The 112672-nt window shown below is 72.6% G+C and carries 99 protein-coding genes, 1 other RNA gene and 2 pseudogenes (1 of these 102 cut by a window edge); 51 read left to right on the forward strand and 51 right to left on the reverse strand.

The genetic code is table 11. The annotated features are described in order from the left end of the window. Positions 1–158: 158 nt before the first annotated feature. From ACIQRW_RS11125 to ACIQRW_RS11140, 4 genes are all read left to right on the forward strand, one after another. The gene (locus ACIQRW_RS11125; RefSeq protein ID WP_003969420.1) at positions 159–377 is read left to right on the forward strand and encodes a hypothetical protein; all 219 of its coding nucleotides are present in this window, start codon (positions 159–161) and stop codon (positions 375–377) included. 30 nt (positions 378–407) lie between these two features. Continuing rightward, positions 408–752, forward strand: a complete 345-nt coding sequence (locus ACIQRW_RS11130) for a hypothetical protein (RefSeq protein ID WP_403757482.1) — start codon at positions 408–410, stop codon at positions 750–752. A gap of 133 nt (positions 753–885) precedes the next feature. Continuing rightward, positions 886–1350, forward strand: coding sequence for a hypothetical protein (locus ACIQRW_RS11135; RefSeq protein WP_403757485.1), 465 nt, complete (start codon positions 886–888; stop codon positions 1348–1350). Positions 1351–1431: 81 nt separating this feature from the next. Further along, a complete protein-coding gene (locus ACIQRW_RS11140; protein WP_007459290.1) occupies positions 1432–1653 on the forward strand; it encodes a DUF2277 domain-containing protein in 222 nt (73 codons plus the stop codon). A gap of 45 nt (positions 1654–1698) precedes the next feature. On the opposite strand, the gene ACIQRW_RS11145 is transcribed toward ACIQRW_RS11140, so the two are convergent. Beyond that, on the reverse strand, positions 1699–2610 hold the full coding sequence (locus ACIQRW_RS11145; protein ID WP_403757488.1) for a DedA family protein: 912 nt from the start codon (positions 2608–2610) through the stop codon (positions 1699–1701). Between the two features lie 197 nt (positions 2611–2807). On the opposite strand from ACIQRW_RS11145, the gene ACIQRW_RS11150 reads away from it, so the two are divergent. Then, positions 2808–3578, forward strand: coding sequence for a superoxide dismutase family protein (locus tag ACIQRW_RS11150; RefSeq protein ID WP_403757491.1), 771 nt, complete (start codon positions 2808–2810; stop codon positions 3576–3578). A 245-nt stretch (positions 3579–3823) separates the two neighbouring features. Here ACIQRW_RS11150 and ACIQRW_RS11155 read toward each other — a convergent pair whose 3' ends face one another. The 3 genes from ACIQRW_RS11155 to ACIQRW_RS11165 form a co-directional block, all read right to left on the reverse strand. Next, entirely contained in the window at positions 3824–4273 is a 450-nt protein-coding gene (locus tag ACIQRW_RS11155) for a DoxX family protein (protein WP_403757493.1), read from the reverse strand. A 116-nt stretch (positions 4274–4389) separates the two neighbouring features. After that, positions 4390–6117 (reverse strand): alkaline phosphatase D family protein, encoded by a 1728-nt coding sequence (locus ACIQRW_RS11160; protein ID WP_403757496.1) that lies wholly within the window; start codon positions 6115–6117, stop codon positions 4390–4392. A gap of 127 nt (positions 6118–6244) precedes the next feature. After that, a complete protein-coding gene (locus ACIQRW_RS11165) occupies positions 6245–6889 on the reverse strand; it encodes an HNH endonuclease family protein (RefSeq protein ID WP_403757499.1) in 645 nt (214 codons plus the stop codon). A gap of 280 nt (positions 6890–7169) precedes the next feature. Here ACIQRW_RS11165 and ACIQRW_RS11170 point away from each other — a divergent pair, with 280 nt between their 5' ends. Next, entirely contained in the window at positions 7170–7904 is a 735-nt protein-coding gene (locus ACIQRW_RS11170) for an ABC transporter permease (RefSeq protein ID WP_403757501.1), read from the forward strand. A 39-nt stretch (positions 7905–7943) separates the two neighbouring features. Here ACIQRW_RS11170 and ACIQRW_RS11175 read toward each other — a convergent pair whose 3' ends face one another. Together ACIQRW_RS11175 and ACIQRW_RS11180 are read right to left on the reverse strand one after the other, a co-directional pair. Then, complete coding sequence (locus ACIQRW_RS11175; RefSeq protein WP_403757504.1) at positions 7944–8606, reverse strand: HAD-IA family hydrolase; 663 nt, start codon at positions 8604–8606, stop codon at positions 7944–7946. A 280-nt stretch (positions 8607–8886) separates the two neighbouring features. Continuing rightward, on the reverse strand, positions 8887–10053 hold the full coding sequence (locus tag ACIQRW_RS11180) for a peptidoglycan-binding protein (RefSeq protein WP_403758404.1): 1167 nt from the start codon (positions 10051–10053) through the stop codon (positions 8887–8889). 294 nt (positions 10054–10347) lie between these two features. Between ACIQRW_RS11180 and ACIQRW_RS11185 the strand changes: the two genes are divergently transcribed. Then, on the forward strand, positions 10348–12561 hold the full coding sequence (locus tag ACIQRW_RS11185) for a DHA2 family efflux MFS transporter permease subunit (protein ID WP_403757506.1): 2214 nt from the start codon (positions 10348–10350) through the stop codon (positions 12559–12561). A 60-nt stretch (positions 12562–12621) separates the two neighbouring features. Here ACIQRW_RS11185 and ACIQRW_RS11190 read toward each other — a convergent pair whose 3' ends face one another. Beyond that, the gene (locus tag ACIQRW_RS11190; RefSeq protein ID WP_403757509.1) at positions 12622–13110 is read right to left on the reverse strand and encodes a GNAT family N-acetyltransferase; all 489 of its coding nucleotides are present in this window, start codon (positions 13108–13110) and stop codon (positions 12622–12624) included. A gap of 61 nt (positions 13111–13171) precedes the next feature. Between ACIQRW_RS11190 and ACIQRW_RS11195 the strand changes: the two genes are divergently transcribed. Together ACIQRW_RS11195 and ACIQRW_RS11200 are read left to right on the forward strand one after the other, a co-directional pair. Next, positions 13172–14341, forward strand: a complete 1170-nt coding sequence (locus ACIQRW_RS11195) for a serpin family protein (RefSeq protein WP_403757512.1) — start codon at positions 13172–13174, stop codon at positions 14339–14341. Between the two features lie 149 nt (positions 14342–14490). Further along, complete coding sequence (locus tag ACIQRW_RS11200; RefSeq protein WP_403757515.1) at positions 14491–16635, forward strand: bifunctional glycosyltransferase 87/phosphatase PAP2 family protein; 2145 nt, start codon at positions 14491–14493, stop codon at positions 16633–16635. Positions 16636–16778: 143 nt separating this feature from the next. Here the strand turns inward: ACIQRW_RS11200 and ACIQRW_RS11205 are convergent, their stop codons facing one another. Then, a complete protein-coding gene (locus ACIQRW_RS11205; RefSeq protein ID WP_403757518.1) occupies positions 16779–18032 on the reverse strand; it encodes a cytochrome P450 in 1254 nt (417 codons plus the stop codon). 305 nt (positions 18033–18337) lie between these two features. Here ACIQRW_RS11205 and ACIQRW_RS11210 point away from each other — a divergent pair, with 305 nt between their 5' ends. Beyond that, positions 18338–19516 (forward strand): steroid 3-ketoacyl-CoA thiolase, encoded by a 1179-nt coding sequence (locus ACIQRW_RS11210; RefSeq protein WP_007459261.1) that lies wholly within the window; start codon positions 18338–18340, stop codon positions 19514–19516. A 15-nt stretch (positions 19517–19531) separates the two neighbouring features. On the opposite strand, the gene ACIQRW_RS11215 is transcribed toward ACIQRW_RS11210, so the two are convergent. The 6 genes from ACIQRW_RS11215 to ACIQRW_RS11240 form a co-directional block, all read right to left on the reverse strand. Beyond that, a complete protein-coding gene (locus ACIQRW_RS11215; RefSeq protein ID WP_403758407.1) occupies positions 19532–20422 on the reverse strand; it encodes an ECF transporter S component in 891 nt (296 codons plus the stop codon). A gap of 5 nt (positions 20423–20427) precedes the next feature. Further along, positions 20428–22140, reverse strand: coding sequence for an ABC transporter ATP-binding protein (locus tag ACIQRW_RS11220; RefSeq protein ID WP_403757522.1), 1713 nt, complete (start codon positions 22138–22140; stop codon positions 20428–20430). Next, positions 22137–23456 carry an energy-coupling factor transporter transmembrane component T gene (locus ACIQRW_RS11225; RefSeq protein WP_403757524.1) on the reverse strand — a complete coding sequence of 440 codons (1320 nt, stop codon included), beginning with the start codon at positions 23454–23456 and terminating at the stop codon, positions 22137–22139. The genes ACIQRW_RS11220 and ACIQRW_RS11225 overlap by 4 nt, the downstream gene beginning before the upstream one ends. Continuing rightward, positions 23453–24217 (reverse strand): SCO2322 family protein, encoded by a 765-nt coding sequence (locus ACIQRW_RS11230; protein WP_403757527.1) that lies wholly within the window; start codon positions 24215–24217, stop codon positions 23453–23455. The genes ACIQRW_RS11225 and ACIQRW_RS11230 overlap by 4 nt, the downstream gene beginning before the upstream one ends. Further along, complete coding sequence (locus ACIQRW_RS11235; protein WP_403757529.1) at positions 24214–25464, reverse strand: prenyltransferase/squalene oxidase repeat-containing protein; 1251 nt, start codon at positions 25462–25464, stop codon at positions 24214–24216. Before ACIQRW_RS11235 ends, ACIQRW_RS11230 begins: the two co-directional genes overlap by 4 nt. A 288-nt stretch (positions 25465–25752) precedes the next feature. After that, on the reverse strand, positions 25753–26799 hold the full coding sequence (locus ACIQRW_RS11240; RefSeq protein WP_403757531.1) for an MBL fold metallo-hydrolase: 1047 nt from the start codon (positions 26797–26799) through the stop codon (positions 25753–25755). A gap of 188 nt (positions 26800–26987) precedes the next feature. Between ACIQRW_RS11240 and ACIQRW_RS11245 the strand changes: the two genes are divergently transcribed. After that, the gene (locus ACIQRW_RS11245) at positions 26988–28448 is read left to right on the forward strand and encodes an aldehyde dehydrogenase (RefSeq protein ID WP_403757534.1); all 1461 of its coding nucleotides are present in this window, start codon (positions 26988–26990) and stop codon (positions 28446–28448) included. Continuing rightward, positions 28448–28681 carry a ferredoxin gene (locus ACIQRW_RS11250; RefSeq protein WP_103531809.1) on the forward strand — a complete coding sequence of 78 codons (234 nt, stop codon included), beginning with the start codon at positions 28448–28450 and terminating at the stop codon, positions 28679–28681. Before ACIQRW_RS11245 ends, ACIQRW_RS11250 begins: the two co-directional genes overlap by 1 nt. Positions 28682–29856: 1175 nt before the next feature. Here the strand turns inward: ACIQRW_RS11250 and ACIQRW_RS11255 are convergent. The 4 genes from ACIQRW_RS11255 to ACIQRW_RS11270 are packed head-to-tail and all read right to left on the reverse strand — an operon-like array spanning position 29857 to position 35303. Then, complete coding sequence (locus tag ACIQRW_RS11255; RefSeq protein WP_403757537.1) at positions 29857–31140, reverse strand: MFS transporter; 1284 nt, start codon at positions 31138–31140, stop codon at positions 29857–29859. Beyond that, positions 31130–32914: a condensation domain-containing protein gene (locus tag ACIQRW_RS11260; protein WP_403757540.1), complete on the reverse strand. Its 1785-nt coding sequence runs from the start codon at positions 32912–32914 to the stop codon at positions 31130–31132. Before ACIQRW_RS11260 ends, ACIQRW_RS11255 begins: the two co-directional genes overlap by 11 nt. Beyond that, entirely contained in the window at positions 32911–34233 is a 1323-nt protein-coding gene (locus ACIQRW_RS11265) for a DUF6271 family protein (RefSeq protein ID WP_403757543.1), read from the reverse strand. The genes ACIQRW_RS11260 and ACIQRW_RS11265 overlap by 4 nt, the downstream gene beginning before the upstream one ends. After that, positions 34215–35303 carry a phytanoyl-CoA dioxygenase family protein gene (locus tag ACIQRW_RS11270; RefSeq protein WP_403757546.1) on the reverse strand — a complete coding sequence of 363 codons (1089 nt, stop codon included), beginning with the start codon at positions 35301–35303 and terminating at the stop codon, positions 34215–34217. The genes ACIQRW_RS11265 and ACIQRW_RS11270 overlap by 19 nt, the downstream gene beginning before the upstream one ends. Before the next feature lie 427 nt (positions 35304–35730). Here ACIQRW_RS11270 and ACIQRW_RS11275 point away from each other — a divergent pair, with 427 nt between their 5' ends. The 3 genes from ACIQRW_RS11275 (at position 35731) to ACIQRW_RS11285 (ending at position 37652) form a co-directional block, all read left to right on the forward strand. Continuing rightward, on the forward strand, positions 35731–36588 hold the full coding sequence (locus ACIQRW_RS11275) for a hypothetical protein (protein WP_403757549.1): 858 nt from the start codon (positions 35731–35733) through the stop codon (positions 36586–36588). 64 nt (positions 36589–36652) lie between these two features. Beyond that, entirely contained in the window at positions 36653–36904 is a 252-nt protein-coding gene (locus tag ACIQRW_RS11280; RefSeq protein WP_403757552.1) for an acyl carrier protein, read from the forward strand. Positions 36905–36965: 61 nt separating this feature from the next. Then, entirely contained in the window at positions 36966–37652 is a 687-nt protein-coding gene (locus ACIQRW_RS11285) for a 4'-phosphopantetheinyl transferase family protein (RefSeq protein ID WP_403758410.1), read from the forward strand. Here ACIQRW_RS11285 and ACIQRW_RS11290 read toward each other — a convergent pair. Further along, positions 37618–38229, reverse strand: coding sequence for a TetR family transcriptional regulator (locus ACIQRW_RS11290; protein WP_403758412.1), 612 nt, complete (start codon positions 38227–38229; stop codon positions 37618–37620). The genes ACIQRW_RS11285 and ACIQRW_RS11290 overlap by 35 nt on opposite strands. Before the next feature lie 266 nt (positions 38230–38495). Between ACIQRW_RS11290 and ACIQRW_RS11295 the strand changes: the two genes are divergently transcribed. The 3 genes from ACIQRW_RS11295 (at position 38496) to ACIQRW_RS11305 (ending at position 41681) form a co-directional block, all read left to right on the forward strand. Further along, the gene (locus ACIQRW_RS11295; protein ID WP_403757554.1) at positions 38496–39809 is read left to right on the forward strand and encodes a glycosyltransferase family 4 protein; all 1314 of its coding nucleotides are present in this window, start codon (positions 38496–38498) and stop codon (positions 39807–39809) included. A 70-nt stretch (positions 39810–39879) separates the two neighbouring features. After that, positions 39880–40611 carry a class I SAM-dependent methyltransferase gene (locus tag ACIQRW_RS11300; RefSeq protein WP_097868370.1) on the forward strand — a complete coding sequence of 244 codons (732 nt, stop codon included), beginning with the start codon at positions 39880–39882 and terminating at the stop codon, positions 40609–40611. After that, positions 40608–41681 (forward strand): prenyltransferase, encoded by a 1074-nt coding sequence (locus ACIQRW_RS11305; RefSeq protein WP_403757558.1) that lies wholly within the window; start codon positions 40608–40610, stop codon positions 41679–41681. Before ACIQRW_RS11300 ends, ACIQRW_RS11305 begins: the two co-directional genes overlap by 4 nt. A gap of 23 nt (positions 41682–41704) precedes the next feature. Here ACIQRW_RS11305 and ACIQRW_RS11310 read toward each other — a convergent pair whose 3' ends face one another. Continuing rightward, the gene (locus ACIQRW_RS11310) at positions 41705–41998 is read right to left on the reverse strand and encodes a hypothetical protein (RefSeq protein WP_403757561.1); all 294 of its coding nucleotides are present in this window, start codon (positions 41996–41998) and stop codon (positions 41705–41707) included. Between the two features lie 184 nt (positions 41999–42182). Between ACIQRW_RS11310 and ACIQRW_RS11315 the strand changes: the two are divergent. Beyond that, positions 42183–42540, forward strand: a pseudogene (locus tag ACIQRW_RS11315) (hypothetical protein). A gap of 63 nt (positions 42541–42603) precedes the next feature. On the opposite strand, the gene ACIQRW_RS11320 reads toward ACIQRW_RS11315, so the two are convergent. Continuing rightward, positions 42604–43059 carry a hypothetical protein gene (locus tag ACIQRW_RS11320; protein WP_403757562.1) on the reverse strand — a complete coding sequence of 152 codons (456 nt, stop codon included), beginning with the start codon at positions 43057–43059 and terminating at the stop codon, positions 42604–42606. 160 nt (positions 43060–43219) lie between these two features. On the opposite strand from ACIQRW_RS11320, the gene ACIQRW_RS11325 reads away from it, so the two are divergent. Then, entirely contained in the window at positions 43220–43999 is a 780-nt protein-coding gene (locus tag ACIQRW_RS11325) for a maleylpyruvate isomerase family mycothiol-dependent enzyme (RefSeq protein ID WP_403757565.1), read from the forward strand. 37 nt (positions 44000–44036) lie between these two features. On the opposite strand, the gene ACIQRW_RS11330 is transcribed toward ACIQRW_RS11325, so the two are convergent. The 7 genes from ACIQRW_RS11330 to ACIQRW_RS11360 all read right to left on the reverse strand — a co-directional run bounded on the left by ACIQRW_RS11330 (position 44037) and on the right by ACIQRW_RS11360 (position 51652). Beyond that, complete coding sequence (locus ACIQRW_RS11330; RefSeq protein ID WP_403757568.1) at positions 44037–45047, reverse strand: LLM class F420-dependent oxidoreductase; 1011 nt, start codon at positions 45045–45047, stop codon at positions 44037–44039. Between the two features lie 119 nt (positions 45048–45166). Continuing rightward, on the reverse strand, positions 45167–46042 hold the full coding sequence (locus tag ACIQRW_RS11335; protein ID WP_403757570.1) for a hypothetical protein: 876 nt from the start codon (positions 46040–46042) through the stop codon (positions 45167–45169). Between the two features lie 167 nt (positions 46043–46209). After that, positions 46210–47130, reverse strand: coding sequence for an N-acetylmuramoyl-L-alanine amidase (locus tag ACIQRW_RS11340; protein ID WP_403757573.1), 921 nt, complete (start codon positions 47128–47130; stop codon positions 46210–46212). Between the two features lie 77 nt (positions 47131–47207). Further along, positions 47208–47864 carry a class I SAM-dependent methyltransferase gene (locus tag ACIQRW_RS11345; RefSeq protein ID WP_403757576.1) on the reverse strand — a complete coding sequence of 219 codons (657 nt, stop codon included), beginning with the start codon at positions 47862–47864 and terminating at the stop codon, positions 47208–47210. Positions 47865–48000: 136 nt separating this feature from the next. Next, a complete protein-coding gene (locus ACIQRW_RS11350) occupies positions 48001–49308 on the reverse strand; it encodes a M20/M25/M40 family metallo-hydrolase (protein ID WP_403757579.1) in 1308 nt (435 codons plus the stop codon). After that, entirely contained in the window at positions 49305–50699 is a 1395-nt protein-coding gene (locus tag ACIQRW_RS11355; protein ID WP_403757581.1) for a cytosine permease, read from the reverse strand. The genes ACIQRW_RS11350 and ACIQRW_RS11355 overlap by 4 nt, the downstream gene beginning before the upstream one ends. Then, a complete protein-coding gene (locus tag ACIQRW_RS11360) occupies positions 50699–51652 on the reverse strand; it encodes a DUF1177 domain-containing protein (protein ID WP_403757584.1) in 954 nt (317 codons plus the stop codon). The genes ACIQRW_RS11355 and ACIQRW_RS11360 overlap by 1 nt, the downstream gene beginning before the upstream one ends. A 147-nt stretch (positions 51653–51799) precedes the next feature. Here ACIQRW_RS11360 and ACIQRW_RS11365 point away from each other — a divergent pair, with 147 nt between their 5' ends. After that, positions 51800–52627: an IclR family transcriptional regulator gene (locus tag ACIQRW_RS11365; protein WP_403757587.1), complete on the forward strand. Its 828-nt coding sequence runs from the start codon at positions 51800–51802 to the stop codon at positions 52625–52627. Positions 52628–52739: 112 nt separating this feature from the next. Next, positions 52740–53468 (forward strand): dipeptidase PepE, encoded by a 729-nt coding sequence (gene pepE, locus ACIQRW_RS11370; protein ID WP_403757590.1) that lies wholly within the window; start codon positions 52740–52742, stop codon positions 53466–53468. Here pepE and ACIQRW_RS11375 read toward each other — a convergent pair. Next, positions 53393–54961 (reverse strand): MFS transporter, encoded by a 1569-nt coding sequence (locus tag ACIQRW_RS11375; protein ID WP_403757593.1) that lies wholly within the window; start codon positions 54959–54961, stop codon positions 53393–53395. The two genes, pepE and ACIQRW_RS11375, sit on opposite strands and share 76 nt — an antisense overlap. A gap of 191 nt (positions 54962–55152) precedes the next feature. Here ACIQRW_RS11375 and ACIQRW_RS11380 point away from each other — a divergent pair, with 191 nt between their 5' ends. Both ACIQRW_RS11380 and ACIQRW_RS11385 read left to right on the forward strand, forming a co-directional pair. Continuing rightward, complete coding sequence (locus tag ACIQRW_RS11380; protein WP_403757595.1) at positions 55153–57468, forward strand: acyl-CoA dehydrogenase; 2316 nt, start codon at positions 55153–55155, stop codon at positions 57466–57468. 26 nt (positions 57469–57494) lie between these two features. Beyond that, the gene (locus ACIQRW_RS11385; protein ID WP_403757597.1) at positions 57495–58688 is read left to right on the forward strand and encodes a lipid-transfer protein; all 1194 of its coding nucleotides are present in this window, start codon (positions 57495–57497) and stop codon (positions 58686–58688) included. A 27-nt stretch (positions 58689–58715) separates the two neighbouring features. Here ACIQRW_RS11385 and ACIQRW_RS11390 read toward each other — a convergent pair whose 3' ends face one another. After that, a complete protein-coding gene (locus ACIQRW_RS11390) occupies positions 58716–60446 on the reverse strand; it encodes a BCCT family transporter (RefSeq protein ID WP_403757600.1) in 1731 nt (576 codons plus the stop codon). Positions 60447–60560: 114 nt separating this feature from the next. Here ACIQRW_RS11390 and ACIQRW_RS11395 point away from each other — a divergent pair, with 114 nt between their 5' ends. The 4 genes from ACIQRW_RS11395 to ACIQRW_RS11410 all read left to right on the forward strand — a co-directional run bounded on the left by ACIQRW_RS11395 (position 60561) and on the right by ACIQRW_RS11410 (position 65212). Then, positions 60561–62036 (forward strand): MFS transporter, encoded by a 1476-nt coding sequence (locus ACIQRW_RS11395; RefSeq protein ID WP_403757603.1) that lies wholly within the window; start codon positions 60561–60563, stop codon positions 62034–62036. 214 nt (positions 62037–62250) lie between these two features. Next, positions 62251–63105 (forward strand): MaoC/PaaZ C-terminal domain-containing protein, encoded by an 855-nt coding sequence (locus ACIQRW_RS11400; protein WP_403757606.1) that lies wholly within the window; start codon positions 62251–62253, stop codon positions 63103–63105. Positions 63106–63153: 48 nt separating this feature from the next. Next, positions 63154–64230: a Zn-dependent alcohol dehydrogenase gene (locus tag ACIQRW_RS11405; protein ID WP_403757608.1), complete on the forward strand. Its 1077-nt coding sequence runs from the start codon at positions 63154–63156 to the stop codon at positions 64228–64230. Positions 64231–64264: 34 nt separating this feature from the next. Further along, the gene (locus ACIQRW_RS11410; protein ID WP_403757611.1) at positions 64265–65212 is read left to right on the forward strand and encodes a 3-oxoacyl-ACP reductase; all 948 of its coding nucleotides are present in this window, start codon (positions 64265–64267) and stop codon (positions 65210–65212) included. A 388-nt stretch (positions 65213–65600) separates the two neighbouring features. Here ACIQRW_RS11410 and ACIQRW_RS11415 read toward each other — a convergent pair whose 3' ends face one another. Continuing rightward, positions 65601–66992, reverse strand: coding sequence for a hypothetical protein (locus ACIQRW_RS11415; RefSeq protein ID WP_403757614.1), 1392 nt, complete (start codon positions 66990–66992; stop codon positions 65601–65603). A 210-nt stretch (positions 66993–67202) separates the two neighbouring features. Between ACIQRW_RS11415 and ACIQRW_RS11420 the strand changes: the two genes are divergently transcribed. The 5 genes from ACIQRW_RS11420 (at position 67203) to ACIQRW_RS11440 (ending at position 72142) form a co-directional block, all read left to right on the forward strand. Then, positions 67203–68240 carry an ABC transporter substrate-binding protein gene (locus tag ACIQRW_RS11420; RefSeq protein WP_403757617.1) on the forward strand — a complete coding sequence of 346 codons (1038 nt, stop codon included), beginning with the start codon at positions 67203–67205 and terminating at the stop codon, positions 68238–68240. A gap of 135 nt (positions 68241–68375) precedes the next feature. Next, a complete protein-coding gene (locus ACIQRW_RS11425) occupies positions 68376–69212 on the forward strand; it encodes a Nif3-like dinuclear metal center hexameric protein (protein ID WP_403757620.1) in 837 nt (278 codons plus the stop codon). Next, on the forward strand, positions 69209–69952 hold the full coding sequence (locus ACIQRW_RS11430; RefSeq protein ID WP_403758415.1) for a zinc ribbon domain-containing protein: 744 nt from the start codon (positions 69209–69211) through the stop codon (positions 69950–69952). Before ACIQRW_RS11425 ends, ACIQRW_RS11430 begins: the two co-directional genes overlap by 4 nt. Beyond that, on the forward strand, positions 69952–71340 hold the full coding sequence (locus tag ACIQRW_RS11435) for a bifunctional RNase H/acid phosphatase (RefSeq protein ID WP_403757623.1): 1389 nt from the start codon (positions 69952–69954) through the stop codon (positions 71338–71340). Before ACIQRW_RS11430 ends, ACIQRW_RS11435 begins: the two co-directional genes overlap by 1 nt. Positions 71341–71356: 16 nt before the next feature. Next, complete coding sequence (locus ACIQRW_RS11440) at positions 71357–72142, forward strand: TSUP family transporter (protein WP_403757626.1); 786 nt, start codon at positions 71357–71359, stop codon at positions 72140–72142. Positions 72143–72194: 52 nt separating this feature from the next. Here ACIQRW_RS11440 and eda read toward each other — a convergent pair whose 3' ends face one another. After that, the gene (eda, locus tag ACIQRW_RS11445; RefSeq protein ID WP_381905917.1) at positions 72195–72845 is read right to left on the reverse strand and encodes a bifunctional 4-hydroxy-2-oxoglutarate aldolase/2-dehydro-3-deoxy-phosphogluconate aldolase; all 651 of its coding nucleotides are present in this window, start codon (positions 72843–72845) and stop codon (positions 72195–72197) included. A gap of 75 nt (positions 72846–72920) precedes the next feature. Then, entirely contained in the window at positions 72921–73721 is an 801-nt protein-coding gene (gene yaaA / locus ACIQRW_RS11450) for a peroxide stress protein YaaA (RefSeq protein ID WP_403757628.1), read from the reverse strand. 205 nt (positions 73722–73926) lie between these two features. Between yaaA and ACIQRW_RS11455 the strand changes: the two genes are divergently transcribed. Beyond that, positions 73927–75348 (forward strand): RNB domain-containing ribonuclease, encoded by a 1422-nt coding sequence (locus ACIQRW_RS11455; RefSeq protein WP_403758417.1) that lies wholly within the window; start codon positions 73927–73929, stop codon positions 75346–75348. Here the strand turns inward: ACIQRW_RS11455 and ACIQRW_RS11460 are convergent. Together ACIQRW_RS11460 and ACIQRW_RS11465 are read right to left on the reverse strand one after the other, a co-directional pair. Next, positions 75299–76222, reverse strand: a complete 924-nt coding sequence (locus tag ACIQRW_RS11460; RefSeq protein WP_403758420.1) for a hypothetical protein — start codon at positions 76220–76222, stop codon at positions 75299–75301. The genes ACIQRW_RS11455 and ACIQRW_RS11460 overlap by 50 nt on opposite strands. 41 nt (positions 76223–76263) lie before the next feature. Further along, entirely contained in the window at positions 76264–77010 is a 747-nt protein-coding gene (locus ACIQRW_RS11465) for a MerR family transcriptional regulator (RefSeq protein WP_403757631.1), read from the reverse strand. Positions 77011–77121: 111 nt separating this feature from the next. On the opposite strand from ACIQRW_RS11465, the gene rnpB reads away from it, so the two are divergent. From rnpB to ACIQRW_RS11480, 3 genes are all read left to right on the forward strand, one after another. Beyond that, positions 77122–77531, forward strand: an RNA gene (gene rnpB / locus ACIQRW_RS11470) — RNase P RNA component class A. 175 nt (positions 77532–77706) lie between these two features. Further along, positions 77707–78630, forward strand: coding sequence for an APH(6)-I family aminoglycoside O-phosphotransferase (locus ACIQRW_RS11475; RefSeq protein WP_403757634.1), 924 nt, complete (start codon positions 77707–77709; stop codon positions 78628–78630). Positions 78631–78923: 293 nt separating this feature from the next. Further along, positions 78924–79427: a GNAT family N-acetyltransferase gene (locus tag ACIQRW_RS11480; protein ID WP_403757637.1), complete on the forward strand. Its 504-nt coding sequence runs from the start codon at positions 78924–78926 to the stop codon at positions 79425–79427. A gap of 33 nt (positions 79428–79460) precedes the next feature. Here the strand turns inward: ACIQRW_RS11480 and ACIQRW_RS11485 are convergent, their stop codons facing one another. The 3 genes from ACIQRW_RS11485 to ACIQRW_RS11495 all read right to left on the reverse strand — a co-directional run bounded on the left by ACIQRW_RS11485 (position 79461) and on the right by ACIQRW_RS11495 (position 82498). Then, on the reverse strand, positions 79461–80363 hold the full coding sequence (locus tag ACIQRW_RS11485) for a glycosyltransferase family 2 protein (protein ID WP_397916551.1): 903 nt from the start codon (positions 80361–80363) through the stop codon (positions 79461–79463). Between the two features lie 75 nt (positions 80364–80438). Then, a complete protein-coding gene (locus ACIQRW_RS11490) occupies positions 80439–81020 on the reverse strand; it encodes a GNAT family N-acetyltransferase (RefSeq protein WP_403757641.1) in 582 nt (193 codons plus the stop codon). Positions 81021–81106: 86 nt separating this feature from the next. Continuing rightward, entirely contained in the window at positions 81107–82498 is a 1392-nt protein-coding gene (locus tag ACIQRW_RS11495) for an MFS transporter (protein ID WP_403758423.1), read from the reverse strand. A gap of 290 nt (positions 82499–82788) precedes the next feature. Between ACIQRW_RS11495 and ACIQRW_RS11500 the strand changes: the two genes are divergently transcribed. Both ACIQRW_RS11500 and ACIQRW_RS11505 read left to right on the forward strand, forming a co-directional pair. Further along, the gene (locus ACIQRW_RS11500) at positions 82789–83370 is read left to right on the forward strand and encodes a TetR/AcrR family transcriptional regulator (protein ID WP_403757644.1); all 582 of its coding nucleotides are present in this window, start codon (positions 82789–82791) and stop codon (positions 83368–83370) included. A gap of 68 nt (positions 83371–83438) precedes the next feature. Beyond that, complete coding sequence (locus ACIQRW_RS11505; protein ID WP_403757646.1) at positions 83439–84461, forward strand: hypothetical protein; 1023 nt, start codon at positions 83439–83441, stop codon at positions 84459–84461. Positions 84462–84588: 127 nt separating this feature from the next. On the opposite strand, the gene ACIQRW_RS11510 is transcribed toward ACIQRW_RS11505, so the two are convergent. Both ACIQRW_RS11510 and ACIQRW_RS11515 read right to left on the reverse strand, forming a co-directional pair. Next, a complete protein-coding gene (locus ACIQRW_RS11510) occupies positions 84589–85068 on the reverse strand; it encodes a lamin tail domain-containing protein (protein ID WP_403757649.1) in 480 nt (159 codons plus the stop codon). 144 nt (positions 85069–85212) lie between these two features. Then, on the reverse strand, positions 85213–85977 hold the full coding sequence (locus tag ACIQRW_RS11515) for an SDR family oxidoreductase (protein WP_403757652.1): 765 nt from the start codon (positions 85975–85977) through the stop codon (positions 85213–85215). Between the two features lie 144 nt (positions 85978–86121). Between ACIQRW_RS11515 and ACIQRW_RS11520 the strand changes: the two genes are divergently transcribed. Then, a complete protein-coding gene (locus ACIQRW_RS11520; RefSeq protein WP_403757655.1) occupies positions 86122–87789 on the forward strand; it encodes an alkaline phosphatase D family protein in 1668 nt (555 codons plus the stop codon). A 24-nt stretch (positions 87790–87813) separates the two neighbouring features. Here the strand turns inward: ACIQRW_RS11520 and ACIQRW_RS11525 are convergent, their stop codons facing one another. Further along, positions 87814–88809 carry a Gfo/Idh/MocA family protein gene (locus ACIQRW_RS11525; protein WP_403757658.1) on the reverse strand — a complete coding sequence of 332 codons (996 nt, stop codon included), beginning with the start codon at positions 88807–88809 and terminating at the stop codon, positions 87814–87816. Between the two features lie 89 nt (positions 88810–88898). On the opposite strand from ACIQRW_RS11525, the gene ACIQRW_RS11530 reads away from it, so the two are divergent. Continuing rightward, the gene (locus ACIQRW_RS11530) at positions 88899–90284 is read left to right on the forward strand and encodes a multidrug effflux MFS transporter (RefSeq protein WP_403757661.1); all 1386 of its coding nucleotides are present in this window, start codon (positions 88899–88901) and stop codon (positions 90282–90284) included. A 40-nt stretch (positions 90285–90324) separates the two neighbouring features. Here the strand turns inward: ACIQRW_RS11530 and ACIQRW_RS11535 are convergent, their stop codons facing one another. Continuing rightward, positions 90325–91647, reverse strand: a complete 1323-nt coding sequence (locus ACIQRW_RS11535) for a hypothetical protein (protein ID WP_403757664.1) — start codon at positions 91645–91647, stop codon at positions 90325–90327. 239 nt (positions 91648–91886) lie between these two features. Here ACIQRW_RS11535 and ACIQRW_RS11540 point away from each other — a divergent pair, with 239 nt between their 5' ends. Beyond that, the gene (locus ACIQRW_RS11540) at positions 91887–92885 is read left to right on the forward strand and encodes a small ribosomal subunit Rsm22 family protein (RefSeq protein WP_403757667.1); all 999 of its coding nucleotides are present in this window, start codon (positions 91887–91889) and stop codon (positions 92883–92885) included. On the opposite strand, the pseudogene ddaH reads toward ACIQRW_RS11540, so the two are convergent. Further along, positions 92882–93718 (reverse strand): annotated as a pseudogene (ddaH, locus tag ACIQRW_RS11545) (dimethylargininase); the annotation flags it as partial. The gene ACIQRW_RS11540 and the pseudogene ddaH sit on opposite strands and share 4 nt — an antisense overlap. 239 nt (positions 93719–93957) lie before the next feature. Between ddaH and ACIQRW_RS11550 the strand changes: the two are divergent. Further along, positions 93958–94587, forward strand: a complete 630-nt coding sequence (locus ACIQRW_RS11550) for a TetR/AcrR family transcriptional regulator (protein ID WP_403757670.1) — start codon at positions 93958–93960, stop codon at positions 94585–94587. 197 nt (positions 94588–94784) lie between these two features. Then, complete coding sequence (locus tag ACIQRW_RS11555) at positions 94785–95531, forward strand: bifunctional DNA primase/polymerase (protein ID WP_403757673.1); 747 nt, start codon at positions 94785–94787, stop codon at positions 95529–95531. A gap of 105 nt (positions 95532–95636) precedes the next feature. Here ACIQRW_RS11555 and ACIQRW_RS11560 read toward each other — a convergent pair whose 3' ends face one another. The 4 genes from ACIQRW_RS11560 to ACIQRW_RS11575 all read right to left on the reverse strand — a co-directional run bounded on the left by ACIQRW_RS11560 (position 95637) and on the right by ACIQRW_RS11575 (position 99841). Beyond that, entirely contained in the window at positions 95637–96659 is a 1023-nt protein-coding gene (locus tag ACIQRW_RS11560; protein WP_403757676.1) for a hypothetical protein, read from the reverse strand. Between the two features lie 133 nt (positions 96660–96792). Then, positions 96793–97632, reverse strand: coding sequence for a heme ABC transporter ATP-binding protein (locus ACIQRW_RS11565; protein ID WP_403757679.1), 840 nt, complete (start codon positions 97630–97632; stop codon positions 96793–96795). After that, entirely contained in the window at positions 97629–98738 is a 1110-nt protein-coding gene (locus ACIQRW_RS11570) for a FecCD family ABC transporter permease (RefSeq protein WP_403757682.1), read from the reverse strand. Before ACIQRW_RS11570 ends, ACIQRW_RS11565 begins: the two co-directional genes overlap by 4 nt. After that, positions 98735–99841 carry a hemin ABC transporter substrate-binding protein gene (locus ACIQRW_RS11575; RefSeq protein WP_403757685.1) on the reverse strand — a complete coding sequence of 369 codons (1107 nt, stop codon included), beginning with the start codon at positions 99839–99841 and terminating at the stop codon, positions 98735–98737. Before ACIQRW_RS11575 ends, ACIQRW_RS11570 begins: the two co-directional genes overlap by 4 nt. A gap of 134 nt (positions 99842–99975) precedes the next feature. Between ACIQRW_RS11575 and ACIQRW_RS11580 the strand changes: the two genes are divergently transcribed. From ACIQRW_RS11580 to ACIQRW_RS11590, 3 genes are all read left to right on the forward strand, one after another. Then, entirely contained in the window at positions 99976–101445 is a 1470-nt protein-coding gene (locus tag ACIQRW_RS11580) for an HtaA domain-containing protein (RefSeq protein ID WP_403757688.1), read from the forward strand. A 91-nt stretch (positions 101446–101536) separates the two neighbouring features. Then, complete coding sequence (locus ACIQRW_RS11585) at positions 101537–103153, forward strand: HtaA domain-containing protein (RefSeq protein WP_403757691.1); 1617 nt, start codon at positions 101537–101539, stop codon at positions 103151–103153. A gap of 123 nt (positions 103154–103276) precedes the next feature. Then, positions 103277–103948 carry a PhzF family phenazine biosynthesis protein gene (locus tag ACIQRW_RS11590; RefSeq protein ID WP_403757693.1) on the forward strand — a complete coding sequence of 224 codons (672 nt, stop codon included), beginning with the start codon at positions 103277–103279 and terminating at the stop codon, positions 103946–103948. Positions 103949–104056: 108 nt separating this feature from the next. On the opposite strand, the gene ACIQRW_RS11595 is transcribed toward ACIQRW_RS11590, so the two are convergent. Then, positions 104057–104722 (reverse strand): heme oxygenase (biliverdin-producing), encoded by a 666-nt coding sequence (locus ACIQRW_RS11595; RefSeq protein WP_403757696.1) that lies wholly within the window; start codon positions 104720–104722, stop codon positions 104057–104059. A gap of 200 nt (positions 104723–104922) precedes the next feature. Next, a complete protein-coding gene (gene map, locus ACIQRW_RS11600) occupies positions 104923–105780 on the reverse strand; it encodes a type I methionyl aminopeptidase (RefSeq protein ID WP_026290553.1) in 858 nt (285 codons plus the stop codon). A gap of 58 nt (positions 105781–105838) precedes the next feature. Here map and ACIQRW_RS11605 point away from each other — a divergent pair, with 58 nt between their 5' ends. Then, positions 105839–106096, forward strand: a complete 258-nt coding sequence (locus ACIQRW_RS11605; RefSeq protein WP_403757699.1) for a hypothetical protein — start codon at positions 105839–105841, stop codon at positions 106094–106096. Between the two features lie 125 nt (positions 106097–106221). Here ACIQRW_RS11605 and ACIQRW_RS11610 read toward each other — a convergent pair whose 3' ends face one another. Beyond that, positions 106222–107541, reverse strand: a complete 1320-nt coding sequence (locus ACIQRW_RS11610) for an MFS transporter (RefSeq protein ID WP_403757702.1) — start codon at positions 107539–107541, stop codon at positions 106222–106224. 202 nt (positions 107542–107743) lie between these two features. Between ACIQRW_RS11610 and npdG the strand changes: the two genes are divergently transcribed. After that, positions 107744–108454, forward strand: a complete 711-nt coding sequence (gene npdG / locus ACIQRW_RS11615) for an NADPH-dependent F420 reductase (RefSeq protein WP_215111823.1) — start codon at positions 107744–107746, stop codon at positions 108452–108454. Between the two features lie 90 nt (positions 108455–108544). Then, positions 108545–108727, forward strand: a complete 183-nt coding sequence (locus ACIQRW_RS11620) for a hypothetical protein (RefSeq protein ID WP_402011958.1) — start codon at positions 108545–108547, stop codon at positions 108725–108727. Positions 108728–108827: 100 nt separating this feature from the next. On the opposite strand, the gene ACIQRW_RS11625 is transcribed toward ACIQRW_RS11620, so the two are convergent. After that, positions 108828–109634, reverse strand: a complete 807-nt coding sequence (locus ACIQRW_RS11625) for a site-2 protease family protein (protein WP_403757705.1) — start codon at positions 109632–109634, stop codon at positions 108828–108830. Positions 109635–109815: 181 nt separating this feature from the next. On the opposite strand from ACIQRW_RS11625, the gene ACIQRW_RS11630 reads away from it, so the two are divergent. Next, on the forward strand, positions 109816–112672 hold the 5' portion of the coding sequence (locus ACIQRW_RS11630) for an AfsR/SARP family transcriptional regulator (protein ID WP_403757709.1). The gene runs 539 nt beyond the window's last position; 2857 of the gene's 3396 nt are visible here — the first part of the coding sequence; the start codon lies at positions 109816–109818; its stop codon lies beyond the right edge, outside the window.

Below are 112672 nucleotides of genomic sequence, written 5' to 3' on the forward strand. Positions count from 1 at the left end.
TACTAGGACACTCCGGCGCCTTGCGAGAGCACGCACCAGACGCCGCGGGCCCCGCCCAGAGGGCGGACGACGATACTTTGCGGACACTCCCTAGGTCAGCGGGGACCGGGAGCGCCTCCCGGGATGCGCGGGGGCAGTGCTCGGGGCACCGTGGAGGCATGGCCGAGCACCCGCCCGTGATCGTCTATCCGCCCTCCGCGACCGGAGGGCGGCGGGTCACCGTGCACGGGCAGATCGTGGGCCTGGCGCACGGGCGGGGCGAGGTGGCCGCGCTGCTGCGGTCCGCGGGGTTTGCCCCGGGGCCCGACAAGGTCGTCGAGCTGGACCGGCCGGGGCTGATCGAGTGGCGCGGCGGCGACCTCGACACCTGGGAGTGATCCCGTGCCACGACACCTGGGAGTGATCCCGTGGAGCGTCGTCGAACGGTACGGGACAGCGCCTCGATCGAACCCCCGCCCGGCTATTACGTCGCCGGGGGCGAGCCCCCCGACCCGGCGCAGCGCGCACTGATCCTGGACTGGATCGTGAGCCGGCGCATCGCGGGCGGCTGGCGCGTCGAGGCCCGTTCGGAGAGCCAGGTGGTGCTGGTGCGCGGGCAGCCGGTGAACCATGTGCTGCACGCCTTCCTCACCGTCTTCTCATGCCTGGCGTGGGGGATCGTGTGGGTCGGCGTGGCCCTGGTCAACCGCGTCGAGCGGGTGGCGCTCACCGTCGACGCCCAGGGGCGCGTCGTCTCGGTCGGCGCGCCGTGACGTGTCACTCGAACGGGCGCGCCCGGGTGGCCCTGCGCAGGGGCCGGGAGGAGCGTCGGAGCTGATCTGCACGCACTACCAGGGCAGGTCAGGACAGCAGGTGCCCGGCACCTGTTCCGGCTTAGGAGTCCTCATGTCGCAGCCCAGCACTCCCGCACCCGGCGCCTCGCGCCCCGCCGATCCCCGTCCGGGCGGCGACTCCGGCAGCCCGTGGGCGGCCGGGGGCACGGTGTTCGCCGGTGTCCTGCTCTTCGTGGACGGCATCCTCGGCGTGCTGAAGGGCATCGCGGGGATCGCCTCGAACGACGTCTACACGCGCATCAACGACTACGTCTTCAAGTTCAGCGTGACTTCGTGGGGCTGGATCCACCTCGTCCTCGGCGTGATCCTCGTCCTGGTGGGCTGGGGCATTCTCAAAGGCGCGACCTGGGCCCGCGGCGCGGGCGTCGTTCTCGCCTCTCTGAACCTCATCGCCAACTTCATGTGGCTGCCGTACACCCCGGTCTGGGCCATCGTCACCATCGCGATCGACGTCTTCGTCATCTGGGCCCTGTGCACCGACCGGTCGAACCCGAGCGACCTGGTGCGGAGCAGCTGAGCGACGAGCGGTCGGGCAGGCGAACCGGCCTGGCGGCGGCCGCGGGTGTCCGTTGTCAGTGGGGCGGTACACACTGGAGTCATGTGCCGCAGCATCAAGACGCTTCGCCCGCCCGCCCTCCCCGAAGAGGCCACCGAGGAGGACATGCGGGCCGCCGCCCTTCAGTACGTACGCAAGGTCTCCGGGTTCCGCGCGCCCGCCGCGCACAACCGGGAGGTGTTCGACCGGGCCGTCGACGAGATCACCGCAGCCACGATGAAGCTGCTCGACGGCCTGGAGATACGGGGCGCGGCCCGGGGCTGAGGCGCGCCGCCCGCAAGCCGACCGCTCCCCGGTGAGCCCCTCCGGTCAGGGGGCGGCCGGTGCGGGCGCCGAGACCGGTCCCGGCCCGCCGAGGGCGGCCGGCCCGCCCGGGGGAGCGGCGCCGGGGGCGGGGGTGGGCGACGGCAGGGACACGAGCGGGGACGTCCTCGGCATCATGGATCCCGCTTTAGACGCGGATGCGGGTGCGGACCCGGGGGTGGATCCGGCTCCGGATGCCGGTGCCTCCGTGGTCGTCGGCATCGTCTCCGGCTCCGCGGCCGCAGCCGTCGTCGGCGCTGCCTCGGCCTTGGCTTCGGCCGCCGTCAGCGTCACTGTCCGCGTCCCCGGGCGCTTCACCAGGAACGTGGCCAGCGCGCCCGCCACGAACAGGGCCAGTACGGAGACGGCCGTGCCGAACCACGTCGAGCCCAGCCACCGGCCGCCGAAGTAGCCGAGGCCCACGCTGTAGCCCGCCCATGCCAGGCCCGCCAGCGCGGACCAGGGAAGGAAGTCCCGCTTCCTGCGGTGGGCGGCGCCCGCGCAGAGGGAGACCACGGAGCGGCCCGCGGGTGCGAACCGGGCGATGATCACCAGCGCGCCGCCGCCCCGGCTCAGCGCCGCGCCGAGACGTTCCTGCGCGGAGGTGAGCCGCCGGGAGCGCGCGATGGCCCGGTCCAGCCGGTCGCCCCCGCGCCAGGCGAGCCGGTACGCGACGAGGTCGCCGAGCACCGAGGCGGTGGCCGCGCACAAGATCAGTACGACGAGCGAGGGAACCTGCCCGTCGGTGCCTTCACCGGCGCCGCTGACGGTGGTGGTGCCCGCTGCCGCCGCCGTGGCGGCCGTGATGACGAGAACGCCACTGGGCAGCAGGGGCAGAAAGACGTCCAGGAGAACGGAGAGGGCGACCACCGCGTAGATCCATGGGCTGCTGGTCAGCGCGGCCACACTCTCTAGCACCGTCTACTACTCCCCGTTCGTGTCAACGCCGCGACGTCGCAGGGGAGCGGCATGGGCGGCAGGTTCAGCTGTACAGCGTACGCGTGAGGGCCATCCGGGCGCCGCCCAAGGAGGGTGATGTTGTGCAGGTCACGTACACCTGGAGGCCTTGTGCCCGTTAGGCGAGGAGAACGACCGGCACGAGCGAGGAGCAGCGCATGACGGCATGGATGGTACGGACGGGACGCGGTCCGGCGCACCCGATTTCGGGGCGGCGGGGGACGGCGGGACGTGAGGGCGGGGCGATGTCGCGGCGCCGGGGGGTCTCACGGGTCCCGGGCGTGCTGGCGGGCACGGCAGCCTTGCTGGCGCTGGCCTGCGGCGTCGGCGTCGCCCACGGAACGGGCGGCGGCGCGGCGGACGCTTCCGGCGGCCACGGCGCGCACGGAGCTCCCGCGGCGGAGGTCTCGGCGCGGGAGCCGGGCGGCGGTGGAGACCCGAGCCGCACGGATGACGTCGTCGCCGTGGGCGGCAGTTCGTGGATGCGGGCCGCGGGGGTGTTCTCCCCGCCCGGTTCCTTCGTCCCGTCCGACGCACTGACGTACGACACCCGGCTGGTGCCGGCGGGCGCGCGGATCGAGGTCACCCGGTTCGCGGATCCGTCCGGCACCCGGGTCGGGGCCCGGCTGCGGGGGCTCGTGCCCGGCCGTGCGTACGGAATGCACGTGCACACCTCGCCCTGCGGTGCCGATCCCGCCGCTGCCGGGCCCCACTACCAGCACCGCCCGGCGGCGACTGCGGATCCGGTCAACGAGGTGTGGCTGGACTTCCGGACGGACGAGGAGGGCGACGGGCGCGCGGAGGCCCTGCACGGCTGGGGCTTCCGCGAGGACGGGGCACGGTCGGTGATCATCCATGACCGGCAGGGCGGTGCGGGGGAGCGGGCGGCCTGCTTCACGGTGCCGTTCGGACCCCACGGGCGGGAGTGACGGGGCTCCGCCCCCTGGGGCGTACGGCGGCGTACGGCGGTGTCCCGCTCCTCCGCGTCACCGGAGGGTCGGGGCACCGCCGTACGTCCCCGCCGCTCCGTGCGAGGAGGCTGCGGGGCACATGCCGCGACGGCCGGGGCGGACCGAGACGGCCGTGTCGGACCGCGACGGCCGGGGTCGGACGGACCGCGACGGCCGGGGTCGGACGGACCGCGACGGCCGGGGTCGGACCGCGAGATGCCAGGTCAGACCGAGACGGCCGGGGTCTTGTCGCGCCGGGGCGTGTCCTCGGCGCCGGCCGCCGTGTTCCGCGAACCGAAGAAGCGGTCCAGAGCGACGGCTCCCGGGCCGGTGAAGACCAGCAGCAGGAACGCCCAGCAGAACATCGCCGCGCCCTCGCCGTTGTTCTGGAGCGGCAGGAACGCCTCGGGCTGGTGCACCTTGAAGTACGCGTAGGCCATCGACCCCGAGGCGAGGAAGGCGGCAGCGCGGGTGCCCAGGCCCAGGGCGACCAGGGACCCGCAGACCAGTTGGATCAGAGCGGCGTACCAGCCGGGCCAGGCGCCGGTCTCCGCCTGGTTGCCGCCGAGCACTCCGAAGAGCGTGGCGGCGCCGTGGAAGGCGAAGAGCAGGCCGACGACGAAGCGGAAGAGGCTGAGGACGTAGGGCTGGGCCTGGTTCAAGCGGATGAGCATGGGGGGTGGGCTCCTTCGGTCGTGGTGGGGACGTGAACCGATCGGCGCCACAGGTTAGGGAGACCTCATCAATACTTGCAACTTCAACATTCTGTCGAGTGGCCGAAAATCGCCTTCTACTCCGGGGTGAGTGAACGCTCAAGAACCGCTTCGAGCTGGGCTCCCTGCTTGCTCGCCTTGGCCTGGACCAATGTCAGCGCAGACTTCCGGCCATGCAACGTGAGCGTCATGAGTTGGTTACCGAACCAGGGGCCGCCCGCCTTGTTCCAGATCACCGGCGACGCACCCGTACGGCCGTGGCGGGACAGCAGTCGGCCGATCCGCCGGCCCGCCCGGCTCCAGCCGAAACGGAAACCCGTTCGGATCGACCGGGGGATCGAGTTGTGCACGGGTGAGCAGGTCAGCTGAAGGACACGGGCAATCGGGGCGCCCCCGGGGCCGGGACCGGAATCCGTCCCGGGGTGGGAACCGGGTCCGGGATCGGGCTTCGGCCACCGTGGCTCGGCGATGTAGGCATGGTGCACATCGCCCGAGAGGACACATACCGTCGCCGGGGCGTCCGGGCCGCTCCCCGCTTCCCGCAGCAGCTCCGTGAACCGGTCGAAGGATTCCGGGAAGGCGGCCCAATGTTCCAGGTCGGACGCGCGGCGCAGCTTCTCGCCGAAGCGCGCCCAGCGTTGCCCGCGTACGCCCGCGCACAGGGCTGCGTTCCAGCGCTCCGCGTCATGGACGAGCGGGGGCAGCAGCCACGGCAGGGAGCTGCCGATGAGGAGGTGATCGTATGAAGAGGGGTCGTCCAGGACCGCGTTCCGCAGCCAGTCGGCCTCCTCGGCGTCGAGCATCGCCCGCTGCTCCTCGGCCAGGACGCGGGCCGCGCGGGTGTCGACCATCACCAGCCGTACTCGGCCGAAAACACGCCGGTAGCTCCACCGGGTACGGGCGGGATCCGCGTCGGTCTCGGCGGCGAAGCGGCGCAGCGTCTCGGTGCCGTCGGGCGATGCTCTGACCGCCGCGTACACGGGGTCGGCGGCCAGTTCGGCGGGGGAGAGATTGCCCAGGTGCTGGTGGACCCAGTACGACATCAGCCCGCTGACGATCCGTTCGTGCCACCAGGGGGTGGCGCGCATGTCCCGCTGCCAGGCGGCGCTGGTGTTCCAGTCGTCGATGACGTCGTGATCGTCGAAGATCATGCAACTGGGGACCGTGGAGAGCAGCCAGCGGACTTCCGGATCGCGCCACGATTCGTCGTAGAGGTAGGTGTACTCCTCGTAGTCCGCGATCTCCGCGCCCGGCGGCTCGCCCAGGTCCCGGCGGGCGGCGAGTCTGCGCCGGGTCGCCCCGGAGGTCTCGTCCGCGTACACCTGGTCGCCGAGGAGCAGCAGGACGTCGGGCCGCTCGGCCGCCGGATCCGCGGCGAGGCGAGCGGCCAGGGTCACCAGGGCGTCCGGCCCCACGGGGTCGTGCCCACCGCCGGGAGCGGCCGCCCACCGGCACGACCCGAACGAGATCCGTACCCCGTCCGGCTCCGCCCCGGCGACGTCCGGAGCCGCCCCGGACGGCGTGGTGATGGTGCTCGGCGGGAGACGGGTGTCGTCGGGCGGCCAGACGCGCCGGGATCCGATCAGCACCTCGTAGGCCGTGGTGGAACCGGGGGTCAGCCCCTCGACGACGACCAGGGCGTAGTGGTGCCCGGCCACCGAGAAGGTGGGCGACGACCCCGAGGCGCCGTCCGCGCACCGGACCTCCACGGTGCACGGACGGCTCGCCTCGACCCAGACGGTCGCGGTGCTCCCCGACTCCCAGTCGACGTACCGCAGCAGTGGTCCCAGGCGCAGCCCGGCCATGTGATATCTCCTCGCGACGCCGTCACGGATGGGGTCCGTAACGTACAGAACGCGGGAGGAGGACGCACGGGTTCCGGTGATCGGGGGCTGTGCGGCGGGTCGGGGAGTCAGCGGCCGTGCCCGGTGGTCAGCAGCCGTTCAGGGCGGACTGCAGGGCGCTCTTCTCGGCGGAGTCCACGGTCAGGTTGTAGTGCTTCTTGACGTGGACCCAGGCGCGGACGTAGGTGCACTTGTACGAGGAGGTCGGCGGCATCCATTCGGCCGGGTCCTGGTCGCCCTTGGACTGGTTCACGTTGTCGGTGACCGCGATGAGCTGGGGGCGCGTCAGGTCGTTGGCGAACGACTGGCGCTGGGCGGTGGTCCAGCTGCTCGCGCCGGAGCGCCAGGCCTCGGCGAGCGGGACCATGTGGTCGATGTCCACGTCGGACGCGGCGCTCCAGGTGGCGCCGTCGTAGGTCGAGTACCAACTGCCGCTGACCGCGGCGCAGGAGGAGTCCTGCTGGACGTTCGTGCCGTCGCGCTTGAGGACGACCTCGCGGGTGTTGCAGGCTCCCGACTGGGTGATCCAGTGCGGGAACTTGTCGCGGCTGTAGCCGCTGGACGAGCCCTCCGCGCCGACGGTGAGCTGGCCGAGGTAGGTGCGTGCGGTCGCCGCGCTGACCGGGGTGGGCATGGCGGCCTGCGCGCTCGGGGCGGTGAACAGGGCGGACGTGGCGGCGAGCGCGGCGGTTGCGGCGACGACGGAAAGGCGACGCGCGTAGACACCGGACATGCGAACTCCCTTGATGTGGGGGGTGCTTGGACGGGCGTGAGTGGGCCCGGCCATCGTGGCGACGCCAGGTTTCTGTGGGGTGGGCGTCAGGTAACAGAGTGGCGACATGTGCACGTCACATCAAGGGGTGTGCAAGGGGAGTGACGGATCGCGGGAGCGCGCGGAACCGTCACGGACGGTTTTTCCGGGTGGTGTTGGGCATCCGCCGGGGGCTCGGGGGCGCTCGCGTTCCCGGGCGCGCCCCCGGGAGCGGCCCTGGGTGCGGACCTATCGTTGCCGGGTGCTGCTTCCGGTCTCTCTCACTCTCGGTATCGTGCTCGCCGCCCTGCTGGTCCTCGCTGCCGCCGTCGCCGCGTGGGCCTCGCTGGGCCGGTCGCGCGAGATCCTCGTCGCCGGGGTGCGGGCCGCCGTCCAACTCGCCGCCGTATCCCTGCTCATCGGCTGGGTCGTCCGCTCCCTGGCACCGCTTCTCGGGTTCGTGGCGCTGATGTTCGCCGTGGCCGTGTGGACCGCGGGGCGCCGGATCACCGGCAACCGCACCTGGCGCTGGGCGGCCGTGCCGATCGGGGCGGGCGTGCTGCCCGTGGTGGGGGCGCTGCTGCTGACGGGGCTCGTGCCGGTCCGGGGCCTGGCGCTCATCCCGGTGGCGGGCATCCTCATCGGCGGGGCGCTCACCGCGACGGTGCTCGGCGGGCGGCGCGCGCTGGACGAACTCGCCGGTCGGCGCGGGGAGGTGGAGGCGGGCATGGCCCTCGGGCTGCTCGACCGGGACGCCAGGCTGGAGATCGTGCGGCCCGCGGCGTCGGACGCGTTGCTGCCCGGGCTCGACCAGACCCGGACGGTCGGGCTCGTCACCCTGCCGGGGGCGTTCGTGGGCATGCTGCTGGGCGGCGCCTCACCCGTGGAGGCGGGCGCCGTGCAGCTGTTCGTCCTGGTGGCGCTGATGGCGGTCCAGGTGGTCGCCGTCGCGGCGGTCCTGGAACTGGTCGCGCGCGGGCTGTTGCATCGGGAGTGACCCCCGCTTCGGAGCGAGGGGGCGGGCCAGGGGCGTGGCTCAGGCCTCGTCGATGTGCAGGCGGATCGAGCCGTCCTCGGCCGCCTCCACGCGCACCCGCGTCAGATCCTCGACATGGGCGTCCGGCGCGAGGGCCGCGGCGCGCGGGCCGACCCCCACGACGCGCATGCCCGCCGCCCGGCCGGCCGCGATGCCCGCCTCGGAGTCCTCGAACACGATGCAGTCCGCCGCGTCGAAGCCCAGCTCCGCAGCGCCCTTGAGGAAGCCCTCGGGGTCCGGCTTGCTGGCGCCCACCTGCTCGGCGGTGACACGGACGGCGGGCATCGGCAGCGCGGCGGCACCCATCCGGGCCGTCGCGAGCGCGGTGTCGGCGGAGGTCACCAGCGCGTGCGGCAGCTCGGCGATCGCGGCCATGAACGCGGGCGCCCCGCCGATCGGCACGACGCCCTCGACGTCGGCGGTCTCCTCGGCCAGCATCAGCCGGTTGTCCGCGTAGTTCTCCTCCACCGGGCGGTCCGGGAGCAGGACGGCCATCGTGGCGTACCCCTGACGGCCGTGGACCACCTTGAGCGCGGCCTCGGGGTCCAGCCCGTGCTCGATCGCCCAGCGCCGCCAGCAGCGCTCCACCACCGCGTCGGAGTTCACGAGGGTGCCGTCCATGTCCAGCAGGAGGGCTTGTGCGGTGAGGACGGTGGGAGGCATCGGCTGCTCCAGAACGCGGGGAGGTGTGCGAACAGCCCGGGTGCGCGTGCCGCGGGGCATGACGTACACGGGCTGCGGAGGGTGTGCGGTACAAGGTGTGCGGTACCGCGTGCGGCAAACAGAGCAACCCCCGCCCGCCGGTCAGGGAGTGCGGGCGGGAGCTACTTTGTTCCATCACGATACAAAAACCGGGGGCGGAATGCCAATCCCCCTGCGCGGCGGGCGGTCCCGACGCGCTCGGTGCGCTCAGTGCGCAGTGCGCTCGGTGCGCTCGGTGCGCTCAGTGCGCTCGGTGGCGCCCGCGCCCGTCCGTCTCCTCCTCCAGCGCGCGCCGGGTGTTCGGCCCGTACACGCCCGTCGGATCGCCCTGGATCGCCTTGTACGACTGGTAGATCGCCACGGAGTACGCCACCTGGTCGCTGTAGGAGCTCCCGTCGACCGGCCCCGAGTAGAGCCATTCCCCGACGGTCCGGAGCCGGACCTGTAGCTCGGCGACCTCCGGGCCCCGGTCACCCGGGCGCAGCGAGGAGCCGGCCGGCCCCGGGGGCGGATCGGCGGGCGGTGCGGCCGGCGGAGCGCCGCCGTCCGGGGTGGACGACGCGCTCGCCGTCGGCGACGCGGACGCGGACGCGGTGGCGGTCGGCTCGGGCTCCCGGCTCCTCGTCGGCGAGGCGGACGCGGACGGTGATGCGGACGGGGTGGCCGAGGGGGACCGCGTACGGGGCGACGTGGCCGACGCGGAAGGGGACGGGGCCACCGAAGCGGCCGGTTCGCCCTCGGTGTCCGGGACGCTCGTGGTGGCCTCCGGTAGCGCCTCGTCCCCGCTGTCGTCGCCGCCGAACAGCCCGCCGGCGAAGGCCGCCGTGCCGACCACCGCGGCCACGGCCGCCCCCACGGCGATAGCCCCGAGGGGGCGCCTGCGGCGCGGTCGCACCGGGTCGGGGGCGAAGACGGGGGTCGCACCAGCGGTGCGCCTCCGGCTTCCGTCCGGCTCGGCGCCACTGCCGTCCGGCGTCGAGCCCGTGCCCACGCCCATTCCGCCGTTCGGGCCGTCGCCGCCCAGGAACAGCGGCATGGTGCTCGCCGCCGCCCCCGGATCGATCGCCGCCCCCGCGGTCCCCGTCGCGGTCCTCGCGGCGTCGGGTGCCGGCGGGCCGGTCCCGGTGGCCGCGCCCTCCCACGTACGGGAAGCCGCGTCGTCCCGCATCCCGGAGGGCCGCGTGCCCTCCCGCGTACCGGTGGCCGCGCCCTCCCACGTACCGGACCCGGAACGAGGCCCCCCGGCCTCGCCTCCGCCCGCCCCGGCGTGGTCCGTCAGCGTCACGTACGGCCGGATGCGCAGCGGGTCGAAGTCCTCGGCCGCGGCGATCTCCGCCGTACGGGCGGCGCGCTGTTCGTCCTCCGTGAGCTGCTGCGACGGCGCGCCGGCGCCGCACCGGCACGGCACCCGGTGCTCCGTGCCGGGCTCCCCGGCCGTCTGTCTCCCGCACTCCGGGCATGCGTGTCCGGTCATGGTGGGTCCCCTCCCTTTGAGCTGCCTGCGATTATGCAGCCCGCTCCGGGGAAGCCCAACGGCCTGCTGGGGCTCGGCCCGCCCCCGGCAGGCCATAACGAGGCGAAACGTCCAGGATGGGGGTGTAGTGGATCAGCGGATCAGTTGATCAGTGGATTCGACGGATCAGGAATTCAGCGGATCAATGATTCAGCGGATCAGTGGATTCAGCGGATCGAGGAGACGCCCATGGCCCAGCAGCTGAGCCCGTCACCCCCGGCGCCCGGTGAGGGACAGTCCCACCGGAGCGTCCTGGTGGCGATCGGAGCGCTGCTCCTCGGCATGCTGCTCGCGGCACTCGATCAGACCATCGTCTCCACGGCGCTCCCGACGATCGTCAGTGAGCTCGGCGGCCTCGACCACCTGTCCTGGGTGGTGACCGCCTACCTGCTGGCGGCCACCGCGGCGACCCCGCTGTGGGGCAAGCTCGGCGACCAGTACGGCCGCAAGAAGCTCTTCCAGACCGCGATCGTGATCTTCCTGATCGGCTCCGCGCTCTGCGGGGTCGCCCAGAACATGCCCCAGCTGATCGGCTTCCGGGCCCTCCAGGGACTCGGCGGCGGCGGGCTCATGGTGCTGTCGATGGCGATCGTCGGCGACCTCGTCACACCGCGCGAACGCGGCAAGTACCAGGGGCTCTTCGGCGCGGTCTTCGGCGTGACGAGTGTCCTCGGGCCACTCCTCGGCGGCTTCTTCACCGAACACCTCAGCTGGCGCTGGGTCTTCTACATCAACCTGCCGATCGGCGTCGTCGCGCTGGTCGTCATCGCGGCCGTCCTGCACATCCCGGTCCGCCGCGAGAAGCACACCATCGACTACCTCGGCACCTTCCTCATCGCGGCCGTCGCCACGGCCCTGGTCCTCGTCGCGTCCCTCGGCGGTACGACCTGGGCCTGGAGCTCCCCGCAGATCATCGGACTCGCGGTGCTCGCCGTCGTGCTGCTCGTGGCCTTCATCGCCGTCGAGCGGCGCGCGGCCGAACCCGTACTGCCGCTGAAGCTCTTCCGGATCAGGACCTTCGCCCTCGTCGCCGTGATCAGCTTCGTCATCGGCTTCGCCATGTTCGGCGCGATGACCTACCTGCCGACCTTCCTCCAGGTGGTCCACGACATCACCCCGACGATGTCCGGTGTGCACATGCTGCCGATGGTGTTCGGCCTGCTGATCACCTCGACCGGCTCCGGCCAGATCGTCAGCCGCACCGGCCGCTGGAAGGTCTTCCCGGTCCTGGGCACCGCCCTCACCGCCGTCGGGCTGCTGCTGCTCCACCAGCTCGACGAGAACAGCTCCACCTGGCTGATGAGCGCCTTCTTCTTCGCCTTCGGCGCCGGTCTCGGCCTGGTGATGCAGGTCCTCGTCCTGGTCGCCCAGAACTCCGTCTCCTACCAGGACCTCGGTGTCGCCACCTCCGGCGTGACGTTCTTCCGGTCCATCGGCTCCGCGTTCGGCGTGGCCATCTTCGGGACGATCTTCGCCAACCGGCTGACCGGGCAGCTCACGGACGCGCTCGCCGGACAGTCGTTGCCGCCGGGTGTCGACGCGGGGCGGCTGGCCGCCGACCCCCGGGCCATCGGGCAGCTCCCGGCCGACCTGCGGCCCTCCGTCCTCGGCGCGTACTCCACCTCCATCACGGACGTCTTCCTGTACGCCGTCCCGGTGGTCCTCCTGGCCTTCGTCCTCGCCTGGTTCCTCCGTGAGGACAAGCTCCGGGGCTCGGTGACCGCCCCCGACACCAGTCAGACACTCGCCTCCAACCCCGTCGAGCGCTCCTCGTACGACGAGTGCGCCCGCGCCCTGTCGGTGCTCGCGACCCGGGAGGGCCGCCGTGAGATCTACGAGGAGATCACCGCGCGGGCGGGGTACGACCTGCTGCCCGCCGCCAGCTGGCTGCTTCTGCGGATCAAACGGCACGGCACCGTCGAACCCGCCCGGCTCGCCGAGACGGCACCCGTACCCCTGCACGTGATCACCGATGCGGCCCGGCAGGTCGAGGAACGCGGACTGGCCCGCCGGGAGGGCCTGCAGATGATCCTCACCGATACCGGGGCCGAGGCCGTCGTCCGGCTCTCGCAGGCCCGCGAGGACTCGCTCGCCGAACTCCTCGGCGACTGGTGGGGCCCCGAGCGCCCCACCGACCTGGTCAAACTCGTCAGCGAACTGACCGCCGAGGTCAGCGGCTCGACCAGGGAGCGCCCCCACAACCCGCAGCCGCCCCGCGACCACGAGGCCCACCTGCGCCATGACGAGCGCGAGGCCCACGAACGGCGCTTCGACGAGCGCGAGGGTCACGACCGGCGACCCGACGGCCGTGCGGGCCACGACCGGCGACCCGACGACCATGCGGGCCACGACCGGGAACCCGACAGCCGTGACGATCACGGCCACCGTCCCCCGCCCGCCTGAGCACGTGGCGCGTCCGCGCCCGCGCTCGCGTCCGCGTCCGGGCCCAACGCGGACGCCGCGTCACAGCTCCTTGGCGAACCAGTGCTCCGCGTACTGATTGCGTCGGTGGAACGCCGGCACTTCCCGGTATCCGTGCTTCGTGTACAGCCCGCGCGCCTCGACCAGGTCGTTGCGGGTGTCCAGCCGCAGCAGCCGTACGCCGTACGCCCTCGCCGCCTCCTCCACCGCGGCCAGCAGCAACCCGCCGCCGCCCGTGCCCCGGAACGCCGGGCGCACGTACACCCGCGTCAGCTCCGCCGTGCCCGGACCGGTGGACTCCGTCAGCACCAGCCCGGCGCAGCTCGCCGCCTTGCTCCCGTACCGGCCGACGACGAACTGCCCGGTCGGCGGTACGAGCAGGTCGGCTCCGTCGCCGTCGAGCCCGTCGTCGATCTCCTCGGCGGTGGCGGGCCGCTGCCAGTAACGGCTCGCGACCTCGTCGTAGTAGTCCCGGCGCAGAGCGCTCGCGTCGGGGGAGTCGAATCGTTCGGCGGCCACGGTCCAGGTCATGTGGGGCATTCTTGCTGCCGCACGGTCGAACGACGAAGCGATTTACCTGTAGGGGGCAGTAGTGACTGATGCGTCCGCGTCCGCGTCCGCGACCGCGACCGACGCCGCGACCGACGCCGCGACCACGACCGGAGCCGTCCAGCGCCTCGCCGAGCGCTGGATACGGGACGGCATGGCAGCGGGAGAGGGCCCGGGCGGTACGGGGACGGGCACCGACTTCGTGTGCTCGCCCGCCGGGCTCTGGCTCGCCCTGGCCGCCGTGGCCGCCGGTGCGCGCGGTGCGACGGCGGCCGAGCTGCGGGCACTCCTCGGCACCGCGGACCGGGAGGCCGCGCCGGCCGTCACGGCGCTGGCCCGCGCGCTGGCCCGGACCGGGGCGCTGGGCGTGGCCACCCGGGTCTGGAGCCGGCTGCCCGTCCTCCCCGCGTTCCAGGAAGCGCTGCCGGACGTCCGCTTCGACCCGATGGACGCGGCGGCTGTCGACGCCTGGGTCCGCGAGGCCACCGGAGGGCTGATCGAGCGGCTGCCGATGGAGATCACCGACGAGACCCTGCTCGCGCTGGTCAACGTCTTGGCGCTGAAGGCCCGCTGGGAGAAGCCGTTCGAGGCCTGGCGGACCCAGGACCTGCCGTTCACCGACGCGGCGGGGAGGGTCGGCCCGGTGCCGACCATGGTCAAGGACGTGCCGTTGGCCGACGCCTGGACGGCCGGCGGGGCGTACGTGGTCGAGCTGCGCTGCGCGACGGAACCGGGCGGCGGCCCCGGGGCCCGGGTCCGCCTCCTCCTGGGGGAGCCGGGGGCCGGGGCCGGCCGGGTACTGCCCGTGGGCTGGGCGCCCCGGGGCGCGGGTGTCCCGCTGGACACCGACCGGGTGACCATCGGGCTGCCCCGGCTCACCCTGCGGACGCGGGTGCCCGTCACCGGGCAGCTGGCCTCGCTCGGCGTCCGGCTGGCCCTGACGGACGCCGCGGACTTCTCCGGTCTCTCACTCAGACCCCTCGCCATCTCCGACGTGGTCCAGGAGGCCGTGCTGAAGATCGCCGAGGAGGGCGTGGAGGCCGCGGCCGTGACGGTGGTCGCGATGCGGGCGGCGGGCGCCGCCCCCCGGCCGCAGCGGGTGCACCACATCGCCTTCGACCGCCCCTTCGGCGTCGTCGTGCTGGCCGGGGCCGAGGACACCCCGCTGTTCACCGCCTGGCAGGCCCGGACCCCTGCCGACCCGAACGCCTGAGGCCTGTCAGCGGCCCCCGTCATCCCCACGGACGACTTCTTCGGGACCGAAGCAGGATGACAGTCAGGCAAAGAGGGGGTTGATTGTGTCTACCTCGTAGGGCAATGCGAGGCTTCATCCGGCATGGCCCCCAATCGAAGGGGCGATGCATGGAACGGTGGGAGGGGCGGCGCAGCGTGGTGAATGCGGATCACAGTGTGCGCGGTGACGCGGCGACGGACACGGGAGGGGGGGCCGGGCTGATCCGGGCCCTGCTCTGGCTGGTCGTGGCCGTGCTGGCGGTACGGCAGGTGGCGGTGGTGCTCCGGCAGCCACCGGGGGAACGGCTCCTCGATCTGGAGACCTGGATCGGGGAGAACGGTGTCCTGCACGTGACGGGCTCGCTGTACGACAGCGGCCGGTTCACCGGCACGCCCTTCGCCGGGCTGGTCCTGAAACCTCTCACCGCTTCGGCCCAGGAGGCCCTGGGCGTGGCGTGGACGTTCGGGTCCCTGCTGCTCGTCGTCGCCCTCGGCATCGTGGCGGCCCGGGCCCTGCCCTCGCCGGTGGGCCGCCGGACGGCCCTGCTCGCGGCCCCCGTCGCGATCAGCCTGCTCATGCTGTCGCTGCCGGTCCGCAACGCCCTGCACCTGGGCCAGACCAGCATCCTGCCCGTCCTCCTGGTGCTCCTGGCCTGCTTCGTCGTCCGGGAGCACCGGGCGGCGGGCGTCCTCGTCGGTCTCGCCGCCGCCTTCCAGCCGGTGCTGCTGCTCTTCGCCGCCCTGCTCTGGCTGACCGGCAGACGGCAGGCGTCGCTGAGCGCGGGCGTGACCTTCGCCCTCGCCACGGCCGCCGCCTGGGCTGCGGCGCCGAAGGACTCGTGGACGTACTGGGTGCACCATCTCGCGGGCGCCGGACTGGGGGAGCGGCCGGACAGCCTCGCCAACCAGTCCCTGCACGGGGCGCTGCTCAGGCTCGGCCTCGAAGGCCCCGTGGAGATCGCCCTGTTCCTCGTGCTCTCCGCCGCCGTCGTGGTCGTCGGACTGCGGCGCGCGGTGCGGTACGCGCAGGACGGGCAGCTGCTCCTCGCGGTGGCCGTGACCGGCTGTGCCGTGGTCGCCGTCTCGCCGACCGCCTGGCAGCACCAGTTGCTCTGGGTGCTCCTCGCGGTCGTCGGCAAGGTCGGCAAGCGGGCCTCCGACCGGCTGGTCTGGCCGTCCGTGGTGCTGCTGGTCGTCACCCTGCCGGGCACGATGCTGCTGCCGAACATCGAGGCGCTCTTCCCGGTCCGCGACAACGTGCTGCTCCTCGTGGCGCTCGGCGCGGCCTGCCTCGCCCCGTTCGTGCCCCGCACCTCGCCGTACTGGCAGCACCCGGTCCCCACCGACTACGCGAAACCGGTCGCGGCGCGCTGGAGACGCGTGCCGCTCCTGCCGTTCTGGCGCCGGGTCCTCACCCGCCCCAACCTGCTGCTGGAACTCCTGCTCATCCGGGTCGTCTACGACGCCTATGCCCAGGTCCGTCTCGCCGCCAGGGCGGGCCGCCCGCTCGCCGAGGAGCACGGCCGGCAGATCCACGCCATCGAGCAGTGGCTGCACATCGACATCGAGCACTGGGTCAACCACACGGTCGTGCAGATCGCCTGGCTGCGTGAGTTCTTCGACTACTACTACTCCACGTTCCACTTCATCGTCCCGCTGACGATCCTCGGTGTGCTGTACGCGCGCCGCCCCGCCGACTACCGCTGGGTCCGCTCGTCCATCGGCTTCGCCACGCTGCTCGCGCTCGTCGGCTTCTGGCTCTACCCCCTGGCCCCGCCCCGGCTCATGCCCGGCCTCGGCTTCATCGACACCGTCCACGGGGTGCAGGACTTCGCGAAGCCCGACTACGGGACGCTGACCACCGTCACCAACCAGTACGCGGCGATGCCGTCGCTGCACTTCGGCTGGTCGCTGTGGTGCGGTGTGGTCATCGTGATGCTGGCCCCGAAGCTCTGGATGAAGGCGCTCGGCCTGCTGCACCCGCTGTTCACGATCGCCGCGATCGTGGCCACCGCCAACCACTGGGTGCTCGACGCGGCCGGCGGCGCACTCGTCGTGGCGATGGGCTTCGGGCTGACCTATCTGCTGTCGGGGCCGCGGAAGCTCGTGACCGGGCAGGAGCAGGTGACCGGGACGCCGTCGAAACCGGCGGAGCCACCAGCGGCCGAAGCCTCCGAAGCCGCCGAAGCCACGGAATCGGCCGAAGCCACGGAATCGGCCGAACCCGCCCTCGTACCGGAGCATGAACCCGCCGAAAGGGTCGGCGGCAAGTAGCAGCAGGCCGAAGGGGTGCCGGGACGGCTGAAAACCGTCCCGGCACCCCTTCGGCATGGATCGCCGCGTCCTCCCGTGGTCCGCCCGCCCGGTGCCGCCCACCACCCGGGCGGCGCCGTGCGGCCGGTGTCAGGTGGCCGGTGTCAGGTGGCCGCGACCGTCGTCACCTGGAGCTGCTTGATCCCGTTGAGCCAGGCCGAACGCAGCCGCCGCGGGTCCTCCAGGAGCCGCAGGTCCGGCAGCACGTCGGCGATGGCGTTGAAGATCAGGTCGATCTCCATCACGGCCAGCGACTTGCCCAGACAGAAGTGCGGGCCGCCGCCCCCGAACCCGAGGTGCGGGTTGGGGTCGCGAGTGATGTCGAAGGCCTCCGGTCCGTCGAACACCTCGGGGTCGTTGTTGGCCGAGGAGTAGAACAGCCCCACCCGCTCGCCCTTCCTGATCCGCTGACCGCCCAGCTCCAGGTCCTCGGTGGCGGTCCGCTGGAAGGAGACGACCGGGGTCGCCCAGCGCACGATCTCCTCGGCCGTGGTCTTCGGGCGCTCCCGCTTGTAGAGCTCCCACTGTTCGGGGTGGGTGAGGAAGGCGTGCATGCCGTGACTGATCGCGTTGCGGGTCGTCTCGTTCCCGGCCACCGCGAGCAGGATCACGAAGAACCCGAACTCGTCGGATGACAGGTTTCCCTCCCCCTCCGCCGCGACGAGTTGGCTCACGATGTCCTGGGCCGGGCACTCCTTGCGGGCCGCCGCCAGGTTCATCGAGTACGCCACGATCTCCATCGCCGCCTCGGCGCCGACCTCCTCGGTGATCGCGTACTCCGGATCGTCGTACGCGGCCATCTTGTTGGACCAGTCGAAGATCTTCGAACGGTCCTCCTGCGGTACGCCGATGAGCTCGGCGATGGCCTGGAGCGGGAGCTCCACCGCGATGTTGGTCACGAAGTCGAAGGAGCCGCCGGCGTCGGCGGACGCCAGGGCCGTCTCGACGATGGAGCGGGCCCTGGAGCGCAGGGCCGCCTCCAGGGAGCGCACCGCGCGCGGGGTGAAGCCGCGCTGGACGATCTGGCGGACCCGGGTGTGCTCCGGCGGGTCCATGTTCAGCATGATCAGCTTCTGGACGTCGATCTGGTCGCGGCTGATCGTCTCGTTGAAGCGGATGACGGCGGTGTTGGTGTTCGAGGAGAACAACTCGGGATGCGTGGAGACGTACTTGACGTCCGCGTGACGGGTGACGGCCCAGTAGCCCTCGTCGCCGAACCCGGAGATGTTGCGGGGCTGGGTGCACCACCAGACCGGCGCGGTCTCCCGCATCAGGGCGAACTCCGGGTGTGGCACGCGGGCTTGGAGGAGGTCGGGATCGGTGAAGTCGAACCCGTCGGGCAGATGGGGGCAGCGCATGGGCACCTCTCCACTCCGGAACAGTCGGCGAACCGTCCGGCGGCCGCGACTGTCTGACGCTCCATCAGAAGTTGCCCGCAAGGTAGTAACGAGTTCTACAAGTGGCAAGAGCCGTGGCCGGATCTGTTGCCCCGGGCGTCAGTGCGCGCCCGCCGTGCCGCTGGAGGGGCGCACGCGCGGTGCGTGCACGCCCCTTGCGCAGCCGGGCCGCCGTCACGAGACTGCCAGTAGAACTAGAACGCGTACTAGTTTCTTCCGCGGGCGCCGGGACGCCCCCTGCGGAAGCGCGAGGAGAGGACGAGCTCATGGCCGCGGAACCCGTCATCGTCGAAGCCGTACGCACTCCCATCGGCAGGCGCGGAGGCGCACTCGCCAATCTGCACCCCGCCTATCTGCTGGGCGAGACCTACCGTGAACTTCTCGGCCGCACCGGCATCCAGGCCGACTGCGTCGAACAGATCGTCGGCGGCACCGTCACCCACGCCGGTGAGCAGTCCATGAACCCGGCCCGCAACGCCTGGCTGACCGTGGGCCTGCCGTACGAGACCGCCGCCACCACCGTCGACTGCCAGTGCGGCTCCTCGCAGCAGGCCTCCCACATGGTCGCCAACATGGTGGCCGCCGGGGTCATCGACGTGGGCATCAGCTGTGGCGTCGAGGCGATGTCCCGGGTGCCGCTGGGCAGCGGCTCCAAGCACGGCCCGGGAAAGCCCTGGCCCGACGAGTGGAACGTCGACCTGCCCAACCAGTTCGAGGCGGCCGAGCGCATCGCCCGCAAGCGCGGCCTGACCCGGGAGCGGGTCGACGCGCTCGGGCTGCTCTCCCAGCAGCGGGCGGCCGCCGCCTGGGCGGAGGAGCGGTTCAAGCGTGAGACGTACGCCGTCCAGGTCCCGACCACCGAGGAGGAGCAGGCGGCCGGCCAGGGCATGTGGCGGCTCGTCGACCGGGACGAGGGGCTGCGCGACACCTCGATGGAGGCGCTCGCGGGGCTCAAGGCCGTCATGCCGAGCGCGATCCACACCGCCGGGAACTCCTCGCAGATATCGGACGGGGCCTGCGCGATCATGTGGTCCTCCAAGCGCATGGCCCGGGCCCTGAAGCTCAAGCCCCGGGCCCGGATCGTGGCCCAGGCCCTCGTCGGCTCCGACCCGCACTTCCATCTGGACGGCCCGATCGACGCGACCCGGGCGGTGCTCGGCAAGGCGGGCATGACGCTGCGGGACATCGACCTCGTCGAGATCAACGAGGCGTTCGCGTCGGTGGTGCTGAGCTGGGCGCAGGAGTTCGAGGCGGACCTCGACGGCCTGGAGAAGGTCAACGTCAACGGCGGCGCGATCGCGCTGGGCCACCCGGTCGGCGCGACGGGCGCCCGGCTGATCACCACGGCCCTGCACGAGCTGGAGCGCCGCGACAAGGAGTTCGCACTCATCACGATGTGCGCGGGAGGGGCCCTGGCGACGGGCACGATCATTCAGCGGCTGTGACCACGTAACGGCACTTCACGGTGGACCCGGGGCCGTCCCCCCGGGCTCCCTCCCGGGGTGCTTCCCGGGCTCCTTCCCGAGCTCCTCCGGCTCCCCGAACACGGCGCGCGCGTCGAAGGCGGCGCGACGGGTGGCCCGGCGCAGCGCCTTCAGCAGCGTCGGGCCGAGCGTCAGGGTCAGGACCACCGTCAGCACCGCCCGCCCCAGGTCCCAGCCCAGCGAGGTCGCCGCGCAGTAGGCGAGGAAGCGCACCAGGTTCTCGTGCAGCGGGTCGCCCGCGACGAACGAGATCCCCGATCCAAGACCGCCGATGATGGTCCAGCCCTGCAGATTCATCACCGTGCCGTACGCGAACGCCGCCACGCACCCGTACACCGCGAGCATCGCCAACTCGGCCCGCCCGCGCAGCCGGTCCGCTCCCGGCAGCAGCCCCGCGCCCATGGTGAACCAGCCCATCGACAGCATCTGGAACGGCATCCAGGGCCCGACCCCGCCGGTCAGCAGCGCCGAGGCGAACATGGTCACCGAGCCGAGGACGAAACCGAACCCCGGGCCCAGCACCCGGCCGCTCAGCACCATCAGGAAGAACATCGGCTCCAGGCCCGCCGTCCCGGCGCCGAGCGGGCGCAGCGCCGCCCCGACCGCCGCCAGCACCCCGAGCATCGCGACGGCCTTCGCGTCCATCCCGGACTCGGAGATCGTCGCCACCACGACCGCGACGAGCAGCGGCAGCAGCGCCGCGAACAGCCAGGGCGCGTCCTTCGCGTGCGCGAGCCCGGACCCGGCGTCCGCCAGCAGCGGCCACCCGAAGGCGACCACACCGACGGCCCCGGTCAGCAGCAGCACGGCGACCGACTTCGGCCCGAGCCGCACGGGCCGGGGAGCCCGTTCCCGTACGTCCGTCATCGCCTTCACGCTCCCGCCTCCAGCGCGCCACGCACCTGGGACACGGTCAGCCACTCCTGCGGGGCCAGGATCTTCGCCGTCTGCGGAGCGAACGCGGGCGAGGAGACCACCACCTGTCCGGTCGGGCCGTCCGCGACGACCTCCCCGTCGGCGAGGATCACCACCCGGTGCGCCAGCTCGGCCGCCAGCTCCACGTCATGCGTCGCCAGGACGATCGCGTGCCCCTCGGCCGCCAGGCCGCGCAACACCCCGACGAGCCGGGCCTTCGCCGCGTAGTCCAGACCACGCGTCGGCTCGTCCAGCAGCAACAGCGGCGGGCGGCCCGTCAGCACCAGCGCCAGGGCCAGGGCGAGCCGCTGGCCCTCGGAGAGGTCCCGGGGGTGGGTGTCGTCCGCGACGCCCGGCAGCAGCTCCGACACCAGCGCGCGGCAGGAACCCTCCGCCGCGCCCGCGTCCCGGTCGGCGGCGGCGCACTCGGCGGCCACCGTGTCCGCGTACAGCAGATCACGCGGCTCCTGCGGTACGAGGCCGACCCGGCGCACCATCGCCCGCGGGTCCGTCCGGGCCGGGGCCAGGCCGCCGACGCGCACGGTGCCCGAGGTGGGCTCGATCATGCCGACGAGCGCGCCGAGCAGCGTGGACTTGCCGGCCCCGTTGCGGCCCATCAGGGCCACCGTCTCGCCCGGGGCCACGGTGAGCGTCACCCGTCGCAGCGCCTCGACCCGGCCGCGCCGCACCCCGAGCCCGTCGACCCGGGTGACCGGATCGGCGACCGGGGCGGCCGGGGCGTCGGCCCCACGCCCCAGGAGCCGGGCGAACCGGCCGGGCCGGGGGGCGTGCGCCACGGGCGGGGGCGCGACGGACCGACCGGACGGCGCCTCCGGGGGCACGGGCGGCGACGCCACCGCGAGCCGCTCCCGCAACCCGCCCGCCCCGCGCCGGGCGTCCCGTACCGACAGGGGCAGCGGGTCCCAGCCCGCGAGCAGTCCCAGCTCGGCCACCGGCGGCCGTACCGGCGACACCTTCATGATCTCGGCGGGCGGCCCCATCACGGGGGCGGCGCCCGGGGCGGGCAGCAGGACGACCTGGTCCGCGTACTGCACCACGCGCTCCAGCCGGTGCTCGGCCATCAGCACGGTCGTGCCCAGATCGTGCACCAGCCGCTGGAGCACCGCGAGGACCTCCTCGGCCGCCGCCGGGTCCAGCGCGGAGGTCGGCTCGTCCAGCACCAGCACCCTCGGGTGCGGGGTGAGCACCGAACCGATCGCCACCCGCTGCTGCTGGCCCCCCGACAGGGTCGCGATCGGCCGGTCGCGCAGCTCGGCCAGGCCCAGCAGATCGAGCGTCTCCTCGACCCGGCGGCGCATCACGTCGGGGGCGAGACCCAGCGACTCCATGCCGTACGCCAGCTCGTCCTCGACGGTGTCCGTGACGAAGTGCGCGAGCGGGTCCTGACCCACCGTGCCGACCAGATCGGCCAGTTCGCGGGGCTTGTGCGTACGGGTGTCGCGGCCGCCCACCGTGACCCGGCCCGACAGCAGCCCGCCCGTGAAGTGCGGGACGAGCCCGGAGACCGTACCCAGCAGAGTCGACTTGCCGACACCGGAGGGGCCGACGAGCAGGACGAGTTCACCCTCGGGGACCGTGAGATCGACGTCGGACAGCGTGGGGTGCTCCGTGCCCTCGTAGCGCACGGAGACCCGCTCGAACCTGATCACGCCTGCTCCTTGCCGATACGAGCCTGTTTCCCGGCCCCGTGCGCGGACGGCTTCCCGGCCCCGTGCGCGGACGGCTTCCCGGTCCCGTACGCGGATGGCTTCCCGGCTCCGTACGAGGATGGCTTCCCGGTCCCGTGCGCGGACGGCTTCCCGGTCCTGTACGCGGATGGCTTCCCGGCTCCGTACGAGGACGGCGGCACGGGGGCCACCAGCGCGGGCAGCAGCCCGACCAGCACCGCCGCGGCGGGCCACAGCGGCAGCACCGGAGCGGTCAGCGGTACGACACCGGGGCGCATCGCGTCCGGATCGACCGCGCCCGCCCAGATCATCGCCGCCGCGACCGCCGCACCCGAGCACGCCACCAGCCACGCCCGAACGCCCCACCGGTCCGGCCGGTACCGGGTGCGCACCGAGCGCCGCCCGCCGAGCCGCAGCCCGGCCATCGCCGTGACCAGACTGGCCAGCAGCAACGGCAGCCCGTACACCGCCCCCTGCGCGGCCAGCAGCCCGTACGTGCCGGCGCACACCCCGAGCAGCCCGCCCAGGGTGAGGACGTTCGTGGTGTGCCGGACGGCGGCCGGAACCTGCGCCGTACGCCCGTACCCGCGCGCGTCCATCGACGCGGCCACCGCCACCGACCGCTCCAGCGCCCCCTCCAGCACCGGCAGCCCGATCTGCGCCACGGCCCGCACACCTCCGGTCGGCCGCCCCCGCAGCCGGCGTGCGGTGCGCAGCCGGACCACGTCGGCCACCATGTTCGGCGCGAACGTCATCGCGACCACGACGGCGACCCCCGCCTCGTACAGCGCACCCGGCAGCGACTTCAGCAACCGCGCCGGGTTGGCCAGCGCGTTCGCCGCGCCGACGCAGATCAGCAGCGCGGCCAGCTTCATCCCCTCGTACAGCGAGAAGACCAGCTGTTCGGCGGTGACCCGGCCACCGATCCGCACGCCCTGCGCCCAGTCGGGCAGCGGCAGTTCGGGGAGGACGAACACCGTGTGAGAGCCGGGGATCGACGAACCGAGAAAGACGGAGAACAGCAGCCGCAGCGCCACGACGAACAGCCCGAGCCTGACGAACGCGCCGTACGAACGGGCCCACGGCGCATCCGTCCGCCGCGCCGCGACCACGTACCCCGCCACCCCGACCAGCAGCCCGAGCAGCAGCGGGTTCGTCGTCCGGGACGCGGCGGTGGCAAGACCCAGCGCCCACAGCCACCACGCCCCGGCGGGCAGCGCGTTGCCGCGATCCGCCTCGGGGGCGTGCAGGGCACGGCGCAGCAGCCGGGCCGGAGCCGGGGCGGGGGAGGCGGTCACCGGCGGCGGCGGGCCTGGACCACGGCGGCGACGCCCAGCAGCAGGACGGCGCCGAGACCGACGAGGAGCCCGACGGACGGACCGCCGGCTCCCTCGGAGGACCCGTCGCCCGAGTCGTCGGCAGGCTTCGACGCGTCGCCCGTCTTCGCGGGGGCGGACGGCTTCGCGCTGCCGTCCTCGCCGGACACCTGCTCGCCGCAGCCCGACTTCGGGTAGTCCGAGATCGCGCAGAGCATGGCGCTGCTGTCGTACCGCAGCGGCTTCGCCACCGCCGCGAGCGCCTCAGCGCTGCTGGCGTCCGGTGCGACCTGCGCGCACGCCGTGCGCGGGGCGGGCGGCTTCTCCCCGTCAGGGGCGTCCGCTGCCGTACCGGGGTCGATCACCAGCGCCACCCGCTTCTGCCCGTCCTTCGCCGGGGTGTCCGCGCAGATCGCCCCGAAGTCGGGGGCGCGGCGCGGCTGTGCGGCATCACCCGAGTCCTCGCTCACGGCGAACCGGAAGCCCTGGACCGCACCGTCGTCCGGGCGCAGCAGCGACGGCCCCTGGGTGGCGTACTCCCAGCTCTTGCCGTTGCCCTCCCAGAAGGACCAGTAGCGGTAACCGGCGGCCTCGGCACTGCCCGCGCCGAGGAGGACGGCCGAGGCGGCGACCAGGGCGGCCAGCAGGGCGACGAGGGGATTTCGCAGCCGCGCGACGGCGGGATTCCGAAGCCGTGCGGCGGCGGGGTTCCGCGGTCGCGCCGGGACCGGCGTACGCCTCACGGCTGCTGCTTCTTCCGGCGCATGCTCAACAGGAAGCCGATGCCCGCCCCGGCGACGAGCCCGATGCCGATCAGCCACCCCAGGCTCAGCCCGCTGTCGTCGCTGTCGGTGCCGCTGGAGGGCTGCGGGCCGGTCGGCGTGGGCGAGGGGAGGGCGGTGGCGGCCGGGGCGGGGCCCATCGTGCTGAGCTGCTTGACGAGGTTGACACCGCCGAAGCTGCGAGCGTCCGCGCCGGTGGCGTGCGCCGCGAGGATCAGCTGTGCGGTGGCGGCCGGGCCGCCCTGCTTCGCCCACTCCGTGGCGTTCTTCTGGAGCCAGGCGACGGAGGCCTCGGCCTTGTCCGTGTGTCCGGAGGCGGCGAGCGCGACGACCGCGTCCGCGGTGTTGCCGTAGTCGGGCTGCGGCTCGGTGTTCTCGGCGCCCGGCATCGGGGCCTGCTCCAGGTACGGCGACTTCTTCAAGGTGTCCGCGAGGAAGAAGGAGCCGTTCTGGGCGGTCTGCTCCGGGCTGAGGTCGTCGCCCTTCGTGCAGGAGGGGTCCTTGACCGCGTTGGACGTGCCGGAGGCGATGCCCTTGCCCATCAGGCCGAGCACCGACGCCGCGGTGGCGTCCAGGTTGGCGGTCAGCTCGCCCTTCTTGCCCGGCTGGTAGGCGAACGCGCCGCCGTCCTCGTCCCCGCACGGGATGGCCAGCGACTGGAGCGCGGTGTACGGGGTGCTGCCGTCGGCGGTGGTGAGCTCGTTGACCGGGACACCGGTCCGGGCGAGCGCGCCGATCACGATGGACGTGGAGTTCGCGTCGCTCGGGCTGCCGGGGTTGTAGCCCCAGCCGCCGTCCTCGTTCTGTACGGACTTCAGCCAGTCGGCCCCGTTGTTGGCGTCATCGCGGCGCTGGTTGATCTCGACGAGGGCCTGCACGGCGACGGCGGTGGCATTGGTGTCCATCACCGTGGAGGCGTCACAGGGCTTGGAGGCGTCGCGGTACGAGGTGAACGCGCCGCTGTCGCACTGCTGGCCCACCAGCCAGTCGACGGCGGCGGTGGACGGCGTGACGTACTCGATCTTCTGCGCGAGGAAGGCCAGCGACTGCCGCCACACCCCGTCGTAGGTGGGGTCCGTGGTGCCGTAGAGCCCGGCCGGCAGCTCCGCCGACGGGGAAGGACTCGGCGCGGCGACCGCTACAGGTGCGGCCGCGCCCAGGAGCACGGCGGTGGTCGCGAGCGCGGCTGCGCTGCGGCGTACGGTCATGGCTGGCTGGGCCTCTCCTGCGAGGGCCGGAACTCCCCGGGCACACGAGGTCCCCGGGCTCCGGCCCCGTATGCCTCGACGGTGCCGGCCACCGGGGTTCCGGTGGCCCGAGCCGGTCACGCTCCGCGGCGGGCGGTCCGGCTGCCGTCGGGCGGACGGGTCACGGCTGGGGCACTGCGCCGGATTCGCACCGGCTTCCCCCTGTACGGGCATGATGACGACCTGCCCACTCTACCGGTCCGTAGCCGGGGGCCGGGGGCGTGGCCGGGGCGTGCGCCCAGGCGGTGATCAGACGGCGATGTACGTCACCGGGGGCCCGCCCGGCACGGCCTCCGCGCGGCCGAGCTTCACGAGCCGCCGCAGATGGGACTCGGCCTCGGAGACGGCGATGGACCGCGAGCCGTGCGGGATCTGCTCCCAGGGCCGGTTCCACTCCATCCGCTCCGCGAGCTGCCACGGGGTGAGGGGCGTGGCGAGCAGCGCGAGGAGCCCGGTCAGCCGCTCCTCGTGGTGGTCCAGCAGATCCCGCACCCGCCCGCCCGCATCGGTGAACGCGTACTGGTGGGCGGGCAGCACCTCGGCGACCCCGAGCCGGCCGATCCGCTCCAGCGAGGCGAGGTAGTCGCCGAGGGGATCGGTGACCGTCGTGTCGTCGGGGTCCTCGTACAGCCCGATGTGCGGACTGATTCCCGGCAGCAGATGGTCCCCGGAGAACAGCCGCCCGTGCCCCGCCAGGTCCGCCGGATGCCGTTCCTCCAGATGGAGGCAGACGTGCCCCGGGGTGTGTCCGGGGGTCCAGACGGCCCGCAGCCGCCGCCCGGCGAGATCGAGCAGCTCGCCGGGCACGATCTCCCGGTCGGGCAGGGCGGCGCGCAGACCGGGCAGGGGCCGCGGCCGCCCTCCGCTGCGGGCGGCGCGCAACGGGGCGAGGTGTTCCTCCGGCGCGCCGACGGCGGCGAGCTTGCGGGTGAGGTAGTCGAGCCAGGTGCCGGGCTCGGATTCCCGGGTGCGCCGGACGATCGCGGTGTCGGCCTCGTGCATCGCGATCCAGGCCCCGGACGCCTCGCGGACCTGGCCGGAGAGACCGTGGTGGTCGGGATGGTGGTGGGTGATGACGACGCCGTGGATGTCGGCGACGGCGGTACCGAGGGTGGTCAGCCCGGCGACCAGGGTCTCCCAGGAGGCCGGGTCGTCCCAGCCGGTGTCGATGAGGACCGGCCCCCGGTCGGTGTCGACGAGGTGGACCAGGGTGTGGCCCAGCGGGTTGTCGGGGATGGGGACCTTGATGCTGTGGACGCCCCCGCCGTGGTCGGTCACCTGCGTCACCTGAGTCATGGGCTCCCCATCTCCGTATCGGCCTCCACTGTAACGAGAACTCGTTCCAGTGGTAGCCCGGGTCTACCAAATCCTTCGCGTGCGGGGCGGTCCGCACCGTGGACTCCTGAAACAGGAACTGATATCAGTTCTGACGAGTAGTCAGTTGGTGGTCAGTCAGTGGGGCCGGGCGGCGGGAGGCAACAGCCATGACCGAGCTTGTGGAACACGGACAACTGTTCATCGGCGGGGAGTTCATCGATCCGCTCGGCACCGAGGTCATCGAGGTGATCTCCCCGCACACCGAGCAGGTCATCGGCCGCGTGCCGCACGCCTCCGAGGGCGATGTGGACCGGGCGGTCGCCGCCGCCCGCCGCGCCTTCGACGAGGGCCCCTGGCCGAGGATGGGCCTGGACGAGCGGATCGCGGTGATCACCCGGATCAAGGACGCCTTCGCCGTACGCCACGAGGAGTTCGCGCGCCTGATCAGCGCCCAGAACGGCACACCGTACAGCGCGAGCGTCATGGTGCAGGCGCTGGCCGCGATGATGGTCTGGGACTCGGCGATCACGGTGGCGCGCGACTTCCCGTACGAGGAACGACGCGACGGCGTCCTCGGCCCCCTCCTGGTCCGCCGCGAACCGGTCGGCGTGGTCGCCGCGGTCGTCCCGTGGAACGTCCCACAGTTCACGGCCGCCGCCAAGCTGGCCCCGGCACTGCTGGCGGGCTGCACGGCGGTCCTGAAGGTCTCACCGGAAACCCCCCTGGACGCCTACCTCCTGGCGGAGATAGCGGCGGAGGCGGGGCTGCCGCCCGGGGTCCTCTCCATCCTCCCGGCCGACCGGGAGGTCAGCGAATACCTGGTGGGCCACCGGGACGTGGACAAGGTCTCCTTCACCGGCTCGGTCGCCGCCGGACGCCGCGTCATGGAGGTCGCCTCCCGCAACCTGACCCGCGTCACGTTGGAGTTGGGCGGAAAGTCGGCAGCGGTCATCCTCCCCGACGCCGACCTGGAGGCGGCGGTGGCGGGCATCGTCCCGTTCGCCTGGATGATCAACGGCCAGGCGTGCGTGGCCCAGACGCGCATCCTGGCCCCGAACTCCCGCTACGACGAGATGGCGGAAGCCTTCGCGGCGGCGGCCGGAGCCCTGCGCGTGGGCGACCCCCTGGACCCGACAACCGAACTGGGGCCGCTGGTAGCGCGCCGCCAGCAACAACGCTCCCTGGACTACATCCGGTTGGGCCAGGAGGAGGGCGCCAAGATCCTCACCGGCGGCAACCGCCCCCCGTCCCAGGAGCGCGGCTGGTACGTCGAACCCACCCTCTTCGGCTCGGTGGACAACTCCATGCGCATCGCCCGCGAGGAGATCTTCGGCCCGGTGATCTGCCTGATCCCGTACGAGGACGAGGCCGAGGCCGTCCGCATCGCCGACGACTCCCCGTACGGCCTCAGCGGCAGCGTCTGGACGGCCGACACGGAACGCGGCATCGACGTGGCCCGCCGGGTCCGCACGGGCACGTACAGCGTGAACACCTTCAGCCTCGACATGCTCGGCCCCTTCGGCGGCTACAAGAACTCCGGCCTGGGCCGCGAGTTCGGCCCCGAGGGCTACGGCGAGTTCTTCGAGCACAAGATGATCCACCTGCCCGCCGGCTACCGGGAGGCGTGATGGGCGACCGCTGGCACGTGGAGGTCGACCGGTCGGTCTGCATCGGCTCGGGCATGTGCGTCAACCACGCGGGCGACGCCTTCCACCTGGACTCGGCCCGCCAGTCCCACCCGACCGAGGAGGACCGGGACGCGGGCGAGCAGGTTCTCGCGGCGGCGGAGGGCTGCCCGGTGGAGGCGATCACGCTGACGCTGGCGGGGTCGGGGGAGGTGGTTTTCCCGCCGGAGGAGTGAGAAGGCCGTCCGGGGCCTATTGGATACACGTCGGCTGGAGCCCGGGCAGGTGGTGGGGCCGACGCAGGCAAGGGGGCTGGGCCCCTGAAGGTTTCCGCCCGGCCAAATAGAGCGAACGCGCATTCTTTGAGCCTTTTCCGTGGGTTTGCGCGGTCAGGAACGAAAGGGCCCACTCGCAAATGGGTAAAAAGCCATTTCGTCGGCGCAGTGGAGGGAATTACGTCCAATGAGGAGAGGGGGCACGGAGGGGATCGCGCCAAAGTATGGCCGGATCGAGAAAGTCATTGTGGACAAGTGCGACGAGATCACCCGACAAGATGCCCCATAACGAACACCCTCCTTGGCTCTGCCCGAGACGACATGTGAAGGAAGCGTGGAGGCTGTGGCATTTTCTCTTTTCCCATGTAAATTGATCTTCACCTTGAGGTTCTTCGTTTTCTGAAGCACCCATCCAGGGAATCGAGCAATCTTCAGTGAAAGGAACCCGCCCCCTACGTGCGTCGAATCTGGAATGAAGCAAGTCGGGGTGTCAGGTTTTCTCTCGCTACCGTGCTCGTGTGTGTGTCCTCTTCTGCCGTGGTGGTCGCCGTCTGGGGCCCTTTGGGTGACGACGATTCTTCTGCCTACGGGGAGGACTATATAAGTCTCTATCTCCGCGAGAATCCTGGAATTCCTCCAGTTCTGCCCATGCGGTTGCCGGAGGATGTCCGATTTCTCGGGTACGACACGACGCGCATGGAGCGGGGCAAGGCCGTCCTCAGGTCTGCGCAATTCTCGGGAAACCCGTACTCGGCGCATCCGGTTCAGACTGTATGCATCGAATGGAGCCAGCGAGAGTCGGAATGCCATTCGCTGGTCGGGCGTGGTGAATCGGTCACTCGAAAGCTGGCCAGTATTCGAGTGACAGTTGTCTCCCATGCTTCCCCGGAGAAGTCGGCCGAAGTTATGGAATTCTGGCAGGACGTTCGACTCACGAGTGACCTCAATGATGCCGCGTGGCTCCGTCCGTGACCGATCGAGTGTGTAACAAGCCGTTTATTCGCCTTGTATCGACGTGGCGAAACTGACTGGGAGAAAAATACGTATGCGTAAGATGGCGACATTTTTTGTGGCGGGGGCCGTGCTGGCGCTGACGCCTCGGTGGATCCGAACGCGCCGTACCCCGGTGGAACGGGTCAGACCGCCGGTTCGGCCTCCGGCTTGCTCAGCAGGCCCTCCGGAGCCCTGCGCAGCGCGCGGATCGCCGGGACGCTGAGCATGGCGGCCAGCAGGACGAACGACATGACCGACGAGAAGATCAGCACCTCGTTCGCGCCGAACGCGTCGGCCGCCGGGCCCGCCAGCGCGCGGCCGAGCGGGATGACCATGATGGAGCCGGCGACGTCGTACGCGGAGACGCGGCTCAGGACCGTCAGCGGGATGTGCGACTGGACGCTGGTCGCCCACATCACCCCCCAGAACGCGAAGCCGTAACCCGCGATCACATGGGCGATCGCCGTGGCCGCGAAGGACCATTCGAGCGCCGGAGCCAGGGGGTTGAGGGCGAAGCAGAGCATGGCCAGGGCACCGGCCACCAGCGGGCGCCTCGGGCGGACCCGCATGCCGATCAGGCCGCCGATGATCGTCCCGGCGCCGTCCGCCGAGGCGATCCAGCCGTATCCGCTCGCCCCGTGCTGCTCGATCATCAGCGCCGCGCCGAGCGGCAGCGCGGGGCCGAACACGAACAGGCCGTAGACGGACCAGACCGCGATGACGCCCCACAGCCACTGGCGGGACCGGAACTCCTGCCAGCCCGTCGCGAGCCTGCGCCACATCGGCGCGTCGCCCTCGTCGCGGACCGTGTGCAGTTTCCGCAGGGGCAGCAGGACCAGCGCGCTGAGCGCGTACGCCGCCGCGATGACCAGGTACGAGCCCGACACCTGCCAGTACGCGACGAGGATGCCCGCCAGACCGGGGCCGAGCAGCGTGCTCAGGGCCTCGGATATGCGCAGCAGCGCGTTGGCCTTCTGGATGTCCTCCGCGACCCGGGGGACCATGCTCGCCATACCGGGCTGGAACATCGCGGTCGCGGCGCCGCTGAGCGCCATCAGCGCCATGATCTGCCACAGCGGGACGCGGTCGGAGGAGAAGAGCAGCGCCGCCAGCGTGATCATGGCCAGCATTCGCACCAGGTCGGCGCAGATCATCATCAGCTGCGGGGTGAACCGGTCGGCCAGCACCCCGCCGAACAGCACCAGCAGGACGATCGGGGTCATCCACGCGGCCAGCGCGTAGCCGACGCCGGTCGCCCCGTGGCCCGCTCCCAGTACGGCCGTGGTGAGGGAGACCATCAGCATGCCGTCGGCCAGCAGCGACGCGCTGCGGGCCGTGAAGAACAGCCGGAACCGGCCCGACCGCCAGGGGCTGGGCAGCGGCTCCTCGTGCTGCTTCTGCGGGAGGGTCGTGTCGTCAACGCTCATGTCGTACCTGCCGGCTTCTGCCGGTCCCTTCCTCGATGATCTGCAGCCGACGCCAGGCGTCGCTCCGGTCCGCTTCGGCGGGTGGGTGCTCGACAAGCACGTAGCGGCCCGGTGCGAGAACTCCCGTACCGCCGTGGGCGGGGACTTCGGCCATCAGCGCTTCGTGGGCGCCGGCCGGGGTCAGGTCCGTGTTGCCGATGGCGATGTACGCCGTGAGGTCCGGACCCGTGCCATCCGCGTCGTGGTCCGTCGCGACGTGCACGGGCAGCCCGTCCACGGCTCCGCTCAACGCGTCCGCCACGGCAGCCGGTGAGACCCAACAGCCTTCCGCCCGCCTCCAGTCCGGGCCGCGCCGGGCCGGCCTCACCCCCGTCACATCGGTGAGCGAGTCCAGGGTCACGTCCCCGGCGGCGGCCGCTTCCAGCAGCTGCACCAGACCGGTCAGGAAGCCCTCCGCCTCGTCCGGGGTGAACAGGGCGGGGTCGGCCCACAGGGAGATGTGGAGCTGGGGGCTCGTCTCGTACGTGAACGCCAGCATGCGCGTCGGCAGCGCCTGGAACGGGCCCCAGGTCAGGTCCAGTTCGGCACTCCCGTTCTCCTGCGGCGCGGTGGAGAGGAAGGTGGCGGGAAGCACGCTGACGTCGTTGAAGACCACGTCCCGTGCGAAGTGGCTGCCGCGCTCCCCGGTGACCCGGCCGATCATCTCCCACAGGCGTACGGAGTCGAACTGACTGTGTTTGTAGGCGTTGAGGGCCGCGCCCCAGGTCTTGCGGACCAGGGTGTCGAAGGACGGGACCCGGACGTCCAGGCAGAGCAGCGCGTCCTGGGACAGGGTGTTGACCGACCGGGCGCTCCTGGCGTGGAACCGGTTGGAGGTCGGCACGGCGGTGACGCAGGAGTCCTGGCCCGCCCGGTGGGCCACCAGTGCGCACCAGGCCGCCAGCAGCACGGTGGCCTCCGGGTTCCCGGTGCGCCCGGCCGCTCCTGCGAGCGCTCGCGCGCCCCGTACGGAGCGGAGCGTGAGCTGCCGGGCCCGGCCGTCCGCGCCCGCCGCGCGCGGCTCGGCGAACATCTCCTGCGGCTCGGTTCGGATGATCCGCTCCCAGTACCGCAGCGACGCCTCCGACTTCCGCTTCCCGGTGGGGGAGGCCTCCTCGGCGGCCAGGTCGAGCGGGGCGAAGGAGGCCAGGGCGGGAAGTTCCTCTCCTGCCAGCAGGGCGAGGAACTCCTCCCGCAGGACGGCCAGCGCGCTGCCGTCCGTCACCGCGTGACTGGACGCCAGGGCGACGTGGACCGGCACGCCCCGGAGCGTGAGCAGGGAGATCCGCAGGGGGAACTCCCGGTCCAGGGCGAAGCGGCCGGCGCGGGCCGCCCGGGCCACCGACTCGGCGTACCGCGCGGGCTCCTCGGGGAACTCCGTGTGGTCCAGGACCGTCACCGTGAACGTGCCCTCGGCCGCCACGACCTGCTCGACCGGCGCGGACCCGGGGGCATGCGGAAACGTGGTGCGCAGCCCTTCGTGGCGTCCGGCCAGGGTGCGCAGGGCGTCGACGACGTCGTCCGGGCCGGTGCCCGGGGGGATCGCCCACACGTCGTGGTTGTTGATGTGCTCGGGGTCGTCCCGCAGGATGCAGCGGATCATGTTGGCCTGGCCCATGGTGAGAGGGCCTCGGCGTTCGTCACCGCCCGCGTAGGTGACGGTGACGGTGCGCGGGGCGGGGGTAGTACGAGGGTCGTCCAGGTGCATGGTGTCCTTGCCGGCTGCGGAGTTCATCGGTTCACGGCCCGGGCACCCCTCGGGCCCACGTCCGCGCTCGCACGAGTCAACGCCTCCCAGTGGTCCATCAGGAGCGCGAAGTCGGCCATGTCGTCGCGGGCCTCGTCCAGGAGCCGGGAGCGGCTTTCGACGAGGACGTCGGCGACCGTCTTGTAGCGGTCGCCGAGTCGCCGGTAGGCGTCGTCGAGGACGTCGAGGCGGTGGGCGCCCGACGCCCGGTCCAGGGCGGTGCTGTCCCGGACGAACCCGGCGACCTCAGGGGCCCGGATGTGGCCCTCGGTGTCGAGCAGCGCGTCACCCGCTGCCGCCGTCCTCGCGTACACGGCGTTGAGATACGCCTTGGACAGCAGGAACTTCACGAAGCGCAGTTGGTACGCGAGGAAACCGTCGTCCGTACGTCGTTCCGCCGTATGGAAGTTGACGATGTGCCGGTTGTGCTGGACGCCGGGCATCCGGGCGTCGTGGAGGAGGTGGATCAGGAAGTAGTCGCTGCCGATGGTGTCGGTGGCGGGCGGCAGCGGGACACGGCGGTAGACCTCGTGGTCGAGTGCGATGTTGCACATGTCCACGCGCATCGGGCTGACGGGGGCGAGCGTGGTGCGGTCGCCGTCGAACGCGGTGTCCCCGGCGCCCCGGAAGGACTCGTCGATCAGGTGTCCGCGCCAGATCTCCGGATATCCCTCCGGGATCGACAGGCCGATCAGTTCGCGGTACGTGTCCGGGTCGAGGTCGCGGATCTCCGCGACGTCCACCGACATCTCCCCCACGAAGGAGCCGCCGGCCATCGTCACCCGCCGGCTCCCGGTCCCCGGCGGCAGCTTGCTCCGGGTCGCCGACTCGCTTACGTCGTCGACGCGTTGGCCCAGATAGGTGAGCTCCTGGTGGAGCGGGAAGACCGGTTCGCCGCCGAGCTGCTGGTAACGGCTGTCGGAGTCCCGGCGGTGGACGGACGTGCAGCCGAGGGCCTGGGCGATGAGGAACGCCCGGTTGGTGCAGGCCCCGTAGGAGACGCGGGACGGCAGCATCAGTTCCAGCAGCCGGTCCGGCCGGTCTCCGCCGGACCGGACGATCACCGCGCGCAGGAAGGCCCGTTGCTCGTCCTCGTCGAGGTGGTGGACGGTCACACCGGGGGACGGGGGCAGCGCGGCCACCGCCCGCCGGTGCTCGGCGAGCACCGGCGCGGGGGAGGAGTCCAGGACCAGGAGGTGTACCTCGACGCCGAACCGCCGTGCCCCGTACGCCGCTTCCTCGCCGACCGCCGCGATGGTGCCGGCGCAGGCCCGGTGGGTGGGCAGGGTCAGACAGACGCGGCGCACGAAGGCTCCCCGCTCTGCGCGGCGGGTGCCGCCTCCTCGACGGGGTCCTGCCACGAGGCGAGCCCCAGCAGCCGGCTGCCCAGCGGGTTCAGCTCGGCCGTGGGGTAGCGCTTGGACTCGGGCAGCACCGGGTCGCCGACCAGGGTGCGGTTCCAGCGCGGGGTGCGCAGGTGGCGCCAGGACTCCACGCGGGACCTGCGCAGCCGCTCGTGCTCCTCCAGCGCGGGCATCATCGACAGGTACTGCACGGCCCGCACCCCGTTCTCGGAGAGGTTGCGGGCCACTCCGTGGGCCAGCAGACCGTTCCAGATGAGCAGGTCGCCGGGGCGCAGATCCGGTCGTACGACGGGGAGTTCGTCCCGGTCGACGGTGGGGCGCAGGGGGTCCCGGTCCCCCGGCTGGGCGGTCTTCCAGGTGTCGAACTGCCGGAACAGCTCCGGGCAGCACTGGAAGCCGCCCGTCTCCGGCCGCGTGTCGTTGAGCGCGATGATGCCCTGCACCCGCTGCGGCGGGACGGCGAGCGTGGTGTCGATGTCCCAGTGGAGCTCGATGTCGAAGCCCCGGTCCGTCGGCTCGATCAGGGCGCGGTCACGGTTGCCCCGGTTGGGCGGGTTGAGGTTGAGCCGGTCCAGGGTGACCCACAGCTCCTCGCAGTCCCATACGTCGACGAAGGCGTCGTACACCCGCTGCGACTGCCGGTTGTCCCACAGGAGTTGGTGGTGGTAGGCCTCCACGAAGCCGTAGATGTGCAGTTGCTGGTCCAGCTCGGAGCGCAGCGGCCGGTCCTCGTACCAGCTCTCCGGCCGCGCCGGGTCCAGGCCCTGGAACTCCCAGGTGAAGTCCAGCAGTTCGCGTGCCACCGGGGCCGGGATCGCTTCCCGGACGATGACGTAGCCGTACGTCTGCCAGTGGGCGAAGTCCTCCTCGGAGAGCACCCGCAGCGGGCGTGACTTGTCGAGCTCCCGCAGGGCGGTCTGCGCGAGGTAGGCCTCGCCGTCCGCGCTGAAGTACGGGATGTCCGACGCCGCGCGGTGCAGGCGGGGCCGACGGCGAGGGGCGGGTGTCGTCATGAGGTTGATGGCAGGTCCTTCTCCTCGGCCGGCCGTGCGGCGACCCCGGGGGAGCGGGGTCGCCGCGGACGGCGGGACGGATGGCAGTGCCGTGGCGGGAGGAGCCATGACCACGTCGTCAGCAGGATTGGTCCAGACCGCCCGGGCTGTCAAGTGCCATCCACATATGGGGATATGGGGTGTTGTCCTGTACGCGGCGGCCACGGAATCGATACCTGCCGTTCGGTATTTTTGGTCTAGACAACAGGTGAGCGTCAGGCCTAATGTCCAAGGGCGCGGTCGAGTTCGTGACGGGTTGTCACCCGTACTCCTGCCCGCGCTCCGGTCGGTCACGGACCTGTTCGGGGCCGCCGACGCCACGGCGATGTGGTCCGTACGCCCGAGGGGTGTCCCGATTGCCGGCCCACACCGAGAAGGACGCGGTTTCATGAACACATCCAGCATCACGGCCCTGCCGGGTATCACGCTGAAGAGTCCCGGTGCCGGGCTGATCACGCTGGACCCGGCCCGCACCGCACTGCTGCGGGGCCTGGACGAACTGCTGACCGGCCTCGCCGCGCGGCTCGCCGCCCCCGAGGTGGTGGGGCCGCCCCTGCTGTCCGTCGAGGGACTGGCGCGGCTCGACTTCTTCCGCAACTTTCCCCATCTCGGCGTTTCCGCGGGGCGGTTCGGCCCGGAGGTGCTCGACGGTCTGGCCTCCGGCGGTTCGCCCCGGGACCTGCCGTTGCACCCGACCGGCCATGTGCTGCCGTCCGCGACCTGCTACGGACTGCTGCTCTCCCTGGAGGGCGAGGACGTCGGCGAGGACGGGCTGCGGCTCTCGGCGGTCGGCCGCTGCTTCCGCAACGAGACCCACTACGACGGCCTGCGCCGCCTCTGGGGGTTTCACATGCGTGAGGTGATCTACCTCGGCACCAAGGACGGAGCCACGGAACACCAGGAACGTGGCGGGGAGTTCGTCCAGGAGGTGGCCGGACGGCTCGGCCTGACCCTGACCCGGGCGGCGGCCGACGACCCGTTCTACGACAACGGGGGGTCGCGGGCCCGTCTGATGGCACTGGACCCGGTGAAGTACGAGTACAGCGCCCCCGACGGCACGGCCATCGCCTCCGTCAACCGGCACCGCAACTTCTTCGGCGAGCGGCTGGGCATCCGGGCCGGCTCGCACGGTCCCGCGTACAGCTCCTGCGTCGCCTTCGGCATGGAGCGCTGGGTGCACGCGATGATCCTCGCGCACGGCACCGCCGAACAGGCCCTGGAGCGGCTCCGCGCCGCCGGTTCCTGATCCGATCCTCAGCCCTGGCCGACCGGCCGTCACCCGAACAGAAGCAAGAGGAGCGATTTCTCCCATGGAACGTGTCGTAGCGTGGCTCAACGAGAAGAACCCCGGCCTCGACGGGCCGATCGGCGTCGAGGAGGACCTCATCGAGGCCCGCCTCATCGACTCGATGGACTTCCTGGAGTTCATCGACCTCCTGGAGGAGATCTCGGGCAGCAGCATCGATCTGCAGGAGGTCACCATCGACGACTTCCGTACGCTCGCCCGCGTCAAGGAGCGCTTCCTCGCCGCCGGCGACCTGGCGGAGGCGCCGGCCGGGTGAGCCCGGGCCGGTGACCTCTCTCCCGCCGCCCCGCGAACAGGGCGCGGCCACCGCGCCGCCGATGGCCGCCGGCGTCTTCGCTCTGGTGGCCACCACCGCGGAGGTGCTGGCGCACCCGGAGCTCGACGAGCGCCTGCTCGCCCCGTGGGAGCGGCGGCGGCTCGCGGGGATCCGGGTGCCGGGCCGCCGCGACGACGTGGTGGCGGCCCGCCTGCTGCTGCGGCTGTGCGCCTCCCGGGCCACCGGGCTGCCGCCGGACGCGGTGGAGCCGGCCCAGCGCTGCCCCGGGTGCGGGCGGGACGGGCACGGCCGGCCGTATCTCCCGGACCACTCCGGCCTGGGGGCGAGCTTCAGCCACGCCGACGGCCTCGCCGCGGCGGCGGTCGGGCCGGGCCCGGTCGGTATCGACGTGGAACCGCTGACGCGCCGGCCGGGGCCCCTGCCCGTACTGCGGCGGCTGCTCCCGGCGGACGCGGTGGACGCCGCCTGCGCCGAGCCGGACCCCGGCCCGGCGCTGCTGCGGTTGTGGGTCCGGCGGGAGGCGCTGTTCAAAGCCGGGTTCGAGGTCGGGTTCAAGGCCGGGTTCAAGGCCGGGTTCGAGGCCGGGCGGGACGACGAGCGGCTGACCGAGTGGACGGACCACCGCTGTGCGGCCGTGGTGGCACTCGCGGGCGTCGACGCGTCGGCGGCCCGCCCCGCCGACGGGCCGCTCCTCAGGTCCGGCCCGGCTCCGCCGTCAGGTCGATGAGGCGGCAGACCGTCTCGATGTCGATCTTCACCTGGGCGATCGAGGCCCGGCCCGACAGCCAGGTGATCAGCGCCGAGTGCCAGGTGTGCTCGATGACCCGGACCGCGGAGAGCTGCTCCGGGGTCGGGTGCTCCAGGCCCATCGCGTCCAGGATGATCGCCGTGGTCAGCCGGGAGACGGTGTCCACCTCGGGGCTCACGCTGCGGTCCGCGAAGGTGAGGGCGCGGACCATGGCGTCCGCGAGGTGCGGTTCGCGCTGCAGGGCGCGGAAGGCGCGCATCAGCGTCTCGGCCACCCGCTGGGCCGCGTCGTCGCCGGCCGGCGGGCGTTTACGGAGCGTGGTGTGCATGTGCTGGAGCTGGTCCTGCATGGTCGCGACCAGCAGATGGATCTTGGACGGGAAATAGCGGTAGAGCGTGCCCAGCGCGACCCCGGCGGCCTCGGCCACCTCCCGCATCTGCACCGCCTCGAACCCGCCCCGGCTGGCCAGCTGGGCGCTGGCGTGCAGGATGCGGCGGCGACGGGCCTCCTGGCGCTCGGTCAGCGGAGGCGCTGCCGGTCTGGCGTCCGCGGTCATGCTGTCCCCGATCCACGATCCGTGATCCATGGCTTGATCCCGCACCCGGACGGACGAAGCGGCCCGGCCGGGCGCGCACAGCATGCCAGGGCGTCCGTCGTGGCGCGAATCACCTGATCCGGCCCTCACGCCGACGCTACCTGCCGGTAGATTCGAGGCACGTCGAACGATCAAGTATGCAACTTGTTCTATCAAGTCTGAAACTTGTTCTAGATTAGCGCGACCGGTTACGCTCCGGCGAACACGCAGTCAGAAGGGGGCCGAGTGTGACCGCTGAGGCCATAGAGACAGGCCCCCGCACGGGCGACGGCAGCTCCACCGGGACCGGCGACCGGCCGTTGCGCATCGCACTCCTCACCTACAAGGGCAATCCGTTCTGCGGCGGCCAGGGCGTGTACGTCCGCCACCTCGGCCGGGAGCTCGCCCGCCTCGGCCACAGCGTCGAGGTGATCGGCGCGCAGCCCTACCCGGTGCTCGACGAGGGCGTTCCGCTCACCGAGCTGCCCAGCCTCGACCTCTACCGCCAGCCCGACCCCTTCCGCACCCCGAAGCGGGGTGAGTACCGCGACTGGATCGACCTGGCCGAGGTCGCCACCATGTGGACCGGCGGCTTCCCCGAGCCGCTCACCTTCAGCCTGCGCGCCCGACGCCATCTGCTGGCCCGGCGTGGCGAGTTCGACGTCGTCCATGACAACCAGACCCTCGGCTACGGGCTCCTCGGCGACGTCGGGGCCCCGCTCGTGACGACGATCCACCACCCCATCACCGTGGACCGCAGGCTCGACCTGGCGGCCGCGACGAGCCGCCGCCGACGCGCCTCCGTACGCCGCTGGTACGCCTTCACCCGGATGCAGAAGCGGGTCGCCCGCAAGCTGGACACCGTCCTCACCGTCTCCGGCTCCTCCCGCGACGAGATCGTCGAGGACCTCGGCGTACGCGCGGACCGGATCAGCGTCGTCCACATCGGGGCCGACACCGACCTGTGGTCCCCGGACCCCTCTGTCCCCGAGGTGCCCGGCCGCATCGTCACCACCTCCAGCGCCGACGTCCCGCTCAAGGGCCTCGTCCACCTCGTCGACGCGCTCGCCAAGCTCCGCACCGAGAACCCCGCCGCCCACCTCGTCGTCGTCGGCAAGCGCGCCGAGAACGGCCCGGTCGCCCGCGCGATCGAGCGGCACGGGCTCGCGGACGCCGTCGAGTTCGTCAAGGGCATCAGCGACGCCGAGCTGGTCGACCTCGTGCGCGGCGCCCAGGTCTCCTGCGTGCCCTCGCTGTACGAGGGGTTCTCGCTGCCCGCCGCCGAGGCCATGGCCACCGGCACCCCGCTGGTCGCGACCACCGGCGGCGCGATCCCCGAGGTCTCCGGCCGCGACGGGGAGACCTGCCTGGCCGTGGCGCCCGGCGACGCGGACGCGCTGGCCGGGGCACTGGCCCGGCTGCTGGACAGCCCGGAGCTGCGCGCCCGGCTCGGCGCGGCCGGCCGCCAGCGGGTGCTGGCCAACTTCACCTGGGCCCGGGCGGCGGCCGGCACGGCCGAGCTGTACCGTCAGGCGATCATCTCCCGCGGAATCCGCAGGTGACCGCGCGCCCCCGGGCGACCGCGGACCCGATCGTCGCAACCCGTACCTCCGACCTCGAAGGCAGGCCCCCGTGCTGACCGTCGACTTCACCCGCTTCCCGCTCGCCGCCGGCGACCGAGTGCTCGACCTGGGCTGCGGTGCCGGCCGGCATGCCTTCGAGTGTTACCGGCGCGGCGCGCAGGTCGTCGCGCTGGACCGGAACGGCGAGGAGATCCGCGAGGTCGCCAAGTGGTTCGCCGCGATGAAGGAGGCCGGGGAGGCCCCCGAGGGCGCCACCGCCACCGCGATGGAGGGAGACGCCCTCAACCTGCCCTTCCCCGACGACTCCTTCGACGTCGTGATCATCTCCGAGGTCATGGAGCACATCCCGGACGACAAGGGCGTCCTCGCCGAGATGGTCCGGGTGCTCAGGCCGGGCGGCCGGATAGCGATCACCGTGCCGCGCTACGGCCCCGAGAAGGTCTGCTGGACCCTCTCCGACGCCTACCACGAGGTCGAGGGCGGCCACATCCGCATCTACAAGGCCGACCAGCTCCTCGCCCGGATCCGCGAGGCCGGACTCAAGCCGTACGGCACCCACCACGCCCACGCCCTGCACTCGCCGTACTGGTGGCTCAAGTGCGCCTTCGGCGTGGACAACGACCGGGCGCTGCCGGTGCGGGCCTACCACAAGCTGCTGGTCTGGGACATCATGAAGAAGCCGCTCGCCACCCGGGTCGCCGAGCAGCTCCTCAACCCGGTCGTCGGCAAGAGCTTCGTCGCCTACGCCACCAAGCCGCACCTTCCGAAGGCCGAGGCGTGAGCACTCCCGAACAGACCGAACACCTGGTGCTGCCGGGCGTCCTGACGGCGGCCCAGGCCACCGAGACGGTCGCCGCGCTCGCCGCCGTACAGCGTGAGGACGGGGCGCTGCCCTGGTTCCGGGGCCATCACCTCGACCCGTGGGACCACACCGAGGCCGCGATGGCCCTGGACGCGGCCGGCGAGCACGGGGCGGCGGCCCGCGCCTACGACTGGCTCGCGCGCAACCAGAACGCCGACGGCTCCTGGTACGCCGCCTACCACGACGGCGATCCGCGGCAGCCGACCGACCGGGGCCTGGAGAGCAACTTCTGCGCGTACGTGGCCGTCGGCGTCTGGCACCACTACCTCGCCACCGGCGACGACGCGTTCGTCGACCGGATGTGGCCCACGGTCTTCGCGGCCGTCGAATTCGTCCTCGGGCTCCAGCAGCCCGGCGGGCAGATCGGCTGGAAGCGGGAGCCCGACGGAACACCCGTGGGCGACGCGCTGCTGACCGGCTCGTCCTCGATCCACCAGGCGCTGCGCTGTGCGCTGGCCATCGCCGAGCGCCGCGAGGAGCCGCAGCCCGACTGGGAGTTGGCGACCGGCGCGCTGGCCCACGCGATCCGCAGCCACCCCGAGCGCTTCCTCGACAAGAGGCGCTACTCGATGGACTGGTACTACCCGGTCCTCGGCGGCGCGGTCACCGGGGCCGAGGCCACCGCCCGCATCCAGGAGGGCTGGGACCGCTTCGTCGTCCCCGGCCTCGGGGTGCGCTGCGTGCTGCCCAACCCCTGGGTGACCGGCGGCGAGAGCTGCGAACTCGCCCTGGCCCTCTGGATGACGGGGGAGTCGGACCGGGCGCTGGAGATCCTCCAGTCCGTCCAGCACCTGCGCACCGAGGGCGGGCTGTACTGGACGGGGTACGTCTTCGAGGGCAACCGGGCCTTCTGGCCCGAGGAGCTCACCACCTGGACGGCGGGCTCCCTGCTGCTCGCGGTGGCCGCGCTCGGGGGGGACGAGGCGACCACCGCGGTCTTCGGGGGCGAGCGGCTGCCGGTCGGCCTGGAGCCGGACTGCTGCCACTGAACACGCCCTGGGGCGGGTCCTGTTCAGCCGCGGCGGAGCCGGCCCGCCACCGCGTGTCCGATGAAGAGGTAGACCACGGCCGCCAGACCGTAGCCGGTGACGACGCGCGCCCACGCCTTGTCGAACGTGAACAGGTCGTACGACCATCCCGCCAGCCAGCGGGCCGAGTCGTGCACCCACTGCACGAAATCGTTGCCGCGGTTGGCGTCCAGCAGGTACATCAGGATCCAGAGGATGATGATGAAGGCCAGAATGTCGGCCACGACGGCTATGACACGAGCCGCTGAACTGCTTCCTGAACGGGTTCTGGGAGACATGGAACTCTGGTTGCCGCTTTACGCAGGGTGAAACCCGTACGGCCCGCACCGGGTGGCGACCGGTGGGGGACGGGCGAGGCTGAGGGGGAGCGCCGACATCCCTCACTCGCTGTGACATGCCCGGACGGTTCGGCCCGGTTCACCCGGCCCGGCCGGTCCGGCCCGCCCGGTCAGGAGCCCCGCCGTGCCCCGTTCCGTACCGCTCCGCCGCACCCTCGCGGCGCTGCTGCTGTCCTGCGCCCTGCTGGCGGGCACGACGGCGTGCGGCGACTCCGGCGACTCCGACGGCGGCAACGCGACGAGCGCGTCGGCGGCGGCCGACCCCTCCGTGGCCGGCCCCTCGGCCTCCGCCGAGAAACAGCGGCTCGCCAAGACCCGGTTCGTCGCCAACGCGGGGCTCGCGGAAGCTCCGCAAGGGCGAGGCGGGGGAGGGTGACGTGGGGGCGTTCGAGAGTGTCATCGACAGCATCAAGAACGCCGGCAAGGACGCGGGCGCCGAGGTGAAGGACAAGGTCCCCTCCACCTCCCAACTGAGCGGATAGCGGCGGTGAGAAGGCCGCCGTCCCCTGAGAGGGGGGCGGCGGCCTCCGCGTGTCCCGCCGGGGTCAGAGCAGATCGTCACCCGTGCCGTCGTAGTCCATCTCCTCGCCCTCGGGACGCAGGGGGTCCGCGCCGGTCAGGGCGAGGATCAGATAGGCGCCGTAGGACGAGCCGTCGTGCTCGTCCTTCACGTTCAGCGTTCCGCCGACGCCGTCCTCGTCGGTCTCGAACCCCGCCGGGTCCAGGCCGAGCCGTCGGGCGAGTCCGTCGACCGCGGCGAGCAGCCGGTCGCGCACGGTCCCGCCCTCCCGGGCCGCGCCCTCCGGGGCCGGGAAGACCACGAGGAGATCGGCGAGGAAGCCGCGGCGCACTCCGTCAGGATCGGCCGCCTCGAACGCCATCGACGTCGGCCGGAGCTCGGAGACCAGCGGCAGCCAGGCGTGCAGCGCTTCCTCGGCGGTGCGCACCCGCCCCAGGTTCAGAGAGACGCGGCAGACCACGTCGTCGGGGGAGAACCTCATCAGTGGGTCACGTATCCGTTCTTCGGGAGGGTTTCGACACGTTGGCGTGGGAGCAGTCCTTGCCTTCATTCTCGCTCCGTCGACGGGCGGCCCGTCGACTCCCGGTCGACCTGCGCAATCCGGGTGATCGACCCGGGCCCCGCCGGTTAGGGTGCGCGGCATGACCCCTCTTTCCCACGACCGTTACTGCGACGAGATCCTGGCCCAGAACGACGCCCTGCGCGCGGTGCTGACCGGCGCCGACCTCACCGCGACCGTCCCCACCTGTCCCGACTGGACCCTGCGGGAGCTGGCCGTCCACGTCGGCGGCGCGCACCGCTGGGTCGGCGAGATCGTCCGCACCCGCGCCGCCGAGGAGATCCCCGAGGACACGGTGCCCGGCATCGAAGGCCCGGACGGCGACGACCCGGCCGTGCTGGACGCCTGGCTCGCCGAGGGGGCCGCGGCCACCGTCGCCGCGCTGCGGGAGGCGGGGCCGGACACCGAGGTGTGGTCCTGGGCGTGGGAGCGGCGTGCCGCCTTCTGGGCGCGGCGCATGACACACGAGACGGCGGTGCACCGGGCGGACGCGGCGCTCGCCGCCCGCGTCCCGTACACGGTCGACGCCGACGTGGCCGCCGACACCATCGAGGAATGGCTGCGCATCGTCTCCTTCTCCCAGGACGACGGCGACCCCGAGGCGGCCGAACTGTGCGGCGGCGGGCGCTCGTTGCATCTGCACGCCACCGACGAGCCCGGCGCCGAGTGGCTGATCGAGTTCGGCGACGACCGCTTCACCTGGCGGCACGCACACGACAAGGCCACGGTCGCGCTGCGCGGACCGCTCACCGACCTGATGCTCGTCTTCAACCGCCGACTGGAGCCGACGAGCCCGCGGGTCGAGGTGCTCGGCGACGCCACGCTGCTGGACTTCTGGCTGGACCGGTCGTCGTTCGGCTGAGCGGCGGAAGCCCGGACACGCCCTTGAGGGCTCTCCCTCAGGAGTTCAGCTCCGCCAGGACCCGCAGCGTGTGCGGGTCCGGGGCGGTGACCAGCAGATCCGTCACCGGGCCGGTGCGCCACAGCTCCAGCCGCTCCGCGATGCGGGCGCGCGGCCCGATCAGGGAGATCTCGTCGGCGAACGCGTCGGGCACCGCCCGCACCGCCTCCTCCTTGCGGCCCTGGAGGAACAGCTCCTGGATCCGCCGGGCCTCCTCCTCGAACCCCATGCGGGCCATCAGGTCGGCGTGGAAGTTGCGGGCCGCGTGCCCCATCCCGCCGATGTAGAAGCCGAGCATCGCCTTCACCGGCCACAGCCCCTCGGCCACGTCGTCGCAGACGTGCGCGCGGGCCATCGGCGCGATCATGAAGTCGTCCCGGAGTCCGGCGAGCGACGCCCCGTAGACGTCCGTGCGCAGCGGCGACCAGTACAACGGCAGCCAGCCGTCCGCGATCTCCACCGTCTGCGCGATGTTCTTCGGGCCCTCCGCGCCCAGCAGGACGGGGAGCGAGGCCCGCAGCGGATGCGTGATCGGCTTCAGCGGCTTGCCGAGCCCGGTGGCGTCCGGGCCGGTGTACGGGTGGGAGTGGAAGCGGCCCGCCAGCTCCACCGGAGCCTGCCGTGCCAGCACCTGCCGGATCACCTCGACGTACTCGCGGGTCGCGGTCAGCGGGCTCCTGGGGAACGGCCGCCCGTACCACCCCTCCACCACCTGCGGCCCGGACAGGCCGAGGCCGAGCAGCATCCGGCCGCCGGAGAGATGGTCCAGGGTCAGCGCGTGCATGGCCGTCGCGGTGGGGGTGCGGGCCGCCATCTGGACGATGCCGGTGCCCAGCCGGATCCGGGAGGTGTGGGCGGCGATCCAGGTCAGCGGCGTGAAGGCGTCCGACCCCCAGGCCTCCGCCGTCCACACCGAGTCGTAGCCGAGCCGCTCGGCCTCCTGGACCAGGGCGAGTTGGCCGGGGTCCGGGCCGCGGCCCCAGTATCCGAGCGCGAGTCCGAGCCGCATTCCGTTCCCTCCAGCCGTAACTGACGAAGCGTCAGGTAGGGGTGACCGGGTTGGACTGTACGACAACGGCCCCCCGCCCGGAAGGGCGAGGGGCCGTGACGTGTGCTGTGGCGTACGGATCAGCCGCGCTGGATGCCCGTGGTGTCCTGGAGGACACCACGACGGCCGTCCTGCGTCTGGGCGATGAGGCTCTGGCCGCGCTGCTCCACCGCGAGGTACCAGGTGCCCGGCGCCAGCTCGGCGATCGGGTTCGGCGAACCGTCCTCGCCGTACAGCGGGCGGGCCACCGGAACGGCGAACCAGAACGGGGTGAAGTCGCCCGTCGGGGCGGCGCCGCCCTGCGAGGGCTGCTGGGCCTGAGCCTGGGCCTGCTGCGCCTGCGCCGGGTCGGCCTGGGCGGGCTGGCCCTGCTGCGGAGCGCCGGGGTAGCCGTAACCCTGGCTCGGCTGGGCACCGTACGGCTGCTGCTGCTGCTGCTGCTGCTGGCCGGCCGGGAAGCCGTAGCCCTGGCCGGGGCCCGCGCCGTACGGGGCCTGCCCGGCCCCTACGCCCTGCGCGGGGGAGGCCGGGCTGACGAGCGGGGCCTTGAGCGCGGGGATCATCGGACCGGCGACGGCACCCGCGACGAGCACGATGGTGGCCAGCAGGCCGAGGATCAGGCCCGCGCCGGCGCTGTTGACGTCGAGGATCGTCCAGAAGGCGGTCCACAGCGCGAAGACGGTGAGCGCCGCACCGAACTGGCCGAGGTCGAGGCCGACGACCTTGCGGCCCGGCATCGTACGGCTGACGATCAGCAGCGCCGCGCCGATGACTCCGGCGAGGAAGACGCTCATCAGGAGTCCGAGCGAGTCCCAGGCGTTCGGGCTGTCGAACCGGGAACAGTCGACGCCCTGCGGGCAGTCGTAGCTGGAGAAGTCGAGGAAAGAGGCGATGAACAGCACGACCGCTGCTCCGATCACCACGCCGTCGCCTCGAGTGAGGGATCGGATATTCACGTGAAGGTCCTTAGTCGGTCGTCTCGTCGGGGCGGTCGTCGCTGCCGCCGGTGCGGCTCGAAGCTCGGGAGCGGCTCCCTATCGTACGGATGAATCTATCGTCTGCCCGGGCGGGTTGCGTCCGTGCCCGGATCATGAGCGGTTATCCCCCCAATATCACCGCAGAACTACCCCTTCAGGTAGCCGGTAATGCCGTCGGCCATGCCCTGGGCGGCCTTCTGCCGCCAACTCGCGCTGGTGAGCAGGGCCGCGTCCTGCGGGTCACGCATATTGCCGCATTCCACGAACACCTTGGGCACGGTCGACAGATTCAGTCCGCCGAGATCATTACGCGTGTCCAGACCGGTTTTTCCGCCGATGTAATTGGAAGGCTCGCTTCCGGTCGTACGGACGAAGTGTCCGGCGATCCTCGCGCCGAGATCGGCCGAACTCCTCACGATCTTCGAGGTGTCGGCCCCGCCGCCCTTCACCTCGGCGGGCAGGATCACGTGGAAGCCCCGGTTGCCGACGGCCGACCCGTCGGCGTGCACCGAGACCACCGCGTCGGCCTTCGCCTCGTTCCCGATCCGGGCCCGCTCGTCGATGCACGGCCCGAACGGCCGGTCCCCGTCGTGGGTCAGCCGGACGCGGGCCCCCTCGGCCTCCAGCAGCGTGCGCAGCCGGTGGGACACGTCGAGGGTGAACCGGGCCTCCGCGTAGCCGTCATCGGTGGACGTACCGGTCGTGTCGCACTCCTTGCGGCCGGTGCCGATGTCGACCTTCTCGTTGATCTCCCGGGTGTGGTCCCGGTTGCGCGGATTGTGCCCCGGGTCGATCACCACGGTCCGGCCGGTCAGCGGGCCCTTCGGCAGCGGCTTCGCGGGGTCGGAGGGGGAAGCGGTTCCGGACGGCTCCGGCTGCTTCCCGGCCGGTGCCGGAGCCGTCGGGGAGGCGGCGTCCCCGCCGGGCCGGGGCGAGGCCGCACCGGCCCCGTCGGCTTCCGGGCCGCCGCCGCATCCGGCGGCGGTCAGGCATACGGCGGCCAGCGCGGCGGCCACGGAGAGCGGCCGGGCGCGGCGGGTGGGGGGAGGGCTGTCGTCGTTCGGCACGCGGCGATGCTACCCACCCCGCTGTCCGGACGGCTCGGACCGCGGCCCGTGCGACCCGGATCCCGCTCCCGTACGGCTCAGATCCCGGCGCCCGTGCGGCGCAGCACGCGCAGCGAGTCCGTCACCGACACCTCGGTGAACGCCCCGGAGGCCAGCGCCCGGAGGTAGATCCGGTAGGGGGCCTGCCCGCCGTCGGCCGGGTCGGGGAACACGTCGTGGATCACCAGCAGCCCGCCCTCGGCGACATGCGGGGCCCAGCCCTCGTAGTCGGCGTTCGCGTGCTCGTCGGTGTGCCCGCCGTCGATGAAGACGAGCCCGAGCGGCCCGGCCCACACGGCGGCGACCTGCGGGGAGCGCCCGACGAGCGCCACCACATGGTCCTCCAGGCCGGCCCGGCGCAGGGTGCGGCGGAACGTCGGCAGGGTGTCCATCAGCCCGACCTCCGGGTCCACCACGCTCGGGTCGTGGTACTCCCAGCCGGGCTGCTGCTCCTCGCTGCCCCGGTGGTGGTCGACGGTGAGCGCGCTGACCCCGGATCCCCGCGCCGCGTCCGCGAGCAGGATGGCGGACCGCCCGCAGTACGTGCCGACCTCCAGCAGCGGCAGCCCGAGCGCACCGGCCTCGGTGGCGGCGGCGTACAGGGCGAGACCCTCGTGGACCGGCATGAAGCCCTTGGCGGCCTCGAACGCGGCGAGGATCTCCGGCTTGGGCCCGGCTGCGGACTCGACGGTCACGGGGTTCCTCCAGGTGGGGCGGGGTGAGTGCGGAACGGCGCCCCATCGTGCCGTACGCCCCCGCCGAAGGGATCGGCGGGGGCGTACGTGGGGTGAGCCCGGGTCGGGCGGCCCCCGGCGGAACCGTGCGCTCGTGTCAGCAGCTCTGCCAGAGTCGGGTCATGACGCGGACGCCGAAGCGCAGGCCCTCCAGCGGGACGCGTTCGTCCACGCCGTGGAAGAGGCGGCCGTAGTCCAGGTCGTGCGGGAGCTTCAGCCCCTTGAAGCCGAAGCAGCGGATGCCCAGGTGGGTGAAGGCCTTGGCGTCGGTGCCACCCGGGTTGCAGTACGGGACGGGGTGGCCGTCCGGGTCCTCGGCGCGGACGGCGTCGCACATCGCGTCGACCAGCGGGCCGTCGAACGTCGTCTCCATCGCGATGTCGTGGTTGACCCACTCACGGCTGACGGAGGGGAGCAGGAGCCGGTCGATCGTGTCGATCAGTTCCTGCTCGTGGCCGGGGAGGAAACGGCCGTCGACGCGGGCGGTGGCCTTCCCGGGGATGACGTTGGTCTGGTAGCCGGCGGTGAACATGGTGGGGTTCGCCGAGTTGCGGAGCACCACCTGCATGAAGTCCGCGACCGGGCCCAGCCCGGCCAGGGTGGCCTCGATGTCGTTCTCGTCGAACGCGACGCCGTAGAGGCGGGCGGCCTCCTCCAGCAGGGCGCGGACCGGTTCGATCAGCCGGATCGGGAAGGTCTCGCGGCCGATCCGGGTGAGGGACTCGGCGAGGTCGGTGACCGCGTTCTCGTCGTTGGGCGACGAGCCGTGGCCGGCCCGGCCGTTGGCGGTGAGCTCCATCCACGCCATGCCGCGCTGGGCGTTCTCGATCGGGTACAGCCGACGCGTGTCGTCGATGGCGAAGGAGAAGCCGCCGCCCTCGCCGATCGCCTCGGTGACCCCGGAGAAGAGGTCCGGCCGGTGTTCGACCAGCCAGTGGGCGCCGAACTTGCCGCCCGCCTCCTCGTCGGCGAGGAAGGCGAGCACCACGTCGCGGGCCGGCCGCGTGCCGGTGCGGGCGAAGTGCCGGGCGGTGGCGAGCATGACCGCCACCGTGTCCTTCATGTCGATCGCGCCCCGGCCCCAGAGGTAGCCGTCGCGGATCTCGCCCGAGAACGGCGGGACCTGCCACTCCGAGGCGTCGGCGGGGACGACGTCCAGATGGCCGTGGACCAGCAGGGCTCCCCGGGTGGGGTCGCTCCCGGCGATCCGGGCGATGACGCTGGCCCGGCCCGGGGCGGACTCGACCAGCTCGGACGCGATGCCCACCTCGGCGAGGCGGTCCACCACCCAGTCGGCGGCGGCGCGCTCGTCGCTGGTCGGGTTGGAGGTGTCGAACCGGATCAGTTCGGCGCAGAGGTCCACGACCTCGGTCTGGGCCTGCTCGGAGGCGGGGGTGAGGGTCATGCTGCTCCTGCCGGAGTGGTCGCGCGGGCGGCGGGGGCCGGGCTGCTGCCGTCCTCGTCGTCCAGGGTGGAGGTGCCGTACGGCTTGACCCAGCCCAGCAGGCCGAGGGCGCAGTACAGCAGGAAGGCGGTGGCCAGCGAGTTGAGGGCCGGTATGCCGCCGTCGTAGAACTTGCCGACGCAGAACGCCACGACCCAGATGACCAGGGACATCGGCACCCAGGTGGGCGAGGTCAGCGGCAGGGTCTCCGCCTCACGGGTGTCGTCCAGTGGCTTGCGCATCCGCTTCACGACCCAGTACTCGGCGACGATGATGCCGCCGATCGGCGGGATCATCACGCCCAGCAGGGAGAGGAACTCCGTGAAGTGGGTCATGATGCCGACCGCGGACAGGAGCGTGCCGGCGATGCCGAGGACGACCGTGACCACGCCGCGGTGCAGCCGCTTGCGGAAGACGACCTGGAAGAAGTTGACGACGCCGAGCGAGGAGCCGTACAGGTTCCAGTCGTTGATCTTCGCGGTGGACATCAGGACCACCATCACACCGAAGGCGCCCGAGGTGGAGAGCACGATGTGGGACACATCGCTCGACTTCACCAGGTGGCCGAGCAGCACACCGACCATGCCGACGATGTACTCGGAGAGGATCATCGAGGAGGCGCTCTGCACGAAGACGTGCGAGCCCTTCCTGTTGTAGCGGGTCATCTCCGGGGAGACGATCGCGCCGGTCATGTAACCGCCCGCGATGGCGGTGGCGGCGACGGCGAGAGGAATCGTTTCGCCGGGCGGCGGCGAGCTGATGAGCTCACTGATCGAGTGGTCGTTGAGGGTTGTGATGATCGACCAGGCGACCATGCCGAAGAACAGCGGGGTGACGATCTTGGCGAAGAGGGCCATGTACTTGAAGCCGAAGATGACCAGGCCCGTGATGGCGATGCCCGCGATCACGCACCACATCCAGGACGGTCCGCCGACCAGCGCCGAGACACTGTTGCCGAAGATCGTGTTCTGGACGCCGAACCAGCCGACCAGGCTGACCGCGATGACGAAACTGACCAGCGCCGAACCGTTGCGGCCGAAGCCCGTCCAGCGGGTGAGCATCGGGGTCGCCAGACCCTCGCGCATACCGGCCAGACCGATCGCGAAGATCACGATCTCCAGGATCACCGCGCCGAGCGTGAAGGCGAGGAAGGCGTCCCCGAAGGTCATGCCGACGCCGATGGTGGCGCCCAGCGTGAACTGGGAGATCGAGCCGGACTGGGCCAGCCACTGAAGGAGCATGGACCAGAAGCCGAAGCGCTTGTCGCGCGGGACCCGCGAGAGCGAGTAGTCGTCGCTGCCGATGCTCTTGGCTTCGGGGGCCGTGGCGCCGGCCCGGTGGGCGGATGCCATCAGGACTCCTGGGTGGTGCGGCCGAGGGTCTGGAGGTGAGCCAGCGACCCGTAGCGGTTGACGAGGTTGTCGAACTCCACCGCGTCGTGGAAGTCCAGCTGCCCGGCGCCGAAGCCCTTGGCGACCTCCACGGCGTAGCGGGCGGCGGACGCGATGTCGCTCTCGTGACTCGCGCCCGTCTGGCAGCCCGGTACCGCGGCGGCCGAGGTGACCGCGAGACCGACGACCGGAGCGGCGGTCGCGGTGGCGGGCTGGAGGATCGAATTGATGTGGTGTGCACCGTTACCGTACGGCGTGATGTCCTGGGTGGTCACCGGGTATGTGACCAACGGCTCACCGGTCACCACGGCCAGCAGCTCGCCGAGCTGCTCGCTGACCCGGAGCACCCAGCCCTCCTTGACGGTGGGCGACAGGGCCAGGCCCTTGTGGTTGATGATCCGGTTGCCCTTGGTGGTGTCGATGGAGAGCACGGCCTCCATGTCGGCGGTCACCTCGTGCCGGTTCATCGTGGCGATGTCCACGGGCGAGCCCATGAACGGCACCGGGTCGTGCGGCTCGGTCGGCGCGTTCGGGCAGATGTGCGTGGCCACAATGACGTCACCGGGCAGCACATCGCCGCGACGGCGCATGTCGAGCAGTTTGGCCGCCGTGGCGATGGCGGCGGCCGCGCCGTCGGCGTCGGAGACCAGACCGGTCACCTCGGGCCGGGCGCCGATACCGCCGAGCCGGCCCACCACACCGAGGGTGCGGGCGCTGCCGCCCGCCGTCCGGCCACGGGAGCCGGGGATGCGGACGAGCACGAAGTCCGTCGAGCCCTGGTCACCCGTGACGGTGGTGACCTGCGCGGACGAGCCCTCGGCCCCCGCTGCGGCGTCGAGGTACCCGACGACCGTCTTGCCATTGACCTGGGGATCGTCCAGAAGCTCGACGATGTCCAGTACGTACTTCAACATGGGGGCATTTCTCCTGATCCTGACACCCGCCCGGCGCTCGACGGGGAGAGCGCGGGGCTGGGTGCTGAGGCAACATTCGGGATCGGATAGCGTTGAGCGCAACTGTTTCCCGCTATTAGCAATTCCGGTCTGAATGGTGAGATGACGATGGCCGAGTTCGATCTGGACCGACGTACGCCCGCCGGGGCGCTGCAAACCGTCGACCGGGCACTCCTGGTGCTGCTCGCCTTCGAGCGCACCAGACCCGACTGGGGCGTCACCGAGGTCGCCGAGGAGTTCGGCTGGGACACCTCCGTCGCCCAGCGGCTGCTCGCCACCCTGGCCGGCCGGGGCTTCCTGGTCTCCGACCCGGCCACCCGCCGCTACCGCATCGGCCCCGCCGTACTGCGGCTCGGCCGGCTCTGGGAGCGCTCGGGCTCGCTGGAGCTGCTGGCCGGTCCGGTCCTGGAAGAGCTGCGCCGGACCACCGGCGACACGGTCCTGTTCTGCCTTCCGGACAGCTTCCACATGCGCTGCGTGGCCGCCGAGGAGGGCGAGACCGGACCGCTGCGCTACTACCCGCTGGTCGGCGAGCTCTACCCGGCGCACGCGGGGGCGACCAGTAAGTCCTACTACGCCTATCTGCCCGACGAGCAGCGCCACCGGCTCTTCCGGGGTCGCCCCATGGCACGCTTCACGGACCGCACCGTCACCGAACCGGACCTGCTGGAACGGGAGTTCATCAAGATCCGGGCCCAGGGCTACGCCTGGACGGTCGGCGAGTACGACACCGGGATCGCCACCGTCGCCGTACCGGTGTTCCTGGGGCGCGAGCCGTACGGAAGTCTCAGTCTCGGTGGCGGGGAGGACCGGTTCCGGGGGGCGCTCGAGGACCGGCTCGACGCGCTGCGCCAGGCGGCCCAGCTGCTGGAGCAGCGCCTCACCCACCCACCGCAGCGGCCGAAGCCCCGCGGCCGCCGGCCCCGTACCGCCTGACCGACCCGTACCACCTGACCGACCCGTACCACCTGACCGACCCGACCCGATCCGCCTGACCGACCCGATCCACCTGGCCGACCCGATGTGCCCGACGTACCCGAGGAACCCCGTGAATCTGCTTCTGCTCTCCAACTCCACCCAGTTCGGCTGCGGTTATTTGGAACACGCCCTGGACACCGTCACCGCGTTCCTCCCCACGAACGCGCGACTCGCCTTCGTCCCGTACGCGCTCGCCGATCACGCCGCGTACACCACCCGGGTCCGCGAGGCGCTGGAGCCGTCCGGCATCACCGTGCGAGGCGTCCACGAGAACCCCGACCCGGTCGCCGAACTCGCCGCGTCCGACGCCGTGTTCATCGGCGGCGGCAACTCCTTCCGGCTGCTCGCCGCTCTCTACCGCACCGGTCTGCGCGAAGCCGTGCGCGACGCGGTGCGGGGCGGGCTGCCCTACATGGGCGCGAGCGCCGGGACCAACATGGCCGCCCCGACCCTGCGCACGTCCAACGACATGCCCATCGTGCAGCCGCCGTCCTTCGAGGCGCTGGGCCTGGTCCCGTTCCAGATCAACCCGCACTATCTGGACCCGGACCCGGCCAGCACCCACAAGGGCGAGACCCGCGAGGAGCGGCTCACCGAGTTCCTGGAGGAGAACGACGTACCCGTGCTCGGGCTGCGCGAGGGCTCCTGGCTCCGTGTCGACGGGGAGCGGGCCCACGTCCAGGGCGCCCGCCCCGCCCGGCTGTTCTCCCGCGCGGCCGAGCCTCAGGAGCTCCTGCCGGGGTCCGACGTGTCCCGGCTGCTCACGACCGTGCCGCGGTTCGACGCTCCGGTGCGCTGACCGAGCCCGGCCCCGGCCCGGGCGGCTCGCGCGTCGTCCGCGCTGCTCGCCAGGAGCACCGGGTGCGCGGAGGGCCGCTGCGAGGGCAGGAACGCCGCCAGCACCAGGCCGATCAGCACCGCCCCCGTGGCGATCAGGAACGAGATCCGGAAGCCCTCCATGGACGGCACCTGGACCGAGCCCATCGTCACGGAGGTGTTGGCCAGCACCATGCCGATGACGGCGCTCGACACCGAGGTGCCGATGGACCGCATCAGGGTGTTGAGGCCGTTGGCCGCGCCGGTCTCCGACGGGGCGACGGCCCCGATGATCAGGGCGGGCAGCGAGGAGTACGCGAGGCCGATCCCGGCGCCGAGCACCACCGCGATCAGCACGGTCTGCCAGGCGGCGCTGAGCAGCCCGAGCCCGGCCCCGTAACCGATCGCGATGACCAGCATGCCGAGCATCAGCGTGGTCTTGGGGCCTCTGCGGGCCGAGATCCGGGCGTACAGCGGGGCGACGAACATCATCGTCACGCCGAGCGGGGCCACGCAGAGCCCGGCGACCACCATGGACTGGCCGAGGCCGTAGCCGGTGGACGTGGGCAGCTGGAGCAGTTGCGGCAGGACCAGGGAGACCGCGTAGAAGGCGACCCCGACCATGATCGAGGCGAGGTTGGTGAGCAGTACCTCGCGGCGGGCGGTGGTGCGCAGATCGACGAGCGGTGCCGGGGTGCGCAGTTCGAACAGGCCCCACAGCACCAGCGTGGCGACCGACGCGGCGAGCAGCCCGAGGGTCGGGGCGGAGGTCCAGCCCCAGTCGCTGCCCTTGGTGACCGGCAGGAGGAGAAGGACCAGGCCGAGCGAGAGCCCGAGGGCGCCGATCACGTCGAAGGTGCCGGGCGCGCGCAGCGGCGGCTCGGGGACGAGTGCGTACGTGAGCGCCATCGCGAGCAGGCCGAGCCCGGCCGAGCCGAGGAACAGCGCGTGCCAGTCGGCGTGCTGGGCGACCAGCGCGGCGGCGGGCAGCGCGAGCCCGCCGCCCACCCCGATCGAGGAGCTCATCAGGGCCATCGCCGAGCCGAGCTTCTCGCGCGGCAGCTCGTCGCGCATGATGCCGATGCCGAGCGGGATGGCGCCCATGGCGAAGCCCTGGGGCGCGCGGCCGGTGATCATCACGACCAGGTCGTCGGTGGAGGCGCAGATCAGCGAGCCGACCACCATGACGGCGAGCGAGGCGAGCAGCATCCGCCGCTTGCCGTAGAGGTCGCCGAGCCGCCCCATGATCGGGGTCGAGACGGCGCCCGCGAGCAGGGTGGCGGTCATCACCCAGGTGGCGTTGGCTGGGTCGGTGTCCAGCAGGGCCGGCAGGTCCTTGATGACCGGGACGAGCAGGGTCTGCATGACCGCGACGGTGATGCCCGCGAAGGCGAGGACGGGCACGATGGGGCCGGAGCGCGCCTGTCGCGGCTCGGAGAGCTCCCCGGTGTGCCGTATCTGTTTCGTCCGTCGCATACGTGGGGCCTCCGGGCGGCGTCGATCACCCGGGCTCCCCCAAGTGCGTGCATGGTGAACACTTCCCGGCGGCGCCCTATTCCGGTCCGGATCCACCGGTCTCCGGATCCACCGGTCTCCTGACCTTCCGTCAGATTGAAACGTGTTCTACTCTTGCGCCGTTCCAACGGCCCCGACCGGCGAGGACTCGCATGGGCATCGGCACAGGCATCGGCACCGGCATCGGGATCACCGAGGAGCACCGCGCGCTGGCACACTCCGTACGGGGATGGCTGGCCCGCGCCGCACCACCCGGCGAGGTGCGCAGGATCCTCGACGCGGGGAGCCCGGCCGCCCCCGGCGTTCGCCCGGCCCACTGGGAGGGGCTCGCCGCGCAGGGGCTCACCGGCATCCATCTGCCCGAGGCGTACGGAGGTGGCGGCGGGGGTCTCCTCGACCTCGCCGTCGTCCTGGAGGAGGCCGCGTACGCCTCGCTGCCCGGCCCCTACCTCGCGACCGCGCTCACCTCCGCCGTGCTGCGCCACGCGGTGACCGCCGGGGCCGAGGAGCTGGGCGGACCGCTCCGGGAGCTCGCCGCGGGGGACCGCACCGCCGCCCTCGCCCTCGCGCCCGGCACCCTCACCGCCACCCCGGCCGAGGGCGGTCACCGGCTCGACGGCACCGCCCCGCCCGTCCTGACCGCCGAGGCGGCCGACCTGCTCCTGCTGCCCGCCGCCACGCCCGACGGCGAGCGCTGGTTCCTCGTCGACGCCGGGGCCGCGGGCCTCGCCGTGCGCCCGCACCGCAGCGTCGACCCGACCCGGCCCACCGCCGAGGTGCGCGTCGACGCCGTCCCCGTACCGGCGCACCGGGCGCTGCCCCTGGACTCCACGCTCGTCCGCGACCTGGCCGCCGTCCTTATCGCCGCCGACGCCTGCGGGAGTGCCGCCCGGAGCCTGGACACCGCCGTCGAACACGCCACCGTGCGCGAGCAGTTCGGGCGGCCCATCGGGGCGTTCCAGGCCGTCAAACACCTCTGCGCCGACATGCTCGTCCGCCTCGAACAGGCCCGCGCCCTCACCTGGGACGCGGCCCGCGCCGCCGACGAATCCGCCCGCGCCGCCGACGAATCCGCCCGGTCAGCCCCCGACCAGGCCGGGGCGGCGGCTTCCGGCGGCGGCGAACCCACCCGGACCGACGGCGCGGGGCCCGGGGCGCGCGGGCTCACCGCCGCACTCGCCGCCGCCACCGCACCCGAGGCCGCGTACACCTGCGCCAAGGACGCCATCCAGATCCTCGGCGGCATCGGCTTCACCTGGGAGCACGACGCCCACCTCCAGCTGCGCCGGGCCGTCCTCGCCCGCCAGCTCCTCGGCGCCGCCGACACGCACCGGCTGCGCGCCGCCCGCCTGACCGAGGCCGGCGCCCGCCGCGAACTGGCCCTGGAACTCCCCGCCGAGGCCGCCGGCCACCGCGCCGAGGCCCGCCCCCACCTCGCCGCCGCCCGGGGCCTGACACCGGCCGGGGCCCGCCGCGCCCTCGCCGCCACCGGCTACGCGGCCCCGCACCTCCCCGACCCGTACGGACTGGGCGCCGGACCCGTACAGCAACTGGCGATCCAGCAGGAGTCGAGGGAACAGGGCATCCGCCTCAGCGACCTGTCCATCGCCACCTGGGTGGTGCCGTCCCTCATCGCGTACGGAACCGAGGAACAGCGGAAGCGCTATCTGCCGGCCACCCTGCGCGGCGACCTCCAGTGGTGCCAGCTCTTCTCGGAACCCGAAGCCGGCTCCGACCTCGCCGCGCTGCGCACCCGCGCGGTACGGACCGACGAGGGGTGGCGGATCACCGGGCAGAAGGTCTGGACGAGCGCCGCCCGCACCGCCGACCACGGCATCCTGCTGGCCCGCACCGACCCGGACGCCCCCAAGCACCGCGGGCTCACCTACTTCCTGGTCGACATGAAGAACGCCGAAGGCATCGACATCCGCCCGCTCAAGGAGATCACCGGCGAGGCCCTCTTCAACGAGGTGTACTTCGACGACGTCCTGCTGCCCGCCGACGCCGTCGTCGGGGAGGTCGGCGGCGGCTGGCGGGTCGCCCGCGACACCCTGGGCAACGAACGCGTCCACATGGCCGACCAGATGACCTTCGACAGCGGGCTCGAAGCCCTGATCGCCCGCTCGGCCGGGCTGGACGGGGCGACCCGCACCCGGATCGGCGCGCTCGCCGCCGAGGCCCACGCGCTCGCCTGCGTCGGACTGCGCACCACGCTCCAGCAGGTCTCCGGCCGCGAACCGGGCGCCGGGGCCTCGGTCCGCAAACTCGTCCAGACCCTCCACCAGCAGAAGGTCGCCGAACTCACCCTCGAACTCCTCGGCCCGGACGGCGCGGTGGACGAACCGGCGGCGGGGGAGCGGGCCCTCCACGGCTTCCTGATGTCCCGCTGTCTGACCATCGCGGGCGGCACCACCCAGATCCAGCTCAACGTCGTCGCCGAACGGATCCTCGGCCTCCCCCGGGACTGACCGCACCAGAGAAGAGGAGTCGCACCATGAAGGCCTACATCGTCGGCGTCGGCATGACGAGGTTCGAGAAGCCCGAGACCCGCGACTGGCAGTACTGGGACATGGTCCGCGAGGCGGGCACCGCGGCCCTCGACGACGCGGGCGTCCGCTACGACCAGGTCGAGCAGGTCCCCGTCGGCTACTGCTTCCAGGCCTCCACCGCCGGACAACGGGCCGTCTACGAACTGGGGCTGACCGGTGTCCCCGTCTACAACGTCAACAACAACTGCGCCACCGGCTCCACCGCCCTGATGCTGGCCCGGCAGTTCGTCGAGGGCGGCGGCAGCGACTGCGTCCTCGCCGTCGGCTTCGAGAAGATGGCCCGCGGCTCGCTGGGCAGCGGCGCGGACGGCGGCGGCGACTTCGCGACCTCGCCCGTCGCCCGGCACTACGGGATCATGGCCGCCGCCCATGGCTTCGAGATGTCCCCGCCCACCGCCCAGATCTTCGGCAACGCGGCCCGCGAGCACATGGAGCGGTACGGGACGACGCCCGCACAGCTCGCGGCGGTCGGCGCCAAGAACCACCGGCATTCGGTGAACAACCCGTACGCCCAGTTCCAGGACCCGTACACGGTCGAGGAGGTCCTCGCCGCCCGCACCGTCCACCGGCCCCTCACCAAACTCCAGTGCTCGCCCACCTCCGACGGGGCGGCGGCGGCCGTCGTCGTCTCCGAGCGGTTCGTCGAGCGGCACGACCTGGGGGAGCGGGCGGTGGAGATCGCCGCCCAGGCCATGACCACCGACACCGAGGCCTCCTTCGCCTCCGGCAGCAGCATCGACGCGGTCGGGGCCCCGATGTCCCGGGCCGCCGCCCAGCAGGTCTACACGGCCACCGGCCTGGGCCCGGACGATCTCGACGTCATCGAGCTGCACGACTGCTTCTCCGTCAACGAACTCCTCACCTACGAGGCGCTGGGCCTGTGCGGCGAGGGGGAGTCCGGCAAGCTCGTCGAGTCCGGGGCGACGACCTACGGCGGGCGGTGGGTGGTGAACCCGTCCGGCGGGCTGATCTCCAAGGGCCACCCGCTGGGCGCCACCGGCATCGCCCAGGCCGCCGAGCTGACCTGGCAACTGCGCGGCGAGGCCGGCGCCCGCCAGGTCCCCGGCGCACGGACCGCCCTCGCCCACAACATCGGCCTCGGCGGAGCGGCGGTGGTCACGCTGCTGCGGCGCGGCTGAGCCTTCGGAGGTGCGTCACGCGGGCCGTCAGCTCTCCGCGTCCCGGTCGTCCTCGGTGGTGGTCGTACGGGCCGCGGCCGCGCGCCGCAGATGGCGGTGGCGGGCCCCCGGTTGGTTGTCCAGCTCCTCGCCGACCATGACGCGTACCGCGTCGCGCATCCCGTGCAGGCCCTCGCTGCGTCCCGGACCGGCGCCGGGATCGGTGCGCAGCTCCCGCAGCAGGGACCAGCAGAGGAAGAGCATCACCACGACGAAGGGCAGGGCCACCAGGATCGTCGCGCTCTGGAGGGACTCCAGGCCGCCGGCGACCAACAGGGCCGCTGTCACCGCCGCCATGAGGAGGCCCCAGGTGACGACGAGCCAGCGCCGCGGGTGCAGGGCGCCCCGGCTGGTCAGCGACCCCATGACCAGCGAGGCTGAGTCCGCGCTCGTGACGAAGTACATCATGATGAGGATCATCGCGGCCCAGGCCGTCACCGTACTGACCGGCAGGGCGTCGAGCATGGCGAACAGGGTCGCCTCCGTCCCCTCGTTGGCCTTCGCGGCCATGTCGACGACGCCGGTCTCGGCGAGCCGGATGCCGGTCCCGCCGAGCACCACGAACCACAGGGCGGTTGCCCCGCTCGGCACCAGCAGCACGGCGAGGAGGAACTCGCGGATCGTGCGGCCCTTGGAGATGCGGGCGATGAAGGTCCCGACGAAGGGGGCCCAGGACAGCCACCAGGCCCAGTAGAAGATCGTCCAGGTGCCCAGCCAGCTCTCGTCACCGAAGGCGCCGGTGCGGGAGGCCATGGGGATGAGCTGGTCCAGGTAGCCGCCGACCGACGAGGGCAGCACGTCCAGGAGGTAGACGGTCGGACCCACGGCGAAGACGAAGACCATGAGGGCCGTGGCGACGACGAGATTGATCGAGCTGAGCCATTTCACCCCGCCGTGCAGACCGGTGAAGGCGGAGACCACGAAAGCCGCGCTGAGCACCGCGATGACCACCAGTTCGACGCCGGTGCTCTGGTCGAGGCCCGCCGTCAGGTCGAGCCCGATGGCGATCTGCAGCGCGCCGAGCCCCAGGCTCGTCGCGGTGCCGAAGACCGTGGCGAAGACGGCGAGCAGATCCAGCACCTTGCCGAAGACGCCGTTCGCCCGGCGGTCGCCGATGAGGGGGACGAACACGGCGCTCAGCCGGTTGCCCCGCCCCTTGCGGAAGCTCGCGTAGCCCAGTGCCAGGCCGACGATCCCGTAGATCGCCCACGGCGTCAGCGTCCAGTGGAAGAAGGAGTACTCCATGGCGGCACTCGCGGCGGCGTGCGACTGCGGCTCGGCCCCGCTGGAGGGCGGCGGGCTCAGATAGTGCGAGACGGGCTCCCCGACGCCGTAGAAGATCAGGCCGATGCCCATGCCGGCGCTGAACATCATCGCGATCCAGGAGAAGTTCGAGAACTCCGGCGGGGAATCGTCACGGCTGAGCCGGATACGGCCGTAGCGGCTGAAGGCGATCACGAGGCACAGGACGAGGAAGACGTCGGCGGCGATGACGAACAGCCACGCGAAGTTGCCCAGCACCCACGGCAGGGCCGCGTCCGACGCGCTCTCGAAGGTGTCCTTCCCGAAGGCCGCCCACAGGACGATCCCGATGACGCCGACCGCTCCGATGGTCACCACCACCCGGTCCGGCGAGGTGTCCGCGGGGGGACCCGAACCGGAATCCTCGGGGCCGGAGGAGGGCAGGCCGGGGGGCACCTGGGCGTTCTCCGTACTCATGGGGCCCCACTATGGTGGCGTAAGAGGTGATACGGGGCATGTGCCACGCCGGTGACCGGCGACCCGGACGCGCATCCCGATACCCGATGTACGGGCCGCTCGCCGCCTGCGACCATGACGTTCATGCCTGACGTCTCCGCGCCCGCCTCCGCCCCGTCGACCACCTCCCGAATACGTCCCAGCACCTGGGCCGTCGTGCTCGCCGCCTGCACCGGCCAGTTCCTCGTCGTCCTCGACGTCTCCGTCGTCAACGTGGCCCTGCCCTCCATGCGGGCCGACCTGGGGCTTAGCCCGGGGGGCCTCCAGTGGGTCGTCAACGCCTACTCGATCGCGTTCGCCGGGTTCATGCTCCTGGGCGGGCGGGCCGCCGACATCTACGGGCGCAAGCTGATGTTCCTCGTGGGGCTCGGTGTCTTCACCGCCGCCTCGCTCGCGGGCGGCCTCGCCCAGGAGGGCTGGCAGCTCCTCGCCGCCCGTGCCGCACAGGGCCTCGGGGCCGCCGTCCTGGCCCCCGCCACCCTCACCATCCTCACCGCGGCGGTGCCCGAAGGGCCGGCCCGGACGAAGGCGATCGGTACGTGGATGGCGGTCGGCGCCGGCGGCGGCGCGGCGGGCGGGCTCATCGGCGGGGTCCTCACCGACACCCTCTCCTGGCGCTGGGTCCTCCTGATCAACGTGCCCATCGGCGCGATCGTCCTGGTCGCCGCAGCCCTGCGGATCACCGAGGGCCGCGCGGGCGACCGCCGTCGCATCGACTTCCTGGGCGCGGTCCTCGTCACCGCGGGCCTCGCCGCCGTCGCGTACGGCATCGTCCAGACCGAGGCCGAGGGGTGGGCGGCCGCCGCCACCCTCGTGCCGCTGCTCTCCGGAGTCGTGCTGCTGGCCGCCTTCGTGCTGGTCGAGGCGCGGACCGCCGTCCCGCTGATCCCGCTGCGCGTGTTCTCCGTACGGGCCGTGTCCTCGGCCAACGTGTCGATGATGCTCATGGGGTCGGCGACCTTCTCCATGTGGTACTTCATGACCGTGTACGCCCAGAACGTCCTGGGCTACACGCCGTTGCAGGCCGGTCTCGCGCTGATGCCGACCTCGGCCGCCGTCATCATCGGCTCCAAGCTGGCCCCCCGCCTCATGGTGCGCGCCGGGGCGAAGAGCCTCGCAGTCGCCGGGGTCCTCATCACGGCCGCGGGCTTCGGCTGGCAGTCCACGATGGGCGTGGAGGGCTCCTACCTCACCGCGATCTGTCTGCCCGGCGTCCTGATGATGGCCGGGGCCGGTCTCGCCTCCACCCCGCTCGCCACCCTCGCCACGTCCGGCGCGGACCCGGGGGACGCCGGACTCGTCTCCGGCCTGGTCAACACCTCCCGCACCATGGGCGGTGCGCTGGGCCTCTCGGTGCTCTCCACGGTCGCCGCCGCGCGCACCGCGGGTTCCGGCGACGCGGCCGAGGTCACCGCCGGATACGCGCTGGCCTTCCGCACGGCGACCGGGGTCCTGCTGGCCGGGGTGGTCGTGATGCTGATCTGGCTGCCGAACCATCGCAGGACCCGGCCGCCGGCGGATCTTCCCGTCGAGGCCCCGTCCGCGGGGTGACCCGGACGCCACCGCATGGAGCTGACGAGACGTCAGCGGTCTTCCCAACTTCCGTGGCCTGCGTTATACATGGGCCATCGGCTAGAACGCGTTCTAGAAGGGCGTGTCCTGCCGGTCACCGCACGACCTCGGTGCGGCCGGCGGTGCGGACGGCCGCACCGAGGTCTTCCCGCCGACCAGGGACCACCTAGGACCATCAAGGAGCTGCTCCGTCATGCCCATTGATGCCCGGGCGGCAGTCGCCGCCGAACCCCGCCGAGCCGAGATCGGCTGGGACCACAAGGACGTCCAGCTCTACCACCTGGGTCTCGGCGCGGGCAGCCCCGCCACCGACCCCGACGAACTGCGCTACACCCTGGAGTCCCGGCTCCAGGTGCTGCCGAGCTTCGCCACCGTCGCGGGCGCGGGCACGGCCGCCTTCGGCGGTATGGGGGCGCCGGGGATCGACGTGGACCTCGCCGCGGTCCTGCACGGCGGACAGTCGTTGCGCGTCCACCGCCCGATCCCGGTGACCGGCAGCGCCGTACAGACCTCGAAGGTCGCGGCGGTGTACGACAAGGGCAAGGCCGCCGTCATCGTGCTGCGTACCGAGGCGAGCGACGGCGACGGGCCGCTGTGGACCAACGACGCCCAGATCTTCGTACGGGGGGAGGGCGGCTTCGGCGGCGAACGCGGCCCCTCCGACCGCCTCGACCCGCCGGAGCGGGCCCCCGACCGCACGGTGGAGCGGGCCGTCCGCGAGGACCAGGCGCTGCTCTACCGCCTCTCGGGGGACTGGAACCCGCTCCACGCCGACCCCGCCTTCGCGAAGCTGGCCGGCTTCGACCGGCCGATCCTGCACGGGCTGTGCACGTACGGCATGACGCTGAAGGCCGTCGCCGACACCCTGCTGGACGGTGACGTCTCCCGGATCACCGCCTACCGCACCCGTTTCGCCGGCGTGGTCTTCCCCGGCGAGACCCTCCGTATCCGGATGTGGACCGGGGACGGCCGCGTCCAGGTGACGGTCGCCGCCGCCGAGCGGGACGACGCGCCGGTCCTCGCCGACACGGTCGTCGAACACTCCTGAGCACAGCAGAACCCTGATGTAGATGACGATGTGAGGGGAGCCGTACCCATGCGCGCAGCCGTACTGCACGAGACAGGCCAGGAGAAGCTCGAAGTCCTCGACGACGTCGAGGCGGTGGGCTTCGGCCCGGGAAAGGTCAAGCTCCGCATCCGTGCCACCGGCCTCTGCCACTCGGACGTCTCCGCCATGAGCGGCGTCCTCCCGCAGCCCGCCCCCTTCATCCCCGGCCACGAGGGCGCGGGCGAGGTCGTCGACGTCGGCGACGGGGTCACCGGGCTGAGCGCCGGGGACCGGGTCCTCGTCTGCTGGCTGCCCGCCTGCGGGGACTGCCCGTCCTGCAAACGCGGCCAGACCCAGCTGTGCCTCGCCGGCTTCATGAACGCGGGCACCCCGAACTTCAAGCGCCACGGCGGCGACGTCTTCGGCTTCGCGGGCACCGGCACCTTCACCGAGGAGGTCGTCGTCGGCGCGGGTTGCGCGGTGCCGATCCCCGACGACGTACCGTTCGAGATCGCCGCCCTGATCGGCTGCGGGGTCACCACCGGACTCGGCGCGGCCATCAACACGGCGAAGGTGGAGGCCGGTTCGTCGGTCGCGGTGATCGGCTGCGGCGGCGTCGGCATCTCCACGATCCAGGGCGCGCGGGTCCAGGGTGCGGCGCAGATCATCGCCGTCGACCCGGTCGCCTCCCGCCGCGAGGCCGCCCTCCGCTTCGGCGCGACGGAGGCCGTCGCCCCCGACGGGCTGGCCGACGCCAAGCAGCGGATCACCGGCGGCGAGGGCTTCGACTACGTCTTCGAGGTCGTCGGCAAGTCCGCCACCGCCCGCACCGCCTACGAGAACACCCGCCGCGGCGGCACCCTGTGCATCGTCGGGGCCGGGGCCATGGACGACAACTTCCAGGTCAACATGTTCGAGCTGTTCTTCGACGAGAAGCGCATCCTGCCCTCCATGTACGGCGGCGGCGACGTCCTGCGCTCCTACGAACGGGCCATCGCCCTCTGGCGGGCGGGCCGCATCGATCTGGAGTCGATGATCACCCACCGGGTCCGGCTGGACGGGGTCAACGACGCCCTGGACCAGATGCGCACGGGCGAGTCGCTGCGTACCTGCATCGAGCTCTGAACCCGGCTCCCGGCCAACGACGTTGAGGAACCCCATGTCACTTCCCCTTCCGCTGGACGGACTGTCCGCGATCGTCACCGGCGCGGGCCGCGGCCTCGGCCGGGCCGAAGCCCTCGAACTGGCCCGCCTCGGCGCGGCCGTCGTCGTCAACGACTACGGGCAGCCCGGCCGCGACGGCTCCGGGGAGGCGTCCGCCGCCCCCGCCGAGGAGGTCGCCGCCGAGATCCGCGCCGTCGGCGGGCAGGCCGTCGCCCACCTCGGCGACGTCTCCGACCACGAACAGGCCCGCGCGCTCGTCGCGTTGGCGACCACCACCTACGGCCGGCTCGACATCCTGGTCAACAACGCGGGCATCCTGCGCGACCGGATGGTCTTCTCGATGACCGAGGAGGAATGGGACTCGGTCGTCCGCGTCCACCTCAAGGGCCACTTCAACACCACGCACTTCGCCGCCGCCCACTGGCGCGCCCGCTCCAAGGAGACCGGCGGGCCGGTCTACGGGCGAATCGTCAACACCTCCTCGGAGGCGTTCCTCGCGGGCTCGGCGGGACAGCCCAACTACGCGGCGGCCAAGGGCGGCATCGTCGGTCTCACCACCTCCACCGCGCTCGCCCTCGCCAAGTACGGCGTCACCGCCAACGCCATCTGCCCGCGCGCCCGCACCCGGATGACCGAGGACGTGTTCGCGGGCTTCCAGGAACCGGCGGACGGCACCCTCGACCCACTGGCGCCCGAGCATGTGTCCCCGCTCGTCGGCTATCTCGCCTCACCGGCGGCGGCCGGGGTCAACGGCCAACTGCTCGTCGTGCACGGGGGGATGGTCGCCGTCGTCGAACGGCCCCGGGTGGCCGCGCAGTTCGACGCGGTGAAGGAGACCTTCACCTTCGCGGAGCTGGACGGGCTGCTCACCCCGTACTACGCGGACCGGCCCCCGAACGAGACCTTCGCCGCCGCCGAAGTCCTCGGTCTGAAGCGGCGGTAGCGGGGGAGGGCCGTACGTGGCAGGGCCCGGCCGGCTGTCAGCCGGTCCGGGCCCTCCATCGTGCTGGAAAACGCACCTGCCGAGCGGCCCTCAGGCCGCCCTGGACTCCTCATCGGCGGGCCGGCGGTGGCGACCGTGCGGCTGCACCGACGTGTTCTCCGCCGACGCACCCCCGCGGTGCTTTCCGGAACCTCCGGTCCCGGCGCCCTCGTCCGCCCCCGTCGGGCGCTGCTGGGTCGTGTCGATCCGTGCTTCGGACATGTGGGAAGTCACCCCGTTGTGATCGCTTACTTGTGTCACGCCTACGTGTGCCGCAAGCCCCGCCGCCATCCGACGTGGTCACCGTCGGTACCCGCCCGATACGGCCGCGTAGCCCAGGAAACCGATTTTAATCAGATCGAGCGACTCTGTGCAGAGGCGCCTGCCCCAACGGAACGGGCTTACACACAGCAGGAGCGGAGACGGCGGCGGACGGTTGCGTTCCGCCCTCCGCGTCACCCGGACGGCCGGTCTCGGAAGAGGGTTCCACGTCCTGCGGCGCGTCCAGCATCGCCACGCCGCAGGACGTCGCCCCGTTCGTGTACGGGAGACGCAGCACCCCGTCCCGGCTCCAGTACCCGGCCCCCGGCGCCCAGCCCAGCGGGGCGGCGAACTGGTGCAGCCGGCGTCCCGCCGGACGCCAGACCCCCAGCCAACTGCCCGCGGCCCCGTCGATCCGCAGCGCCACCGCGCAGCTCTCCGGCATCAGCATCTGGCCCGGCTGCACCGCGAACGGCGTCACCGCCGCGTCCGCGAGGCGCAGGCACTCCGGGAACCTGACCGGCAGACAGCTCCCCAGCACCCCCCAGCCGAGCCGGTCGTGGCCCGCGGCGTCCGACCGGATCAGCAGCAGCCCACTGTCGGCGTCCGCGAGCAGCAGCCGGTCGTCGCTGCCCGGCGCGATCTGGAGCAACGGCGTCACCTCGGCCCCCCGCCCCAGGTCGACGGCGACCGCCTTGACCGGTCCGCCGCCCGGCGCCCGCCGGTCCAGCGCCAGCAGCCGGCCCGCCCGGTCCAGCCAGGCCCCGCCCGAACAGCGCCCGGGGATCCGCGCGACCTCCTCGGGCCCGAACGCTCCGCCCGCCACCAGCCAGAGCGACGAGTGGTGGTCGCCGGCCGACAGGGCGTAGACGCTCCGCCCGTCCGGCGACGGCGGCAACAGGGTCATCCCCGCGGACTCGACCGCGCCCAGCAGGAGTTCGCCGGTCCCGGGCCCCGTCGGGTAGAGCAGGGAGAACTGCTGGCGGTCCGCCACCCGCCGCCGGATCAGCACCCGCCCGTCGGCGAGCGGCGCCACCTCGGCGTCCGGCTCCTCGGGCTGATCGAGGGGGAGGGGCACCGCGTACGGTTCCGGCCCGTCCAGCGTCCACCGCTCCGGATACCAGGCGCGCTCGCCCGGCGGGCCGGGAGCCGCGGTGAGCCGGGCGGCATAGGCCCCGTCCGCGGTGAGCGTGAAGCCGCCGGGCAACGGTGCGTCACCGGCCGGCGTCGCCGGGCCGCCCACGGCGGACGACGCCTGCGAACCGCCCTCGTCCGCGAGGGCTCCGGGCAGGCCGGGAGCGTCCGCCCCGGCGGACCTCACGGGGTCGCCGGGCCCCTCCGGTTCCGGTTTTGCCCCGTACTTCTTCCGGCCGGATTCCGCTCCGGACTCCTTCGGGTCGGGTTCCGTTCCGGATTCCGCTTCGGGTTCCGCCGTCGCGGCGGCCCCGGCGGATCCACCCTCGATGGCACAGGCAGTCATGGACTCGTCACCTCCGGCTACGAAAGCTAGTTTTCGCACTTCCAGCCGAACAACACGAGCCACCTGACTTCACACATAAGGGTGGTGATGACCGGATTCTCCTGAGGGGGCGGGGGTGAGTGTGCTGGTGACGATGGCCGCGTCTATGGTGAGGCGGCCCTAACCAAGAACCCGTGCCCACGCACGTACGCGGACCATCTGGAGCAAGCGATGTCCCTTCGACCCCGCGGTACCGCCGCAGTCGCCCTGGCCGTGGCGGCCGCCCTCTCCCTGTCGGCCTGCGGGGGCGGTGACGGCGGGGACGCGGCGAAGTCCGACGCGGGCGGCGGGAAGAAGGCCGCCGTCGCCACCGGCGGCAAGGACTTCGCGGACGCGGCGAAGAAGACCGCGGCGTACGGCACCGACGCCGAGGCCGGCGAGTTCCCCCGTACGGTCACCCACGCGATGGGGAAGACCGAGATCAAGGCCGCGCCCGAGCGCGTGGTCGTGCTGGACGTCGGCGAGTTCGACAACGTGGTGTCCCTGGGCCTGAAGCCGGTCGGCTACGCCCCCAGCGAGGGCGACGCGGCCATCCCCTCCTACCTGGAGAAGGGCGCGGGCGAGCCGAAGAGCGTCGGCACGATCAACAGCCTCAACCTCGAAGCCATCGCGGGCCTCCAGCCCGACCTGATCCTCGGCAGCCAGCTCCGCGCCGCGGACAAGTACGACGAGCTGTCCAAGATCGCCCCCACCGTGTTCTCCATCCGCCCGGGCTTCACCTGGAAGGAGAACTACCTCCTCAACGCCCAGGCCCTGGACCGCACGAAGCAGGCCGAGTCGGCGCTCGCCGCGTACGAGGAGAAGGCCGAGAAGCTCGGCGAGGACATCGGCCCCGACAAGCCGACCGTCTCGATGGTCCGCTACATGCCCGACCGTCTCCGCCTCTACGCCAAGGCCTCGTTCATCGGCACGATCCTCGAAGACGTCGGTCTGCCGCGTCCGAAGAACCAGCAGATCGACGACCTCGCCGCCGAGATCAGCCCGGAGCGGATCGACGAGGCGGACGCCGACTGGATCTTCACCGGCGTCTACGGCGACCCGAAGGCCACCCAGCGCGACACCGCCCGGTCCAACCCGCTGTGGAAGAACCTGAAGGCCGTCGAGGAGGGCCGGGCCAAGGACGTCTCCGACGAGACCTGGTACCTGGGCCTCGGCGTCACCTCGGCCGGCCTGGTCCTCGACGACCTCCGCGCCGACCTGGTGAAGTAGCCGGCCCCGAGCCGACGCGGTACGTGCCCCCGCGCCGGCGCGGTGAAGTAACGATTCGTGTCCGGCCGCCGGTCCTGACGTACAGGTCCGGCGGCCAGGGGCGACGGACCACCCCGGACAGGTAGCCTTTCCCCCGTGCCCCGTCTGTCTGAAGTCATCGCCGCCCTCGACGCCCTCTGGCCCCCCGAGCGGGCCGAGGGATGGGACGCGGTCGGGACGGTCTGCGGCGATCCGGACGCGGAGATCGACCGGGTGCTGTTCGCCGTCGACCCGGTCCGCGAGATCGCCGACGAGGCCCTGGAGCTCGGCGCCCAGCTGATCGTCACCCACCACCCGCTCTATCTGCGCGGGACGACGACGGTCGCCGCCGACACGTTCAAGGGCCGGGTCGTGCACACCCTCATCAAGCACGACATCGCGCTCCACGTCGCGCACACCAACGCCGACACCGCCGACCCCGGCGTCTCCGACGCCCTGGCCGGCGCCCTCGACCTGCGGATCACCGGGCCCCTCGTCCCCGACCCCACCGACCCCGAGGGCCGGCGCGGACTCGGCCGGATCTGCGAACTGGACCATCCCGAGACCCTGGCCGACTTCGCAGCCCGGGCCGCCGCCCGGCTCCCCGCCACCGCGCAGGGCATCCGGCTGGCCGGCGACCCGAAGTCGCTCGTGCGCACCGTCGCCGTCAGCGGAGGCTCCGGCGACAGCCTCTTCGACGCCGTGCGCGCCGCGGGCGTCGACGCCTTCCTCACCGCCGATCTGCGCCACCACCCGGCCTCCGAGGCCGTGCAGCACTCGCCGCTCGGCCTCGTCGACGCCGCGCACTGGGCCACCGAGTGGCCCTGGTGCGAGCAGGCGGCCGCCCAGCTCGACGCGCTTTCCGACCGCCACGGATGGGACCTGCGGGTCCATGTCTCGAAGCAGGTCACCGACCCCTGGACCACCCACCATTCCTCTGGAGCCCCCAACTGAACGCCGCGCCCGCCGACCAGATCCGACTTCTCGACGTCCAGGCCCTCGACCTCCGTCTCGCCCAGCTCTCCCACAAGCGCACCTCGCTGCCGGAGCACGCCGAGATCGAGCAGCTCGGCAGCGACCTCGCCCAGCTGCGTGACCTGCTGGTCGCCTCCACCACCGAGGAGAGCGACACCACCCGCGAGCAGACCAAGGCGGAGCAGGACGTCGACCTGGTGCGCCAGCGCGCCGTCCGCGACCAGCAGCGCCTGGACTCCGGCACGGTCTCCTCGCCCAAGGACCTGGAGAGCCTCCAGCGCGAGATCGTCTCGCTCGCCAAGCGCCAGGGAGACCTGGAGGACGTCGTCCTGGAGATCATGGAGCGCCGTGAGGGCGCCCAGGAGCGGGTCGCCGAGCTGACCGAGCGGGTCGCCGCCGTCCAGGCCAAGGTCGACGACGCCACCGCCCGCCGCGACGCCGCGACCGCCGAGCTGGACGCCGAGGCCGCCACGGTGACCAAGGACCGCCAGGTCGTCGCCGAGGTCATCCCCGCCGACCTGCTGAAGCTGTACGACAAGCTCCGCGCCCAGCAGGGCGGGGTCGGCGCCGCCCGGCTCTACCAGCGCCGCTGCGAGGGCTGCCGACTTGAGCTGAACATGGCCGAGGTCGGCGACGTGCGCGCCGCGTCCCCCGACACCGTCCTGCGCTGCGAGAACTGCCACCGGATCCTGGTCCGCACCTCGGAGTCGGGCCTGTAATGAGCGCCGCGCGCCAGGTGGTGGTCGAGGCCGACGGCGGCTCCCGGGGCAACCCGGGGCCCGCCGGTTACGGTGCGGTCGTCATCGACCCGGCCACCGGCGAACCCCTCGCCGAGACCGCCGAGTACATCGGCGTCGCGACGAACAACGTCGCCGAGTACCGGGGCCTGATCGCCGGTCTGAGCGCCGCGAAGGCGTTGTTCCCGGACGCGGGGGACGCGCTGCGGGTGCACGTCCGGATGGACTCCAAACTGGTCGTCGAGCAGATGTCGGGGCGCTGGAAGATCAAGCACCCCGACATGAAGCCGCTGGCGGCCCGCGCCGCCGCGGTCCTGCCGCCGTCCTCGGTGACGTACGAGTGGATCCCGCGCGCGCAGAACAAGCACGCGGACCGGCTCGCCAACGAGGCGATGGACGCGGGCCGCGACGGCCGGCAGTGGGAGGCGGCCGCCTCGACGGCCGCCCTCGACGCCCCGGCGCGCGGCACCGTGACCACCCCGCCGCCCGTCCAGGGTCCGCCCGGCGACCAGGTCGCGGGCGCGGCCAGGGCCCGTGCGGCCCTCGCGGCCGCACGCGGCGCGGCCGCCCCGGCGGCCGACACCCTCTTCCCGGTGCCGGAGCCCGGGGTACCGGACACCACGGTCCCCGCCGCACCGGCCTCCGCACCGGCCTCCGCACCGGCCCCCGGGCAGCCTGCGGCCGGCTCCTCGCGGCAGCAGCCCTCCGGGACCCCGCAGACCGGCTGGAGCTCGGCCCCCGACCTGGGCGCGCCCGCCACGCTCGTCCTGCTCCGGCACGGCGAGACCGCCCTCACGCCCGAGAAGCGGTTCTCCGGCAGCGGCGGCACCGACCCCGAGCTCTCCGCCACCGGCCGGGGCCAGGCCGAGCGGGCCGCCGAGCACTTCGCCGCCCTGGGCACCGTCCAGGAGATCGTCAGCTCCCCGCTGCGCCGCTGCCGCGAGACCGCCGCGGCCGTCGCCGGCCGCCTCGGCCTGGACGTACGGATCGACGAGGGCCTGCGCGAGACGGACTTCGGCGCGTGGGAGGGCCTGACCTTCGGGGAGGTACGGGAGCGGTACGCCGACGACCTCACCACCTGGCTGGCTTCCCCGGACACCGCCCCGACCGGCGGCGGCGAGAGCTTCGCGGAGGTCGCCGAGCGGGTCGCGGCCGCCCGGGACCGGATCGTCGCCCGGTACGCGGGCCGCACGGTCCTGCTCGTCACCCATGTGACCCCGATCAAGACGCTCGTCCGGCTCGCCCTGGGAGCCCCGCCCGAGGCGCTGTTCAGGATGGAGCTGTCGGCGGCCTCGATCTCCACGGTCGCCTACTACGGGGACGGCAACGCCTCCGTACGCCTGCTCAACGACACGTCCCACCTGCGCTAGCGGGAACCCGAGCCCCATGACCTGGTCGACCGGGCTGCTCGGGTTCGCCGCCGGGCTGCTGATCTCCGTGGCCACCGCGCCGGTCGGCGTCTCCGGCGCGGTGTTCCTGCTGCCGGTCCAGATCAGCGTGCTCGGGGTGCCCAGCCCGGCGGTCACCCCCACCAACCTGCTCTACAACGTGGTGGCGGGCCCCGGGGCCCTGCTGCGGCACCACAGGGCCGGCACCCTGCGCGGGCCGCTGACCCGGCTGCTCGTCCTGGGCACCGTTCCCGGCGTGGTCGTCGGCGCGGTGATCCGGGTGTTCGCGGTGCCGGGCCCGTTGGTGTTCCGGCTGCTCATCGCCGTCCTGCTGCTGCCGCTGGGCGGCTGGCTCTGCCTGCGCACCCTGCGCCGCGCCTCCCGCACGGCCCCCGGTCGGGAGCCCTCGGCCCGCGCCGTCACCCGGCTGGCCATGGCGGTCGGTGTGGCCGGGGGGATCTACGGGATCGGCGGCGGATCGCTCCTCGGCCCGATCCTGGTGGGGCGCGGCATGCCGGTGGCGAAGGTCGCCCCGGCCGCGCTGGCCGCCACCTTCGTGACCTCGGCCGTCGGCGCGGGGACGTACGCGCTGCTGTCCCTGACCACCACCGGCGACATCGCGCCGTACTGGTCCCTCGGCCTGGCCTGCGGACTCGGCGGACTGTGCGGGGGCTACCTCGGCGCCCGCCTCCAGCCCCGCCTCCCGGAGACGGCCCTCCGGCTGCTGCTGGGGGTGCTGGCCCTCGGCGTCGGCGGCCTCTACGCCGGGCAGCTCCTGCGCTGAGGGACTACGCGCCGAGCGCCGCCCGGGCGGGGTGGCGAGGACGCCTTCGCGGCTACGCGCCGAGCGCCGCCGCCTCGGCCGCCAGGCGGGCCACCCGGTCCCAGTCCTTCGCCGCCACCGCGTCGCCCGGCACCATCCAGCTGCCGCCCACGCAGCCGACGTTGGGCAGCGCGAGGTACGACGGCGCGGAGGCGAGCGAGATGCCGCCGGTCGGGCAGAACCGGGCCTGGGGGAGCGGCGCGGACAGAGCCTTGAGGTAGGCCGTGCCGCCCGCCGCCTCGGCCGGGAAGAACTTCATCTCCCGCACCCCGCGCTCCAGCAGGGCCACCACCTCGGAGGTGGTCGAGACGCCGGGCAGGAACGGCACCCCGGACGCCTTCATCGCCTCCAGCAGCGCGTCCGTCCACCCCGGGCTGACCAGGAACCGGGCCCCGGCGTCGACGGTGTCCCGTACGTGCTCCGGCGAGATCACCGTGCCCGCCCCGACCACCGCGCCCGGGACCTCGGCGGCCATGGCCCGGATCGACTCCAGCGCGGCGGGGGTCCGTAGCGTCACCTCGATCGCCGGAAGCCCGCCCGCCACCAGCGCCCGCGCCAACGGCACCGCGTCGGCCACGTCGTGCAGGACGACGACGGGGACGACGGGCGCGAGATCCAGCACGGAGGCGTCGGACGGGGCGGAGGGCGCGGCAGAGGAGGTCATGGGGTCATCCTGCCGCGCCCAAGGCAATATCTGCAACGAGCGTTGCGCAGTGCGCAACGGCACTCGTCGGGGCGGTCAGTGGATGTCCGTCACCACCACGTCCAGCGACCACGGCCGCCCGGCCCGTGCGGGGGCCTCGGCCTCCACCACGTACCCGAGGTCCCGCAACACCTCCACCAACTGGGCCGGGCCCTTCGGCCGCGCACCCGCCACCAGCAGATCGCGCACCAGCCGGCCCTTGGTGGCCTTGTTGAAGTGGCTCACCACGGACCGCTTCTCCACCCCGCCCACCAGCTGGGAGTGCAGCACCCGCACGCTCGCCGTACGCGATGCCACCTCACCCGCCGGCTTCCACGCCGCCGCGTACGCCGAGGACCGCAGGTCCAGGACGAGCCCGTTTCCGGCGGCCTCGGGCAGCGCGGTCTCCATCGGGGTACGCCAGTACGCGCCGAGCGCGCCGAGGCCGGGCAGCTTCACCCCCATCGAGCAGCGGTACGGCGGAATCCGGTCGCCGATCCGGACCGCGCCCCACAGCCCCGAGAAGACCAGCAGCGACTTCGCCGCCCGCCGCCGCGCGTCCGCCTCCAGCGAGGCCAGATCGAGGGCGTCGTACAGCACGCCGGTGTACAGCTCCCCGGCCGGGCGGGTCCCGGCGGTGCGCAGCTCGGTGTTCTTGCCGACCTCGCCCCGCAGCCCCACGCTCAGCCCCAGCACCTCACGTGCCTTCTCCTCGTCCGCCTGGCACAGCTCGACCAGCTCGTCCAGCACCGCGGCACGGGCCGGGGCGAGCCCCGGCAGCGACAGCGACTCCGGCTTCAGCGAAGCCCCGCGCCCCGAGGCGGCCTTTCCTTCGGAGGGCGGCAACAGCACGAGCACGGCGGTTCTCCTTCGTACGTACGGCGCAAGCGCGGACCCGGTCGGCGTGCGGGCTCTCCGGGTCCTCGGCAAGGGTACGGGGGCGGGGCGGCGGTCCCCGTACGGAGATGGCCGCGCCCCCCGTACGCGCGGGACCGTGAGCGCCCCGGATGCCGCCCGCCCCCGCCCGGCCTACGCTCGGGCCATGCCCCGCCGCCACCTGCGTATGACCGGTGCAGCCGACTGCTCGCTCGGGGCCGCCCTGCGGGCGCTGCGCACCGAGCTCGACCTGCCCGGAGCCTTCCCGACCGAGGTGCTCGCGGAGGCGGCGGAGGCGGCGCGGGCCCCGGACCTGTCGGCCCACGAGGACGCCACGGACCTGCCGTTCCTCACCATCGACCCGCCCGCCTCCACCGACCTCGACCAGGCGATGCACCTGGAGCGCCGCCCGCACGGCTTCCGGGTGCACTACGCCATCGCGGACGTCGCCGCGTACCTCCGGCCGGGCGGCGCGCTCGACGCCGAGGCCCACCGCCGCGTCACCACCCTCTACTTCCCCGACGGTCGGATCCCCCTCCACCCACCGGTCCTCTCCGAGGGCGCCGCCAGCCTCCTCCCCGGCGAGACCCGCCCGGCCGCGCTGTGGCGGATCGACCTCGACGGCGACGGGCGGGCCGTCCACGCCGACGTACGACGGGCGCTGGTCCGCAGCCGCGCGAAGCTCGACTACGCGGGCGTCCAACGGCAGATCGACGCGGGCACGGCCGAGGAACCCCTCGCCCTGCTCCGGGACATCGGGCGGCTGCGCGAGGAACAGGAACGGGCCCGGGGCGGCATCTCGCTGAACGTCCCCGAACAGGAGATCGTCCAACGGGACGGCTCCTACGGCCTCGCCTACCGCGCCACGCTCCCCGCCGAGGGCTGGAACGCCCAGATCTCCCTGCTCACCGGCATGGCCGCCGCCCGCCTCATGGCCGACACGGGGACCGGCATCCTGCGCACCCTGCCGATCGCCCCGGACGGAGCCGTCGCCCGGCTGCGGCGCTCCGCCCACGCCCTGCGCGTCGACTGGCCGCACCACGTCCCGTACGCCGAGGTCGTCCGCTCCCTCGACCCGACGAGGAGCGACCACGCCGCGTTCCTCCAGGAGTGCACCACCCTGCTGCGCGGCGCGGGCTACACCGCCTTCGACGACGGCGAACTCCCCGACCCCGCCGTACACGCGGCGGTCGCCGACCTCTACACGCACTGCACCGCACCGCTGCGCCGTCTCGTCGACCGATACGCGTCCGAACTCTGCCTCGCCGCGACCGCCGGGACGGAACCTCCCGAGTGGGTACGGGAGGCCCTCCCCGCCCTCCCGAAGGAGATGGCCGAGGGAACGCGCCGCGCCAACACCGTGGAGCGGGCCTGCGTCGACCTGGTCGAGGCGGCGTTGCTGGAGGGGCGTGTGGGCGAGCTCTTCGACGCGTACGTCGTCGACATCCAGGACCGCGACCCCGCCGCGGGCACGGTCCACCTCCGGGACCCGGCGATCGTCGGCCGGATCGAGGGCGGCACGGCCCCGCTCCCGTTGGGGGAGCGGCTGCGGGTCCGGCTCACCCAGGCGGGCCCGGCGTCGAGGACGGTGCTGTTCGCTCCGGCGTGAGCGGGCAGGACGCTGTCCGGCCCTTCGTCTCCTTGGTGCCCTTGGTGCCCTTGGTGTCCTTCGTGTACTTCTTGTCTTCCGTGTCCTTCGTGAGCGCCGCGACCGCCGCCCGTGGGTCGTCGGCGTGGAAGCGGAGCGTCCGGGCGCTCCCGCGCCGGCCGAGCGGCCGCACGAACTCCACCGGCTCCGTCAGTTCCACCGTCACCGTCGTCTGGCTCCCCACCGCCAGATCGAGCGTCCCGTCCTCGTCCACCCGGACCAGACCCCCGCCCGGGAAGCGCCGGTCCACCCGGGCGGCGGCGATCACGGCGGCGGGCGCCCGCAGGTCGAACAGGGCGCCGTAGCGCAGCCGCAGCGAACCGTCGGCCTCCACGAGATGCGGCCGGGTCACACAGGCCGCCTGAAGGGCGAGGATGATGACGATCCCGTACACGTCCACCACGAGCAGGATCGCGTGGACGAGCGGCCAGGGGATCACCAGGGCCAGCACCACGGTCTCCACGACGGAGACGAAGACGAACGTCCACATGATCCCGGTCTGCGGTTCGGTGTACGGGAACGGCCGGGCCCCCGCCGGAATCCGGTGGCGGCGGCGCAGGACCCACAGTCCGAGACTGTGCAACGCCCTCAGTTCGTGCACCACCAGCCGCCGCACGGCCACCGGCACCACGGCCCGCACCGCGGACAGTCCGGCCTCCCGCCGCGTGTCCCCCGCCCGCCGCCGCGCCGTGTACAGCGGCCACATCACGTACACCTCCAGCGCGAGGACACCCACCACCAGCGCCTCGGCCACCAGCAGAGCGGCACCGGGTATCCGGACCCCGGCCACCAGACAGACCGCCAGCGCGACCTCCCCGGGCAGCACCGCCCACATCGCGACCCGCGCCACCCGCAGGCCCACCGCCCTCCCGGTACTCACGTGTTCCTCCCCCGCACCCGCTCGGCCAGCGCCTCCATCACCCGGCGCACCACCGCGCGCTGCGCGGGCGGGTAGTCGTCGAGCAGCACCCGCCCCATCCCCGTCGTCGAGGGCTCGCCGTCGGGGATCACCGCCAGGACCTCGTCCGGTACGGCGGCGACCAGCTCGGCCGCCAGCGGCGCGATGCGCGGGTCGTCCACCCCGGCCCCGGCCAGCTCGTCGAGCCGCTCGTACAGCGCGAGAACGCCCGGGTCCTCGGCCAGCGGCCGCAGCGCGGCGTACACCTCGGCCCCGGCGCCGTCGCCCGCCGCGTCCAGCAACGACAGATGCTCGCGGTCCTTCGCCGCGGCCGGGGACGTGGTGGCCGGCGCGTGCTCCAACAGCGCGGCGAGGGCGGGGGAGAGCGGCCCGTCCGAGGTGAGCGGCGCCTCCAGGAGCGCGGCCAGCACCTGCCGACGCTCGTGGATCTCCCGCTCCTGCCGCGCCAGATCGGCGTCCAGCTCCCCGAGCACCTCGGCCAGCTCCCGCCCCGCGTCGTCGGCGAGCACGTCCCGCACCTCGTCCAGGGAGAGCCCGATCTCCGTCAGCCGCCTGATCCTGGCCAGCAGCACGGCATCGCGGACGGTGTAGGCCCGATAGCCGTTGGCCTGCCGGGCGGGCTCGGGCAGGAGGCCGATGTGGTGGTAGTGCCGGACGGCCCGGGAAGTGACTCCCACGAGCGCGGCGATCTCTCCGATACGCATGCGGCCAGTAGAAACGTTGACGCCGCGACAAGGTCAAGCACCGTCCCGGACGCCCCGACCCGGTGTTTCCTCCCGTATGCGCGGCACGGCTAGTATGTGCGGTACGGCAGACGAGCCGGGCGGACGGCCGCGTGAGGATCCTTCGGGGTTCTCCCGAGGAACGTCCGGGCTCCACAGGGCAGGGTGGTGGCTAACGGCCACCCGGGGTGACCCGCGGGACAGTGCCACAGAAAACAGACCGCCCGGGACCTCGGTCCCGGGTAAGGGTGAAACGGTGGTGTAAGAGACCACCAGCGCCTGAGGTGACTCAGGCGGCTAGGTAAACCCCACCCGGAGCAAGGTCAAGAGGGGCCGCCCCAGAAATGGGACGGCTCTGCGTGAACGTCCGAGGGCTGCTCGCCCGAGTTCACGGGTAGACCGCACGAGGCCGGCAGCAATGCCGGCCCTAGATGGATGGCCGTCTCCCCGGCCGCCGCGAGGCGACCGGGAGACAGAACCCGGCGTACAGCCCGACTCGTCTGCCGCCACCTCGGCTCGGTGGTGGCGATGTCCGTGATCAGGTTGGCCTGGGCGCCGGTCTCGGTGACATGGACCGGATAGCCGCTCCAGCGGCACCGGACCGCCTCGGCCGCCTGCCGGTCGGAGGAGCCACCATGAACGGGCGGGAAATCCTCTCCATGGGTAAGGAAAATCCCCATGAGTTCGTCGGACAGCATCCACGTCCCGGACGGCCTGGCCGAGTCGTACAGCAGAAGCAGTGGCGAGGAGGGGCGCGCCTGGGTAGCCGGACTGCCCGCTCTCGTCGAGCGGTGCGTCGACCGCTGGGAGCTGAAGAGGGACGGCGGCATCCACTCCGGTGAGGCCTCCCTCGTGGTGCCGGTGCTGCGCACGGACGGCACCCGGGCAGCGCTCAAGCTCCAGATGCCCCGGGAGGAGACGACGGCCGCGCTGATCGGGTTGCGCACCTGGAACGGGGACGGCGTGGTGCGGCTGCTCGACCACGACGCGCCGAGCAGCACCATGCTGTTGGAACGCCTGGACGGTTCGCACACCCTGGAGTCGGTCGAGGACGACGACGAGGCCATGCGTATCCTCGCCGGGCTGCTGGCCCGGCTGCACTCCGTCCCGGCGCCTCCGGGGCTGCGTGGACTGGGTGAGATCGCCGACGCCATGGTGGAGGAAGTGCCCTCTGCCGTCGGCTCGTTGACAGATCCGGAGGACCGTAGCCGGTTGCGCGGCTGGGCGTCGACCGTGGCCGAGCTGGTGGGCGAGCCCGGTGACCGAATCCTGCACTGGGACCTGCACTACGAGAACGTGCTGGCTGCCGAGCGCGAGCCGTGGCTGGCCATCGACCCCGAACCACTGGTCGGCGACCCGGGGTTCGACCTGTGGCCGGCGCTGGACACCGGGTGGGAGCGGGTCGAGGCCGGCGGTGACGCGCTGCGGGTGGTGCGGCGGCGCTTCGACCTGGTGACCGAGGCGCTGGAGCTGGACCGCGCAAGGGCGGCCGGGTGGACCCTGGCCCGGTTGCTCCAGAACACCCTGTGGGACATCGAGGACGGTCGGACCGCGATCGCCCCCTCCCAGATCGCCGTGGCCGACGCGCTGGCGAAGCACTGAGGCACGGGTGAAGCGCTGAAGCATGGGTGCGGACCGCTGAACTGCCCGTACCGTACGGCTCCTCCGAAGCGTTCGACTGCTGACCCCACGCAGTCGAACGCGCCGAAGGACGGCCTTACGCCGGAGGGTATCGGTGCCGCCGTGCGCCCCAGCACGCTCACGGCGGCGGCGCGTTGTTCCGCCGCGCGTTATTCCACCTGCGCGGAAGGCGTCCGACGTGTTCTGATCACCGCTGACCGGGCGCCGGCCGGAACCGGCGGGCGCCGAGCCGACGGAAGCGGGGAAACAGGGCGATGAGCGCTACGGAAAGCACCGGAGCCGGGCGGCCGGGCCATCAGGGCGTACGGCTGCGCCCGGCCACGCCGAACGACGCGGAGGCCGTCACCCGGGTCTTCCTCGCCTCCCGGGCCGCCGCCATGCCGTATCTGCCCCGGGTCCACAGCGACGAGGACACCCTCGCGTGGATCACCCATGTCGTGCTGCCCACCAGCACCGAGGTGTGGGTGGCCGAGGAGACGGAGGAGGGCGGGGAACTGCTCGGGTTCGCCGTGCTCGCCGGGGACGACGAACTGGACCACCTCTACCTGCGGCCCGACGCGCTGCGGCGGGGGATCGGGAGCCGGCTGCTGGCGGAGGTGCGCGGTGCGGCGGAGGGGGCCCTGAAGCTGTACGTGTTCCAGCGCAACGCCGCCGCCCGCGCCTTCTACGAGCGGCACGGGTTCACCGCCGTCGCGTTCGACGACGGTGCCCGCAACGAGGAGAACGAGCCGGACGTGCTCTACCGCTGGGCCCCCTAGGACCGCCGGGCCGTTGAGCCCGCGGGCGGCGGGTCAGATGACCGGCGGCCGGCCCAGCCGTGTCATCTGCCACACCGTGGACCAGCGCATCGGGCGCCGCTCGCCGCACGGGGTCCGGACGCCCTCGGCGAAGCCGCCCGCCCAGGCGCGCAGGCCCTTCGGGTCGCGGGTGCGGGCGAGGGTGAGCAGGGTCCAGGTGCCGAGGTAGGCGGGGACCAGGGGGAGGGGCAGGTTGCGGCGGGCCAGCCAGACGCGGTTGCGGGCCGTCATCCGGTAGTAGACCGCGTGCCGGGCCGGGGACGTCTTGGGGTGCTGGAGCAGCAGCTCGGGTTCGTACAGCACCTTCCAGCCCGCGTCGAGCGCGCGCCAGGCGAGGTCGGTCTCCTCGTGGGTGAAGAAGAACTCGGCGGGCCACGGCCCGGTCTGCTCCAGCATCTTCATGGAGAACGCGTGGCCGCCGCCGAGGAAGGCCGTGACCGGGCCGCCGCGCATCGGGTCGCCCGCCCGCAGCCGGGGCACGTGGCGCCGCTGGGTCTCGCCGTGCTCGTCGGCGATCCGGAAGCCGACGATGCCGAGCCGGTCGTCGGCCGCGAAGAGGTCCCGAACCCGGCGGAAGACGTCCTTCTCGACCAGCAGCCCGTCGTCGTCCAGCTCGATCACCACGTCCACGTCGCCGATCTCGGCGAGCCTGCGCAGACCGGCGTTCCGGCCGCCCGGGCAGCCGAGGTTCTCCGGCAGCTCGATGGCGGTCACCCCGCCGTCGAGGTCCTCCAGGCCGGGGAACGCGGTGAAGTCCGGGAGCGCCGTCCCGTTGCCGATGATCACGAGCCGGGTGGGCCGGACGTCCTGCATGGCGACCGACGCCAGCAGCGCCTCGACCGCCTGCGGGCGGTCCCCCATGGTCACGATGGATACGCCGATGCGTGGTGCGGACAAGTTCGGTACTCCTGGGCTCGGCTGCCGTGCGGCTGCTGGTCGGCTGCGGTGCCCGCGATCGTAACGCCTCGGTGTTCAGTGTGCGGTTACCGCCCGGCCATCCACGGGCCCGTCGGTGTTCAGCAGGGCGTACACGGTCATGTCCCGCCGCCGGTCGCCCACCTGCTGCCAGCCGCGCAGCAGCCCCTCCCGCCGGAAGCCGACGTCTTCGGCGATCCGGGCGGAGGCGGTGTTCCACGGCTCGATGAAGAGCTGGAGGCGCTGGACGCCGAGGTCGCGCACGGCCCACCCCGCCACCGTACGCAGTGCGGCGCGGGCGACGCCCTGGCCGCGGGCCGGTGCGGTGAGCCAGTAGCCGAGCGAGGCACGGCCCTCGGGCAGGTCGCGGAGCCAGAGCCCGATCGCGCCGACCGGGCGCCGGTCCCGGGAGCGGACGATGGCGAACGGGTATCCGGCGCCGGTGGCCGCGCGCTCCCACTGCCTGCGGACGAACGCCTCGGCGGCCGCGTCCGAGTAGCGGGACGGGATCGTGGTGATGAGCGGGATGTACGGGTCGAGCGAGGCCTCCCGGACCAGCGGGAGGTCGCTCATCTCCCAGGGGCGCAGGACGAAGTCCGGTCCCGCGGACATGCTCGGAACGGTCAGCGGCTCGGGCATGTCCGTATCCTCCCGCTGTCGACGCTGTTCCGCCCCCGGGAGCGGAACACCGTCGACAGCGGGAGGGGGGTCCGGCTCCGCTCCGCTCACCCCTCCGCCGCTGCCGCCCGGTTCCTTTCGGTCAGGAAGTACCCGGCGAGCAGGGCGCCCACCAGCACCAGGGCGGAGTTGACGAGGATGGCGGTGGAGACGCCGGACAGTACGGCCTCCGGCCCCGTCGCGGCCCCCGTCCGGGCGGTGACGATCGCGCTCATCACCGGGATGCCGAGGGTGATGCCGACCTGCTGGGTCATCGTCGCCAGTCCGGTGGCCCGCCCCTGCTCCTCGTCGGGCAGGCCGGAGGTGGCCGTGACCATGAAGCCGACGATCATCAGCATGTTGCCCACACCGCCGACGAAGGTGGCCGCCAGCAGGAGCCAGATCCAGCCGCCGGACGTGCCGAGCGCGACGAGCGAGAGCGTGGCGGCGGCCTGGACGACCCCGCCCAGCACGATGGCGCGCCGGTTGCCGAACCGGCCCACCGCCCGTCCGCCGAGCATCCCGCCGACGACCGTGCCGACGCCCAGCACGCCGAACGCGAGGCCGGTGGCCAGCGCGGAGTAGCCGAGGACCTCCTGGAGGTACAGGGTGAGCAGGAACACCAGCGAGGTCTCGGTGACGAAGGCGATCAGCCCGGCGGCGTTGCCCCAGACGACGCTCCGCCGCTTCAGGATGTGCATCGGGACGAGCGGTGCGGTGGCGCGCTGCTCGATGCGGACGAACGCGATCAGGAGGGCGACGCCGGCGGCCAGGGAGGCCAGCGTGGTGGGGGTGGTCCAGCCGGTCTCGCCGGCCTGGGTGAGCCCGAGGACGAGCAGCAGCAGCCCGCCGGTGACGGTGACCGCGCCGGGCACGTCCAGCCGGGGCCGTCGCTCCGGCCGCGAGTCGGTGATCACGGACGGGGCCAGGATCACGACCAGGGCCGCGACCGGTACGTTGATGAAGAAGGCCCAGCGCCAGGAGAGCAGGTCCGTCAGGAGGCCGCCGAGGATCGCTCCTGCGGTGAATCCGGCAGACATCAGGGCGCCGTTGAGCCCCAGCGCCCGTTCGCGCAGCGGCCCCTCCTTGAACGCGGTGGTCAGCAGCGCGAGCCCGGCGGGGGTGACGGCCGCGGTGGCCAGGCCCTGGAGCACGCGGGCGGCGAGGAGGACCTCGGGCGAGGTGGCGAGGCCGCCGAGCGCGGAGGAGAGCCCGAGGACGACCATGCCGCCGATGAACAGGTTCTTGCGGCCGACGAGGTCGGCGACGCGTCCGAAGAGCAGGGTGAATCCGGCGGCGGCGAGCGCGAAGGACGTGGCGATCCACTGGAGGTGGGCGAGGGAGAAGCCGAGCCCCTCCCCGACGACGGGCAGGGCCACGTTCAGGATCGAGAAGTCCACCGCGATCATGAACTGGGAGCCGAGCAGCAGCGCCAGTACGAGCTTCTGGCGTCTCGTCATGCGTGGGCCGGCGGCGCGGGGGGCGGCCGTCGGCCCGGTGGGCGTGGGGGAGGGAGCGGGTGCGGTACGGGACATGGCAGGGCGCCTTCCTGAGCGGCGAATGGCTTAACGGATCTGTGGTTCCGTTAAGATGGATGCCACCGTAACAGGGGAAGCGTTGTTAATGGAACTGGAGACCCGTTATGACTTCTGAAGGCGCTGAACGCGCTGAAGGCTCCGGAAGCTTTGGGAGCTCCGAGAGCTCCGGAGGCTCTGGAGGTGTCGACGCCGACGGTGGGGAGCCGGGCACCGTGCGTCCCGGCGGCCGCACCGCCCGGGTGCGGGAGGCGGTGCTGCGTGCCGCCGGGGACGCGCTGGTCGAGCACGGCTTCGACGGGCTCGACCTGGCCGATGTCGCCCGGCGGGCCGAGGTCGGCAAGACGACCGTCTACCGGCGCTGGTCCGCGCCCGCCGGTCTGGTGGCCGATCTGCTCTCGGACATGGCGGAGCAGTCGCTGCCGCGCGCGGACACCGGGTCACTGGCCGAGGACCTCCGGGCCAACGCCCGGCTCGTGGTCCGCACGCTGACCGATTCCCGCCAGGGCGCTCTCTTCGCGGCCGTCATCGCCGCCGCCACCTGTGATCCGCGGACCGCCGAGGCCCTGCACCGCTTCTACGCGGTGCGGATCGGGGAGTGGTCCGGCTGCGTCGAGGCGGCGGTCGATCGCGGCGAACTGCCCGCCGGCACGGACCCGGGCGAGGTGATCGCGGCGGTGTCGGCGCCCCTGTACTACCGGCTGCTGGCCAGTGGCGCCCCGCTGGACGAGGCGGCTGCCGACCGGGCCGCCGCCGCCGCGGTCGCCGCCGCGCGGGAAGGGGTCTACGTGAGGTGAGGGGCGCGGGAAGCCCTTGGCGGCGACCGGCTTCGTGGTGCCCGGTGGTGCGTCGATAAAGTGCTGGAATGATATTCGGTAAAGCCGGGTTCGGGGGAGCCGTCGCCGACTTCGAGGCGGCGGTGATCGCCCAGGACGCCAAACGCTCCGGTAAGGCGTTCGTCCGGTTGCAGGAGACCTTCGGGCAGGCCAGGGAGCCGGAGCTGCTGGACGGCGGGCCGCGGCTCGCCGCCGTGCTGGAGCAGGTGCCGCCCGGCCCCCGTGCCGTCGTCGCCGTGCTCGTCGGGGCCTGTGTCGAGCGCGGCGCGGACGCCGAGCGCTGCGCGCCGGGGGTGCTGGCCGGGCTGCGATGGGCGCTGGAGCAGGCTTTGGTGTTCTGCGAAGCGTGGATCGGGACCGGGGGCGGTGCGTTCCCCGTTCCGGACGGCGGCGAGCCGGGCCCGGAGCCGGTGGAGCGGGCCGGCGCCGACGCGGCCGTCGGCTGGTGGACCCTTCCCCAGTGGGAGATGGCCGCCGTCGCGATGCTGAACCACCCCGGTGTGCGGCGGGCGGCCGGCTTCCGGGGGGAGGCGCTGCGGCTGCTCGGCGCGGTGGAGCGGGTCTCCGGCACGGAGTTGAAGTCCCTCGCCCACGCCCTCCTCGTGCTGGACGACGAACCGCTCGTCGCCCTCCACCGGTCGAGCGGCACCGGCTACCTCCTGCGGCTCTCCGGCATCGGGGACAACTTCCAGCTGCACACCCTGCTCGCCGACGCGCTCATAGGCGGCGGCCACGTGGAGGGCCACGCGCCGTCGTCGCAGGAGGCGGCCGTCTGCCGGGAGACCCCCGGCCAGGTCGACACCGTGGGCTCCTTCGACCTGGTGGCCCCGGACGGCGAACTCATCTGGAACGAGGGCGCCCCCGCCGACATCCCCGTCGTCGACGGCGTCCGGCTGCTGGTCCTGGACGAGCCGTCCTACCGGCGGACCTGGCCCGCGGGCCGCTTCTTCCCCGGCATGCGCGGCGACGCCCTGCTGGAGCGCGCGCTGGACCCGGAGGAGACGGAGCGCTGGTACGCCCACGTCTCCCCGGCCAAGGCGGCCACCGGCTGAACCGGCACCGGACCCGCGGGCGTGGCGAACTCCAGCTCGCCCGGCCCGTCCCGTTCGGTGCGGCGGTACGGCGTGCGGGAGGGGCGGCCGCGGACCCCCGTCCCGCGACCGGCCCTCCCGGGGCGGGTCAGTGGCAGTTCTTGACGCCCTTGTTCGCCTTGGTGGACTTCTTCCAGGAGCAGGAGTCCTGGAGCTTCCCGTTCGGCTTGATCAGCCGCGCCTTGTCACCGGTGTTGTTCCAGACGTACGAGCCCCGGTTCCAGTGCACGGTGCCCGAGACGTTCTTGCCCTTGCCGGTGCGGAGCTTGACCGTCTTGCCCGCACCGATCGTGTAGCTGCCGAAGGTGTAGGTGTAGCCGGTGTTGTCCTTCACCTTGAAGCCCTTGAGCTGGACCTTCTTCTTGCCGTTGTTGTGGATGTTCACCCACTCGGCGTTCAGCGACTTCGTGGTCCGGTTGTCCTTGCCGGGGCCGTCGTACTGCACGGTCCCGAAGTGCAGCCCGCCCTGGTGGGCGGCGGCCGAGGCCGGCGCCGCCGTGGCGAGGAGCGAGCCGGCCAGTGCGGTGGCGGCGGCCAGGGCTATCGGCGCAGCGGTACGTATGCGCATGCGGTGTTCCTTCTGTGTTGTTCTGGTGAAGGCGTAACGGGATGCGATCATACGGACAGCACGCGCTTGCTCGGTCCGGGGCGGAGAAATCCGCAAATTCGGCCACTTAATGGCTAGTTCGAGCGAAACTGATCACCCGCGGGTTCAGCCGCGCCCGATGTACGGCATGTTCGTCGCCAGGACCGTGGCGAACTGGACGTTCGCCTCCAGCGGCAGCTCCGCCATGTGCACCACCGTCCGCGCCACGTCGGCCGCCGCCATCACCGGCTCCGCCGCCGACTCGCCGTTGGCCTGGAGGATCCCGGTCGACATCCGCTCGGTCATCTCCGTCGCCGCGTTGCCGATGTCGATCTGCCCGCAGGCGATCCGGTAGGCCCGGCCGTCCAGCGACAGCGACTTCGTCAGCCCCGTCATCGCGTGCTTGGTCGCGGTGTACGCGATCGAGTGCGGGCGCGGCGCGTGGGCGGAGATCGAGCCGTTGTTGATGATCCGGCCGCCCTGCGGGTCCTGCTCCTTCATCAGCCGGTACGTCGCCTGCGCGCACAGGAAGGCGCCCGTCAGGTTCACATCGACGACCGCCCGCCAGTCCTCGACGGCCAGGTCCTCCAGCGGTACGCCGCCGGGGCCGAACGTGCCCGCGTTGTTGAACAGGAGGTCCAGCCGGCCGAACCGCTCCCGTACGGCGGTGAAGAGTGCGCCGACCTCGTCGGCGTCGGTCACGTCCGTGGTGACGCACAGTGCCTCGGTGTCCCTGGCGGCGGCCGCCGTCTCCGCCAGCGGCTCGGCCCGCCGGCCGGCGAGCGCGAGCGACCAGCCCGCGCTCGCGAGGGCGAGCGCGACGGCCCGCCCGATCCCTGATCCCGCACCCGTGACGACGGCGACTTTCCGGCCGGTCTGCTCAGTGTTCATGGCCCGGCAGCGTACGGGACGGATCGGTGCACGGGGCACGCGGTGCTCATCGACCCGCCATGCGGATGTTGTGCACGCGACAACGGTGCGTCGTCGCGCTCGGCTGCCATGAAGCCCGACAGCATCCGGGCTGAGGAGGGGCATATGACAGCCGCACAGACCATCATGACGCCCGATCAGAGCACACGGGCCACCGAACTCCGCGCCGCCGCACGGCTGCTCGAACCGGGCGTGGGACGCAGACGTTTCCTGACCGTCACCGGAGCCGCCGCCGCGCTCGCCTTCGCCGTGAACCTCCCCGCCGCCGGCACGGCGAGCGCCGCCGAACTCGACGCCCGCCGGATCGCCGAGGACCCGTTCACCCTCGGCGTCGCCTCCGGCGACCCGCAGCCCACGTCCGTCCTCATCTGGACCCGGCTCGCACCCCGCCCCTACGAGCCGGGCGGCGGACTGCCGCGCGGCCGGGTCGAGGTGCGCTGGGAGGTGGCCCGCGACGAGAGCTTCCGCCGCATCGAGCGGCGCGGCTCGGCCACCGCCCACCCCGAGTTCGCCCACAGCGTCCGCGCCGAGGTCCAGGGCCTCGACTCCGGCCGGGTCTACTACTACCGCTTCCGCACCGGCAACTGGACCAGCCCGGTCGGCCGCACCCGCACCGCCCCGGCCCCCGGAGCCCGCAACAGCTCCCTGGCCCTGGCCGCCGTCTCCTGCCAGGCGTACCACGACGGCTACTTCACCGCCTACCGCCACCTCGCCGCCGAGGACGTCGACGTCGTCTTCCACCTCGGCGACTACCTCTACGAGTACGCCGTCACCGCCACCGGCGGAGCCCGCGACTACACCGACCGCAGACTCCCCGCGCACTACAACCGCGAGACGGTCACCCTGGAGGACTACCGGCTGCGCTACGCCCTCTACAAGTCCGATCCGGATCTGCGCGCCGCCCACGCCGCCCACCCCTTCGTCGTCACCTGGGACGACCACGAGACCGAGAACAACTACGCGGGCGGCACCCCCGAGAACGACGTCCCGCCCGAGGAGTTCCTGCTGCGCCGGGCCGCCGCGTACCGCGCGTACTGGGAGAACCAGCCGCTGCGCACCCCGCAGCGCCCCACCGGACCCGACATGCGGCTCTACCGCCGCCTGAAGTTCGGGCGGCTCGCCCAGTTCGACATCCTCGACACCCGCCAGTACCGCAGCGACCAGGCGTACGGCGACGGCTGGCGCACCCCGGGACCCGAGTCGGAGGACCCCGCGCGCACCATGACCGGGGCCGCCCAGGAACGCTGGCTGACCGACGGCTGGCGGGCCTCGAACGCCACCTGGAACGTCGTCCCGCAGCAGGTCACCTTCGCGCAGCGGCGCGATGTGCCCACCGACGCCTTCAAGCTCTCCATGGACTCCTGGGACGGCTATCCCGCCTCCCGGCAGCGGGTGCTGGCCGGGGCCGAGGCCGCCGGGGTGGACAACCTCATGGTCCTCACCGGCGACGTCCACGTCTCCTACGCCTTCGACCTGAAGAAGGACTTCGACGACCCCGCATCGCGGACCGTCGGCACGGAGATCGTCACCACGTCCATCAGCAGCGGCAAGAACGGCGCGGACCGGCCCGCCAACTGGGAGAACCAGACCAGCGCCAACCCGCACCTCAAGCACTACAACGGGCGGCGCGGCTACGCGCTCGTCACCCTCGGAACGAAGGAGGCCCGCGCCGACTTCCGTACGGTGGCGGCCGTCACGACCCCCGGCGCGCCCCTCGCCACAGCGGCCTCCTTCGTCACCGAGGCCGGGAACCCGGGGCTCACCCCCGCGTAAAGCCGCACGCCCGCGCAACCGGGCTCAGCGGTCCGCCGGGTAGCGGACGCCGATACGGTCCCGTACCGCGTCGAGCGTCCGCATCACCGCCAGCGAACCCTCCAGCGGGACGAGCGGGGACTCCGCCTCACCCGCCCGAACCGCCCGGGCCACCTCGACGGCCTCGTACTGCATGCCCGAGAGCCCCTGGGGTCCCGGACCCGAGGTGATCGTCTCCGGCTCCGCGCCCGCCCGCCGCAGGACGAAGTGGTCCGGGTGGAAGAAGTCGCGCGGGAGGTCGATCCGCCCGGCCGTGCCGATGACGGTGGCGGCCGTCGGATGGTGGCCGACGATCGAGCAGGACAGCAGCGCGGTCGCACCGGAGTCCCAGCCGAGCAGCATCCCCGTGTTCAGGTCGACGCCCTCCGGCGACAGCAGCGCGTCGGCCTGGACCCGGTCCGGCTCGCCCAGCAGCAGGTGGGCGAAGGAGACCGGGTAGACGCCGAGGTCCAGCAGCGCCCCGCCGCCCAGGTCCGGATCGCGCAGCCGGTGCCCGGGAGCGAAGTCGCCCGCGAAGCCGAAATCCGCCTGTACGGTACGGATCTCGCCGATCGCCCCGTCGCGGACCAGCTCGGTGAGGCGGCGGACCACCGGGTTGAGATAGGTCCACATGGCCTCCATCAGGAAGAGGCCGCGGTCCCGGGCCAGCGCCACCAGCTCCTCGGCCTCCCGGCTGTTGAGCGTGAACGCCTTCTCGCACAGCACATGCTTCCCGGCCCGCAGCGCCAGCCCGGCCGCCGCGTGGTGCGCCGAGTGCGGGGTGGCCACGTACACCACGTCGACCTCGTCGTCGGCGACCAGCTCCGCCCAGCTGCCGTACGCCCGCCCGATCCCGTGCCGCTCGGCGAACTCCCGCGCCGAGGCCTCCGTGCGCGAGGCCACCGCCACCACCTCGGCGTCGGGGAGCCCCTGGACGTCCGCCGTGAACCTCGCGGCTATACCGCCCGTCGCCAGAACACCCCAACGCACCGTCCCACCCATGCCCGCCACCCCAGCCCGCCCGAAAAAGGTATCGACCACTCCGGCCGAGCTGAGAGCATAGATGCGTATTCAACGATGTGGAGAAGAGAATGCCGGACAGCGGCGGCAGCCGGGCCCAGCGAGCACACATACCCACCACCGGGACCGGGGCCGACGACCGGCCGATCCCGCACGGGGACGCGGGCGCCCTCTCCGTCGACCCCGCCGCCCCGCAGGTCACCGCCCCCGCCGGCCTCCCCGGCCCGGCGGCGAAAACCGCCCGGCGCACCGGCCTCCTCGTCACCATGGTCCTCGGCGGACTCACCGCACTGCCGCCGCTGTCCATGGACATGTACCTCCCCGCGCTCCCCGCCGTCACCGACTCCCTGAGCGCCCCCGCCGCCACCGTCCAGCTCACCCTGACCGCGTGCCTGGCCGGAATGGCGCTCGGCCAGCTCGTCGTCGGCCCCATGAGCGACCGCTGGGGCCGCCGGAAGCCGCTGCTCCTGGGCATGGTCGTCTACGTCCTCGCCACCGCCATCTGCGCCCTGGCCCCCACCGCCGAACTCCTCATCGGCTTCCGCCTCCTCCAGGGGCTCGCGGGCGCGGCCGGCATCGTCATCGCGCGGGCCGTGGTGCGCGACCTCTACGACGGTGTGGAGATGGCCCGGTTCTTCTCCACCCTGATGCTGATCTCCGGCGTCGCCCCGGTCATCGCCCCGGTGATCGGCGGGCAGGTCCTGCGGATCACCGACTGGCGGGGCATCTTCGTCGTGCTGACCGCCGTCGGCATCGTCCTCACCCTGGTCGTCTGGAAATGGCTGCACGAGACGCTGCCGCCCGCAGACCGCCACACCGGCGGGGTCGCCGACGCCCTGCGCACCATGCGCGGGCTGCTCGCCGACCGGGTCTTCACCGGCTACATGGTCGCGGGCGGGCTCGCCTTCGCCGTCCTGTTCGCGTACATCGCCGCCTCCCCGTTCGTCGTGCAGGAGATCTACGGGGCCTCGCCCCAGACCTTCAGCCTGCTCTTCGGGCTCAACTCGATCGGCCTGATCACCGTCGGGCAGATCAACGGCAAACTGCTCGTCGGCCGGATCAGCCTCGACAAGGTGCTCGGCTTCGGCCTCGCGGTGATCGTGCTCGCCGCCGTCGCGCTGCTGCTCATGACGACCGGCGTCTTCGGAGAGGTCGGCCTCGTACCGGTCGCTGCCGGGCTCTTCGTGCTGATGTCGGCGATGGGTCTCGCGATGCCGAACACCAACGCCCAGGCCCTGATGCGCACCAAGCACGCGGCGGGCTCCGCCTCCGCGCTGCTCGGCACGTCCTCGTTCCTCATCGGCGCCGTCGCCTCCCCGCTGGTCGGCATCGCCGGCGAGGACACGGCCGTCCCGATGGCCGTGGTCCAGGTGGTGTGCGCGGTGGCGGCGGTGGCCTGCTTCCTGCTCCTGTGCCGCCCCTGGCAGCGAGCGGGCCGCGAGGCCGGCGGCCTCTGAGCCACCGCGGCCCCCCGCGGGCCCGGCGCCCGCCGCGGACTCATCCGGTGCGCGGGTAGCCGATCAGATGCGTACGGTCCTGCCGGTCGGTCCAGCGGAACACCCCGACCCCCGTCGTCTCCGTCCCCGGCAGCCGCGCGTTGCGCGACAGCCGCTCGGTGCTCCAGGTGGCGAAGTCCATCGCGACCGGGAGCCCGCCGCCGGACAGCGCCTCCGAGGCGTCGCGCGCGTTCTCGGCCCCGTACGCGATGCCGTCGTCCGTCACCGTGGCCAGCGTCAGATGGGCGGCGCCGCCCTCGTCCTCGAAGCAGCGGCCCTGCTTCGCCTCCAGATCGAAGGCCAGGTTCCCGGCGATCAGGTAGTCGCCCGAGGGGGAGAGGACCGCCTGCGGGAAACGCCCCGGCTTTATGGCGGGCTTGTGGCACTCCACCGAGGTGAGGACCTCACCGGTCGCCGCGTCGTGCACCGCCCACAGCTCGTGGGTCGCCGCCCGCTTGGTCTTCTTCGCGGGCGCCCACTTTGCCAGCACCTGGTCCGGGGTCGTCGACGTCACCACACCGCTGCCCTTGTCGGCGCCCTTGGGCGCGACGTTCCGGCTGAACCAGCCGCCGCGCACCCAGAACTCCCGTGCTCCGCCCAGCAGCAGGCCATCGACGGTCTGCCCGTGCACCTCGGTGAGCTGCTTGCAGGCCGGGCAGCCCTTGGGGTACTTCAACTTGTCCGCGCCCAGTTCGGACACCTCACCCGTGACCGGGTCCACCAGGGTGCTGTTCGCCTTCGCGTCGCTGATCACGATGGCCGGCCCGGTCGTGTTGACATCCGGGGCGCCGGTCCACGGCACCTCGACGCGCTGCCGGTTCCCGTTCGTCACGTCGTACAGATCGAGCGCGAGGAAGGTGCTCGACGGCGACAGCCCGTCGCCGACCTTCCCGTAGGACCAGGTCACGAAGAACTGCCGGTCGCCCTTGGCGACCGTGGCGAGCCTCGGATAGTGCAGCGGGTCCGGCTGCCGCCAGGCCTTGCCGCGCCAGCCCAGCTCGCCGGTGGCCGTGTCGACGGTGCGCAGCCGGTAGCGGTTGTCCTTCGACCGCTCCAGATAGGCCAGCAGGCCCGTCGTGTGGGAGACGGCCACGTCGGGGGAGGAGCCGATGATCTCCCAGCCCCGGTCCGTCGTGTACTGCGGCGGAACGGTCAGCCGGGTCACCGGCCCGGCGCTCGGCAGCACCGGTTTCGCCGTCCCGGTGGCAGCGCCGTTCTTCCGGTCGTCCTCGTCGGGGCTGCCGCCACAGGTGGCCAGCAGCAGGAGCAGGGCGAGAAAGACCACCCCGCCGACGAGCGTCAGCCGCACGATCTTCTGCCTCATGGCTCCCCTGCTGGACCATCTTGATCTGGTGCCGTCCGCGCGGGCCAGCGTAGCAACAGGCCCACGACGGTGTGGAGTTCGCCGGATTCCCGTTCCGTACCGGTTAGGTGAAGGCTTGGTGCGGCCCCATCGCGGTCCCATCGCGGACCCGTGCCGCCCGCGCACGTCTCTCCGTACCCCCCTGCGCCCCGGCGAAGCGGAATGCGTCCGCCGGGTCGCCTCCGCCCTACAATTCGGCGGTGAACGTCACCCTCCCCACCGCACAGTCCCTGCGCGCGGCGCTGGCCGGACTGCTCGACGGACTGCCGCCCAAGCAGGCCGCGCAGGCCGTCGACCGGCTGATCGCCAGCTACCGGGGGGAGACCCCGACGGACGCCCCGATCCTGCGGGACCGCTCCGACGTCGCCGCGTACGCCGCGTACCGGATGCCCGCCACCTACGAAGCCGTACGGTCCGCCCTCGACGCCCTGGCCGGGGCCGCCCCCGACTGGACGCCCGCCACCCACACCGACCTCGGGGGCGGCACGGGCGCGGCGACCTGGGCGGTGGCCGGGGTCTGGGCGGGCCCGGCCACCACCGTCCTGGACTGGGCCGAACCGGCCCTGGCGCTCGGCCGTGAACTCGCCGAGGCGTCCGGGGTCCCGGGGCTCCGCGACGCGCGCTGGGAGAAGGCGCGGATCGGAGCGGCGCTGGAGCTGGCCCCGGTGGACCTGGTCACCGTCAGCTATGTGCTCAAGGAGCTGACCGCCGGGGCCAGGACCGAACTGGTCGACGCGGTGGCGGCGGCCGGACAGGCGGTGGTGATCGTGGAGCCCGGCACCCCCGACGGCTACGCCCGGATCATCGAGGCCCGCGACCGGCTGATCGCCGCCGGGCTGAGCGTCGCGGCCCCCTGCCCGCACAGCGACGCCTGCCCGATCACCCCCGGGGCCGACTGGTGCCACTTCTCGGCCCGGGTCAGCCGCTCCTCGCTGCACCGGCAGGTCAAGGGCGGCTCGCTGAGCCACGAGGACGAGAAGTTCAGTTACGTGGTCGCCACTCGCTTTCCCACCGCCCCGGCGCCCGCCCGGGTCACCCGCAGGCCGCAGATCCGCAAGGGCCAGGTGCTGCTGGAGCTGTGCACCCGCGATGACGGCCTGGCCCGCTTGACGGTCACCAAGCGCCACGGCGAGCTGTACCGGGCGGCCAGGGACGTCGCCTGGGGCGATCCCTGGCCGCCCGCCGATCCCAACGGCTAGCCGCGCAGCTCCTGGGTGCAGCACTTCACGCTGCCGCCGCCCTTGAGCAGCTCGCCCAGGTCCATCGGGACCGGCTCGAAGCCCCGGTCCCGCAGCGGGGCCAGGAGCCCTGTCGCCCCCTGCGGCAGCAGGACGTGACGCCCGTCGCTGACCGAGTTGAGGCCGAACGCCGCCGCGTCCGCCTCCCGGGCGAGCAGCGCGTCCGGGAACAGCCGGCGCAGCACCGCCCGGCTGCCGGCGGAGAAGGCGTCCGGGTAGTACATGATCTCGTCGGCCGCCGCGTCCAGCACGCACAGCGCGGTGTCCAGGTGGTAGTAGCGCGGATCCACCAGATCGAGCCCGATGACCGGCAGCCCGAAGAACTCCTGGGCCTCCATGTGCGAGAGCGGACTGGACCGGAAGCCGCGCCCGGCCAGCAGGTACGAGGCGGTGACGGCGAAGTCCCCCTCGCCCTCGTTGACGTGCTCCGGCTCATGGACCTCGGTGAAGCCGTGCTCCCGGAACCAGTCCCGGTGTGCTCCGGCCTCCTCGTACCGCTCCCGGTACGCGAACAGCGCGCCGAGCACCCGGCCGCCGATCACCGTGGCGCCGTTGGCGGCGAAGACCATGTCGGGCAGGTCGGGACGGGGGGCGATCAGCTCGACGGTGTGGCCGAGGGCGCGGTAGCGGTCGCGCAGATCCTCCCACTGGGTCCGGGCCAGTGGCAGGTCGACGGGTTTGGACGGGTCCATCCATGGGTTGATGGAGTAGGTGACCCGGAAGTGCGCCGGGGCGCACATCAGGTAGCGACGAGGGGTGGCGTCACGGTTCAACTCTGGCTCCTCGCGAACGGCGGCCGGGGCCGCGGAACGGTGGGATGCGCACGGTCTGTGCGTGAGCCCATGGTGCTCCGTGCGCGACGGATCCGCAGTCGATCGATCGAGTGGTTCACCAAACCGCCCGGTCGCGGCCACCGCCCGGATGCCCCGCGCCGGCCGTCCCTCGCGGCGGCCGGGTGTCCCGCCGCCCGTCACGCGACCCGTAGCCACTACAAGACGATACGTATCGGCTCGTTCGACGCTAGATTGGGCGTATGGCACCTACCAAGGCACCCGACTCCAGCCGCCGCAGCGACCGCTCCCGCCGCGCGATCCACGACGCCGCCCTCGCCCTCGTCGGGGAGGTGGGGTACCAGCGCACGACGATCGAGGGTATCGCCGCCCGCGCCGGGGTCGGCAAGCAGACCATCTACCGCTGGTGGCCCTCCAAGGCCGCCGTGCTGATGGAAGCCTTCCTCGACCTGGCGGGCCGGGCCGCCCAGGAGGCCGGGCCGCAGTCCGGCGACGCCGCGCAGGGCATCCCCGACACCGGCGATCTGACCGCCGACCTCAAGCTCGTCCTGCGGGCCACCGTCGACGAGCTGAACGACCCGGCGCTGGAGATCCCCACCCGCGCGCTGACCGCCGAGGGCATCGTCGATGCCCAGCTGGGCGCCGAATTCGTCACGAAGCTGCTCGAACCGCAGCTCGCGCTGTACGTCACACGCCTGCGGGCCGCCCAGGAGGCCGGGGACCTGCGCGCCGACGCCGACCCCCGGATCGCCCTGGAACTGCTCATCGGCCCGCTGATGCACCGCTGGCTGCTGCGGACCCTGCCGCTCACCCACGCGTACGCCGACGCGATCGTCGACTACGCCCTCGGCGGGCTCACCCCGCGACCTTGACCCGAGGGCCCGGCGGCAACCCCCAGGACCCACCGGCAATGGTGGGAGACGTCCGGTATGGGATGACATCGGGCGTGATGGTGCTCACTCGGTGCGGTGGTACACGGCCCCGCTGGTGAACTCTGGCCACCCGAACCGCAGGATGGTGCGACGATGGACAGGCAACGCTGAGGTGAACTGCTGAGGTGAGGGGATAGATGGGCGCCGATTCCGGCCGTTTCCGCGGCACAGAGAGCAGGATCTCCCAGTGGCTGCGGCGACGTCCCAAATCACCCGGGGCCGAGGCCGACGAGTCGGCCAGGGTCGCGCTGCTCCTGGCGGTCGCCGACGCGGGCATGCCCATCGCCCCCGCCGCCCACCCCCTCGGATACCGATGTTCGTGCGAACGCATCGGCTGTCCCACCCCCGCCCGGCATCCCATCTCCTTCGCCTGGCAGACGCAGTCGACCACCGACCGCGCCCAGATCGAGCGCTGGGCCGACAGTCAGCCGCTGGCCAACTTCATCACCGCGACCGGCATGATCCACGACGTGCTGGACGTGCCGCTCACCGCGGGCCGCAGCGCCCTGGAGCGCCTTCTCGACGCCGGTATCGACGTCGGCCCGGTCGCCCAGTCCGGCGAGGACCGGATGCTCTTCTTCACCGCCACCCGCGGCACCCCCGAGGACGAGGACGAGTGGTGGCCCTGCGAGCTGGACTGCCACCCCGAGACCATGGACGCCCACCCGGGCCTGCGCTGGCACTGCCGGGGCAGCTACGTCCTGCTGCCGCCCGCCCGGCTCCCCGGTGAGCTCGACGTCCACTGGGTGCGGGGCCCCGAGCACGAGCTGCCCGACCCGCTGACCCTGCTGGAGACGCTCACCGACGCCTGCGCGCGGTACGCGGGCAGTGCCGAGCAGAGCGAGCTGGACCACGACTCGATCGCCTGGCCCTTGAGCCGCTGAGCCGCTGGTCCACCGGTCCGGTGTGCGACCGCCCGGCCGCAGGGCCGGGCGCCGTCGGATGTCGTCGGGCCGCCCGGCGAGGCGGCGGCCCGAGCCGCTGCCTGCCTACTCGCCCTTCGCCGCGACCAGACCCGGCAGCCGGCTCAGCATCCGCACCTTGCCGCCGGATCCGGAGCCGGACTCGGAGCCGGCCGCCCCCTCGCGCGGCGGGACGTGCACCAGCTGGCTGGAGACCCGCTCCTTCGTGAGACTGCTGTTCACCTCGCCGGTGAGCAGCGCCTTCACATCCGCGTTGACCTCGGGCCGCAGCCCCTTCGCCGCGGTCTGCCGCTCGAAGTGCTTGCTGCTGAAGAAGACCAGCGCCCCGCCGTCCTCGGTGCGCAGCCCGAGCGGCGCGAACGCCGCACGCGTCAGCGGCTGGTCGATGTACTGGTACGAGAACCCCGCCCGCCGCGTGGTCCGGCGCGTCTCGCGCCAGCCCGAGGTCGCCGTGGAGGGCGTGAACACATCCGGGGTGCCACTCTGCAGATAGCCGGTGTACGAGGCGCTCAGCTCCGCGGGCGCCACGGCCAGGCCGTCGTCCTCGGGCTTCACCGGGGTGGCGAACCCGTCCTCGTCCAGGGTGAACTCCGGTACCTGGGACGACGGGACGACCGCGAGATAGGCCGCCTTCCACAGCGCGTCGGGCCCCGACCGTACGAACACCACCAGCCAGCGGGTGTCCAGCTTCCCGCCGTCCTGGTCCCGGTTGGAGTCGGTGTCCGCGAGGAACCAGCGCGGCCAGCCCGCCTTCTTGGGGACGACGTACGTCGCGTCGTCCAGCACCAGCGGCTTGTGCGCCTTGTTGCCCTCGGGGTTGTACGTCTGCCGCGCCTTCAGCCCGGCCTGGTTGATCGCGCCGAGCGAACCCGTCACCCGGTCCGCGTCCAGCGCCGGATCGAACGCCTTGTCCGCCGCGTTGTAGGCGTCGGTGAAGTCCTTGAGCGCCTGTGCGGCCTCCGGCTTCTTCGCCCCCGGCAGCACTTCCAGCTCCCCGTGCACCGTCACACAGCCGCTCGCCGTCACGCACAGCACCGTCGCCGTCGCGAGCCCCGCCGTCAGCCGGCCCAGCCCAGGGTGTCTCGTCATCCGCTGCTTCCGCGCCTTCTGATCCGTCGCCCGCACTGACCGTCGAAACCCTACCGGGGCGGCGGACGGCGTGCGGCCGGGGACCGGATACAGCGTCCACACCGTGACCCAGGCCCTGGCGTCACGGGCCGCGTCAGATCCCGCGCACCGGCACGATCAGCGGCCTGCCCGTACGGGGGTGGGGGAAGACCTCCACCGGCTGCCGGTAGACCTCCCCGAGCAGCTCACCGCTGAACACCTCGTCCGGCGGGCCCAGTTCCGCGATCCGGCCCTCGTGCAGGACGGCGGCCCGGTCCGCGTACGCCGCGGCGAGGCCGAGGTCGTGCAGCACGACCACCACCGCGTCCCCGGCGGCGGCCCGGTCCCGGCAGATCCGCAGCACCAACTCCTGGTGGCGCAGGTCCAGGGCGGCGGTCGGCTCGTCGAGCAGCATCAGCGGGGCCCGCTGCGCCAGCACCCGGGCCAGCGCCACCCGGGCCTTCTCGCCGCCCGACAGCGCCGAGAACGGGCGGCCCGCGAACCGGGCCACCTCGGTGGCCGCCATCGCCGCGGCCACCGCCGCGTCGTCCTCGTCCTCCCGTTCCGTACCGGCCCAGGGCGCCCGCCCCATCCGTACGACGTCCTCCACCGGGAACGGGAAGGACAGCGCGGCGGACTGCGGCAGCACCGAGCGGCGCAGCGCCAGTTCGGGCGCGGACCACGCGGTGGCCGGACGCCCGTCGATCCGTACCTCGCCGCTCGCGGCGGGCAGATCCGCGGCCAGCGCCGCCAGCAGCGTCGACTTGCCCGCGCCGTTCGGCCCGACCAGGGCGACCACCTCGCCCGCGTGCGCGGTCAGACCGACGGAGTCCAGCACCTGCCGCTGCCCGAGCCGGACCGAAAGCCCGAGGGCCTCGACGGCGGGGGAGCCGGGGGCCACGGGCGAGGGCAGCTCCCGGGGGCGTACCGCGAACAGGTCTCTCAGCGTCCTCATGCCCAACCACCTTGCTTACGACGGGTCCTGCGCAGCAGCCAGAAGAAGAACGGGCTGCCGAAGAGCGCGGTCAGCACCCCGAGCGGCAGCTCGGCGGGGGCCGCCACCGTACGGGCCGCGAGGTCGCCCGCCATCAGGACCAGGGCACCGCCGAGCGCGCTGCCCGGGACGAGGAAACGGTGGCCGGGGCCGTTGGCCATCCGCAGCAGATGCGGCACGAGCAGCCCGACGAAGGAGATGATCCCGGCGACGGCGACCGCGGCGGCCGTCAGCAGCGCCACCACCAGCACCAGCACGATCCGCAGCCGCTCCACGTCCACGCCCAGGTGCCGGGCCGGCCGCTCCCCGAGCGCCAGCAGGTCCAACTTGCGGGCGTAGAAGGGGGCGATGAGAAGCCCGGCCAGCGCGCACGGCAGCACGGCGAGCACCTTGGGCCAGGTGGCCTGGGAGAGCGAACCGAGCTGCCAGAAGGTGATCTGGGTGATCTGCGCGTTGTCCGCGAAGAAGATGAACAGGCCGATCAGCGCGCCCGCGAACGCGTTGACGGCGATGCCGGTGAGGATCAGCGTCACCACTTCGGTCCGGCCGCCGGACCGCGAGAGCGTGTAGACGAGCAGCACCGTGACCAGGCCGGCGATGAACGCGCAGACGGTGATGGTCCAGTTGCCGAAGAAGCTCAGGCCGAGCGCGATCGAGGCGACCGCGCCCACGGCGGCGCCCGCCGAGATGCCGATCACACCGGGCTCGGCGAGCGGGTTGCCGAACACGCCCTGCATCAGCGCGCCCGCACAGCCGAGGGACGCGCCGACGAGCAGGGCGAGGACGACCCGGGGGAGCCGTACGTTCCACAGGACGCTCTCGCCGACCCGGTCCAACTCCTGGCCGCCGAGCCCGATCCGGTGCTGCACGGAGGACAGGACGTCGCCGAGCGGGATGGAGTACGCACCGATCGCCGCGGACAGCAGACAGCCGACGAGCAGGGCGAGGGAGAGCACAGCGGTGAGCACGAAGGCCTTGCTCCGCGGCGACTTGGGAGCGACGCCGTCCGCTCCTTCGCCCGGGGCCTTCACGACGGTCCCGGTGCGTTCCTCGTACGAGGTGGTCACTGGCCCGTGCCGCCCTTCGCGTACAGCTGCTCGACGATCTCGGCGAGCACCCGGTCGGTGCGCGGCCCGTAGTTGAGCAGCACCCCGTCGTCGACGGTGACGATCCGGCGGTCCATCCCGGCCGGGGTCTCCGCGATACCGGGGATCTTCACCAGACCGTCCATGCCGCCGACCGACTCGAACCCCTTGGTCATCAGGAGGATCGCGTCCGGCGCGGCCTTGGCGAGCGCCTCGCTGGTGATGGCGGTGAAGTCCTTGTCCAGGCCCGACTCCTTGCCGGCGTCGACCGCGCCCGCCGCCTCCAGCAGCGAACCGGCCCCGGACTCCGCGCCGCCCAGCAGATAGACGGAGGCCGAGCCGCGCAGGTAGAGGAAGGCGACCCGGGGCTTCTCGCCGCCCCCGTGGTCCGGGATGGACTTCTGGACGGCGGCGATCCGGGCCTCGGTCCGCTCCTTGAGCTCCGTGCCGGCGGACGGTACGCCGAGGGCCTCGGCGACGGTGTCGATGCGGCGGCCGACGTCGGCGAGCTCCTTGGCGGGCTCGATGACGAGCAGCGGGATGCCGGCGTCGCGGATCTGGTCGATCGCCTCGGCCGGTCCGGTGGTGGTGTCGGCCAGGACGATCGTCGGCTTCAGCGAGAGCACGCTCTCCGCCGACACGTCGTGGGCGCGGGTCACCACCGGGAGCTTCTCGGCCTGTTCGAAGGTGGCGGTGATGTCCCGGGCGACCACCTGCTTCCCGAAACCGAGGGTGAAGACGATCTCGCTCAGCGACCCGGTCAGCGGAACGATCCGGTCGGTGGAACCGATCGTGACCTTCGTGCCGTCCGCCGAGTCGACCGTCACCGGCAGCTTCGGCGCGGGCGGGGCGGCCAGCGGCTCGACCCGGTCGGCGGCGGCGGCGCTCCCGGCGGACTTCGGCGCGGAGTCGCCGCCTCCGCCTCCGCTTCCGCCGCAGCCGGTCAGGACCAGGGCGAGGGTGACAGCGGCGGTGAGGGCGGCGGCCGCCCTGCCCCGGGCCGGGCGACGGCGAAACGTCCGTCCGGCGTCCGGGCCCTCGGGGCCCTGGGAGCTCCTCGTGGCGAAGGCCTGCGAGATGTGCACGGGGCACCGTCCTGTCGTTCTGCGGCGTGCGGTCGGCCGTTCGCCGGTAACGGCGTGACCGGAGGGGTTCCGGCCCAGGCTGGGAATACCTTAGGTTAGCCTTACCTGAGTATCCAGTCCTCGGAGGGGCCTCCATGCCGTCGTCCAGATCCACCCGCGCGCTCGCCGTCGCGCTTCTCGCGGTACTGCTGGGGGCCCTGCTCCCCGCCGCCACCGCGCAAGCGGCCGGCCGTACGGTGCAGGGCGGCCGACTGGACTGGGGCATCAAGTCCTCCTTCCAGAGCTATGTCACCGGCCCCATCGCGAGCGGCAGTTGGAGCCTGACCGGCGGCGCGGCCACGGTCGGCGGCAGCCAGTTCCGCTTCCACTCGGCGACCGGCTCCTACGACCCGGACACCGGAGCGCTCAACTCCGGCTTCTCCGGCGGTGTGCACTTCACCGGCCACAAGAAGCCCGACGGCGGCAACGAGCTGGACCTCACGATCAGCCGCCCCACCATCCGGATCAGCGGCGGCAGCGGCATGCTCCACGCGGACATGGTCAGCAAGGAGCGGGGGACCGGCAAGGTCTCCAACCGCTCCCAGGTGCCGCTGGCCGAGCTCGGCCTCGGCGGGATCGACATGAAGGGCGGTTCCACCCCCATCGCCCTCACCGACGTCCCCACCACGCTGACCGCCGAGGGCGCCTCCGCCTTCGCCGGTTACTACACCGCGGGCACCCCGCTCGACCCGATCAGCCTCTCCGTCGACACCCGGGGCGCGGCCGCCCAGCCGAAGCCGTCCGCCCCGGAGAAGAAGAAGGACGAGGACGAGAAGGAGCAGGAGAAGGCGGAGAAGAAGGACAAGGAGAAGGCGGGCCGCTTCGAGGAAGCCGCCGTCGACTGGGGCGTACGCCGGACCTTCCGCGAGTACGTCACCGGCTCCATCGGCCAGGGCAAGTGGACGCTCGCCGACGGCGCCCAGGACGGCGGGGCCCTGTTCCGCTTCCCGCAGGGCAAGGGGACGTACGACGCGAAGAAGCAGACGCTGGACGCGGACTTCGGCGGCAGCATCCGCTTCACCGGCGCCCACGACCTCGACCTGAAGTTCGCCGGCGTCACCGTCGCCGTCGCCAAGGGCGAGGGCACCCTGTCGGCCGACGTCACCAGCGCGGGCACGACCACCGAGGACGTCCCGCTCGTCACCTTCGCCGCCGAGGACTTCGCGCCGAAGGACGGCCTCGCCGCCCTCACCGAGGCTCCCGCCACCCTCACCGCCGACGGCGCCAAGGCGTTCGGCTCCATGTACAGGGCGGGCACCGCGATGGACCCGGTCTCGCTCGCCGTGGCCGTCGACGAGAAGGCCCGACTGCCCGCGCTGCCGGACCTCGGCAGTGAGCCGACAGCGGCCGCCGAGCCCACGAAGAAGGCCGTCGAGGAGCCCTCCGCCGCACCGGCGGCCGCCTCCTCCGACTCCGGCCCTGGCGCCGGCACCTGGGCGGCCGTCGGCGGCGGTGTGCTGCTGCTCGTCGCGGCCGGGGCGTTCTTCGCCCTGCGCCGCCGCGGGTCCGCGCAGGGTCCCGACGCCGACGCCACCACGGGCTCCGACGCCCCCAAGACCTCCTGACCCGGCACCCATGAGCGCCTTATGGGCCGTCACCCCCTCCCCCCCACGCCTCTCTTCCCCCTCCCTCTGTTCCGCTAGGAGACCCACCGACATGGCAGCAACCCGCCGCCCCATAACGCTCGCCGCGGCCGTCGCCACGGCCGCCGTCCTGGGCGCGACCTTCGCCCTTCCCGCCCTCGCCGCCGACGGCTCCTCCGAGGCCGCGCCCGCCGCCGCCCCGAAGCTGGAACTGGTGGACGGCACGTTGGCATGGGGCATTCACGCGGACTTCCGCAAGTACGTGGCCGGTCCCATCGCCCAGGGCAAGATCACTGTCACGGACGGCGCCCAGCAGGCCGCCGACAACGGTGTGTTCACCTTCACCGACGGCACGGGCACGTACGACACCGGGACGCACGCATCCGAGACCGCGTTCAAGGGCGCCGTCCGGTTCGAGGGCCACGGGGGCGTCCTCGACGTCAAGCTGAGCGACGTCAAGGTCGGCACGGGTCGCGAGACCGGCACCATCACCGCTGACTTCAGCAGCAAGAAGATGGACGGCACCGTCGTCTCCAAGGACGACGCCCCCATCGCCACGCTCGACATGACGGCCGCCGAGCGGGGCGGCGGCGCGGGCGGTGCGATGGTCTTCTCCGGCATCCCCGCCAAGCTGACCGCCGACGGCGTGGACGCTTTCGGAGGCTTCTACAAGGAAGGCTCCGCGCTCGACGCGGCGACCCTGTCGGTCAAGTCCGTCGCACCCAGCCCCGATCCGTCGAAGGATCCGAGCAAGGAGCCCTCCGAGGACCCGACCAAGGACCCGTCCAAGGAGCCCTCCGAGGACCCGAGCAAGGACCCGTCCAAGGAGCCCTCCGAGGAACCGACGACCGACCCGACGCCGACCGCCTCCGAGCCCGCCGCGCCCGTCAGCGGCCCGGTCGTCGACGGCACCCTGAACTGGGGCGTGAAGGAGAAGTTCCGCTCCTACGTCGTCGGCCCGATCGCGCACGGCAAGGTCGAGACGAGCGGCGGCGCGACCACCGTCACCGACGGGTACCGCTTCAGTAAGGCCACCGGTCACCTCGACGCCGACAAGAACACACTCGACGCCGCGTTCCAGGGCAAGGTGCGCTTCCTCGGCCACGAGAAGAGCGGCGCGTACGAGCTCGACCTCTCCCTCAGCAACCTGAAGGTCGACATCGAGGGCACCTCCGGCAAGCTCGTCGCCGACGTCTCCACCAAGGCGCTCCCGACCGAAGCGAACCCGGATCCCAAGGTCAACGAGTTGACCGGAGTGGACTTCGCCGACCTGAAGGTGCCCGCGGGCGCGCTCGCCGCCAAGAACGGCATCGTGAACCTCAAGAACATCCCGGCGACCCTCACCGAGGGCGGCGCCAAGGCGTTCGGCGGCTTCTACGACAAGGGCGAGCAGCTCGACGCCCTGAACGTCGCGGTCTCCCTCGACAAGGACGCCCAGCTTCCGGGCGGCTCCACCGGCGGCTCCACCGGCGGTTCGGGCTCCACCGGCGGCTCCACGACCGGCGGTTCCACGACCGGCGGCGGCACGGTCGGCGGCTCCACGGGTGGCACGGTCGGCGGCTCCGGCGCCCTGGCCGCCACCGGCTCCGACGTCCCGGCCGGCGCCCTGATCGCCGCCTCCGGCGTCGTCGTCGTGGCCGGCGCGGGCGTCGTGATCGCGGCGCGCCGTCGTCGTGACGTCACCGCCTGACCCACCCCGCACCATCCGAACGGCCCCGGGGCCGTACCGGCGGCAGCAGTGCTCGCCGGTACGGCCCCGCTGCCGTACCCCGCGGTTCCCGCCCCGCCGCCCCGGCAGTGCTTGAATGCCCCCGTGAGCGACTACGACGTACCCCGGGGCATCGACGTCCTGCGGGTGTTCTGCGGACCCGACGGCCGGTACGGCAACGCCCTCGGCGTCGTACGCGAGGGACGCGACCACCCCGACGAGGCCTCCCGGCAACTCCTCGCCCGGCGGCTGGGCTTCAGCGAGACCGTGTTCGTCGACGACCCGGAGCGCGGGCGGGTGGACATCCACGCCCCGGGGCTCCGGCTGCCGTTCGCCGGGCACCCGCTGGTGGGCGCCGCGTGGCTGCTGGACCTGGAGGTCCTGGAGTTGGCGGTCGGGGACGTGTTCGCGCGCCAGGACGGGGAGTTCACCTGGATCACCGCCCGCCCGGAGTGGGTCCCGCCGCGCACGCTCCAGCAGTACGGGAGCGCCGCCGAGATCGAGGCGCTGCCGGGCCCGCCGCCGGGCGATGGGTGGCTCTACGCCTGGGCCTGGGAGGACGAGGCGGCCGGGCGGGTGCGCGCACGGGCCTTCCCGAGGCGCGGGGAGGCGATCGTCGAGGACGAGGCGACGGGCGCGGCGGCCCTGCTGCTCAGCGCCCGGCTCGGCCGGGCCCTGAACATCACACAAGGACGCGGCTCCCAGATCCTCACCGCTCCCGCGCCGGACGGCACGGTGGAGGTCGGGGGCCGCGTCCTGATGGCCGTCCAGGGCTGAACCCGGGACGGGGCGTCCCGCTGCCGGTCGTCCTGCCCCGGTCACGCGGGTGGCTCCACCGGAAGCCGGTGGAGCCACCTGCTCCCGGGCGCACTCGCCCGCGCCCGGTCACGCGCTGAGCGGGAAGACCTCGCCCAGTTCGCGGAAGACCGCGGTGTTCAGCGCGAAGGCCCGCTTGCACTCCTCGATGATGCGCTGCTTCTCCAGGTCGTCCGCGTTCACCGCGTCCAGCAGCTCGTGGTAACCCCGCTTGAACGCGGCCGGGTTGGTGATCTCCTCGAAGACGTAGAAGCGCACGCCGTCGCCCTTGCGCTCGAAGCCCCAGGTCTTCTCCGCCTTGTCGCGGATGATCTGACCGCCCGAGAGGTCGCCGAGGTAGCGGGTGTAGTGGTGGGCGATGTAACCGGCGGGCCAGGTGCGCGCGCACTCCGCGACCCGGGCCGCGTACGCCGCGGTGGCGGGCAGCGGCTCGACACCCTCGCGCCAGTCGGCCCCGCGCAGGTGCGCCAGGTCGCGCTCCAGCTCGGTGGAGCGCATCAGCTCCGGCTGGATGAAGGGACCGGCCACCGGGTCCTCGCGCAGGGCCTCCGCGCCTTCCTCCAGTGCCCGGTACACGAACCACAGCTGCTCGGTGTAGCGGGTGTAGGCGTCCACTCCCAGCCGCCCGCCGAGCAGGTCACTCATGAAGGTCGAGGTCTCGGCCTCGGTGTGCTGCTCGTGCGACGCGGTGCGGATGAGCGTCGAGAAGGGAGTGACGGTGGCGGTTGCGTCCAAGGCGGGCCTCCGGGGACCGAGGGGGACGGGAAGTCCAGAAAGAGACGGATATATCGGCAGCGACCGCCGCGACGGCGCGTGCCGATACGCCCGATCCTCCTACTTAGGTTTACCTAAGTCAACTGGTTCCCGACTGTCTGTCGGTAAAAGGCTACGCGCAGAGGGAGGGGAGAGTCCTGTCATGCGAATTCCGGGGTGACCTACGGGAGGGTGAGGATCTCCGCTCCGGTCTCCGTGACCACCAGCGTGTGCTCGAACTGGGCCGTCCGCTTCCGGTCCTTCGTCACCACGGTCCAGCCGTCCTCCCACAGGTCGTACTCGTGGGTGCCCAGCGTCAGCATCGGCTCGATGGTGAACGTCATGCCCGGCTGCATCACCGTGGTGGCGTGCGGGCTGTCGTAGTGCGGGATGATCAGGCCGGAGTGGAACGAGGAGTTGATCCCGTGCCCGGTGAAGTCGCGGACGACCCCGTAGCCGAACCGCTTCGCGTACGACTCGATGACCCGGCCGATCACATTGATCTGGCGCCCGGGCCTGACCGCCTTGATGGCACGGTTCAGCGACTCCCGGGTCCGCTCGACCAGCAGCCGCGACTCCTCGTCCACGTCGCCGCAGAGGTAGGTGGCGTTGTTGTCGCCGTGCACGCCGTTGATGTACGCGGTGACGTCCAGGTTCACGATGTCGCCGTCGCGCAGCACGGTGGAGTCGGGGATGCCGTGGCAGATGACCTCGTTGAGCGAGGTGCACAGCGATTTGGGGAAGCCGCGGTAGCCGAGCGTCGAGGGGTACGCGCCGTGATCGACCATGAAGTCGTGGGCGACCCGGTCGAGCTCGTCCGTGGTGACCCCCGGGGCGATGTGCTTGGCGGCCTCCTCCATCGCCTGCGCGGCGATACGGCCCGCGACGCGCATCCGCTCCACGGTGTCGGAGTCCTGGACCTCCGGGCCGGTGTACGGCGTCGGGGCCGGCTTCCCCACGTACTCGGGACGCCGGATGTTTCCGGGGACGGAACGGACGGGAGTGATCTCCCCTGGTACGAGAAGCGACTGGCCAGACATGCCAGCGAGTCTAACCAGCGGCCCCGGGGCACCATGGCGATAAGGAAAGGAGCCGTCGATGGCCCTGTTCAAGAAGCGCACGGTAGGCAAACCGGGCGAATGGTACTACTGCCTGGAACACAAGAAGGTCGAGGAAGGCCCGGAGTGCCCTGCGCAGAACCGGTTCGGCCCCTACACCTCCCGAGAAGCGGCCCAACACGCGATGGACACGGCCCGCGACCGGAACCTGGAGTGGGACACCGACCCCAAATGGCACGACGAGAACAAGGGCCCATCAAGCCCACCCGGGGACAACCCGGGCCCGTCCGGGGGGTAACCCAAGCCCGTCCGGGGGTATCCCAAGCCCGTCCGGGGGTATCCCAAGCCCGTCCGGCGATTGAGGACATCTTTTCCAGCCCCTCCGGCGCTTGAGGAGCGGGGGGTACGGGGCGGAGCCCCGGGTCACCCCTTCGCCCGGGCCTCCCGCCTCCGCACCGCGTCCTCATCCGTCTCCGAGTCGTACCGCACCAACTTCGGCAGCGCGGCCGTCAACAGCACCACCGACGCCACGCACGCCACCCCGCCCGTCCAGATCGCCGACCGGGTCCCGGTCCAGCCCGCCATCGCCCCGGCCCGCACCTGGCCCAGCTGCGGGCCGACGCTGTACGAGAGCACCTCGATGCCCGCCAGCCGGCCCCGCAGCTCCTCCGGGATCGTCTGGTTCCAGATGGTCGCCCGCCCCAGCCCGCTCAGCATGTCGCCCGCCCCCGCGACGGCCAGGCAGAGCAGCACCACCCACACGCTGGAGAACCAGCCCGCCGCGGCGATGGCCAGCCCCCACGCCGCCGCACCGAACACCACGAACAGCCCGTGTCTGCGCACCCGGCTCGTCCAGCCGCTGGTCAGCCCCAGCGCCAGTGAGCCGACCGAGCCCGCCGCGTACATCAGGCCCAGCGACCACTCCGCGTCCAGATCGTCCGCGAGGAACGGGAAGATCGTGTTCGGGAAGGCGAAGAACATCGCCGCCATGTCGATCGCGTACGTCCCCAGCAGCACCGGCCGGCTCCAGGCGTACCGCGCCCCCTCGACGATCCCGCGCAGCGACGGCTTCTGCGCGTCCCGCGCCGGCGGGGCGGGGGAGAGCCGCAGACAGAGCACGACGGAGGCGGCGAACGTGCACACCGTCACCCCGTACGCGGTGCCGTGACCGGCGTACGCCACCACCAGACCGGCCAGCGCCGGGCCCGCGATGGCCCCGATCTGCCAGCGCAGCGAGTTCAGCGCGGCCGCCGCCGTCTGCTGGGCGTGCGGCACGATCCGGGCCATCAGGGAGTCCAGCGCGGGCCGCTGGAGCCCGGCGAGCGCGGACACCCCGCCCGCCACCACGTACAGCGGCCACAGCAGCGGCTCCGGGAGCAGGGCGTTCACCAGCAGCATCGCGGCGAGCACCCCGAGCCCCGCCTCGGTGAGCAGGATGACCCGGCGGCGGTCCACCGAGTCCGCGAGCGCCCCGCCGTACAGCCCGAAGACCACCAGCGGCACCAGCTCCACCGCGCCCATCGCCCCGACCGCGAGCGGGGAACCCGTGAGGTCCTTGATCTGGAGCGGCAGCGCGATGAGCGCCATGAAGCTGCCGAAGTACGTGATCAGGCCCTGGACCCACAGCAGCCGGAAGTCCGCCGAGGAGCGCCACGGCGAGAGGTCCGGCAGCAGGGCGCGGATCCGGGCCGACGGCGGTGAGGAGGAGGGGGAGGGGGAGGGCGAGGGAGGCGCTGAGGTCACGAAGGGCCATGATCCGCACTGCCGGGCGTTTCCGGCAAGCCGATATTCCGTGCCGCCCGCCGGACCGGCTGATGGGGTCCGCCGACGCCCGCCGACCCCTCCCTCACCCGAACGGAGGGCCGAGGGGGGAGCGGGCGGGGAGCGGGGCCGGGGGCCCGTAGCGACGGCCTCCCGGGGGCTACCTGGCAGTAGGGTCGGGCCCATGACTACACAGGACAGCGGTAGCGCGCCCAAGCCCCCCGCCAAGGACCCCTGGGACCTCCCCGACGTCTCCGCCCTGAGCGTGGGCGTGCTCGGCGGCACCGGCCCGCAGGGGCGCGGCCTCGCCTACCGGCTCGCCCGCGCCGGGCAGCGGGTCACCCTCGGCTCCCGGGACGCCGCCCGCGCCGAGCAGGCCGCGGCGGAACTGGGCTTCGGCGTCGAGGGCGCGGACAACGCGGAGTGCGCCCGGCGCAGCGACATCGTGATCGTCGCGGTGCCGTGGGACGGCCACGCGAAGACGCTTCAGTCCCTGCGCGAGGAACTCGCCGGCAAGCTCGTCATCGACTGCGTCAACCCGCTCGGCTTCGACAAGAAGGGCGCCTACGCCCTCAAGCCGGAGGAGGGCAGCGCCGCCGAACAGGCCGCCGCCCTGCTGCCGGACTCCCGGGTCACCGCCGCCTTCCACCACCTCTCGGCCGTGCTGCTCCAAGACGAGTCCATCGAGGAGATCGACACCGACGTGCTGGTCCTGGGCGAGGCCCGGGCCGACACGGACCTCGTGCAGGCGCTGGCCGGCCGGATCCCCGGCATGCGGGGCATCTTCGCGGGGCGGCTGCGCAACGCCCACCAGGTCGAGTCGCTGGTCGCCAACCTGATCTCGGTCAACCGCCGCTACAAGGCCCACGCCGGACTGCGCACCACCGACGTCTGACCGGCCCCGCGCCGGGCCCGGTCAGGGCACAACGGGGCATGGGGGACACTGGACGGGACCGCGACCCGTTCCCGACAGGAGTCGACCCCCATGCCCCGCATCGCTCTCTACGCCCTCGTCGTCTGCGTCCTCGCCGTCGTGGCGGCCGTGGTCTCCTTCGCGCAGGGCAGCCTGCTCGGGATCGTCTGGGTGCTCGTCGCGGGGCTCTCGTCGAACATGACCTGGTTCTACATCCGCAGGCACCGGCTGGCCGTCGCCGCCGACGCGGCCTGAACGCGACGGCGTGAACGAGTCGGGCTGAACGAGTCGGGCTGAACGAGCAGGCCTGAACGAGCAGGCCTGAACGAGCAGGCCTGAACGAGGCGCCGCGCGGTCAGCCCACCGCACAGCCCGGGTCCTGCTCGTCGAAGAGGCCCCGCCAGAAGCGGTACAGGTCGTAACCGCAGTACCGCTGGAACTCCTCGACGCCCAGCCCGCGCAGCAGCGCGTGGATCGCGTCGAAGAACGCGATGTTCACCTCGGGGATCCACAGGATCGCGAACACCGCGATCAGCCCGAACGGCGCGATCGGCTCCACCTGGCGGCGGATCCGGTACGAGAGCCAGGGCTCGATCACCCCGTACCCGTCAAGCCCCGGGATCGGCAGGGAGTTCAGGATCGCCGCCGTCACCTGGAGCATCGCCAGGAAAGCCAGCGCGTAGCGGAACGCGAGCGGCACCCCGTCGAGCGCGTCCAGCCAGAACGGGGCCGTGCACACGATGGCGAACGCCACGTTCGTCAGCGGGCCCGCCGCCGAGATCAGACTGTGCTTCCAGCGGCCGTGGATCCGGCCGCGCTCGATGTACACCGCGCCGCCGGGCAGCCCGATCCCGCCCATGATCACGAAGAGCACCGGCAGCACGATGCTGAGCAGCGCGTGCGTGTACTTCAGCGGGTTGAGCGTCAGATAGCCCTTGGACCCGACCGAGAGGTCCCCGCTGTGCAGCGCGGTCCGGGCGTGCGCGTACTCGTGCAGACAGAGCGAGACGATCCAGGCCCCGGTGACGAACAGGAACACCGCGAAGCCGGTGGCGTCCGCGAAACCCGTCCACACCGCCCAGCCCGCGACCGCGGTGACGGCGGCGATACCGAGGAAGACCGGGCTGATCCTCCGGTCGCCGCGGGTGGCTGCGGTGGTCATCGGCGTTCGGCTCCTGGGGTGAGGGGGCGGGGGAGGGACTGTACGGCGTGGGGGCCCGGCCGTGGGACGCGGGACGGGGGACGGGGGATCGTACGGTCCGACAGGGCTGGAACGCCGGAAACAGCTTGTGGAGTTCCACCCGGTCAACGCCGCGCCCCTCTCCGTCACGGACAATGGGCCCGTGCGCTACTGCATCCTCGGCACCACCCGGGCACTCCGCGACGACGGCACGGCCGTCCCCCTCGGCGGGGCGCGGCTGCGCGCCCTGCTCACCGTGCTCGCGCTGCGCCCCGGCCGGACCGTCCCCGCCGGGGTCCTCGTCGACGAGGTGTGGGACGGCGACCCGCCCGCCGACGCGGCCGGCGCCCTCCAGGCCCTGGTCGGGAGGGCGCGGCGGGCCCTGGGCCGGAGCGCCGTCGAGTCCGTGGAGGGCGGCTACCGGCTCGCCGCCCCGCCGGACGCCGTGGACCTGCACCGCTTCGAACGCCTGGCGGGGGAGGGAAGCCGGGCCCTGGAGGACGGCGACGCGTCGAGTGCCCTCGCCCTCCTGGGGGAGGCCCTCGCCCTGTGGCACGGGCCCGCCCTCGCCGATCTGCCCGACCGCGCGGCGGAGGCGTCCCGCTGGGAGGCCCGCAGGCTCGACGCGCGACGCGCCGGGTTCGGGGCCCTCCTCGCCCTGGGGAGAGCGGGCGAGGCACTGCCGGAGCTGGCCGTGCTCTGCGACGCCCACCCGCTCGACGAACCGCTCCAGGTCCTGCGCATCACGGCCCTGCGGGACGCCGGGCGCCCCGCCGAGGCGCTGGCCGCGTACGAGGAGGTCCGCGCCCTGCTCGACGACCGCCTCGGCACCGCCCCGGGCCCGGGCCTGCGGGCCCTGCACACCGAGCTGCTCCACCAGGAACCGGCCGCACCGCCCGCGCCGGGGCCCGCACCCCGCCCCACCACGGGCGCCCCGCCCGCCGTGGGCGCGGCCCTCTCCCCGGCGGCCCCGGCCCCGGCTCCGCCCGGGAACCTCCGGGCCCGGCTCACCAGCTTCGTCGGCCGCGACAGCGACATCGCCGCGCTCCGCGACGACCTCGCCCGGAGCCGCCTCGTCACCCTGCTCGGCCCCGGCGGCGCGGGCAAGACCCGGCTGTCCCAGGAGACCGCGGAGGCCGCCGCCGAGAGCTGGCCCGACGGCGTCTGGCTCGCCGAACTGGCGCCGGTCGACGACCCGGAGAGCGTGCCCGAAGCCGTCCTGACCGCGCTCGGCGCCCGCGAGACCGTGCTGCGCGGGGCCGGCGCCGAGGAGCTGCGGGCCACCGACCGCACCGCCGCCGACCCCCTCGTACGCCTCACCGAACACTGCGCCCCGCGCCGGATGCTCCTCCTCCTGGACAACTGCGAGCACGTCATCGGAGCGGCCGCCGCCCTCGCCGAGCGGCTGCTGACCCACTGCCCGCAGCTCACCGTCCTCGCCACCAGCCGCGAACCCCTCGGCGTGCCGGGCGAGTTCGTCCGTCCCGTCGACCCGCTGCCGGACCCGATGGCGCTGCGTCTGCTCGCCGAGCGCGGGGCGGCGGCCCGCCCCGGTTTCCGCACCGACGCGGACGGGGCGACCGCGGCCGCCTGCGCCGAGATCTGCCGCCGCCTGGACGGGCTGCCGCTCGCCATCGAACTGGCCGCCGCCCGGCTGCGGATGCTCACCCCCCGCCAGATCGCCGACCGGCTCGACGACCGCTTCCGCCTCCTCACCAACGGCAGCCGGACCGTGCTGCCCCGCCAGCAGACCCTGCGCGCCGTCGTCGACTGGTCCTGGGACCTGCTGGACGCCGCCGAACGCGCCGTGCTGCGCCGGCTCTCCGTCTTCGCCGGAGGCTGCTCCCTCGCCGCCGCCGAGGAGGTCTGCGCCCTGCCCGCACCCGACGACGGTGTCGCCGTCGACTCCCTGGACGTCGCCGCCCTGCTCGGGTCCCTGGTCGACAAGTCCCTCGTCGTCGCCGCGCCCGGCGACGACGAGGAGATGCGCTACCGGCTGCTGGAGACGGTCGGCGAATACGCCGCGGAACGCCTGGAGGAGGCCGCCGAACGGGACGCCGTCGAGCGGCGCCACCTGGTCCACTACCGGGAGCTGGCCCGGATCACCGGGCCGCGGATGCGCGGCTTCGGACAGCGGGAGGCCATCGCGGTCTTCCAGCGTGAATACGAGAACATCCGTACCGCGCTCCGCCACGCCGTCGCAGCCCGGGAGGAGCACGAGGCCCTCTGCATCGTGCTGTCGATGTCTTGGTACTGGATGCTGCGGGACCTGCGCTCTGACGCCCGCCAGTGGAGCGAGCTCGCGTCCTCGCTCGGCCCCGACCCCTTCGCCCCGCCCGGCGTCCGGGCCCCGGCGCTCCTGGAAGCGGCCACCGACCGGCCGCCGCCGATGGACGACGAACAGCTCGCGGAGGCGCGGCGCGGAGTGGCGCTGCTCCAACTGGCCGGTGCGGACGACGCGATCAGCGAATGGTCGACCCCCGAGGGCAAGGCACGCCTGCGGATCATCACGGACACCTACCGGCCCGGCATGCCGCAGACGTGTCGCATGCCCGGATCGTTCTGGCTGTTCGCGGTCATGCTCACCGGCGACATGGACCGGCTGTACTCGGTGCTCGACGAGACGGTCCGGGCCTCCCGGGTCCATGGCGGCGAGTGGGAGCTGGGCTCCGCGCTCCACACCCGCGCCAACCTGCTGTCCAACAGCCCCGAGCGGGTGGCGGACGCGCGTGCCGACGCCGACGAGAGCCTGGAGATCTACACCCGGCTGGGCGACGACTGGGGCGCTGCCGAGGCTCTTTCCGCGCGGGGGGAGGCCAACGAGCGCGCCGGGGATTTCCTGGCGGCCCTGGACGACTACCGGGCCGCCGTGGAGTACGCGCGGAAGATCGGCGCCCAGAGCCAGGCGGCGCTGCTGCGGGCCCGGTACGCCGGAGCCCTCATCGAGCTCGACCGCCTCCCGGAGGCCGAGGCCATCCTGCGTGACGTCACCGAGAACGGCCGGCAGTCCGGCCATGAGG

Source organism: Streptomyces sp. NPDC091287, from assembly GCF_044768525.1.
Lineage (GTDB): Bacteria > Actinomycetota > Actinomycetes > Streptomycetales > Streptomycetaceae > Streptomyces.

Excerpts from the sequence above, each read along its gene's own strand:
- ACIQRW_RS11125 (WP_003969420.1), top strand. The coding sequence starts at position 159 with ATGGCCGAGCACCCGCCCGTGATCGTCTATCCGCCCTCCGCGACCGGA.
- ACIQRW_RS11135 (WP_403757485.1), top strand. The coding sequence starts at position 886 with ATGTCGCAGCCCAGCACTCCCGCACCCGGCGCCTCGCGCCCCGCCGAT.
- ACIQRW_RS11140 (WP_007459290.1), top strand. The coding sequence starts at position 1,432 with ATGTGCCGCAGCATCAAGACGCTTCGCCCGCCCGCCCTCCCCGAAGAG.
- ACIQRW_RS11150 (WP_403757491.1), top strand. The coding sequence starts at position 2,808 with ATGACGGCATGGATGGTACGGACGGGACGCGGTCCGGCGCACCCGATT.
- ACIQRW_RS11155 (WP_403757493.1), bottom strand. The coding sequence starts at position 4,273 with ATGCTCATCCGCTTGAACCAGGCCCAGCCCTACGTCCTCAGCCTCTTC.
- ACIQRW_RS11160 (WP_403757496.1), bottom strand. The coding sequence starts at position 6,117 with ATGGCCGGGCTGCGCCTGGGACCACTGCTGCGGTACGTCGACTGGGAG.
- ACIQRW_RS11165 (WP_403757499.1), bottom strand. The coding sequence starts at position 6,889 with ATGTCCGGTGTCTACGCGCGTCGCCTTTCCGTCGTCGCCGCAACCGCC.
- ACIQRW_RS11175 (WP_403757504.1), bottom strand. The coding sequence starts at position 8,606 with ATGCCTCCCACCGTCCTCACCGCACAAGCCCTCCTGCTGGACATGGAC.
- ACIQRW_RS11185 (WP_403757506.1), top strand. The coding sequence starts at position 10,348 with ATGGCCCAGCAGCTGAGCCCGTCACCCCCGGCGCCCGGTGAGGGACAG.
- ACIQRW_RS11190 (WP_403757509.1), bottom strand. The coding sequence starts at position 13,110 with ATGACCTGGACCGTGGCCGCCGAACGATTCGACTCCCCCGACGCGAGC.
- ACIQRW_RS11200 (WP_403757515.1), top strand. The coding sequence starts at position 14,491 with ATGGAACGGTGGGAGGGGCGGCGCAGCGTGGTGAATGCGGATCACAGT.
- ACIQRW_RS11205 (WP_403757518.1), bottom strand. The coding sequence starts at position 18,032 with ATGCGCTGCCCCCATCTGCCCGACGGGTTCGACTTCACCGATCCCGAC.
- ACIQRW_RS11210 (WP_007459261.1), top strand. The coding sequence starts at position 18,338 with ATGGCCGCGGAACCCGTCATCGTCGAAGCCGTACGCACTCCCATCGGC.
- ACIQRW_RS11215 (WP_403758407.1), bottom strand. The coding sequence starts at position 20,422 with ATGACGGACGTACGGGAACGGGCTCCCCGGCCCGTGCGGCTCGGGCCG.
- ACIQRW_RS11235 (WP_403757529.1), bottom strand. The coding sequence starts at position 25,464 with ATGACCGTACGCCGCAGCGCAGCCGCGCTCGCGACCACCGCCGTGCTC.
- ACIQRW_RS11240 (WP_403757531.1), bottom strand. The coding sequence starts at position 26,799 with ATGACTCAGGTGACGCAGGTGACCGACCACGGCGGGGGCGTCCACAGC.
- ACIQRW_RS11245 (WP_403757534.1), top strand. The coding sequence starts at position 26,988 with ATGACCGAGCTTGTGGAACACGGACAACTGTTCATCGGCGGGGAGTTC.
- ACIQRW_RS11250 (WP_103531809.1), top strand. The coding sequence starts at position 28,448 with ATGGGCGACCGCTGGCACGTGGAGGTCGACCGGTCGGTCTGCATCGGC.
- ACIQRW_RS11255 (WP_403757537.1), bottom strand. The coding sequence starts at position 31,140 with ATGAGCGTTGACGACACGACCCTCCCGCAGAAGCAGCACGAGGAGCCG.
- ACIQRW_RS11260 (WP_403757540.1), bottom strand. The coding sequence starts at position 32,914 with ATGAACTCCGCAGCCGGCAAGGACACCATGCACCTGGACGACCCTCGT.
- ACIQRW_RS11270 (WP_403757546.1), bottom strand. The coding sequence starts at position 35,303 with ATGACGACACCCGCCCCTCGCCGTCGGCCCCGCCTGCACCGCGCGGCG.
- ACIQRW_RS11275 (WP_403757549.1), top strand. The coding sequence starts at position 35,731 with ATGAACACATCCAGCATCACGGCCCTGCCGGGTATCACGCTGAAGAGT.
- ACIQRW_RS11280 (WP_403757552.1), top strand. The coding sequence starts at position 36,653 with ATGGAACGTGTCGTAGCGTGGCTCAACGAGAAGAACCCCGGCCTCGAC.
- ACIQRW_RS11285 (WP_403758410.1), top strand. The coding sequence starts at position 36,966 with ATGGCCGCCGGCGTCTTCGCTCTGGTGGCCACCACCGCGGAGGTGCTG.
- ACIQRW_RS11290 (WP_403758412.1), bottom strand. The coding sequence starts at position 38,229 with ATGACCGCGGACGCCAGACCGGCAGCGCCTCCGCTGACCGAGCGCCAG.
- ACIQRW_RS11310 (WP_403757561.1), bottom strand. The coding sequence starts at position 41,998 with ATGTCTCCCAGAACCCGTTCAGGAAGCAGTTCAGCGGCTCGTGTCATA.
- ACIQRW_RS11320 (WP_403757562.1), bottom strand. The coding sequence starts at position 43,059 with ATGAGGTTCTCCCCCGACGACGTGGTCTGCCGCGTCTCTCTGAACCTG.
- ACIQRW_RS11325 (WP_403757565.1), top strand. The coding sequence starts at position 43,220 with ATGACCCCTCTTTCCCACGACCGTTACTGCGACGAGATCCTGGCCCAG.
- ACIQRW_RS11330 (WP_403757568.1), bottom strand. The coding sequence starts at position 45,047 with ATGCGGCTCGGACTCGCGCTCGGATACTGGGGCCGCGGCCCGGACCCC.
- ACIQRW_RS11350 (WP_403757579.1), bottom strand. The coding sequence starts at position 49,308 with ATGACCCTCACCCCCGCCTCCGAGCAGGCCCAGACCGAGGTCGTGGAC.
- ACIQRW_RS11355 (WP_403757581.1), bottom strand. The coding sequence starts at position 50,699 with ATGGCATCCGCCCACCGGGCCGGCGCCACGGCCCCCGAAGCCAAGAGC.
- ACIQRW_RS11360 (WP_403757584.1), bottom strand. The coding sequence starts at position 51,652 with ATGTTGAAGTACGTACTGGACATCGTCGAGCTTCTGGACGATCCCCAG.
- ACIQRW_RS11365 (WP_403757587.1), top strand. The coding sequence starts at position 51,800 with ATGGCCGAGTTCGATCTGGACCGACGTACGCCCGCCGGGGCGCTGCAA.
- ACIQRW_RS11375 (WP_403757593.1), bottom strand. The coding sequence starts at position 54,961 with ATGCGACGGACGAAACAGATACGGCACACCGGGGAGCTCTCCGAGCCG.
- ACIQRW_RS11380 (WP_403757595.1), top strand. The coding sequence starts at position 55,153 with ATGGGCATCGGCACAGGCATCGGCACCGGCATCGGGATCACCGAGGAG.
- ACIQRW_RS11385 (WP_403757597.1), top strand. The coding sequence starts at position 57,495 with ATGAAGGCCTACATCGTCGGCGTCGGCATGACGAGGTTCGAGAAGCCC.
- ACIQRW_RS11390 (WP_403757600.1), bottom strand. The coding sequence starts at position 60,446 with ATGAGTACGGAGAACGCCCAGGTGCCCCCCGGCCTGCCCTCCTCCGGC.
- ACIQRW_RS11395 (WP_403757603.1), top strand. The coding sequence starts at position 60,561 with ATGACGTTCATGCCTGACGTCTCCGCGCCCGCCTCCGCCCCGTCGACC.
- ACIQRW_RS11400 (WP_403757606.1), top strand. The coding sequence starts at position 62,251 with ATGCCCATTGATGCCCGGGCGGCAGTCGCCGCCGAACCCCGCCGAGCC.
- ACIQRW_RS11405 (WP_403757608.1), top strand. The coding sequence starts at position 63,154 with ATGCGCGCAGCCGTACTGCACGAGACAGGCCAGGAGAAGCTCGAAGTC.
- ACIQRW_RS11410 (WP_403757611.1), top strand. The coding sequence starts at position 64,265 with ATGTCACTTCCCCTTCCGCTGGACGGACTGTCCGCGATCGTCACCGGC.
- ACIQRW_RS11415 (WP_403757614.1), bottom strand. The coding sequence starts at position 66,992 with ATGACTGCCTGTGCCATCGAGGGTGGATCCGCCGGGGCCGCCGCGACG.
- ACIQRW_RS11420 (WP_403757617.1), top strand. The coding sequence starts at position 67,203 with ATGTCCCTTCGACCCCGCGGTACCGCCGCAGTCGCCCTGGCCGTGGCG.
- ACIQRW_RS11435 (WP_403757623.1), top strand. The coding sequence starts at position 69,952 with ATGAGCGCCGCGCGCCAGGTGGTGGTCGAGGCCGACGGCGGCTCCCGG.
- ACIQRW_RS11440 (WP_403757626.1), top strand. The coding sequence starts at position 71,357 with ATGACCTGGTCGACCGGGCTGCTCGGGTTCGCCGCCGGGCTGCTGATC.
- eda (WP_381905917.1), bottom strand. The coding sequence starts at position 72,845 with ATGACCTCCTCTGCCGCGCCCTCCGCCCCGTCCGACGCCTCCGTGCTG.
- ACIQRW_RS11455 (WP_403758417.1), top strand. The coding sequence starts at position 73,927 with ATGACCGGTGCAGCCGACTGCTCGCTCGGGGCCGCCCTGCGGGCGCTG.
- ACIQRW_RS11460 (WP_403758420.1), bottom strand. The coding sequence starts at position 76,222 with ATGTGGGCGGTGCTGCCCGGGGAGGTCGCGCTGGCGGTCTGTCTGGTG.
- ACIQRW_RS11465 (WP_403757631.1), bottom strand. The coding sequence starts at position 77,010 with ATGCGTATCGGAGAGATCGCCGCGCTCGTGGGAGTCACTTCCCGGGCC.
- ACIQRW_RS11475 (WP_403757634.1), top strand. The coding sequence starts at position 77,707 with ATGAGTTCGTCGGACAGCATCCACGTCCCGGACGGCCTGGCCGAGTCG.
- ACIQRW_RS11480 (WP_403757637.1), top strand. The coding sequence starts at position 78,924 with ATGAGCGCTACGGAAAGCACCGGAGCCGGGCGGCCGGGCCATCAGGGC.
- ACIQRW_RS11490 (WP_403757641.1), bottom strand. The coding sequence starts at position 81,020 with ATGCCCGAGCCGCTGACCGTTCCGAGCATGTCCGCGGGACCGGACTTC.
- ACIQRW_RS11495 (WP_403758423.1), bottom strand. The coding sequence starts at position 82,498 with ATGACGAGACGCCAGAAGCTCGTACTGGCGCTGCTGCTCGGCTCCCAG.
- ACIQRW_RS11505 (WP_403757646.1), top strand. The coding sequence starts at position 83,439 with ATGATATTCGGTAAAGCCGGGTTCGGGGGAGCCGTCGCCGACTTCGAG.
- ACIQRW_RS11510 (WP_403757649.1), bottom strand. The coding sequence starts at position 85,068 with ATGCGCATACGTACCGCTGCGCCGATAGCCCTGGCCGCCGCCACCGCA.
- ACIQRW_RS11515 (WP_403757652.1), bottom strand. The coding sequence starts at position 85,977 with ATGAACACTGAGCAGACCGGCCGGAAAGTCGCCGTCGTCACGGGTGCG.
- ACIQRW_RS11520 (WP_403757655.1), top strand. The coding sequence starts at position 86,122 with ATGACAGCCGCACAGACCATCATGACGCCCGATCAGAGCACACGGGCC.
- ACIQRW_RS11525 (WP_403757658.1), bottom strand. The coding sequence starts at position 88,809 with ATGGGTGGGACGGTGCGTTGGGGTGTTCTGGCGACGGGCGGTATAGCC.
- ACIQRW_RS11530 (WP_403757661.1), top strand. The coding sequence starts at position 88,899 with ATGCCGGACAGCGGCGGCAGCCGGGCCCAGCGAGCACACATACCCACC.
- ACIQRW_RS11535 (WP_403757664.1), bottom strand. The coding sequence starts at position 91,647 with ATGAGGCAGAAGATCGTGCGGCTGACGCTCGTCGGCGGGGTGGTCTTT.
- ACIQRW_RS11550 (WP_403757670.1), top strand. The coding sequence starts at position 93,958 with ATGGCACCTACCAAGGCACCCGACTCCAGCCGCCGCAGCGACCGCTCC.
- ACIQRW_RS11555 (WP_403757673.1), top strand. The coding sequence starts at position 94,785 with ATGGGCGCCGATTCCGGCCGTTTCCGCGGCACAGAGAGCAGGATCTCC.
- ACIQRW_RS11560 (WP_403757676.1), bottom strand. The coding sequence starts at position 96,659 with ATGACGAGACACCCTGGGCTGGGCCGGCTGACGGCGGGGCTCGCGACG.
- ACIQRW_RS11565 (WP_403757679.1), bottom strand. The coding sequence starts at position 97,632 with ATGAGGACGCTGAGAGACCTGTTCGCGGTACGCCCCCGGGAGCTGCCC.
- ACIQRW_RS11580 (WP_403757688.1), top strand. The coding sequence starts at position 99,976 with ATGCCGTCGTCCAGATCCACCCGCGCGCTCGCCGTCGCGCTTCTCGCG.
- ACIQRW_RS11585 (WP_403757691.1), top strand. The coding sequence starts at position 101,537 with ATGGCAGCAACCCGCCGCCCCATAACGCTCGCCGCGGCCGTCGCCACG.
- map (WP_026290553.1), bottom strand. The coding sequence starts at position 105,780 with ATGTCTGGCCAGTCGCTTCTCGTACCAGGGGAGATCACTCCCGTCCGT.
- ACIQRW_RS11605 (WP_403757699.1), top strand. The coding sequence starts at position 105,839 with ATGGCCCTGTTCAAGAAGCGCACGGTAGGCAAACCGGGCGAATGGTAC.
- npdG (WP_215111823.1), top strand. The coding sequence starts at position 107,744 with ATGACTACACAGGACAGCGGTAGCGCGCCCAAGCCCCCCGCCAAGGAC.
- ACIQRW_RS11620 (WP_402011958.1), top strand. The coding sequence starts at position 108,545 with ATGCCCCGCATCGCTCTCTACGCCCTCGTCGTCTGCGTCCTCGCCGTC.
- ACIQRW_RS11625 (WP_403757705.1), bottom strand. The coding sequence starts at position 109,634 with ATGACCACCGCAGCCACCCGCGGCGACCGGAGGATCAGCCCGGTCTTC.